General features: G+C 70.2%; 103 protein-coding genes and 1 pseudogene (2 of these 104 cut by a window edge). 66 read left to right on the top strand and 38 right to left on the bottom strand.

Annotated features, from left to right (window positions below; all coding sequences use genetic code 11):
• On the bottom strand, positions 1-355 hold the beginning of the coding sequence (locus SOM08_RS18410) for an AMP-dependent synthetase/ligase (protein ID WP_322469473.1). Its footprint begins 1,592 nt before the window's first position; the window shows 355 of its 1,947 coding nt (coding positions 1-355); its start codon is at positions 353-355; the stop codon falls past the left edge of the window.
• Positions 356-493: 138 nt separating this feature from the next.
• On the opposite strand from SOM08_RS18410, the gene SOM08_RS18405 reads away from it, so the two are divergent.
• The 6 genes and pseudogenes from SOM08_RS18405 to SOM08_RS18380 form a co-directional block, all read left to right on the top strand.
• Positions 494-1,213, top strand: coding sequence for a Crp/Fnr family transcriptional regulator (locus SOM08_RS18405; RefSeq protein ID WP_070397095.1), 720 nt, complete (start codon positions 494-496; stop codon positions 1,211-1,213).
• A gap of 140 nt (positions 1,214-1,353) precedes the next feature.
• Entirely contained in the window at positions 1,354-1,752 is a 399-nt protein-coding gene (locus SOM08_RS18400) for a hypothetical protein (protein ID WP_116960807.1), read from the top strand.
• Positions 1,753-1,828: 76 nt separating this feature from the next.
• Positions 1,829-2,857, top strand: a complete 1,029-nt coding sequence (locus SOM08_RS18395; protein WP_322469472.1) for a pseudouridine synthase — start codon at positions 1,829-1,831, stop codon at positions 2,855-2,857.
• A 53-nt stretch (positions 2,858-2,910) separates the two neighbouring features.
• Positions 2,911-4,155, top strand: a complete 1,245-nt coding sequence (locus SOM08_RS18390; RefSeq protein WP_322469471.1) for an alpha/beta fold hydrolase — start codon at positions 2,911-2,913, stop codon at positions 4,153-4,155.
• Positions 4,156-4,260: 105 nt separating this feature from the next.
• Positions 4,261-6,123 carry a molecular chaperone HtpG gene (gene htpG / locus SOM08_RS18385; protein ID WP_322469470.1) on the top strand — a complete coding sequence of 621 codons (1,863 nt, stop codon included), beginning with the start codon at positions 4,261-4,263 and terminating at the stop codon, positions 6,121-6,123.
• 52 nt (positions 6,124-6,175) lie between these two features.
• Positions 6,176-6,511 (top strand): annotated as a pseudogene (locus SOM08_RS18380) (hypothetical protein); the annotation flags it as partial.
• A gap of 73 nt (positions 6,512-6,584) precedes the next feature.
• Here the strand turns inward: SOM08_RS18380 and SOM08_RS18375 are convergent.
• The 3 genes from SOM08_RS18375 to SOM08_RS18365 all read right to left on the bottom strand — a co-directional run bounded on the left by SOM08_RS18375 (position 6,585) and on the right by SOM08_RS18365 (position 8,698).
• The gene (locus SOM08_RS18375; protein WP_116960803.1) at positions 6,585-7,013 is read right to left on the bottom strand and encodes an organic hydroperoxide resistance protein; all 429 of its coding nucleotides are present in this window, start codon (positions 7,011-7,013) and stop codon (positions 6,585-6,587) included.
• A 51-nt stretch (positions 7,014-7,064) separates the two neighbouring features.
• The gene (locus SOM08_RS18370) at positions 7,065-7,514 is read right to left on the bottom strand and encodes a MarR family transcriptional regulator (RefSeq protein WP_322469469.1); all 450 of its coding nucleotides are present in this window, start codon (positions 7,512-7,514) and stop codon (positions 7,065-7,067) included.
• Between the two features lie 149 nt (positions 7,515-7,663).
• A complete protein-coding gene (locus SOM08_RS18365; RefSeq protein ID WP_322469468.1) occupies positions 7,664-8,698 on the bottom strand; it encodes a serine/threonine protein kinase in 1,035 nt (344 codons plus the stop codon).
• Between the two features lie 47 nt (positions 8,699-8,745).
• On the opposite strand from SOM08_RS18365, the gene SOM08_RS18360 reads away from it, so the two are divergent.
• From SOM08_RS18360 to SOM08_RS18345, 4 genes are all read left to right on the top strand, one after another.
• Positions 8,746-9,630 (top strand): class I SAM-dependent methyltransferase, encoded by an 885-nt coding sequence (locus tag SOM08_RS18360; protein WP_116960800.1) that lies wholly within the window; start codon positions 8,746-8,748, stop codon positions 9,628-9,630.
• Between the two features lie 123 nt (positions 9,631-9,753).
• Positions 9,754-10,944, top strand: a complete 1,191-nt coding sequence (locus SOM08_RS18355; RefSeq protein WP_116960799.1) for a cation:proton antiporter — start codon at positions 9,754-9,756, stop codon at positions 10,942-10,944.
• 3 nt (positions 10,945-10,947) lie between these two features.
• On the top strand, positions 10,948-12,072 hold the full coding sequence (locus SOM08_RS18350; protein WP_116960798.1) for a YbdK family carboxylate-amine ligase: 1,125 nt from the start codon (positions 10,948-10,950) through the stop codon (positions 12,070-12,072).
• A gap of 267 nt (positions 12,073-12,339) precedes the next feature.
• Entirely contained in the window at positions 12,340-12,597 is a 258-nt protein-coding gene (locus tag SOM08_RS18345) for a hypothetical protein (RefSeq protein WP_116960797.1), read from the top strand.
• A gap of 27 nt (positions 12,598-12,624) precedes the next feature.
• On the opposite strand, the gene SOM08_RS18340 is transcribed toward SOM08_RS18345, so the two are convergent.
• Genes SOM08_RS18340 through SOM08_RS18330 form a run of 3 tightly spaced genes read right to left on the bottom strand, consistent with a single transcriptional unit; the run spans position 12,625 to position 14,642 of the window.
• Positions 12,625-12,831 carry a hypothetical protein gene (locus SOM08_RS18340; protein ID WP_322469467.1) on the bottom strand — a complete coding sequence of 69 codons (207 nt, stop codon included), beginning with the start codon at positions 12,829-12,831 and terminating at the stop codon, positions 12,625-12,627.
• A gap of 48 nt (positions 12,832-12,879) precedes the next feature.
• A complete protein-coding gene (locus SOM08_RS18335; RefSeq protein WP_322469466.1) occupies positions 12,880-13,707 on the bottom strand; it encodes an ABC transporter permease in 828 nt (275 codons plus the stop codon).
• Positions 13,707-14,642 carry an ATP-binding cassette domain-containing protein gene (locus tag SOM08_RS18330; protein ID WP_116960795.1) on the bottom strand — a complete coding sequence of 312 codons (936 nt, stop codon included), beginning with the start codon at positions 14,640-14,642 and terminating at the stop codon, positions 13,707-13,709. Before SOM08_RS18330 ends, SOM08_RS18335 begins: the two co-directional genes overlap by 1 nt.
• Before the next feature lie 61 nt (positions 14,643-14,703).
• Here SOM08_RS18330 and asd point away from each other — a divergent pair, with 61 nt between their 5' ends.
• Together asd and purT are read left to right on the top strand one after the other, a co-directional pair.
• Positions 14,704-15,555, top strand: a complete 852-nt coding sequence (gene asd / locus SOM08_RS18325; RefSeq protein ID WP_116960794.1) for an archaetidylserine decarboxylase — start codon at positions 14,704-14,706, stop codon at positions 15,553-15,555.
• 25 nt (positions 15,556-15,580) lie between these two features.
• Positions 15,581-16,786: a formate-dependent phosphoribosylglycinamide formyltransferase gene (purT, locus tag SOM08_RS18320; protein ID WP_116960793.1), complete on the top strand. Its 1,206-nt coding sequence runs from the start codon at positions 15,581-15,583 to the stop codon at positions 16,784-16,786.
• Between the two features lies 1 nt (position 16,787).
• Here the strand turns inward: purT and SOM08_RS18315 are convergent, their stop codons facing one another.
• From SOM08_RS18315 to SOM08_RS18305, 3 genes are read right to left on the bottom strand one after another with little or no spacing between them, the layout of a single operon-like run.
• Positions 16,788-17,249, bottom strand: a complete 462-nt coding sequence (locus tag SOM08_RS18315; protein ID WP_322469465.1) for a (2Fe-2S)-binding protein — start codon at positions 17,247-17,249, stop codon at positions 16,788-16,790.
• A 10-nt stretch (positions 17,250-17,259) separates the two neighbouring features.
• On the bottom strand, positions 17,260-19,533 hold the full coding sequence (locus SOM08_RS18310; protein WP_116960791.1) for a xanthine dehydrogenase family protein molybdopterin-binding subunit: 2,274 nt from the start codon (positions 19,531-19,533) through the stop codon (positions 17,260-17,262).
• 11 nt (positions 19,534-19,544) lie between these two features.
• Positions 19,545-21,053, bottom strand: a complete 1,509-nt coding sequence (locus SOM08_RS18305; RefSeq protein ID WP_116960790.1) for an AMP nucleosidase — start codon at positions 21,051-21,053, stop codon at positions 19,545-19,547.
• Positions 21,054-21,091: 38 nt separating this feature from the next.
• Between SOM08_RS18305 and SOM08_RS18300 the strand changes: the two genes are divergently transcribed.
• Positions 21,092-22,342: an MgtC/SapB family protein gene (locus tag SOM08_RS18300; RefSeq protein WP_322469464.1), complete on the top strand. Its 1,251-nt coding sequence runs from the start codon at positions 21,092-21,094 to the stop codon at positions 22,340-22,342.
• A gap of 24 nt (positions 22,343-22,366) precedes the next feature.
• Here SOM08_RS18300 and gorA read toward each other — a convergent pair whose 3' ends face one another.
• Positions 22,367-23,770, bottom strand: a complete 1,404-nt coding sequence (gene gorA / locus SOM08_RS18295) for a glutathione-disulfide reductase (protein WP_116960788.1) — start codon at positions 23,768-23,770, stop codon at positions 22,367-22,369.
• A 346-nt stretch (positions 23,771-24,116) separates the two neighbouring features.
• On the opposite strand from gorA, the gene SOM08_RS18290 reads away from it, so the two are divergent.
• Entirely contained in the window at positions 24,117-25,307 is a 1,191-nt protein-coding gene (locus tag SOM08_RS18290) for a hypothetical protein (protein WP_322469463.1), read from the top strand.
• Positions 25,308-25,363: 56 nt separating this feature from the next.
• Here the strand turns inward: SOM08_RS18290 and SOM08_RS18285 are convergent, their stop codons facing one another.
• Positions 25,364-26,221, bottom strand: coding sequence for a 3-hydroxybutyryl-CoA dehydrogenase (locus SOM08_RS18285; protein WP_322469462.1), 858 nt, complete (start codon positions 26,219-26,221; stop codon positions 25,364-25,366).
• A gap of 172 nt (positions 26,222-26,393) precedes the next feature.
• On the opposite strand from SOM08_RS18285, the gene SOM08_RS18280 reads away from it, so the two are divergent.
• Together SOM08_RS18280 and SOM08_RS18275 are read left to right on the top strand one after the other, a co-directional pair.
• A complete protein-coding gene (locus SOM08_RS18280) occupies positions 26,394-28,100 on the top strand; it encodes a GMC family oxidoreductase (protein WP_322469461.1) in 1,707 nt (568 codons plus the stop codon).
• On the top strand, positions 28,045-28,344 hold the full coding sequence (locus tag SOM08_RS18275) for an antibiotic biosynthesis monooxygenase family protein (protein ID WP_070397117.1): 300 nt from the start codon (positions 28,045-28,047) through the stop codon (positions 28,342-28,344). The genes SOM08_RS18280 and SOM08_RS18275 overlap by 56 nt, the downstream gene beginning before the upstream one ends.
• Positions 28,345-28,425: 81 nt before the next feature.
• Here the strand turns inward: SOM08_RS18275 and rocF are convergent, their stop codons facing one another.
• Complete coding sequence (rocF, locus tag SOM08_RS18270; protein WP_116960785.1) at positions 28,426-29,361, bottom strand: arginase; 936 nt, start codon at positions 29,359-29,361, stop codon at positions 28,426-28,428.
• Between the two features lie 126 nt (positions 29,362-29,487).
• On the opposite strand from rocF, the gene SOM08_RS18265 reads away from it, so the two are divergent.
• Complete coding sequence (locus tag SOM08_RS18265; protein ID WP_147326279.1) at positions 29,488-30,762, top strand: right-handed parallel beta-helix repeat-containing protein; 1,275 nt, start codon at positions 29,488-29,490, stop codon at positions 30,760-30,762.
• Here SOM08_RS18265 and SOM08_RS18260 read toward each other — a convergent pair whose 3' ends face one another.
• The 6 genes from SOM08_RS18260 to SOM08_RS18235 all read right to left on the bottom strand — a co-directional run bounded on the left by SOM08_RS18260 (position 30,763) and on the right by SOM08_RS18235 (position 39,807).
• Entirely contained in the window at positions 30,763-31,656 is an 894-nt protein-coding gene (locus tag SOM08_RS18260; protein ID WP_322469460.1) for a diacylglycerol/lipid kinase family protein, read from the bottom strand.
• Between the two features lie 13 nt (positions 31,657-31,669).
• Positions 31,670-34,963: a fused isobutyryl-CoA mutase/GTPase IcmF gene (icmF, locus tag SOM08_RS18255; RefSeq protein ID WP_116960782.1), complete on the bottom strand. Its 3,294-nt coding sequence runs from the start codon at positions 34,961-34,963 to the stop codon at positions 31,670-31,672.
• A gap of 22 nt (positions 34,964-34,985) precedes the next feature.
• Positions 34,986-35,867: a PPK2 family polyphosphate kinase gene (locus SOM08_RS18250; RefSeq protein ID WP_322469459.1), complete on the bottom strand. Its 882-nt coding sequence runs from the start codon at positions 35,865-35,867 to the stop codon at positions 34,986-34,988.
• Between the two features lie 133 nt (positions 35,868-36,000).
• Positions 36,001-38,004: a TRAP transporter large permease gene (locus SOM08_RS18245; RefSeq protein ID WP_322469458.1), complete on the bottom strand. Its 2,004-nt coding sequence runs from the start codon at positions 38,002-38,004 to the stop codon at positions 36,001-36,003.
• The gene (locus SOM08_RS18240) at positions 38,004-38,624 is read right to left on the bottom strand and encodes a TRAP transporter small permease subunit (protein WP_116960779.1); all 621 of its coding nucleotides are present in this window, start codon (positions 38,622-38,624) and stop codon (positions 38,004-38,006) included. Before SOM08_RS18240 ends, SOM08_RS18245 begins: the two co-directional genes overlap by 1 nt.
• Positions 38,625-38,688: 64 nt before the next feature.
• Positions 38,689-39,807, bottom strand: a complete 1,119-nt coding sequence (locus tag SOM08_RS18235) for a TRAP transporter substrate-binding protein (RefSeq protein ID WP_116960778.1) — start codon at positions 39,805-39,807, stop codon at positions 38,689-38,691.
• Between the two features lie 497 nt (positions 39,808-40,304).
• Between SOM08_RS18235 and cqsA the strand changes: the two genes are divergently transcribed.
• Complete coding sequence (gene cqsA / locus SOM08_RS18230; protein ID WP_116960777.1) at positions 40,305-41,546, top strand: alpha-hydroxyketone-type quorum-sensing autoinducer synthase; 1,242 nt, start codon at positions 40,305-40,307, stop codon at positions 41,544-41,546.
• Between the two features lie 32 nt (positions 41,547-41,578).
• Here the strand turns inward: cqsA and SOM08_RS18225 are convergent, their stop codons facing one another.
• Together SOM08_RS18225 and SOM08_RS18220 are read right to left on the bottom strand one after the other, a co-directional pair.
• Positions 41,579-42,565, bottom strand: coding sequence for a response regulator (locus tag SOM08_RS18225; protein ID WP_083292756.1), 987 nt, complete (start codon positions 42,563-42,565; stop codon positions 41,579-41,581).
• Positions 42,556-43,842: a sensor histidine kinase gene (locus SOM08_RS18220; RefSeq protein ID WP_245981114.1), complete on the bottom strand. Its 1,287-nt coding sequence runs from the start codon at positions 43,840-43,842 to the stop codon at positions 42,556-42,558. Before SOM08_RS18220 ends, SOM08_RS18225 begins: the two co-directional genes overlap by 10 nt.
• Before the next feature lie 144 nt (positions 43,843-43,986).
• Here SOM08_RS18220 and SOM08_RS18215 point away from each other — a divergent pair, with 144 nt between their 5' ends.
• On the top strand, positions 43,987-44,655 hold the full coding sequence (locus SOM08_RS18215; RefSeq protein WP_116960775.1) for a helix-turn-helix transcriptional regulator: 669 nt from the start codon (positions 43,987-43,989) through the stop codon (positions 44,653-44,655).
• A 98-nt stretch (positions 44,656-44,753) separates the two neighbouring features.
• Entirely contained in the window at positions 44,754-45,524 is a 771-nt protein-coding gene (locus SOM08_RS18210) for a type III pantothenate kinase (RefSeq protein ID WP_116960774.1), read from the top strand.
• 13 nt (positions 45,525-45,537) lie between these two features.
• Here the strand turns inward: SOM08_RS18210 and SOM08_RS18205 are convergent, their stop codons facing one another.
• Positions 45,538-47,025, bottom strand: coding sequence for a wax ester/triacylglycerol synthase family O-acyltransferase (locus SOM08_RS18205; RefSeq protein ID WP_116960773.1), 1,488 nt, complete (start codon positions 47,023-47,025; stop codon positions 45,538-45,540).
• A gap of 99 nt (positions 47,026-47,124) precedes the next feature.
• Here SOM08_RS18205 and SOM08_RS18200 point away from each other — a divergent pair, with 99 nt between their 5' ends.
• Positions 47,125-47,379: an acyl-CoA-binding protein gene (locus SOM08_RS18200; protein WP_116960772.1), complete on the top strand. Its 255-nt coding sequence runs from the start codon at positions 47,125-47,127 to the stop codon at positions 47,377-47,379.
• 31 nt (positions 47,380-47,410) lie between these two features.
• Here the strand turns inward: SOM08_RS18200 and SOM08_RS18195 are convergent, their stop codons facing one another.
• From SOM08_RS18195 to SOM08_RS18185, 3 genes are read right to left on the bottom strand one after another with little or no spacing between them, the layout of a single operon-like run.
• Complete coding sequence (locus tag SOM08_RS18195) at positions 47,411-47,746, bottom strand: polyhydroxyalkanoic acid system family protein (RefSeq protein ID WP_116960771.1); 336 nt, start codon at positions 47,744-47,746, stop codon at positions 47,411-47,413.
• 20 nt (positions 47,747-47,766) lie between these two features.
• Positions 47,767-48,831, bottom strand: coding sequence for an aminopeptidase (locus tag SOM08_RS18190; protein ID WP_322469457.1), 1,065 nt, complete (start codon positions 48,829-48,831; stop codon positions 47,767-47,769).
• Positions 48,831-50,882, bottom strand: a complete 2,052-nt coding sequence (locus SOM08_RS18185; RefSeq protein WP_322469456.1) for a molybdopterin oxidoreductase family protein — start codon at positions 50,880-50,882, stop codon at positions 48,831-48,833. Before SOM08_RS18185 ends, SOM08_RS18190 begins: the two co-directional genes overlap by 1 nt.
• 147 nt (positions 50,883-51,029) lie before the next feature.
• Between SOM08_RS18185 and SOM08_RS18180 the strand changes: the two genes are divergently transcribed.
• The 4 genes from SOM08_RS18180 to SOM08_RS18165 all read left to right on the top strand — a co-directional run bounded on the left by SOM08_RS18180 (position 51,030) and on the right by SOM08_RS18165 (position 55,090).
• Positions 51,030-52,187, top strand: coding sequence for an ABC transporter substrate-binding protein (locus SOM08_RS18180; protein WP_322469455.1), 1,158 nt, complete (start codon positions 51,030-51,032; stop codon positions 52,185-52,187).
• A gap of 106 nt (positions 52,188-52,293) precedes the next feature.
• On the top strand, positions 52,294-53,514 hold the full coding sequence (locus tag SOM08_RS18175) for a M20 aminoacylase family protein (protein ID WP_116960767.1): 1,221 nt from the start codon (positions 52,294-52,296) through the stop codon (positions 53,512-53,514).
• Positions 53,511-54,608 carry a M14 family metallopeptidase gene (locus SOM08_RS18170; RefSeq protein WP_322469454.1) on the top strand — a complete coding sequence of 366 codons (1,098 nt, stop codon included), beginning with the start codon at positions 53,511-53,513 and terminating at the stop codon, positions 54,606-54,608. The genes SOM08_RS18175 and SOM08_RS18170 overlap by 4 nt, the downstream gene beginning before the upstream one ends.
• 113 nt (positions 54,609-54,721) lie before the next feature.
• The gene (locus SOM08_RS18165; protein ID WP_322469453.1) at positions 54,722-55,090 is read left to right on the top strand and encodes a hypothetical protein; all 369 of its coding nucleotides are present in this window, start codon (positions 54,722-54,724) and stop codon (positions 55,088-55,090) included.
• On the opposite strand, the gene SOM08_RS18160 is transcribed toward SOM08_RS18165, so the two are convergent.
• The 3 genes from SOM08_RS18160 to SOM08_RS18150 all read right to left on the bottom strand — a co-directional run bounded on the left by SOM08_RS18160 (position 55,059) and on the right by SOM08_RS18150 (position 57,680).
• The gene (locus tag SOM08_RS18160; protein WP_116960765.1) at positions 55,059-55,712 is read right to left on the bottom strand and encodes a TetR/AcrR family transcriptional regulator; all 654 of its coding nucleotides are present in this window, start codon (positions 55,710-55,712) and stop codon (positions 55,059-55,061) included. The genes SOM08_RS18165 and SOM08_RS18160 overlap by 32 nt on opposite strands.
• 11 nt (positions 55,713-55,723) lie before the next feature.
• Complete coding sequence (locus SOM08_RS18155; RefSeq protein WP_245981111.1) at positions 55,724-57,004, bottom strand: patatin-like phospholipase family protein; 1,281 nt, start codon at positions 57,002-57,004, stop codon at positions 55,724-55,726.
• 118 nt (positions 57,005-57,122) lie between these two features.
• Positions 57,123-57,680, bottom strand: coding sequence for a phasin family protein (locus tag SOM08_RS18150; protein WP_116960764.1), 558 nt, complete (start codon positions 57,678-57,680; stop codon positions 57,123-57,125).
• A gap of 214 nt (positions 57,681-57,894) precedes the next feature.
• Between SOM08_RS18150 and SOM08_RS18145 the strand changes: the two genes are divergently transcribed.
• The 11 genes from SOM08_RS18145 (at position 57,895) to SOM08_RS18095 (ending at position 71,137) form a co-directional block, all read left to right on the top strand.
• Positions 57,895-59,880: an SDR family oxidoreductase gene (locus tag SOM08_RS18145; RefSeq protein ID WP_322469452.1), complete on the top strand. Its 1,986-nt coding sequence runs from the start codon at positions 57,895-57,897 to the stop codon at positions 59,878-59,880.
• Between the two features lie 151 nt (positions 59,881-60,031).
• Entirely contained in the window at positions 60,032-60,928 is an 897-nt protein-coding gene (gene argB / locus SOM08_RS18140) for an acetylglutamate kinase (RefSeq protein ID WP_322469451.1), read from the top strand.
• Positions 60,929-61,024: 96 nt separating this feature from the next.
• Positions 61,025-61,714 (top strand): response regulator transcription factor, encoded by a 690-nt coding sequence (locus tag SOM08_RS18135; RefSeq protein WP_116960761.1) that lies wholly within the window; start codon positions 61,025-61,027, stop codon positions 61,712-61,714.
• Positions 61,689-63,137, top strand: coding sequence for an ATP-binding protein (locus tag SOM08_RS18130; RefSeq protein ID WP_322469450.1), 1,449 nt, complete (start codon positions 61,689-61,691; stop codon positions 63,135-63,137). Before SOM08_RS18135 ends, SOM08_RS18130 begins: the two co-directional genes overlap by 26 nt.
• Positions 63,138-63,290: 153 nt before the next feature.
• Entirely contained in the window at positions 63,291-63,950 is a 660-nt protein-coding gene (gene slmA, locus SOM08_RS18125; protein WP_416187022.1) for a nucleoid occlusion factor SlmA, read from the top strand.
• Between the two features lie 242 nt (positions 63,951-64,192).
• The gene (locus SOM08_RS18120) at positions 64,193-64,870 is read left to right on the top strand and encodes a TetR/AcrR family transcriptional regulator (protein WP_116960759.1); all 678 of its coding nucleotides are present in this window, start codon (positions 64,193-64,195) and stop codon (positions 64,868-64,870) included.
• Positions 64,871-64,912: 42 nt separating this feature from the next.
• Positions 64,913-66,709, top strand: coding sequence for an acyl-CoA dehydrogenase C-terminal domain-containing protein (locus tag SOM08_RS18115; protein WP_116960758.1), 1,797 nt, complete (start codon positions 64,913-64,915; stop codon positions 66,707-66,709).
• Positions 66,710-66,821: 112 nt separating this feature from the next.
• Positions 66,822-67,259 carry a DUF2147 domain-containing protein gene (locus SOM08_RS18110; protein WP_322469448.1) on the top strand — a complete coding sequence of 146 codons (438 nt, stop codon included), beginning with the start codon at positions 66,822-66,824 and terminating at the stop codon, positions 67,257-67,259.
• 29 nt (positions 67,260-67,288) lie between these two features.
• Positions 67,289-69,688 carry a 3-hydroxyacyl-CoA dehydrogenase/enoyl-CoA hydratase family protein gene (locus SOM08_RS18105; protein WP_322469447.1) on the top strand — a complete coding sequence of 800 codons (2,400 nt, stop codon included), beginning with the start codon at positions 67,289-67,291 and terminating at the stop codon, positions 69,686-69,688.
• A gap of 10 nt (positions 69,689-69,698) precedes the next feature.
• Positions 69,699-70,907 (top strand): acetyl-CoA C-acyltransferase, encoded by a 1,209-nt coding sequence (locus tag SOM08_RS18100; RefSeq protein ID WP_116960756.1) that lies wholly within the window; start codon positions 69,699-69,701, stop codon positions 70,905-70,907.
• A gap of 14 nt (positions 70,908-70,921) precedes the next feature.
• The gene (locus tag SOM08_RS18095) at positions 70,922-71,137 is read left to right on the top strand and encodes a cation:dicarboxylate symporter family transporter (protein WP_322469446.1); all 216 of its coding nucleotides are present in this window, start codon (positions 70,922-70,924) and stop codon (positions 71,135-71,137) included.
• Between the two features lie 60 nt (positions 71,138-71,197).
• Here SOM08_RS18095 and SOM08_RS18090 read toward each other — a convergent pair whose 3' ends face one another.
• From SOM08_RS18090 to SOM08_RS18070, 5 genes are all read right to left on the bottom strand, one after another.
• A complete protein-coding gene (locus SOM08_RS18090; protein ID WP_116960817.1) occupies positions 71,198-72,178 on the bottom strand; it encodes a branched-chain amino acid ABC transporter permease in 981 nt (326 codons plus the stop codon).
• A gap of 8 nt (positions 72,179-72,186) precedes the next feature.
• On the bottom strand, positions 72,187-73,074 hold the full coding sequence (locus SOM08_RS18085) for a branched-chain amino acid ABC transporter permease (protein ID WP_322469445.1): 888 nt from the start codon (positions 73,072-73,074) through the stop codon (positions 72,187-72,189).
• Positions 73,075-73,093: 19 nt separating this feature from the next.
• Complete coding sequence (locus tag SOM08_RS18080; RefSeq protein WP_116960753.1) at positions 73,094-74,305, bottom strand: ABC transporter substrate-binding protein; 1,212 nt, start codon at positions 74,303-74,305, stop codon at positions 73,094-73,096.
• A 59-nt stretch (positions 74,306-74,364) separates the two neighbouring features.
• Positions 74,365-75,069, bottom strand: coding sequence for an ABC transporter ATP-binding protein (locus SOM08_RS18075; RefSeq protein WP_116960752.1), 705 nt, complete (start codon positions 75,067-75,069; stop codon positions 74,365-74,367).
• Positions 75,070-75,156: 87 nt separating this feature from the next.
• Positions 75,157-75,942 carry an ABC transporter ATP-binding protein gene (locus tag SOM08_RS18070; RefSeq protein WP_116960751.1) on the bottom strand — a complete coding sequence of 262 codons (786 nt, stop codon included), beginning with the start codon at positions 75,940-75,942 and terminating at the stop codon, positions 75,157-75,159.
• Between the two features lie 192 nt (positions 75,943-76,134).
• On the opposite strand from SOM08_RS18070, the gene SOM08_RS18065 reads away from it, so the two are divergent.
• On the top strand, positions 76,135-76,941 hold the full coding sequence (locus SOM08_RS18065) for a thioesterase family protein (protein ID WP_322469444.1): 807 nt from the start codon (positions 76,135-76,137) through the stop codon (positions 76,939-76,941).
• 33 nt (positions 76,942-76,974) lie between these two features.
• Here the strand turns inward: SOM08_RS18065 and SOM08_RS18060 are convergent, their stop codons facing one another.
• Positions 76,975-79,254: a patatin-like phospholipase family protein gene (locus SOM08_RS18060; protein WP_322469443.1), complete on the bottom strand. Its 2,280-nt coding sequence runs from the start codon at positions 79,252-79,254 to the stop codon at positions 76,975-76,977.
• 106 nt (positions 79,255-79,360) lie between these two features.
• On the opposite strand from SOM08_RS18060, the gene SOM08_RS18055 reads away from it, so the two are divergent.
• A complete protein-coding gene (locus tag SOM08_RS18055) occupies positions 79,361-80,125 on the top strand; it encodes an enoyl-CoA hydratase (protein WP_116960748.1) in 765 nt (254 codons plus the stop codon).
• A 7-nt stretch (positions 80,126-80,132) separates the two neighbouring features.
• Positions 80,133-81,335 carry a tetratricopeptide repeat protein gene (locus SOM08_RS18050; protein WP_322469442.1) on the top strand — a complete coding sequence of 401 codons (1,203 nt, stop codon included), beginning with the start codon at positions 80,133-80,135 and terminating at the stop codon, positions 81,333-81,335.
• Here SOM08_RS18050 and SOM08_RS18045 read toward each other — a convergent pair.
• Complete coding sequence (locus tag SOM08_RS18045) at positions 81,332-81,616, bottom strand: cupin domain-containing protein (RefSeq protein ID WP_116960746.1); 285 nt, start codon at positions 81,614-81,616, stop codon at positions 81,332-81,334. The two genes, SOM08_RS18050 and SOM08_RS18045, sit on opposite strands and share 4 nt — an antisense overlap.
• A 55-nt stretch (positions 81,617-81,671) precedes the next feature.
• On the opposite strand from SOM08_RS18045, the gene SOM08_RS18040 reads away from it, so the two are divergent.
• The 5 genes from SOM08_RS18040 to SOM08_RS18020 all read left to right on the top strand — a co-directional run bounded on the left by SOM08_RS18040 (position 81,672) and on the right by SOM08_RS18020 (position 84,929).
• Positions 81,672-82,037, top strand: coding sequence for a YciI family protein (locus SOM08_RS18040; RefSeq protein WP_070397168.1), 366 nt, complete (start codon positions 81,672-81,674; stop codon positions 82,035-82,037).
• Between the two features lie 98 nt (positions 82,038-82,135).
• Positions 82,136-82,552 carry a YciI family protein gene (locus SOM08_RS18035; RefSeq protein ID WP_116960744.1) on the top strand — a complete coding sequence of 139 codons (417 nt, stop codon included), beginning with the start codon at positions 82,136-82,138 and terminating at the stop codon, positions 82,550-82,552.
• 41 nt (positions 82,553-82,593) lie between these two features.
• Positions 82,594-83,022 (top strand): VOC family protein, encoded by a 429-nt coding sequence (locus tag SOM08_RS18030; RefSeq protein WP_116960743.1) that lies wholly within the window; start codon positions 82,594-82,596, stop codon positions 83,020-83,022.
• Between the two features lie 13 nt (positions 83,023-83,035).
• Positions 83,036-84,340: an RNA polymerase sigma factor gene (locus SOM08_RS18025; RefSeq protein ID WP_322469441.1), complete on the top strand. Its 1,305-nt coding sequence runs from the start codon at positions 83,036-83,038 to the stop codon at positions 84,338-84,340.
• Positions 84,341-84,383: 43 nt separating this feature from the next.
• Positions 84,384-84,929, top strand: a complete 546-nt coding sequence (locus SOM08_RS18020; protein ID WP_322469440.1) for a phosphatase PAP2 family protein — start codon at positions 84,384-84,386, stop codon at positions 84,927-84,929.
• 18 nt (positions 84,930-84,947) lie between these two features.
• Here SOM08_RS18020 and SOM08_RS18015 read toward each other — a convergent pair whose 3' ends face one another.
• Entirely contained in the window at positions 84,948-86,009 is a 1,062-nt protein-coding gene (locus SOM08_RS18015; RefSeq protein WP_322469439.1) for a hypothetical protein, read from the bottom strand.
• 203 nt (positions 86,010-86,212) lie between these two features.
• Here SOM08_RS18015 and SOM08_RS18010 point away from each other — a divergent pair, with 203 nt between their 5' ends.
• Positions 86,213-87,412, top strand: coding sequence for an NAD(P)/FAD-dependent oxidoreductase (locus tag SOM08_RS18010; protein ID WP_322469438.1), 1,200 nt, complete (start codon positions 86,213-86,215; stop codon positions 87,410-87,412).
• Here SOM08_RS18010 and SOM08_RS18005 read toward each other — a convergent pair.
• Complete coding sequence (locus tag SOM08_RS18005; protein ID WP_204743051.1) at positions 87,404-88,297, bottom strand: LysR family transcriptional regulator; 894 nt, start codon at positions 88,295-88,297, stop codon at positions 87,404-87,406. The genes SOM08_RS18010 and SOM08_RS18005 overlap by 9 nt on opposite strands.
• A 144-nt stretch (positions 88,298-88,441) precedes the next feature.
• Here SOM08_RS18005 and SOM08_RS18000 point away from each other — a divergent pair, with 144 nt between their 5' ends.
• The 21 genes from SOM08_RS18000 to SOM08_RS17900 all read left to right on the top strand — a co-directional run bounded on the left by SOM08_RS18000 (position 88,442) and on the right by SOM08_RS17900 (position 111,280).
• A complete protein-coding gene (locus tag SOM08_RS18000) occupies positions 88,442-89,410 on the top strand; it encodes a Bug family tripartite tricarboxylate transporter substrate binding protein (protein ID WP_083292773.1) in 969 nt (322 codons plus the stop codon).
• Positions 89,411-89,505: 95 nt separating this feature from the next.
• A complete protein-coding gene (locus tag SOM08_RS17995; protein WP_322469437.1) occupies positions 89,506-90,279 on the top strand; it encodes an SDR family oxidoreductase in 774 nt (257 codons plus the stop codon).
• Between the two features lie 48 nt (positions 90,280-90,327).
• Positions 90,328-91,992: a (2,3-dihydroxybenzoyl)adenylate synthase gene (locus SOM08_RS17990; protein ID WP_322469436.1), complete on the top strand. Its 1,665-nt coding sequence runs from the start codon at positions 90,328-90,330 to the stop codon at positions 91,990-91,992.
• Positions 91,993-92,012: 20 nt separating this feature from the next.
• Positions 92,013-92,855, top strand: coding sequence for an amidohydrolase family protein (locus SOM08_RS17985; protein ID WP_070397179.1), 843 nt, complete (start codon positions 92,013-92,015; stop codon positions 92,853-92,855).
• A 2-nt stretch (positions 92,856-92,857) separates the two neighbouring features.
• Positions 92,858-94,072, top strand: a complete 1,215-nt coding sequence (pcaF, locus tag SOM08_RS17980; protein WP_322469435.1) for a 3-oxoadipyl-CoA thiolase — start codon at positions 92,858-92,860, stop codon at positions 94,070-94,072.
• Entirely contained in the window at positions 94,069-94,875 is an 807-nt protein-coding gene (locus SOM08_RS17975; protein WP_322469434.1) for a crotonase/enoyl-CoA hydratase family protein, read from the top strand. The genes pcaF and SOM08_RS17975 overlap by 4 nt, the downstream gene beginning before the upstream one ends.
• A complete protein-coding gene (locus SOM08_RS17970) occupies positions 94,872-95,654 on the top strand; it encodes an enoyl-CoA hydratase-related protein (RefSeq protein ID WP_322469433.1) in 783 nt (260 codons plus the stop codon). The genes SOM08_RS17975 and SOM08_RS17970 overlap by 4 nt, the downstream gene beginning before the upstream one ends.
• A gap of 52 nt (positions 95,655-95,706) precedes the next feature.
• Positions 95,707-96,687 (top strand): Bug family tripartite tricarboxylate transporter substrate binding protein, encoded by a 981-nt coding sequence (locus SOM08_RS17965; RefSeq protein ID WP_322469432.1) that lies wholly within the window; start codon positions 95,707-95,709, stop codon positions 96,685-96,687.
• Positions 96,688-96,740: 53 nt separating this feature from the next.
• On the top strand, positions 96,741-98,054 hold the full coding sequence (locus SOM08_RS17960) for a sulfatase (RefSeq protein WP_322469431.1): 1,314 nt from the start codon (positions 96,741-96,743) through the stop codon (positions 98,052-98,054).
• Between the two features lie 159 nt (positions 98,055-98,213).
• A complete protein-coding gene (locus SOM08_RS17955) occupies positions 98,214-98,495 on the top strand; it encodes a DUF427 domain-containing protein (protein ID WP_116960738.1) in 282 nt (93 codons plus the stop codon).
• Positions 98,496-98,497: 2 nt separating this feature from the next.
• Positions 98,498-99,694, top strand: a complete 1,197-nt coding sequence (gene egtB / locus SOM08_RS17950; protein ID WP_322469430.1) for an ergothioneine biosynthesis protein EgtB — start codon at positions 98,498-98,500, stop codon at positions 99,692-99,694.
• Positions 99,695-99,725: 31 nt separating this feature from the next.
• A complete protein-coding gene (gene egtD / locus SOM08_RS17945; protein ID WP_322469429.1) occupies positions 99,726-100,745 on the top strand; it encodes an L-histidine N(alpha)-methyltransferase in 1,020 nt (339 codons plus the stop codon).
• A gap of 100 nt (positions 100,746-100,845) precedes the next feature.
• Positions 100,846-101,505, top strand: a complete 660-nt coding sequence (locus SOM08_RS17940) for a TetR/AcrR family transcriptional regulator (protein ID WP_322469428.1) — start codon at positions 100,846-100,848, stop codon at positions 101,503-101,505.
• Positions 101,502-102,470: an SDR family oxidoreductase gene (locus tag SOM08_RS17935; protein ID WP_322469427.1), complete on the top strand. Its 969-nt coding sequence runs from the start codon at positions 101,502-101,504 to the stop codon at positions 102,468-102,470. The genes SOM08_RS17940 and SOM08_RS17935 overlap by 4 nt, the downstream gene beginning before the upstream one ends.
• Positions 102,467-104,080, top strand: coding sequence for an acyl-CoA carboxylase subunit beta (locus tag SOM08_RS17930; RefSeq protein WP_322469426.1), 1,614 nt, complete (start codon positions 102,467-102,469; stop codon positions 104,078-104,080). The genes SOM08_RS17935 and SOM08_RS17930 overlap by 4 nt, the downstream gene beginning before the upstream one ends.
• A 32-nt stretch (positions 104,081-104,112) precedes the next feature.
• The gene (locus tag SOM08_RS17925) at positions 104,113-105,285 is read left to right on the top strand and encodes an acyl-CoA dehydrogenase family protein (RefSeq protein ID WP_322469425.1); all 1,173 of its coding nucleotides are present in this window, start codon (positions 104,113-104,115) and stop codon (positions 105,283-105,285) included.
• Positions 105,282-106,082 (top strand): enoyl-CoA hydratase/isomerase family protein, encoded by an 801-nt coding sequence (locus tag SOM08_RS17920; RefSeq protein WP_116960732.1) that lies wholly within the window; start codon positions 105,282-105,284, stop codon positions 106,080-106,082. Before SOM08_RS17925 ends, SOM08_RS17920 begins: the two co-directional genes overlap by 4 nt.
• Positions 106,079-108,007 carry a biotin carboxylase N-terminal domain-containing protein gene (locus SOM08_RS17915; RefSeq protein WP_322469424.1) on the top strand — a complete coding sequence of 643 codons (1,929 nt, stop codon included), beginning with the start codon at positions 106,079-106,081 and terminating at the stop codon, positions 108,005-108,007. Before SOM08_RS17920 ends, SOM08_RS17915 begins: the two co-directional genes overlap by 4 nt.
• Positions 108,004-109,152 (top strand): acyl-CoA dehydrogenase family protein, encoded by a 1,149-nt coding sequence (locus tag SOM08_RS17910; protein ID WP_116960730.1) that lies wholly within the window; start codon positions 108,004-108,006, stop codon positions 109,150-109,152. Before SOM08_RS17915 ends, SOM08_RS17910 begins: the two co-directional genes overlap by 4 nt.
• Before the next feature lie 26 nt (positions 109,153-109,178).
• Complete coding sequence (locus SOM08_RS17905; protein ID WP_116960729.1) at positions 109,179-109,667, top strand: thioesterase family protein; 489 nt, start codon at positions 109,179-109,181, stop codon at positions 109,665-109,667.
• Positions 109,668-109,711: 44 nt separating this feature from the next.
• Positions 109,712-111,280 carry an aldehyde dehydrogenase family protein gene (locus SOM08_RS17900; protein ID WP_322469423.1) on the top strand — a complete coding sequence of 523 codons (1,569 nt, stop codon included), beginning with the start codon at positions 109,712-109,714 and terminating at the stop codon, positions 111,278-111,280.
• Between the two features lie 20 nt (positions 111,281-111,300).
• Here SOM08_RS17900 and mgtA read toward each other — a convergent pair whose 3' ends face one another.
• Positions 111,301-112,236, bottom strand: partial view of a magnesium-translocating P-type ATPase gene (mgtA, locus tag SOM08_RS17895; RefSeq protein ID WP_322469422.1) — the final stretch only. The gene runs 1,623 nt beyond the window's last position; the window shows 936 of its 2,559 coding nt (coding positions 1,624-2,559); its start codon lies beyond the right edge, outside the window; its stop codon occupies positions 111,301-111,303.

Below are 112,236 nucleotides of genomic sequence, written 5' to 3'. Positions count from 1 at the left end.
TCTTGTCCACCTGCTCCTGGTCTTCCACCACGCACAGCCGAACCTCGGCGTTGTTGATCGGAAAGACACACTCGCCCGCCACCGCGTCCTGGTACAGCGGCACCGCGATCGCCCCCAGCGACTGCGCCGCCAGCATCGTCGCGTACAGCCTCGGGCGGTTCGCCCCTATCACCACCAGGTGCTCGCCACGGCGCAAACCCGCCTCGTGCAGTCCGCACGCCAGACCCCTCACCAGCCGCAGCATCTCGCCCCAGCTCGTCGTTTGCCAGATCCCGTACGCCTTCTCTCGCATCGCGGGCGCGTTGGGCCGCTGCTTCGCATGGTCCCGCAGCATCCGCGGAAAAGTGGTCTGCATGCCTCGTCTCCTGTGGTCCCGACGCGGGCGCTCGCTGGCGACACCGGGTTGGGGTATGGAGCGCATGGTAGGCCCGGGTTTGACGTTATGTTGTCTGTGTGACGACAATTGAGGGTCTACCCTGCTAGGACTTTCCCCATGTACCTTGCCGCCCGCCGCAGCGCCATCCGCGAGCGCGCACGCCGCCCCACCGAGGCCGAGCTCGCCGGCATTCCCTGGCTGCCGCCCTTGCAGGGCGAGGCGCGCGAGCGCGCGCTGGACGCGCTGCAGGTGGTGGAGGCCGAGGCCGGCGACTACGTCTGTCGCATCGGGCGGCCGGTGACCTACTGGTTCGGCCTCGTCGACGGCCTGCTCAAGATGACGAACGACGATTCCAGCGGTCCCGCCATCACTTTCACCGGGGTGGCGCCCGGTGGCTGGTTCGGCGAGGGCACGGTGCTCAAGCACGAGCAGTACCGCTACAACATCCAGGCCTTGCGCAAGAGCCTGATCGCGGGCCTGCCGGTGGAGACCTTCGACTGGCTGCTGGACCATTCCATTGGTTTCAACCGCTTCGTGATGCACCAGCTCAACGAACGCCTGGGCCAGTTCATCGCCGCGCGCGAGGTGGACCGCCTGGGCAGCCCCGACCTGCGCGTGGCGCGCAACCTGGCGGCCCTGTTCCACCCGCTGCTGTCGCCCAACGTGGGCGGCATCCTGCGCATCACGCAGCAGGAGCTGGCCTACCTGGTGGGCCTGTCGCGCCAGCGCGTGAACGAGGCCCTGGGTGCGCTGCAGGCGAAGGGGTGGATCCGCATCGAGTACGGGGGCCTGCGCGTGCTGGATCTGCAGGCATTGCGCTCGGGCGACCTGGGCTGAGGGCTTCGCGGCCGCGGGCCGGCATCGGCATCGGCGGGGCGGGGACCGCCTTTCTCCTACACGCCGCGGCGGGCCTTTCCTACGCCGCGCGCCCGCCCCCCGGCGGAACATGGGGCATCCCAACCCCAAGGAGGTCAAGCATGAACGTCAGAATCGCCACCGCCGTCGCCTTGTGCGCCGTTTCCGCCTTCGCCACCGCCCAGACCATGAGCAAGGCGGAGTACGACGCGGCCAAGGAGCGCATCGAGATGAACTACAAGACCGCGAAGAAGGCCTGCGATGCCATGAAGGACAACGCCAAGGACGTGTGCCAGGAAGAAGCCAAGGGCACGGAGCGTGTCGACAAGGCGGCCCTGGAGCAGCAATACAAGGCCTCGCCGGACAATGCCCGCAAGCTCGAGAAGGCGAAGGCCGACAGCGCCTACGACATCGCCAAGGAGAAGTGCGAAGACCAGACGGGCGACGCCCAGAAGGTGTGCAAGGCCGATGCGAAGGCCGAGCACGAACGGGCGCTGAAGGCCGCCAAGGGCAAGACCTGAGCGCGGCAAGAGCGGCGGAAATCGCCCTTCGGGGCGATTTCTTTTGCCGGTGGTGGGGTTGGCGACAATCGCTGCCATGGCATCCGATCCCCCCAACCGAACGCTCAAGCTCAAGCCCGCGGCCCCCAAGCCCCCGGCCGATCCGCGCGCGCCCCGCCGCCCCCCCGTGCGCCCCCCCGGCCCGGCGCGCGCCCGTCCCCTGAGCAGCGCGCAGCGGCCCGAACTGCCTGTGCAGCCCGCAGCCACCGCCACGGCCCCCCGGGCCGGTGACCCCGGCAGGGCGCCCCGCCGCGACCCCGCCCCCCCTCACACGCCCGCCGCGCCGCGCGACGGCACGCGCCTCAACAAGCGCCTGGCGGCGTTGGGCCTGTGCTCGCGCCGCGAGGCCGACGAGTGGATCGCCAATGGCTGGGTCAGCGTGGACGGCGCCGTGGCCACCATGGGACAGGCGGTGGGGCCCGGCGCCCGCATCGAGGTGCTGCCCGCCGCGCAAAGGGCCCAGGGCGAGCGCGTCACCATCCTGTTGCACAAGCCCGTGGGCTACGTGAGCGGCCAGCCCGAGGACGGCCACGAGGCCGCCGTCGTGCTGGTGAACGCCAGGACCCACTGGAAGGACGACCGCAGCCCGCGCCGCTTCTCGCCCGCGCAGCTCAAGGGCCTGGCGCCCGCGGGCCGGCTCGACATCGACTCCACCGGCCTGCTCGTGCTCACGCAGGACGGGCGGGTCGCTCGCGCCCTCATCGGCGAGGACAGCGAGGTGGAGAAGGAGTACCTGGTGCGCGTCGTGTGGGCGCCGCATGGGCCGAAAGGGCCGGGCGTGGTCGAGCAGGACGTGCAGGCCGTATTCCCCGCCGACCGGCTGGCGCGGCTGCGCCACGGCCTGTCGCTCGATGGCCAGCCGCTTCGGCCCGCGGGCGTGGACTGGCTCAACCCCGAGCAGCTGCGCTTCGTGCTCACCGAGGGCAAGAAGCGCCAGATCCGCCGCATGTGCGAGGCGGTGGGCCTGCACGTGGTGGGCCTCAAGCGCGTGCGCATCGGTCGCGTGGCCCTGGGCCAGCTGCCCCAGGGGCAGTGGCGCTACCTGCTTCCTGGCGAAGCGTTCTGACGCCGCCGGTCCCCCCGGCCGGTGCGGCCCCCGGGGCCTGTCCACAATCCGGCATGGCCGCCCCCGTTCCGCCGCCTCCTCCTCGCCGGCGGCACCTGCGCCCCAGCGATCTGAGGGCCGCCGCCCAACTGGCCACGCAGGCCACGCTCGGCGTGGTCGGCATTGCCGAGGGCGTGCACCAGGCCGTGCGCCAACGCATGGGCCTGCCGGCGGGTGAGGCGCCCGAGCGTGCCGGCGGCCTCACCGGGCGAATCTATGGGGCCATTCGCGGGGTCGCGCACGGCGTGGGCGCTGGCATCGACGGCGTGTTGCACAGCGTTCTCCCCTTGTTCGACGATCCCGCCCAGGCCGGGCAGGACTCGCCCGGGCGCGAGGCCGTGGTGGCGGCGATCAACGGGGTGCTCGGAGACCGCCTCGCGGCCATGGGCAATGCGCTCGCCCAGCCGATGGAGTGGCGCCAGGGCGAGCGGGTGTTGCCCACGCGGCAGGCCGAACGGTTCGATCGGGCGCTGCAGGGGGCCAGGCCCCACCTGCTGCTGATGGTGCATGGCCTGTGCATGAACGACACGCAATGGCGGCGCGGCGGACACGACCACACCGAGGTGCTGAGCGAGGCGCTGCGGGCCACCCCTTTGCGCCTGCGCTACAACAGCGGCCTGCGCATCGCGGCCAACGGCCGCGAACTGGCGCACCAGCTGGAACGCGTGCTGGCCCTGTGGCCGCTGCCCGTGCAGGGCATCACCATCGTGGGCCACAGCATGGGCGGACTGGTGGCGCGAAGCGCGGTGCACGAGGCACGCCGCGCGGGACTTCGGTGGCCCGACCTGCTGAAGCACCTGGTGTTCCTGGGGACGCCGCACCACGGTGCCCCTCTGGAGCGCGCGGGACACGGCGCGGATCTGCTGCTCGGCTCCTCGCCGTTTTCCGCCCCGCTGGCGCGGCTGGGTCGCCTGCGCAGCGCGGGCATCGTCGACCTGCGGTACGGCCACCTGCGGCACCCGGACGAGGGGCACATGGATGATCCGCTGCCTTTGCCCGACGGCGTGGCCTGCTTTGGCGTGGCGGCCTGCCTGGCGCCGCGCCGCGGCCTGTTGGCTGAGCGCCTGGTGGGCGACGGCCTGGTTCCCCTGCGCAGCGCCCTGGGTGAACACGACGAGCCCGCGCGCCGCCTGGCGTTCGCGCGCGGCAGCCTGCGCGTGGTGTACCGCACCGGGCACCTCGACCTGTTGTCCAGCCCGCTGGTGGCCGAGCAGCTGCGGCAGTGGCTGAGCGCCGCACCGGCGGTGTCGATCGCCTGAGAGCGGGGGCTTGAAAAGCCCCTGTGCCGCCCCCACTTGGGCCACGCTCGGTGCGCGCCGGTGCGCTGCCGGCGAGCGTTTTCCGTTTCCCTCATCATTCCCGCCATGAGCAAACAGACCCATTCCTTCCAGGCCGAGGTGGCCCAGCTGCTGCACCTCGTCACGCACTCGCTGTACTCCAACCCGGACATCTTTCTGCGCGAGCTGGTCTCCAACGCGTCCGATGCCTGCGACAAGCTGCGCTTCGAGGCGCTGAACAACAGCGCCCTGTACGAGGACGCGCCCGAACTGGACGTCCGCATCGCCTTCGACAAGGACGCGCGCACCCTCACCATCACCGACAACGGCATCGGCATGAGCGCGCAGGAGGCGATCGACCACCTGGGCACCATCGCCAAGAGCGGCACGCGCGACTTCATGAGCCGGCTCACAGGCGACCAGAAGTCCGACGCCCAGCTCATCGGCCAGTTCGGCGTGGGCTTCTATTCGGGCTTCATCGTGGCGGACAAGATCGTCGTGGAGAGCCGGCGCGCCGGCCTGCCGGCCAGCGAGGGCGTGCGCTGGACCAGTGGCGGCAGCGGCGACTTCGAGGTCGAGGCCATCGAGCGCGCCGCGCGCGGCACCAGCGTGATCCTGCACCTGCGGGAGGACAAGACGGAGTACCTCAACCACTGGAAGCTCAAGTCCATCGTTGGCAAGTACAGCGACCACATCAGCCTGCCCATCCGCATGCAGGAAGAGGAATGGGACGCCGAAAAAGGCGAGCACCGCCTCAAGGACGAATGGACCGCGGTGAACTCGGCCAACGCGCTGTGGGCGCGGCCGAAGAAGGACATCACCGACGAGCAGTACGTCGAGTTCTACAAAAACCTGAGCTACGACAGCGAGGCCCCGCTGAGCTGGAGCCACCACCGCGTGGAGGGCAGCACCGAGTACACGCAACTGCTCTACCTGCCGGCCAAGGCGCCGCAGGACCTGTGGAACCGCGACCGCAAGGCCGGCATCAAGCTGTACGTGCGGCGTGTCTTCATCATGGACGAGGCCGAGGCCCTGATGCCCGCCTACCTGCGCTGGGTCAAGGGCGTGGTCGATTCGAGCGACCTGCCGCTCAACGTGAGCCGCGAACTGCTGCAGGAAAGCCGCGACGTCAAAGCCATCCGCGAGGGCAATACCCGCCGCGTGCTGGGCATGCTCGACGAACTGAGCAAGGATGCGGAGAAGTACGCGGCGTTCTACGCCGAGTTCGGTGCCGTGCTCAAGGAGGGCCTGGGTGAGGACTTCACCAACCGCGACAAGCTGGCCAAGCTGCTGCGCTTCGCCAGCAGCACGCAGGCAGAGCCGGGCTCGCTGGCCGACTACAAGTCGCGCATGAAGGAAGGCCAGAAGGCCATCTACTACATCACCGCCGACTCCATCGCCGCCGCGCGCAACAGCCCGCAGCTCGAGGTGTTCCGCCAGAAGGGCATCGAGGTGCTGCTGATGGCCGACCGCGTGGACGAGTGGGCGCTGTCTTTCCTTCCCGAGTTCGATGGCACGCCGCTGCAGAGCGTGGCCAAGGGCGCGGTGGACCTGGGCGACCTGCAGGACGAGGCCGAGAAGCAGGCCGCCGAAGCCGCCGCCGAAGGTTTCAAACCCGTGCTGGAGAAGCTCAAGGAAGCGCTCAAGGACCGCGTGAAAGACGTGCGCGCGACCTCGCGCCTGGTGGATTCGCCGGCCTGCCTGGTGGTGGAGGACGGCGACTACTCCATGCAGCTGGCCCGCCTGCTCAAGCAGGCGGGCCAGAAGGCGCCCGAGGTCAAGCCCATCCTGGAGGTGAACGCGGGCCACCCGCTGGTGAAGAAGCTCGAGGGCAACGAGCGTTTCGACGACCTCGCGCACGTGCTGTTCGACCAGGCCCTGCTGGCCGAGGGCGGTCTGCCCGAAGACCCGGCGGCCTATGTGCGCCGCGTCAATGCCCTGCTGGTGTGACAGACGGGTGCCGGGGTGGGGCACTTTGCGCCGGCACCGGGTTCACAATCGCATGTCTCCTGACCGAAAGCCCACCGTGACCGTCCGCCTCCCCCGTACGCCTGCCGCCTTGTTCCTTGCCGCCCTGCTGGGGGGCTGCGCCAGTGTGGGCGTCGGTTTCGGCATCCCCGTGGGACCGGTGACCATTGGCGTGGGCGCGAGCAATGGCGGCGTGAGCCTGGGCGTGGGCGCCGGCGTGGGGCCGGTGGGCGTGGGTGTCGGGGTGGACCAGGGCGGCCGCGTGAACGCGGGCGTGGGCGTGGGCGCCAGCACCGAGATCGGCAACAGCGGCGTGCGCGCGGGCGTCGGTGTGGGCACGGGCACCACGATCTACGACCCGAACAAGCCCAACCGCTGAGGCAGGCGCTCCAACAAAAAACCCGCCGGAACCGGCGGGTTTTTTCATGGGCGCCGGGCCGGGCTCAAGCCACGGTCAGCGTGACCGGGATGTTGCCGCGCGTGGCGTTGGAGTAGGGGCAGACCTGGTGCGCCGTGTTCACCAGGTCCTCGGCCACGGCGCGGTCCATGCCGGGCAGGTGGATGGTCATGCGCACGGCGATGCCGAAGCCTTGCGGGATGGGGCCGATGTCGACCTCGGCGTCGATGGCGGCGTTGGCTGGCACGGCGATCTTCTTCATGCCCGCCACGTGCTTCATGGCGCCCATGAAGCAGGCCGAATAGCCCGCGGCGAACATCTGCTCGGGGTTGGTGCCGTTGCCGGCGCCGCCCATGGCCTTGGGCGGCGCGAGCTTGACCTCGAGCAGGCCATCGTCGGAGCGGGATGAGCCTTCGCGGCCACCGGTGGTGTGGGCGCGCGCGGTGTAGACGACTTTGTCGAGCGTGGTGGGCATGGTGGTTTCTCCAGGGTGGGTGCTGGTGACAGCGGGTGGAACGAATGGGGGTCAGGCGCTGAGCCGGTCGCGCAGTTGCCGCACGTCGCGGGTGAGGGCGATGGCCTCCTGCACGGTGCACTGCGCGGCCTGCAGCACGCACGAGGGGATGCGCGCGGCGCGGGCCTTGAGCCGGCGGCCGGCGGTTGTGAGGCGAACCAGCACGCGGCGTTCGTCCTGCGTGTCGCGCAGCCGCACGACCAGACCGATGGCCTCCAGGCGCTTGAGCAGCGGGGTGAGCGTGCCGGAATCGAGGGTGAGGCGTTCGCCCAGGGCGGAGACGCTCAGGCCGTCCTCTTCCCACAGCGCCAGCATGGCCAGGTACTGCGGGTAGGTCAGGCCCAGCTCGTCCAGCCAGGGCTTATACAGCTTGGTCATGGCCAGCGAAGCCGAGTACAGCGCGAAACACAGCTGGTGGTCGAGCTTGAGCAGGTCGCTGGTGTTGGGGGGCGTCGATGCCATGGCGGGAGTGTGGGTCGAAATTGAATTGTGTGCAATTGAATTGAGTAAAAGACAACTGCCGAAGCAGGGCCTTTCGCGCGCGGCGCGACCGAGCTTATGCGAGTGCTTTGGTGTTAACCCCTGAGGGTGTGCCCCGGCGGGGTCCGGGATCAGGCCTGAAGTGGCGCTTGCTGCATGGCCTCGATCTGTTCGCGCAGCAGGTCGACTTGGCCGCGCCAGTGGTCGCGACCGCCGAACCAGGGGAAGTTGATCGGGAAGGCCGGGTCGTCCCAGCGGCGCGCGATCCAGGCGTTGTAATGCACCAGCCGCAGGGTGCGCAGGGCCTCGATGAGCGCGAGCTCGCGCCGGTCGAAGGGGCGGAACTGCTCGTAGCCGTCGAGCAGGGCGGACAGCTGCAGGGTCTGCTGGCGCCGGTCGCCGGACAGCAGCATCCACAGGTCCTGTACGGCGGGGCCCATGCGGGCGTCGTCCAGGTCCACGAAGTGCGGGCCCGCGCCGGGCCGGCCTTCGGGTGTCCAGAGTACGTTGCCCGGGTGGCAGTCGCCGTGCAGGCGCAGGCGCGCGATGCCCTGCGGGTCGCTGTCGCCGCCGGCGCGCAGCACGGGATGGGCCTCGATGAGCGTGAGCGCTTCGTCGAGCGCGGCGCACCATTCGCGCCGCATCTCGGGGGCGATCATTTCGTGTTCCAGCAGCCAGTCGCGTGGCTCGCGCGCGAAGCTGGCGCTGTCGAGCGCGGGCCGGTGCGCGAAAGGGCGCGCGGCGCCCACGGTGTGCAGCCGCGCGAGGAAGCGGCCGATCCACTCCAGCACCTCGAGGTCGTCGAGCTCGGGCCGGCGCCCGCCGCGGCGCGGCCAGGCGCCCCAGGCGAAGCCCGCGTGGTGGTGCAGGGTGGCGCCGTCGACGGCCAGCGGCGCCACGGCCGGTACCTCGGCGGCGGCCAGCTCGGCAGCGAAGGCGTGCTCCTCGGCGATCTGCGCGTCGTTCCAGCGGCCGGGCCGGTAGAACTTGAGCACCACCACCTCGTGGCCGTCCACCGGCCGCTCCAGGTGCGCCTGGTAGACGCGGTTCTCGAAGCTGTTGAGCGTGGTCAGGCGGCCATCGCCGCGCAGGCCGATGGCGTCGAGGGCGTCGAGAACGGCGTCGGGGGTGAGTGTGTCGAAGGGGTGCGGGGTCGGCATGGTCATGCGCGATTGTCCAGGGTCGGTTCGCGGCGCTCACCTATCATCTCCGCATGCCTTCCGTTTCCCGTTCCGCCGCGCGGCCCAAGCCGGCGCAAGACCTTCACGCGCAGCTGCCCGAGCTGCGGCCGGAGCAGTCGATCGAGCTGCTCAAGGAGTTGCACATCCTCACGCGCGAGGGGCGGCTGAACCAGGACACGCGGCGCAAGCTCAAGCAGGTCTACCACCTGGTGCAGTTCATCGAGCCGCTGCTGGCGCAGGTCTTGGCCGAGCGCGGTGACGTGGCGCTGGCCGACCATGGCGCGGGCAAGTCTTACCTGGGCTTCATCCTGTACGACCTGGTGCTCAAGCCGCGCGGCCAGGGCAGCGTCATCGGTGTGGAGGCGCGCGCGGAGCTGGTGGAGCGCTCGCAGGCGCTGGCGCAGCGCCTGGGCTTCGAGCGCATGCGCTTCCTGGCCGCGACGGTGCAGCAGGCCATGCAGCACAGCGGGCTGCCGACGCGCGTGGACGTGGTGACCGCGCTGCACGCCTGCGACACGGCCACCGACGACGCGATCGATTTCGCTTTGGCGCGCCAAGCGCAGCACCTGGTGCTGGTGCCCTGTTGCCAGGCCGAGGTGGCGGGTGTGATGCGCCAGCACAAGGCCTTCGCGCTCAAACAGACGCCGCTGGCGGAGCTGTGGCGCCACCCGCTGCACACGCGCGAGTTCGGCAGCCAGATCACCAACGTGCTGCGCTGCCTGCGTCTGGAAGCGCATGGCTATGACGTGACCGTCACCGAGCTCGTCGGATGGGAGCATTCCATGAAAAACGAACTCATCCTGGCCCGTAGAATGGCCGACGATCGCCATGGCCGCCAGGAGCGCGCGCGCCAGCGATTGCTGCAGGTGCTTGATCAGTTCGGCCTGCAAGCCATGCAGACCCGATTCGCGGTCTGAGCCGCGGCGGCCCCACGGGCCGCCAGTCCATGAACCGATGGCCCCCACTCGGGGTCACGACGCCCGACGACGACCGGCCCGCGCCGGCGCCGGTCCGACGGCGTCACCGAGGAGAGCCTTTCCGTGATTCCTTCCGACATCGCCTTCCTGCTGCAGGCCATCGCCTGGCCCCTGGTGCTGCTGCTGGCCTGGTTCCTCGCCGAGTGGCTCAATGAGCGCTGGCAACTGCCGCGCGTGACCAGCTACGTGGCCGTGGGCCTGCTGGCCAGCCTGATCAACCTGCCCGGCCTCACGCCCGACATCGCGGGCCTGCCCTTCCTGGCCACGGTGGCGCTGTCGCTGGTGCTGTTCGAGCTCGGCTATCGCATCAACCTGCGCTGGTTCCGCCACAACTTCTGGGTGCTGCTGCTGGGGGTGGTCGAATCGCTGGCCACCTTCGGCGCGGTGTACTGGGCCACCAGCTGGTTCGCGCTGCCCACCGACCAGCGCCTCATCATCGCCGCGGTGTCGATGGCGGCGTCCCCCGCGGGCGTGCTGCGCGTGGCGCACGAGCTGCGCAGTTCCGGCCAGGCCACCGAGCGCGTGCTGCACCTGTGCGCCATCAACTGCCTGATGGCGGTGCTGGCGCTCAAGCTCGTGGTGGGTTACTGGACGCTGTCCACCTCGGGCGATTTCGCGCTCGCGGCCTTCGGCAGCATCCACGTGGTGGGCACGTCGATTGCCGTGGGCGCGGTGCTGGGCATGGCCATTCCCTGGCTGCTGCGGCTGCGCAATACGCACGGGCACGGCGTGACCGTGGTGTTCGCGCTGGCCGTGCTGCTGCTGACCACCGCGGCCTACGGGCTCAAGCTGTCGCCGCTGCTGGCGGCGTTGACCTTCGGCATCGTGGCGCGCGAGCGGCGCGTGCACCTCACCAGCGCGCAGCGCGACTTCGGCACCGCGGGCGACCTGCTCTCGGTGTTCCTGTTCGTGTACATCGCCTCGCTCTTGACCTGGACCGACGTGCCCACCACCTTGTTCATGGGCCTGGCCCTGATCCTGATCCGCACCGCCGTCAAGGTGTTCTGCAACGTGGCGGCGGCTCGGCTGTCGGGCATTTCCGAGCGCAAGGGCCTGCTCACGGGCCTGGCGCTCACGCCCATGTCGGCCTTCGCGATCCTGCTCATCGAGGAAACGCGGCTCTATGGCTTCGAGCCCGCGGTGCAGGTGCTGGCGGCCATGGCCGGCATGATGCTGCTGCAGGAATTGCTGGGCCCCATCGTCACGCAGCGCGCCCTGATGGCCGCGCGCGAGACCCACGTCACGAAGGAATAAGCCATGCCATTGGAAACCTTCAAGGCCTCCGACTCGCTGACCATGGGCGTGGAGCTGGAGCTGCAGCTCGTCAACAGCTACGACCACGACCTCTCCAGCAGCGCCAACGACCTGCTGGACCTGCTGGCGCGCAAGCCCTTTCCGGGCGTGGTCACGCCCGAGATGACGCAGAGCATGATCGAGATCGCCACCGGCATCCACACCCAGCACGGGCCCCTGCTGCAGCAGCTGCAGCAGATCCGCGACACCCTGGTGGCCGCCGGCGACCGGCTCAACATCGAACTGGCGGGCGGTGGCACGCACCCTTTCCAGCGCTGGTTCGAGCAGCGCATCTTCTCCAAGCCACGCTTCCACCAGCTCTCGGGCCTGTACGGCTACCTCGCCAAGCAATTCACCGTGTTCGGCCAGCACGTGCACATCGGCTGCGCCTCGCCCGACGAGGCGCTGTTCCTGCTGCATTCGCTCAACCGCTACGTGCCGCACTTCATCGCGCTGTCGGCGTCCTCGCCGTTCTCGCAGGGCGTGGACACGCTGTTCGATTCGGCGCGCCTGAACTCGGTGTTTGCCTTCCCCCTGAGCGGGCGGGCGCCCTTCGTGCTCAAGTGGGACGAATTCGCCAATGGCTACTTCACCAAGATGGAGAGCACGGGCGTGGTCAAGTCCATGAAGGACTTTTACTGGGACATCCGGCCCAAGCCCGAATACGGCACCATCGAACTGCGCGTGTGCGACACGCCCCTGACGGTGGAGCGCGCGGCCGCGCTGGCCTGCTACCTGCAGGCCCTGTGCCGCCACCTGCTGGAGCGCAGCGAGCCGCCGCCCGAGGAAGACGACTACCTCGTCTACACCTACAACCGTTTCCAGGCCTGCCGCTTCGGCCTCGACGGCATGATGGTCAACCCCAAGACGCGCGAGCAGATCAGCATCCGCGAGGACGTGCTGGCCACGCTGCGCGAGCTCACGCCGCACGCGCTGGCGCTCAATAGTCTCGCCGCGCTCGACGAAATCGAGCGCACGGCCGCCCATGCCGGCAACCACGCGAGCTTCCTGCGCAATCGCTACCGGGACAGCCGCAGCGTGGAGGCGGTGGTGCGCGCCAGCGTGGAGGCGCTGCGCCACGGGCCTTGAACGGCGCCCGGCCGACCGCGCCGGGAAACCGTGACGGGCCGCGCGGTGGGGCGCCGGGTCGAGTGCCGCTCAGGCGCGAAGGGCGACCGCTCATGGCTCGGTGCGTGATGTGCGTCACGAATCGCCTGCGGGGGGATTCCCGACAGCTGTCGGGGAACTTCCTACACGCGGGATGGTGAGGCGCCGACTTAACGCCCCCGGGGGCCATCGATACAGTTTGTTTCCAACGACGGACCCCCTGTCTCACCCGAATCCCGAAAGCCCGCCATGAACTCCTTCGCCAACCGCACCAACCCCTTCGTCCTGATGCTGGACCCGGAAGCCGTGATCAACGCCATGGAGAGCAGCCAACCGCTGCGCGGCCTGCGTGGGCGCGTCTGCCGCCCGCTGGACAAGCCGCTGATCCCCAAGCTGTTCGACACCACGATCCGCGAATTCGACGCCGCGATCGACCAGGAAGAGTTCATGGACAGCGGCTCCGAGGCCTACTTCGACGCCCAGCCGGGCCTGCACCAGGTCCATTGAACCCCAGGGCGCGGGGCGTGCCCGCGCTCAGGCCCTGATCCGGCTGGCGTAGAGCACCAGGGCCCCGTCGCCGCTGCCGCTCATGCCGACCCGGTCGATGCCGCCGCTGCCGTTCAGCGTCGCGACGCAGGTGATGGTGGGCCAACCATTGCCATAGAGGGTGACCTCATCGGTGCCCGCGAGCGCCGTCAGCTCGGCTCCGTGCGCGGCGCGCGCGTCGTATGCGGCGCTCACCACCGGCCCCCGCTGTTCGATGCCAGCGATGGGCCCCGGGCCCTGCCCTCAGCGCGCGAAACGCTTGCGCGTGAGGGCCAGCGCGAGCCAGAACGTTCCGATGGCGTAGACCACCAGGACGAGCAGGTGCAGCGCCGCGTCCGTGGGCCATTGGTCCAGGAACAGCGGGCGCACCAGCTGCACCGCGTGCGTCAGCGGCAGCAGGTCGGAGAACAGCAGCACCGGCCCGGGCAACTGCTCGCGCGGGAAGAACACGCCCGAGAGAAACATCATGGGCGTGATCACCAGCGTGAAGTAGTAGCTGAAGAAGTCGTAGCCCTTGGCCAGCGCGTTGAACACCAGCGCGATGCAGGAGAAGGTGATGCCCACGAGGCCCAGCACCGGCCAGGCCACCAGCAACTTGGGCGAGTGCGTGATGCCCAGGCCCAGCATGACCAGCAGGATCACCGTCACCGTGAACAGCGACTTGAAGCCGGCCCAGAGCATTTCGGCCAGCACCACGTCGTCCAGCCGCACGGGCGCGTTCATGATGCCGTCCCAGGTCTTTTGCACGTGCATGCGCGAGAAGGCCGAGTACAGCGCCTCGAAGGTGGCCGCGTTCATGGCGCTCATGCAGATGCTGCCGCTGGCGAGGAACAGGATGTAGGGCACCGCCACCGAGCCGCCGGGCGTGCCCATGTTCACCGTGCCCACCAGCGCGCCCAGTCCATAGCCGAAGGCCACCAGCCAGATCAGCGGTTCGGCGATGTTGGCCACCACGCTGGGCAGGGCCAGCTTGCGCCAGACCAGCAGGTTGCGCAGGAACACCGGCCACCAGCGCCAGGACAGGCGCGGCGGGGCCCAGGGATTCATGGGGGTGAGGGTGGTTGTGGTCATCAGCCGTCTTCCCTGATTTGTCGTCCGGTGAGCTTGAGGAACAGGTCCTCGAGATTGGCGGGCCGGTGCAGCGTGCGCAGCTGGTGGTGCTCGCCCAGGGCGGCCAGCAGCGGCTGCGCCTGCGCGGTGTAGAAGAACACGGTCTCGCCGCTCACCTCCACGCGCGCGGCCAGGGCGCGCAGCGGGGCGTGTTCCTCGCGCTGGGCGAGGTCCAGCGCGCCGGGGCCGTAGACCTCCACCACATCGGGCTCGAGGTGCTCGGCGATGAGCGCGCGCGGCCGGCCTTCGGCGATCTTGCGGCCGTGGTCCAGCACCAGCAGGCGCGAGCACAGGCGCTCGGCCTCGTCCATGAAGTGCGTGGTGAGCAGGATGCTCTTGCCTTGCTGCAGCAGTACCTGCAGGCGCTCCCACATCAGGTGGCGGGCCTGCGGGTCCAGGCCGGTGGTGGGCTCGTCGAGCATCAGCAGGCGCGGGTCGTTCACCAGCGCGCGCGCCAGGCTCAACCGGCGCTTCATGCCACCCGAGAGTTCGCCCGGGCGGGCCGTGGCCTTGTGCGTGAGCGCGGCGAACTCCAGCAGGCGCGGGATGCGCTCACGGATGAGCGCGTCCTTCAGGCCGAAGTAGCGGCCATAGACCAGCAGGTTCTCCGCGCAGTTGAAGTCCGGGTCCAGCGTGTCCATCTGGGCCACCACGCCGAGCTGCGCCTTGATGGCCATGGCGTCGCGCGGCATGTCCTTGCCAAAGGCGTGGATGCGCCCGCCATCGGGCGCGGTGAGGCCCAGACACATGCGGATGGTGGTGGTCTTGCCGGCGCCGTTGGGGCCGATCACGCCGAGGCATTCGCCAGGGTGGATGGCGAAGCTCACGCCGTTGACGACCGTGTTCTCGCCGTAGCGTTTGACCAGCTCGGTGGCTTCGAACAGGGGTGTGCTCATCCAAGGCATTGTGCCTGCCGCCTCAAACCCCCACGGGTTCCACTTTTACAATCCGCCACCCATGTCGCTGGCCGTCCAACTCCAATACCTTCTGCCCAAGGGGGCGCTTACCCGTCTGGCGGGCGCCTTCGCCGGCGCGCGCGCCGGCGCGCTCACCCAGTGGGCCATCCGCCGCTTCATCGCGCGCTACCAGGTGAACATGGCCGAGGCGGCGAACCCCGACCCCACCGCCTACGGCACCTTCAACGAGTTCTTCACGCGCGCCCTGAAACCCGGCGCGCGCCCGCTGGCCGACGCAGCCTTCGTCTGCCCGGTGGACGGGGCGATCAGCCAGTTGGGCCGCATCGAAGGCGACCGCATCTTCCAGGCCAAGGGCCACCACTACGACACGCGCACGCTGCTGGGCGGCGACGCGGCGCTGGCCCAGGCCTTCCAGGGCGGCAGCTTCGCCACCATCTACCTGAGCCCGCGCGACTACCACCGCATCCACATGCCGGCGGCGGCCACGCTGCGGCGCATGCTGCACGTGCCGGGCGAGCTGTTCTCGGTGAACCCGGCCACGGCCGCGGGCGTGCCGGGCCTGTTTGCGCGCAACGAGCGCGTGGTCTGCCTGTTCGACATGCCTGTGGGCGAGCGCACCGTGCCCTTCGCACTGGTGCTGGTGGGCGCCACCATCGTGGGCAGCATGGCCACCACCTGGCACGGCGTGGTCAACCCGCCGCGTCCGGGCACCGTGCGCGAATGGCGCTACGACGACGCGCCCCTCTCGTTCGACCAAGGCGCCGAGATGGGCCGCTTCCTGCTCGGCTCCACGGTGGTGCTGCTGTGGCCGCCGGACACCATCGCCCTGCGCCCCGACTGGACCGCCGCGCGCCCCGTGCGCCTGGGCGAGGCCATGGGCAGCGCGCTCTGAATCTTTCTTTCCTCGGGACATCACCATGACCACGCTCGGCACGCCGCTGTCGCCCTCGGCCACCAAAGTCATGCTGCTGGGCAGCGGCGAACTCGGCAAGGAGGTGCTGATCGCCCTGCAGCGCCTGGGCGTGGAGACCATCGCGGTCGACCGCTACGAGAACGCGCCCGGTCATCAGGTGGCGCACCGCGCGCACACCATCGCCATGAGCGACCCGGCCCAGCTCAAGGCGCTGATCGAGCGCGAGCGCCCGCACCTGGTGGTGCCCGAGATCGAGGCCATCGCCACGCCCATGCTGCAGGAACTCGAGGCCGCGGGCGTGGTGCGCGTGATCCCCACCGCGCGCGCCGCCCGGCTCACCATGGACCGCGAGGGCATCCGCCGCCTGGCGGCCGAGACGCTGCGCCTGCCGACCAGCCCCTACCAGTTCTGCGATTCCCTGCAGGAGCTGCAGGCGGCCATCGACAGCGGCATCGGCTACCCCTGCATCGTCAAGCCCGTGATGAGCAGCAGCGGCAAGGGACAGAGCAAGATCGACGGCCCCGCCGACGTGCAGAAGGCCTGGGACTTCGCCATGGCCGGCGGCCGGGTGAGTCACGGGCGGGTCATCGTCGAGGGGTTCATCCGCTTCGACTACGAGATCACCCTGCTCACGGTGCGCGCGCTGGGCGCCGGCGGCCAGGCCGAGACGCACTTCTGCGAACCCATCGGGCATGTGCAGGTGGGCGGCGACTACGTCGAGAGCTGGCAGCCGCACCCCATGAGCGCCGAGGCCCTGCGCAAGAGCCGCGAGATCGCCAAGGCCATCACCGACAACCTGGGTGGCCAGGGCCTGTTCGGCGTGGAGCTGTTCGTGGCCGGCGACCAGGTGTGGTTCAGCGAGGTCAGCCCGCGCCCGCACGACACCGGCATGGTGACCATGGTCACGCAGTGGCAGAACGAGTTCGAGCTGCACGCGCGCGCCATCCTGGGGTTGCCGGTGGACACCGCGCTCAAGAGCCCGGGCGCCAGCGCCGTGATCTATGGCGGCGTGGAGGCCCAGGGCATCGCCTTCGACGGCGTGGACGAGGCCCTGCGCGTGCCCGGCACCGAGCTGCGCCTGTTCGGCAAGCCCGAGAGCTTTCAGAAGCGGCGCATGGGCGTCGCGCTGGCGCGCGAGGCCGACGTGCAGCGCGCGCGCGAGAACGCCAAGCTCGCGGCCTCGAAGGTGAAGCCGCGCCGCGCCGCCTGACTCAGCCCCTGGCCTGTTGCGCCGCGAGCGCGACCGCTTCCCTGATGCGCTGGTAGGTGCCGCAGCGGCACAGATTGCCGCTCATGGCCGCGTCGATGGCCGCGTCGTCGGGCCGGGGATTGCTTTTGAGCAGCGCGCAGGCGCTCATGAGCTGGCCCCCCTGGCAGTAGCCGCACTGCACCACGTCCACGGCGGTCCAGGCCGCGCGCAGGGCGGCGATCTCGGGACCTTCGATGCCTTCGATGGTGGTGATGGCCTGCCCCGCGACCGCGGAGACCGGCGTGACGCAGGCGCGGATGGGCTGGCCGTTGGCGTGCACCGTGCAGGCGCCGCACAGGGCCACGCCGCAGCCGAACTTGGTGCCGGTGAGTTTCAGGTCGGCGCGCAGCACCCACAGCAGGGGCGTGTCGGGGTCGGCGTCGACGCTGAGGTCGCGGCCGTTCACATTGAGCGCGGTGGTCATGGGCGGCTCCTCAGGCGAGTTTCAGGGGCAGGCTGCGCAGGCGCTGCCCGGTGAGCGCAAACAGCGCGTTGGCCACGGCGGGCGCGATCGGCGGCACACCGGGCTCGCCCACACCCTCGGGGGAGCCGTCACCCGGCAGGATCAGGCAGTCCACGCGCGGCGCTTCGTTGAGCCGCAGGATGGGCTGGTCGTGAAAGTTGCTCTGCTGCACCTGGCCGTCGACGATCTCCACGCCGCCATGCAGCGCGGCCGACAGGCCGAACACCACGCCGCCCTCCAACTGCTGGCGGATACCCGCCGGGTTGACGGCAAAGCCGCAGTCGATGGCGCACCAGACGCGGTGCACGCGGATGGCCTTGTCGGGGCCGAGCGAGACCTCGGCCACCTGCGCGACCGTGGAGCCGAAGGAATCGTGCAGGGCGATGCCGCGCGCGGTCCGCGCGCCGTCGGGCGCGGGCGGCGAGGGGGTGCCCCAGCCCGCGGCCTGGGCGGCGGCCCGCAGCACGGCCAGCTGTTTCGGGTGCCGGCGCAGCAGCGATTCGCGAAAGGCCAGCGGGTCCTGGCCCGCCGCGTGCGCGCACTCGTCGACGAAGCCTTCCTTGAAGAAGGCCTGGTGCGAATGCCCCACGGAACGCCAGAAGCCCACCTGCAGCGGCGCGTCCACCTTGACGTGCGCGATGCGGGCGGCTGGCCACTCGTAGGCCTGGTCGAAAGCGCCCTCGCTGGTGGTCTTGTCGGGCCCGCCGCCGGGCAGGCCGAAGGCGCGCGTGAGCACCTGCGGCACGATGGCCTGGCCCGCGCTGGTGTTTTTCCAGGCGACGAGCCGCTTGTCGGCGTCGAAGCCAGCCTCGAAGCGCGCCGCGCAGGCCGGGCGGTACAGGTCGTGGCGGATGTCCTGCTCGCGGCTCCAGAGCGTCTGCACCGGATGTCCCGGCACCGCCTTGGCGATGGCGGCGGCCTGGGCGATGAAGTCCACCTCCAGCCGGCGGCCAAAGCCGCCGCCCAGCATGAGCACATGCACCGCCACGGCCTCGTCGGGCAGGCCCAGGGCCCCGGCCGCGGCCTTGCGCGCCAGCCCGGGCACCTGGGTCGACACCCACACCGTGGCCTTGTTGCCCTCGAACAGCACGGTGCAGTTGATGGGCTCCAGGGCCTCATGGGCCAGGTACGGTGCGCGGTACTCGGCCTCGATGCGCGCCGCGGCGCCTGCGAGCGCGGCGTCCACCTCGCCGGTCTCGTAGAAGGCAAAGCCCTTTTCGGTGCGCGCGGCGGCGGCGAAACCCTCGATGGCCTGCGCGCTGGAGAAGCTGGCGAGCGCGCCGTGGTCCCAGTTCACGTCCAGCTTGTCGGCCGCCTGGCGGGCGCGCCAGGGGTGGTCGGCGATCACCGCCACGCCGCCGGTGCCGCCGCGCAAGGGCTCCACGGCCAGCACGGCCTTGACGCCGCGCACCGCGCGCGCCGCGGCGTCGTCGTGGCTGTGCGCGCGGCCACCCAGGGTGGGGCACAGGCGCACGCTGGCGTACAGCAGGCCTTCGGGCAGGGCGTCGATGCCGAAGCGCGCGCTGCCATCGATCTTGCCGGGCGTGTCCAGGCGGCGCGTGGCTTGGCCGATGCGCTTGAAGCGCTCGGGCGCCTTGAGCGGCGGGTCGCGCGGCAGCGCTTGCTGCGCCGCCGCGGCGGCCAGGGCGCCGTAGCCCTGGCGGCGGCCGTCGGGCGCGATCACCTCGCCGTTCTCGGTGCCGCAGTCGGCCGCGGCGACGCCCCATTGCGCGGCGGCGGCGGCCACCAGCATCTGGCGCGCGGACGCGCCGGCCTGGCGCATGGGCAGCCACAGGTCTTTCACGCTGGACGAGCCGCCGGTCATCATCACGCCGATCTCGCGCATGGCCTTGGCGGTGAGCCAGCGCACGGCGTCGACGGCGAGGTTGTCGGTGTCGGGGTGCACCGGCAGGCCGTCGACCACGCTGGCGATGTTGTTGTAGATGGCGTCGATGGGCGACGGCTGCCAGCGCACGCGCGACCAGTCGGCGTCCAGCTCCTCGGCCAGCAGCATGCACAAGGAGGTGACCACGCCCTGGCCCATCTCGCTCTTGGCCAGCGTCACGGTGACCGTGCCGTCGCGCGCGATCCGGACCCAGCCGTTGAAGGCCACCTCGCCTTCGCCCGTGGGCAGCGGCTGCGCCGTGGTGAGGCGCTGGCGCGGTGGCATCAGGCCCCAGCCCACCACCAGGGCGCCGGCGATGCCCAGGGTGCCGAGGACGAACTTGCGTCGGGTGGTCGCCATGCGGCTTCTCCTTACTGGAAGGCCACCTCCGCGAAGCTCCTGAGCTTGCGGCTGTGCAGTTGGTCCACGCCGCCCGCGCGCAGCAGCTCCACCGCGCGGATGCCGATGCGCAGGTGCTGGTCCACGCGCTCGCGGTAGAAGTGATTGGCCATGCCGGGCAGCTTGATCTCGCCGTGCAGCGGCTTGTCGCTCACGCACAGCAGGGTGCCGTAGGGCACGCGGAAGCGGAAGCCGTTGGCCGCGATGGTGGCCGACTCCATGTCCAGCGCCACCGCGCGCGACTGCGAGAAACGCCGTTGAGGCGTGTTGTCGGGCAGCAGCTCCCAGTTGCGGTTGTCGGTGCTGGCCACGGTGCCGGTGCGCATGATGCGCTTGAGCTCGGCCGGCGGCACGCCGGTCACGTCGGCCACCGCGGCCTCCAGCGCGAGCTGGATCTCGGCGAGTGCGGGAATGGGCACCCACAGCGGCAACTCCTCGTCGAGCACGTGGTCTTCGCGCACGTAGGCGTGTGCCAGCACGTAGTCGCCCAGCTGCTGCGTGGTGCGCAGGCCGGCGCAGTGGCCCAGCATCAGCCAGGCGTGCGGGCGCAGCACGGCGATGTGGTCGGTGATGTTCTTGGCGTTGGCCGGGCCGACGCCGATGTTGACCATGGTGATGCCGCTGCGGTCCTCGCGCACCAGGTGGTAGCCGGGCATCTGCGGCAGGCGCGGCGGCGCGTGGCCCAGCTCGTCGCCGGGCCGGGCGTCCAGGCCCTTGCGCCGCGTGACCACGTTGCCCGGCTCGATGAAGGCGATGTAGGGGCTGTCGGGCTTGTCCATCTCGGCGTGGCCGAGCTTGATGAACTCGTCGATGTAGAACTGGTAGTTGGTGAACAGCACGAAGTTCTGGAACCAGTCGGGCGAGGTGCCGGTGTAGTGGCGCATGCGCTGCAGCGAGTAGTCCACGCGCGGGGCGGTGAACAGGGCCAGCGGGTGCGGATCGCCCGGGCCGGGCTCGTGGGTGCCGTTGGCGATGCCGTCGTCCATGGCCGTGAGATCGGGCAGGTCGAAGACGTCTCGCATGAAGGCGCGGCGCGTGGCGCCCATCTGGCCTTCCACGTGGTCGTGCTCGGCGAACGAGAAATGGATAGGGATGGGCTGGGTGCTGGTGCCGATCTCGATCTCGCCGCCGTGGTTGGCCAGCAGCAGGCGGAACTGCTCGCGGTAGTAGTCGCCGTACAGGTCGGGGCGGGTGAGGGTGGTTTCGTAGCGGCCCGGGCCGGCCACGAAGCCGTAGCTCAGGCGCTGGCGGCCGAGTTCGTCGGCCCCTTCGCCCAGGCGCAGGTTGCTGTGGCTCACCAGCCGCACGTAGGGGTAGCAGGCGCGCACGCGCACGTCGTGGAAATCGGCGCCACCGACGTAGTCGTGCAGGGCCTGGCGCAGGAACTCGACGCTGTGCTGGTAGATGCGGCGCACCTGATCCAGCGCGGCGTCCGGGTCGTCGAAGCGCTGGGGGGCGGTAAATTCGGGCGTTTTTTGCATGCGGCTATTGTGAAGTGAACGGCCTGAACTCCCCCGATTTGTCCCACGCGGCCGCCACCCTGGCCGTGGCGCTGGGCTGCGGCCTGCTGGTGGGCATCGAGCGCGAGCGGCGCAAGGGCGCGGGGCCGACGCGCGCCCTGGCCGGCCTGCGCAGTTTTGCGCTCACCTGCGTCACGGGCGCCGCGGCGGCGCTCACCGGGCTGAGCGGCATTGTGGTGGCGGGCGCGGCCTTCGTCGCGGGCCTGGGCCTGGTGGCCTACCTGAAGGACCGCTCCGAGGACCCTGGCGTGACGACCGAGGTGGCCTTGCTGCTGACCTACCTGGTCGGCGTGTTGAGCGCGCACAGCGCCGCGCTGGCGGCGGGCCTGGCCGTGGGCTTGACGGTGGTGCTGGCGGTGCGCGATCGGGCCCACCGCTTCGTCAATCACTGGCTGCGCGCCGCCGAGCTGCGCGACGGCCTGCTGCTGGTGGCGCTGGTGTTGCTGGGCCTGCCCCTGCTGCCCGATCGGCCGCTGTGGGGCGAGGCGCTCAATCCGCGCACCATCGGCACCTTGCTGGCCCTGCTGCTGACCCTGCAGTCGGCGGCCCACCTGGCGCGCCGGCTGCTGGCCACGCGGCACGCGGTGGCGCTGTCGGCGCTGGCCTCGGGCTTCGTGTCGAGCACCGCCACCATCGCCAGCATGGGCCTGGCGGCGCGCGAGGGCAGCGCCCCCGCGCGCGCCATGGCCGGCGGGGGCCTGCTGTCCTGCGTGTCGACGCAACTGCAGCTGCTGCTGGTGGCGGCCGCCGTGCGCCCGGCCTGGCTGCCGGTGCTGTGGCTGCCCGTGCTGGTGGCCGCCACGCTGGCGCTGGCCTGGGGTTGGTGGCTCGTGCGTGGCGAGGTCAAGGACGTGGTGGTGACGGGCGCCACCCCGCGCACCGAGGCCTTGCCGAGCGCGCGCGACGACCGCATGTTCAGTCTGGGCGGTGCGCTGGCCGTGGCGGCGCTGCTGGCGGCCGTGCAGGCCCTGGTGCACGGCCTGCAGGCCTGGCTGGGCCAGGCGGGCCTGATGGCCGGCGCCGTGGTGGGCGCCCTGGCCGATCTGCACGCCTCGGTGGCGGCGGTGTTCAGCGACGCGGCGCCCGCTGAAGGGTCTCGGCACGCGCTGATGCTGGTGCTGCTGGTGCACGCGGGCAGCAAGTCGGTCACCGCGTTCGCGTCGGGCGGCTGGGCCTACCTGCGCTGGTTGGCGCCGGGGCTGTGGCTGCACACGCTGCTGGGCGTGGCCCTGCTGGCCTGGTGGGGCTGAGGGGGCGAGCGGCCCGCCGTGCGCTCAGCGGCGCACCGGCTCGCGCATGGTGACGAACTCCTCGGCCGCCGTCGGGTGGATGCCGATGGTGCTGTCGAACACCGCCTTGGTGGCGCCGGCCTTGAGCGCGACGGCGAAGCCCTGCACGATCTCGCCGGCCTCGGCGCCCACCATGTGCAGGCCCACCACGCGGTCGCTCCGGGTGTCCACCACCAGCTTCATCAGCGTGCGCTCGGTGCGGCCCGACAGGGTGTGCTTCAAGGCCTTGAACTCGCTGCGAAAGACGGTGACCTCCCCGAAGCGCTCACGCGCCTGGGCTTCGGTGAGGCCCACGGTGCCGATGCTGGGGTGCGTGAAGACGGCGGTGGGCACGAAGTCGTAGCTCATCTCGCGCGCGGCCTTGCCGGGCGCGGGGCCGCAGAGATCGTCCACCACCACCATGGCCTCGCCCAAGGCCACCGGCGTGAGTTGCACGCGGTTGGTCACGTCGCCGACGGCGCGGATGTGCGGCACGTTGGTCTGGTAGCGCTCATTGACCAGCACCTCGCCCTGGGCCCCCTGGGCCACGCCCACGGTGTCCAGCCCGAGTCCCTGGGTATTGGGCACCCGGCCGGTGGCATAGAGCGCGGCGTCCACGGTGAGGGTATTGCCGTCCTCGCAGGTCACGACGAGGCCGTCGGCGGTCTTGCGGATGTCGACCACGCCGGCATTGAGGTGCAGGTCCACGCCGGCCTTGGCCATCTCGGCCGCCGCGAAGTGGCGGATCTCGTCGTCGAAGCCGCGCAGCACCTGCTCGCCGCGGTAGAGCTGCGTCACCCGCGCGCCCAGGCCGTTGAAGATGGAGGCGAACTCGCAGGCGATGTAGCCGCCGCCGACGATGAGCAGGCGCTTCGGGAAGGGCTCGAGGTCGAACACCTCGTTGCTGGTGATCACGTGCTCGCGCCCGCTGAAGTGCGGCACATGGGGCGTGCCGCCCGTGGCGATCAGGATGTGGGCGGCACTGAAGCGCTGGTGGCCCGGCGAGCCGTCGGCGTGCAGCGTGGCGAGTTCGATGTCGTGGTCGCCGACCAGGCGCGCGAAGCCGTCGAGCCGCGTGACGCCGGCGCCGCTGAGCAGGTTGGCGTAGACGCTGTTCAGGCGCGCGATCTCCTGGGCCCGGTTGGCCTTGAGCGTGGCCCAGTCGAGGTGTGTTTCCCCCACGTGCCAGCCATAGCCGGCCGCTTCGGCGAAGGCCTCGTGGTAGTGCGCCGCGTAGCTGTACAGCTTCTTGGGGATGCAGCCCACGTTGACGCAGGTGCCACCCAGGCCATCGGTGCCCAGCACCTCGGCCAGGGCCACGCGCTGGCCACGCTGCGCGGCCATGCGCGCGGCGCGCACGCCGCCGCTGCCACCGCCGATGACGAAGAGATCGAAGTCGTAAGCGCTCATGGGGGGGGATGGTAGGCGAGCGGCGCGGCGTGATGTCGGGTCTTGTCTCAGTTCCCCGGACGGTTGGGGGGCCTTGACTGTCCACCTTCGGCCCAACTCCTGAGGGTATGCATGGGCGGGGCTGCCTAAGCTGGTGCCGTGCCTTGGACATCCGGTGCCATGGCCACCTCAGGGGGAAAACCATGCGCATCCGATATCCGTGGGCGTCGATGCCCTTGCTGCTGTGCACCGCCACGCTGGCCGCGGGCCCCAAACCCTAGCAACTGTGCGGAGACGTCCGCTTGAAGCAGCAGGCCATCGAGACCAACGACCGCTATCCACCGCGACCCGAACAACGGACCCCGAGGTGAAAAAGGCCACCACGCCTTGGCCACCGGATCCCGCGGTGGACCTGATCCCTCGGTTTCCCTACTGGTCTCGCGGGGACCGGTACCGAACCTGGCCTTACGCCGACGACAAACCGTACGCCCAGTACCTGGACACCTTTGAAGGCGTCGGTTTCGGCGTCGACTTTCAGTACCCCTGCTACACCATGGCCGATCTGGTGGGGTTCTTCAATGGGGTGTGGAATACAAGAACTGAGGCGGAGCGTTCGCTGGAGGTGATGAAGAAGGACGAATTCCTGGGAACCAACTGGCGGGGTGCGCCGGTGCGCTACGAGCTCTTCTATAACCAGACATGCAAGCGCAGCGACGACGACGTATGTCTGCAGGACGTGGCCGAGATGTTCCGCCAGCGCAGCACGGAGTTGAATGGCCTGCTGCCCCGGCGCTGGGAGCACTTCTGGGAGCAAGTCAGCGGCCAGAACGATCAGCCGGGTTCCTTCACCCAGCGATTGGTGGCCCGCGTGGGACGCAGCGACAAGGCACTGGGCAATTGGTTCGATGCACTGGCCAATGCGACGCTGGCCAAGATCACGGCGTTGAGCACGGCCTTGGCTGCGGACCCGCCCACCGCACAGGACATGGCCGAACACACCGCGCAACTGATCCGGGCCGGCCAGCGGGCCGAACGCACCGTGCTCGTGGCCCATTCGCAGGGCAACCTGTTCGTCAATGCCGCTTACGACGCTTCTCTGGCCCATTCGCGCCAGGCTGGCGCGGCGGTGGGCGAGGACACCGGCTATGTCGCGGCCCAGGTGGTGCACATCGCGCCGGCCTCTCCCACCTTGCGCGGTCCGTATGTGCTGGCTGACAGCGACCTCGTCATCAATGGCCTGCGCCGGGTGGATGGCACCTACCTGCCGGTGTCCAACGTGAGCCTCCCAATGAACAGCCAGGACCGATCGGGCCACACGCTGTTGGCCCTGGCCGACGCCAGCATGGCCTCCACCGCGTGCATGTCCGAGACCTTTGAGGCTGACTTTCCTCCCGCACAAAAAAGCAAGGCGGGTAAGGATGGATATGCCATCACGCTCAAGATCGAAGCCATCACCGCCAACACCCCCGAGCGCGCCGAGCGTTACCTGGCCTACATGCGCGCCCTGAGCGGCACCACCACGACCTACCCCACCGGCAAGGTCTGCGAGGACGAGTGACCCAGGGTGTCGGGTGCATAAGCCCGTGCCTGGTGAAGCGCCCCGTGTGCGGCGCTTCAGTACGTGTAGACGCCGCGCCCCGTCTTGCGCCCCAGGTAGCCCGCGGCCACCATTTCCTTGAGCAGCGGGCAGGGGCGGTACTTGCTGTCGTTGTATTCCTCGACGTACACGTTCATGACGGCCAGGCACACGTCCAGGCCGATCATGTCGGCCAGCGCGAGCGGGCCGATGGGCTGGTTGGTGCCCAGCTTCATGCCGGCGTCGATGTCCTCGGCCGTGGCCAGGCCCTCGGCCAGCACGAAGAAGGCCTCGTTGATCATGGGCACCAGGATGCGGTTGACCACGAAGCCCGGCGCATTCTTCACCGTGATCGGCGTCTTGCCCAGGGCCTCGGCCAGGGCCTTCACCGTGGCGTGCGTGGCGTCGCTGGTCTGCAGGCCGCGGATGATTTCCACCAGCGCCATCATGGGCACGGGGTTGAAGAAGTGCATGCCGATGAAGCGGTCGGCGCGCTTCGTGGCGGCGGCCAGCTTGGTGATGCTGATCGAGCTGGTGTTGGTGGCGACGATCACCTCGGGCGCGAGCAGGGCGTCGAGCTGCTGCAGGATCTTGACCTTCAGCGGTTCGTTCTCGGTGGCGGCCTCGATCACCAGCTGCGCGCCCTTGAGGTCCTCGTAGTTCGTGCTGGTCTTGATCAGCGACAGCGCCTGGGCCTTGGCCTCGGCCGTCATCTTCTCTTTCTTGATCAACCGGTCCAGGCTGCCGGCGACGGTGGCCAGGCCCTTGTCCAGAGCGGCCTGCGCGATGTCGACCATGACCACGCGCAGGCCGTTGGTGGCGCAGGCCTGGGCGATGCCATTGCCCATGGTGCCCGAGCCGATGATGCCGACCGTCTGGATGCTGTTGCTGCTCATGCGAAGAACCTCGTCGAGAAAGGGAGTGGGATCAGGGGAAACCCGCGTGATGCGCGGGTGTCGGGGCGTCGCGGCTAGGCAGGTCTGCCTACACCGGCAAGGGGGCGCCTGCTACCTTGGCCGCCCATTGTCGCGTACCCATCCGGGTGCCGCCGGCAATGCAGGAGACAGCATGTACGACGTGATCATCGTGGGCGGCGGATCGGCCGGCTGCGTGCTGGCCGGCCGGCTCAGCGAGGACCCGGCCCTGCGCGTGGCCCTCATCGAGGCCGGGCCGCCCGACCGCAGCGTGCTCATCCACTGCCCCGCCGGGCTGGCGGTGCTGGCCAAGAACGGGCAGGCGAACTGGTGCTACGAGACCGTGCCCCAGCCCGGCCTGAACGGGCGGCGCGGCTACCAGCCGCGCGGCAAGGTGCTGGGCGGCTCCAGCTCGGTCAACGCCATGATCTATGCGCGTGGCCACCCCAGCGACTACGACGCCTGGGCCGCCGCGGGCAACCCGGGCTGGGCCTGGTCCGACGTGCTGCCGATCTTCAAGCGCGCCGAGCACAACGAGCGTGGCGCCGACGCCTTTCACGGCACTGGCGGGCCGCTGAACGTGCGCGACCTCACCAGCCCCAACCCCTTCGTGCCGCACTTCATCGAGGCGGGGCGCGAGGCGGGCTACCCGATCAATGCCGACTTCAACGGCGCCGATCAGGAGGGCATCGGCCACTACCAGGTCACGCACCAGCATGGCGAGCGCTTCAGCGCGGCCAAGGCCTACCTCACGCCGCACCTGGGCCGGCCCAATCTCACGGTCATCACCGATGCGCTGGTCTGCCGCGTGGTGCTGGACGAGGCGGCTGGCCAGGCACCGCGCGCCGTGGCCGTGGAGTACCGCGCCAAGGGCGGGCGCGGCCCCTTGCAGCTGGCGCGCTGCCGCGACGGTGGCGAGGTGGTGCTCAGCGCCGGTGCCTTTGGCTCGCCGCAACTGCTCATGCTCTCGGGCATCGGGCCGGGCGATCAGCTGCGCGAGCACGGCATCCGGGTGTTGCACCACCTGCCCGACGTGGGCGCCCACCTGCACGACCACGTGGACGTGGTGCAGGTGGTCAGCGCGCCGCGCGCGACCGAGCTGTTCGGCCTGTCCTTGCGGGGTGCGCTGGCGGCGCTGCGCGGCATCGGCGAGTGGCGGCGCGCGCGCACCGGCCTGCTCACCACCAACTTCGCCGAGGCGGGCGGCTTCATCCGCAGCTCGCCCGACGAGGCCATTCCCGACCTGCAGCTGCACTTCGTCATCGGCAAGCTGGTGGACCATGGGCGCAAGACGGTGTTCGGCCACGGCTACTCCTGCCATGTCTGTCTGTTGCGCCCCAAGAGCCGGGGCACGCTGCGACTGGCCAGCCGCGACCCGCAGGTGATGCCGCTGATCGACCCGGCCTTCCTGAGCGACCCGGACGACACCGCGCGCCTGGTGCTCGGCTTCCAGCGCATGCGGCAGCTGCTGAGCCAGCCCGCGCTGGCGCGCTTCGGCGGCGTGGAGTCGCGGGCCTCGGCCGACGCACAGAGCGCGGCGCAGATCGAACAGTTCGTGCGCGGCCACGCCGACACCATCTACCACCCGGTGGGCACCTGCCGCATGGGACCGGGCGAGGGCGCCGTGGTGGACCCTGAGCTGCGCGTGCACGGCGTGCGCGGCCTGCGCGTGGTCGATGCCTCGGTGATGCCGCGCATCGTGGGCGGCAACACCAATGCCCCCGTGATCATGATCGCCGAGAAGGCGGTGGATATGATCCGCGCCGCACGCCGCGCCGCGGCCGAAACCACAACGGAGACAGCACATGATCCTGGAACACGCGGACATCCGCATCGATCCCTCGAAGGCCTCGGCGTTTGAGGAAGCCATCCTGCGCGGCGCGAGCACCGTCATCTCGACAGCCAAGGGCTTCCAGGGCTTCAAGGTCAACCGCAGCATCGAGAGCCCGGGCCGCTACCTGTTGATGATCTACTGGGACACGCTGGAGGACCACACCGTGGGCTTCCGCGGCTCGCCGGCCTTCGCCGAGTGGCGCGCCATCGTGGGGCCGTTCTTCGCGCAGCCGCCGGTGGTGGAGCACCTGGAGCTGGTGGGCAAGAGTTGATCCCCTGCGCCGCGCTGCGCGCGTCAGCCCCCAGGGGGCGATGCCTGCGGCCCGGGGGAGCCGGTTCCGCGGCGTCCTCGATCAAGTCGCGCGCGTCGGTGCTTGCTTTCTCATGAGGGTCGACTTGCCGAACAGGCTCTCCACCAGGTCGACCGCCAGTTCGGCCGTGCGGTTGCGCACGTCCAGCGCCGGGTTCAGCTCCATCACGTCGAGCGAGGCCAGCCGGCCGGTGTCCGCGATCATTTCCATGCACAGCTGCGCCTCGCGGTAGGTGGGTCCGCCGCGCACCGTGGTGCCCACGCCGGGCGCGATCTCTGGGTCCAGGAAATCGACGTCGAAGCTCACGTGCAGGTGGGTGTCGCCGTCGACGCCCGCGAGTGCCAGCTCCATGGTGTGGCGCATGCCCATCTCGTCGATGGTGCGCATGTCGAACACCTCCAGCCCGTGCTCGTGCACCAGGCGCTTTTCGCCCGCGTCCACGCTGCGGATGCCGATCTGGCGGATGTCCTGCGGGCGGATCGCGGGCGTGTGGCCGCCGATGCCCGTGAGTTCGGGCGGGCCCAGGCCGCACAGCAGGGCCACCGGCATGCCGTGCAGATTGCCACTGGGCGTGAGGGCGGCGGTGTTGAAGTCGGCGTGCGCGTCCAGCCACAGCACACGCAACTTTTTGTGTCTTTCGCGGCAGTGCCGGGCCACCGCGCTGATGGAGCCCAGGCCCAGGCAGTGGTCGCCGCCCAGCACGATGGGCAGGTGGCCGGCGCGCAGCTCGTCCAGCACGGCGCCGTGCAGGCCGTGGTTCCAGGCCGCCACCTCCTCGATGTGCCGGTAGCCGCCTTGCGGCGGGCGCCAGGGGTTGGCCGGGCCGGTCAGGTTGCCGCGGTCGTGCACCGTGAGGCCTTGGGCCTGCAGCACGGCCGCGAGGCCGGCCACGCGCAGGGCCTCCGGGCCCATGGACGCGCCGCGCGCGCCGGCGCCGATATCGGTGGGCGCGCCGATGAGGGTGATGGGGGCTTGCATGGCTCGGCATTCTCCGCGCGACTGTTACGAATCGCTACCCTGGGCGGGGCGCGTGAGGCCAGCCGACACCGGATACTCCCCCGTTCTCCTGTTCTGCGCCGGGCCGCCGCCCGGCCCCGCGCCCGTATGCTGCTTCGTCTCTTGTGCATTCCCGCGCTGCTCGCCGGCCTGGCCGCCTGCGGCGGTGGCGGTGGCTCCGATGGCCCCGGCCAGTCCCCGTCCTCTCCCTTGCCGCCCTCCAGCGTGACGCCCTTGCCACCGGGCGCGGGCCCTGGCCTGGGCAATGCCTGCGCCAGCCCGGCCGGCCGCGTGCTCGAGGTGGGCCCCGGCAAAACCTATGCCTCGCCCGCCGCCGCCGCGGCCGCCGCCCAGTCGGGCGACACCATCCGCATCAGCGCGGGCGACTACCGGGGCTCGGCCGCCGTCGCGCAATGGACGGCCGGCAACCTGACCATCTGCGGCGCGGGCGGCCCCGCGCGCATGTACGCCGACGGCCAGAACGCGCGCGGCAAGGGCATCTGGGTCATCGGTGGCGCCAACGTCACGGTGGATGGCATTTCCTTCCACAACGCCACCGTGCCCGACCAGAACGGCGCCGGCATCCGTGCCGAGCACACCAGCGGGACCCTGCGCATCCTCAACAGCGGCTTCTACGACAACGAGAACGGCCTGCTGGCGAACCCGGGCAACGGCAGCATTGACATCAGCTACACCGAGTTCGCGGGCAACGGGCGCGGCGATGGCTATACGCACAACCTCTATGTCAACCAGATCGACCGCCTGGTGGTGCGCGCCAGCTTCTTCCGCCAGGCCCGCATCGGGCACAACCTGAAGAGCCGCGCGCGCGACAACCTGATCGAGAACAGCTACTTCATGGACGGCCCCAGCGGCACCGCCAGCTACCAGACCGACTTCCCGAACGGTGGTCAGGTCGTCCTGCGTGGCAACCTCATGCAGAAGGGCCCGAACGCCGACAACGCCTACCTCGTCGCCTATGGCTTCGAGGGCTACACCAATCCCTCGCGCTCGCTGCAGCTGGTGCACAACACCCTGGTGAGCACGCGATCGGGCGGCGGCTACCTGTACGTGGCCAGCGGCGCCAGCGCCGTGGGCCTCACCGCCAACCTGTTCGCGGGCACGGGCAGCCCCACGCTGATCGCCGGCGGCTTCTCCAGCGGCAGCGTGGGCCAGAGCCAGAACGTTTTCGACATGGCGGCCAACATCCCTGGCGCCAGCAACGTGGGCGCGCCGAACTTCTGGCCCAACGCCACGCTGCAGGCCCGCATCGGCCTGTCGGGCGTGCCGGACGCAGCCTATGTGAACGACACGCCCAGCCCCTTCGTGCTGCGCGCCATCGCCGGGGGAAGCCGGGTGGCCGGGGCCCTGCAGTCGGCGCCTTGATCAGCCCTTGCGCACCACACGCAGCGCCGAAGGCCGCACCACCACCTGAACGGAGCGGGCGAAGCCCAGCCATTCGCCGTCGGCGGCCAGCGGCAGGTCGCCCCGTGCCAGGATCAGCAGGGCCTCGAAGGCCTGGGTGTGGATGCGGGGGTGGCCCAGGTGGCGGCCGCGCAGCAGGCGCGGCAGCATGCGCAGCGCGCCGCCGCGCGTGAACGGCCCCGCCAGCAACAGGTTGAGCAGGCCGTCGTGCGTGCGCGCGCCCGGCGTGGCGGGCATGCCGCCACCAAAGCTGGGCGTATTCAGGCTGGCCGCGAACAGGGCGGGACCGCTGTGCAGGTGCTCGCCGTCCACGGTGATGTCCAGCGCCCAGGTGCGCAGGGCCGCGAGTTCGCGCAGCGTGGCCCAGAGGTAGCGCGGCAGGCCGCGCAGGCGGGGCGGGCCGTCGATGGCGCGGCGCGCCACGGCGGCGTCGAAGCCCGCGCTCAGGCTGGAGATGAAGGGCGTCTCGTGCGGGCGGCCCTGGCCGTCGTGCCAGAGGGCCAGGCCGAGGTCCATGAAGCTGGGCGGCGCGTTGAGCGCATGCGACAGCCAGGTCAGCGGCGCCTCCCCCCCCAGGCCGAGCGCGCGCGCCACGTCGTTGCCGCTGCCCAGGGGCACCAGGCCCAGCTCGTGGTCGCGCGCGATCAGCGCGGGCAGCCAGCGGTGCAAGGTGCCGTCGCCGCCCACGGCCACCACGCGGCTGCCAGGGGGCAGGGCGTGCAGCACGGCGAGCGCCGCGTCGGCGCTGTCGGGCACGTGCAGGGTCACGTCGGCGGGCAGGGCGCGGCGCAGCTCGGGTAGCAGGGCCGGGGCCCTGCCGGCGCGAGCGGCGGGATTGACGAGGACGGCACGCACGGAGGCGGCGCCGTCACATGTTGCGCCGGTACTGGCCGCCCACCTCGAACAGCGCGCTGGTGATCTGGCCCAGCGAACAGCAGCGCACCGCGTCCATCAGCACCTCGAACACGTTGCCGTTCTCGATCACGGCGCGCTTGAGGCGCGCCAGCATCGCGGGCGACTCGGCCGCGTGGCGGGCATGAAAGTCCTGCAGGCGCTTGAGCTGGCTTTGCTTTTCATCTTCGGTGGAGCGCGCCAGCTCCAGCGACTGCGGTATCGGGTCGCCGTGTGGGTTGCGGAAGGTGTTCACGCCGATGATGGGCAGCTCGCCGGTGTGCTTGAGCATCTCGTAGTGCATGGACTCATCCTGGATGCGGCCGCGCTGGTAGCCGGTCTCCATGGCGCCGAGCACGCCGCCGCGCTCGGCGATGCGCTCGAATTCGGCCAGCACCGCCTCCTCCACCAGCTCGGTCAGCTCCTCGATGATGAAGCTGCCCTGGCTGGGGTTCTCGTTCTTGGCCAGGCCCCACTCGCGGTTGATGATGAGCTGGATCGCCATGGCGCGGCGCACCGAGTCTTCGGTGGGCGTGGTGATGGCCTCGTCGAAAGCGTTGGTGTGCAGGCTGTTGCAGTTGTCGTAGATGGCGATCAGCGCCTGCAGGGTGGTGCGGATGTCGTTGAACTGGATTTCCTGCGCGTGCAGGCTGCGCCCACTGGTCTGGATGTGGTACTTGAGCTTCTGGCTGCGCTCGTTGGCACCGTACTTGTCGCGCATGGCCACGGCCCAGATGCGCCGTGCCACGCGGCCCATCACGGTGTACTCGGGGTCCATGCCGTTGCTGAAGAAGAAGCTCAGGTTGGGCGCGAAGTCGTCGATGTGCATGCCGCGTGCGAGGTAGGCCTCCACGAAGGTGAAGCCGTTCGACAGCGTGAAGGCGAGCTGGCTGATCGGGTTGGCCCCGGCCTCGGCGATGTGGTAGCCGCTGATGGACACCGAGTAGAAATTGCGCACGTCGTGGTGCACGAAGTAGCTGGCGATGTCGCCCATCACCTTGAGACTGAACTCGGTGCTGAAGATGCAGGTGTTCTGGCCCTGGTCTTCCTTCAGGATGTCGGCCTGCACCGTGCCGCGCACATTGGCCAGCACCCATTCGCGGATCTTGGCGGCCTCTGTGGCGGTGGGCTCGCGGCCGTTGTCGGCCTGAAATTTCTCCAGGTTCTGGTCGATCGCCGTGTTCATGAACATGGCCAGGATGCTGGGCGCCGGGCCGTTGATGGTCATGGACACGGAGGTGGCCGGGTGGCAGAGGTCGAAGCCGCCGTAGAGCACCTTCATGTCGTCCAGCGTGGCGATGCTCACGCCCGAGTTGCCGACCTTGCCGTAAATGTCCGGGCGCGGGTCGGGGTCGTTGCCGTACAGCGTGACCGAGTCGAAGGCGGTGGACAGGCGCTTGGCCGGCATGCCTTCGGACAGCAGCCGAAAGCGCCGGTTGGTGCGGAAGGGGTCGCCCTCGCCGGCGAACATGCGGGTGGGGTCCTCGCCTTCGCGCTTGAAGGCGAAAGTGCCGGCGGTGTAGGGGAAGCTACCGGGCACGTTCTCCAGCATCAGCCACTTGAGCAGTTCGCCGTGGTCTTCGTAGCCCGGCAGCGCCACCTTGCGGATCACCGTGCCCGACAGGCTTTTGGTGGTGAGCGCCGTGCGGATTTCCTTGTCGCGGATCTTCACCACGTACTCGTCGCCCGCGTAGGCCTTCTGCATGTCCGGCCACTGCGCCAGCAGCTTGCGCGCGCCCGGGTCCTGGTCGAGTTCGCGCACCTGGGCCAGGTCGATCACCGCTTCGGCGGCGCGGGCACGCTCGGGCTTGTCCTTGCGCAGCATGCCCGCCGTGGCCTGCAGCTGCTGGATCTCGCGTGCCAGGCGCGCCTGTTCGCGCACGGACTTCTTGTAGCCGCGCACGGTGTCGGCGATCTCGGCCAGGTAGCGCGTGCGCGCGGGCGGCACCACGGGGGTCTGGTTGGTGCTGTGGCGCACGTCCACCACGGGCAGGCTGCCTTCTTTCAGCGCCAGGCCGAGCCCGGCCAGGCGGGGCTTGAGCGCCTGGTAGAGCGCGGTCACGCCGTCGTCGTTGAAGCGCGCGGCCATGGTGCCGAAGACGGGCATCTCGTCCGCCCGCTTGCCCCAGGCCTCCTTGTTGCGCTGCACCTGCTTGGCGACGTCGCGCAAGGCATCGGCCGCACCCTTGCGGTCGAACTTGTTGATGGCCACGAACTCGGCGAAGTCCAGCATGTCGATCTTCTCGAGCTGGCTGGCGGCGCCGAACTCGGGCGTCATCACGTACAGCGGCACATCCACGTGCGGCACGATGGCCGCGTCGCCCTGGCCGATGCCCGAAGTCTCCACGATCACGAGGTCGAAGCCCGCGGCCTTGCAGGCGGCGATCACATCGGGCAGGGCGGCGCTGATCTCGCTGCCGAAGTCGCGCGTGGCCAGGGAGCGCATGAAGACGCGCGGACCGTTCTGCCACGGCGCGATGGCGTTCATGCGGATGCGGTCGCCCAGCAGGGCACCGCCACTTTTGCGCCGCGAGGGGTCGATGCTGATGACGGCCGCGCGCGCGGCGTCGCCCTGGTCCAGGCGCAGGCGGCGGATGAGCTCGTCGGTGAGCGAGGACTTGCCCGCGCCGCCGGTGCCCGTGATGCCGAGCACCGGCACCTTCACCTGCGCGGCGGCCTCGCGCACGGCCTGCACCAGCGCGGCGTCGGCCTGTCCGTTCTCGATCACGGTGATGAGCTGGGCCAGCGCGCGCCAGTGCATCTCGCCGTGGCCCTGGATGGCCTTCAAGGCCTTGGGTGCGTGCGATGAGAGGTCGTGGTCGCAGCGCATGACCATCTCGCCGATCATGCCCTGCAGGCCCATGCGCTGACCATCCTCGGGGCTGTAGATGCGCGCCACGCCGTAGGCCTGGAGCTCCTGGATTTCGCTCGGCACGATCACGCCGCCGCCACCGCCGAAGACCTGGATGTGCGCGCCGCCGCGCTGCTTGAGCAGGTCCACCATGTACTTGAAGTACTCGACGTGGCCGCCCTGGTAGCTGCTGATGGCGATGCCCTGCACGTCTTCCTGCAAGGCGGCGGTGACCACCTCGTCCACGCTGCGGTTGTGACCGAGGTGGATCACCTCGGCGCCCATGCCCTGCAGGATGCGCCGCATGATGTTGATGGCCGCGTCGTGCCCATCGAACAGGCTGGCTGCGGTGACGAAGCGCACCTTGTGCTTGGGGCGGTACTGGGTCAGGGCCTGGTAGTCGGCGCTCAGCTGGGTCATGGCTCGTCTCTCTGGGGTGGGTTCATTCGACGCGCAGGTTCTTCAGCGCGGGGTCGTCGGGCGGGAAGCGCAGCGCCAGCCGCTGCAGGGTATCGCGCACGATGGTGGCGACCATGAGGTTGCGGTGGGTCTTGCTGTTGGCGGGCACCACGGTCCAGGGTGCCCAGGGCGTGCTGGTGGTTTCCAGAAAGTCCTCGTAGGCCTTCTGGTACGCGCCCCATTGCTTGCGCACCTCGAGGTCGCCCAGGCTGAACTTCCAGTGCTTCTCGGGGTCGTCGATGCGGTCCTGCAGGCGCTGGCGCTGTTCGTCGAAGCCGATGTGCAGCATGAACTTCAGGACCACGGTGCCGGTCTCGGCCAGCAGGCGCTCGAAGTCGTTGATGTGCGCGTAGCGCTGCTGGGTCTGGGCCTTGTCGATCCAGCCGTTGACGACGGGCACCAGCACGTCCTCGTAGTGGCTGCGGTTGAAGACGACGATCTCGCCATTGCCGGGCATGGCCTGGTGGATGCGCCAGAGGTAGTCGTGCGCACGCTCGGCCTCGCTGGGCGCCTTCCAGCCCACGGTGCGCACGCCCAGCGGACTGGTGCGGCCGAACACGCCGCGCACGGTGCCGTCCTTGCCGGCGGTGTCGGTGCCCTGCAGCACCACCAGCAGCTTGTAGCGCGCATCGGGATGGAACACGTTCTGCAGCTGATCGATTTCATCGGCCAGCCGCTCCACCGCGGCCTTGTCGGCGGCCTTGTCACCGCCCGAAAAGGGCTTCTCGGCGGGATCGAGCGACTTGAGCGAGACCTGGGGCCGCGCGGCCTCGGGGTCGATCTGCCAGCGCTGCCAGGCCGAGCCCTTGGGCGCGCGCAGCACCGACGCAGGGAAGGGCAGGCGGATGTCGCTGGGGCTGGGCATGGCGGGTCTTGGCGGGGGCGCGACGGACACCCTAACCGGGCTTGGTCGAATTGACGTTAACGTAAACGTCAATGGTAGCGGCAAACCAGAAAAAAAGGGGCGCCGAAGCGCCCCTGTACAGGATGAGCGGTGGTCAGTTGTAGAGCACCGAGGGCAGCCACAGGCCGATCCCGGGGAACAGGTACAGCAGAACGATGGCGATGATCTGTATGCCCATGAAGGGAATCATGCCGGCGAAGATCTGGTTCAGCGTCACGTGCTTCGGTGCGACGCCCTTCAGATAAAACGCGCTCATGGCCACCGGTGGGCTCAAGAAGGCGGTCTGCAGGTTCAGCGCCACCAGCAGGCCGAAGAACAGCGGGTCGACGCCGAAGTTGTCCAGCAGCGGGATGAAGATGGGCATGAAGATCACGATGATCTCGGTCCATTCCAGCGGCCAGCCCAGGATGAAGATGATCACCTGCGACAGGATCAGGAACTCGGTTTTGGACAGGTTCATGCCCAGCACCCACTGCTCGACCAGCTCCTGTCCGCCCAGCAGTGCGAAGGCGGCCGAGAAGATGGCCGAGCCCACGAACAGCCAGCACACCATCGCACTCGTCTTGGCCGTGAGGAAGACGCTTTCTTTGACCACGCTGAACGTGAGCTGCCGGTAGGCGGCCGCCAGGAGAAGGCCGCCAAAGGCACCGACGGCGGCCGCTTCGGTGGGCGTCGCCAGGCCGAACACGATGGAGCCGAGAACGGCCAGGATGAGCACCATCAGCGGGAAGAAGCTGGCGAGCAGCATCTTGAAAATCTCGACCCTGGCGTAGCTGAACAGCGCATAGAACACCGCGAGCGCGAGGGCTCCCACGGCCACGCCGATCCAGTAGCCACTGCCCGCGCCGCCCTGCGCAGTGTCAGCGCCCGAGGCGCCGTCACCCGTGCCAGCCGGCGCCGCCGAAGGCTCGGCGAGGCCGCCGGTCGCGGGCTCGCCCAGCGCCTCGGGCTCGTCCGCGGAGGGTGGCTCGGCCAAGCCATCGCCGCCTTCGCTGCTGGGCGGCTCGCTCAGTCCGCCATCGGGCTCGGCCAGTCCCTGGTCGTCGGCGCCCGGTGGCTCGGCCAGGCCGCCGCCGCTGTCCTGTGCACCGCCGCCCAGACCCAGGGGCACCAGACCGGCCGGCACATCGGCCGCCACCGGCTTGGCGCTGGGGTAGCTGAGCACCGCCACGGCCACGAACAGGGCCGCCGGCAACAGCACCACGCCGAGCTGGCGCAGCAGGTAGCCGGTGGAGACGCCCTGGTTGTTGCGGCCCTTGAGCGCCGACAGCAGGCCGAGCAGGGCCGACTTGCCGGCGGTGGCGCCCAGCTTCAGCAGAGGCTCGGGCAGCGGCACGCGACGCTGCTCGGCGGTCAGAGGCGGTGCCCAGGTCGGCTTGAGCTTGGCCATGACGATCACGTACACGATGTACAGACCCGCCAGCATGAGCCCGGGGAAGAACGCCCCCGCGTACAGCTTGACCACCGACACGCCGGCCGTGGCCCCGTAGACGATGAGCAGCACCGACGGCGGGATCAGGATGCCCAGGCAGCCGCCTGCGGTGATGGCGCCCGCCGCCAATCGCGTGTCGTAGCCGCCCTTGAGCATCTGCGGCAGCGCCAGCAGGCCCATGAGCGTGACCACCGCCCCGACGATGCCGGTGGCCGTGGCGAACACCGCGCAGGTGACCAGCGTGGCCACGGCCAGCGAGCCCGGCACGCGCGCCAGCGACAGATGCAGGCTGCGAAAGAGCTTCTCGATCAGGTTCGCCCGCTCGACCAGGTAGCCCATGAACACGAACAGGGGGATGGCGATCAGCACGTCGCTGGCCATCACCGAGAAAGCGCGCTGCACCATCAGATCCAGTGTCTGCGTGATCGCGCCGGCCGCGGTCTGGTTGCCCGAGTGGTAGGCGAAGAAGGTGAAGATCATGCCCATGCCCATGAGCGTGAAGGCGGTGGGAAAGCCCAGCATGATGGCCACCACCACCAGCGAGAGCATGAGCAGGCCGTAGTGGCCGTTGGTCATGGTGTCGACACTGAACACCATGGCCAGCACGCCGGCCACGATGACGCCCATCAGCGTGAAGCCGAACCAGAGTTCCTTGCGGATCGCCATCACTGACCGCCTTTCTTGCTGACCAGCGTCTGGTCCAGGGCTTCGATGTCGGCGTCTTTCACGTGCACCATTTCCTTGAGCTTGTCGACGTCGACCTCTTCGACGTCCTCTTCCTTGCTGGGCCATGCGCCAGTGCGCAGGCAGATCACGCAGCGGATGATTTCGGCGATGCCCTGCAGCAAAAGGAAGGCGCCGGCGATCGGCACGAAGAATTTGAAGGGGTAGACCGGGAGCGGGTCGGCGTTGAAGGTCTGCTCGCGGATCGCGAGCGATTCGTTGGCGAAGGTCCAGCCCGCCCAGGTGAGCGCGATGACGCCCGGCAGAAAGAACAGGATGTACAGCGTGAGGTCGATCGAGGCCTGCGTGCGCGGGCGGAAGAAGCCGTAGAGCACGTCGCCGCGCACGTGACCGTTCTTGGCCAGGGTGTAGGCGCCGGCCGTCATGAAGAGCACGCCGTACAGCATGATCTGGGCGTCGAGCACCCAGGCGTGCGGGTGGTTGAGCACGTAGCGGGAGAACACCTCCCAGGTGATCAGCGCCGTCAGGAGCACCACCGTCCAGGCGCAGGCCTTGCCGAACCAGGTCGATATGGCGTCGACCGTGAGAAGTAGTTTTTGCATGGAGTTCCCCGGAAACAGAAAGGGCGCCCAAGGGGGCGCCCTTTCCTGGGCTGGCTGTTGGCGATCAGCTCTTCTTGGCGCCGCGGCCGAAGTAGTGGTTGTAGGCCATCTTGAAATCGACCGTGTAGTCGTTCTGCCACTGGCCCGCGCGGGCGGCGAAAGCCTTCTGCGAGTCGAGCACCTTCTTGAACAGCGGGTTCTCGCCGGACTTCTTGGCGATGGTCGCGTCCCAGGCGGCGAGCTGCGCGCGCAGCACCGGGTCGGGCGTCTTGAAAAACTTGACACCGGCCTTCTTGAGCTCGATGTAGTCCTCGCTGTTGCGGTGGATGGCCTTCCAGCTCATGTCGGCGCTGGCGGCCTGCACGGCGTAGTCGATGATGGCCTTGAGTTCGCCGTTGAGGGCCTTGTACTTGGCGCCGTTGAACAGGATCTCGAACTGCTCGCCGCTCTGGTGGAAGCTCTGCAGCATGCAGTTCTTGGCCACGTCGGCGAAACCCAGCACGCGGTCGGACGAGGCGTTGTTGAACTCGGCCGCGTCGATCAGGCCGCGGTCCAGCGCGGGGACGATCTCGCCGCCGGGCAGCGGGTTGACCGCGGTGCCCATGGCGGTGAACACGTCCACGGCCAGGCCCACGGTGCGGAACTTCAGGCCTTTCATGTCCTCGACCTTGGCCACCGGCTTCTTGAACCAGCCCAGGGGCTGGCAAGGCATGGGGCCGTAGAGGAAGGACGCGACGTCCATGTTCAGGGACTTGTAGATCTCGTCCACCAGGTCCTTGCCGCCGCCGTAGTAGTGCCAGGCCAGCACCATGTTCGGGTCCATGCCGAAGGCGGGGCCGGAGCCCCAGAGGGCCAGGGCCGAGTTCTTGCCGTAGTGGTAGGCGATCACGCCGTGGCCGCCGTCCAGCGTGCCCTTGGACACCGCTTCGAGCAGCTGGAAGGCCGGCACCACCGCACCGGCGGGCAGCACCTCGATCTTGAGGCGGTTGCCCGCCATGTCGTTGACTTTCTTGGCGAAGTCGTTGGCGTACTCGTGGAAGATGTCCTTGGCGGGCCAAGTGGACTGGAAGCGAAGCGTGGTGGTCTGTGCGGTGGCGACCATCGGCACGGCCATGGCACCGGTGGCGACGGCGGCACCCTTGAGCACGCCGCGACGGGACGGGACGGTTTTCTTCTCGGACATCGGTTTGTCTCCAGTGAGGGTCAGGTGGAGCGGGCATCATCCTTCCGGGTGCATGCTTACCAAGACAGGGTTTTCACGGAGCGTGGGGCGGGGTGTCAGCCTCTTGTCCGCCTTCTGTTCGCGAAGGGGACAGCGGTCAGCGAACCGCGTGAATTTTTTTGAAGCGGGCGATGAAATTCTTCAAAATTTCATAATGTGAATTATGGCGCCGCGTGTGTCTCAGGGCGGGTGTCGGCCCGCCGGCGCCACTGGCACCGATCTGGTGCCGCTGCTTTGCAGCAAAAAAAGGCGCGGATGCGATGGCTGGACACGTAACCAGATGCGAAAGCCAGCCACAACATGTTGCGAAAAAGAAGCGCCTGCCCGACCACTGGTCGGTTTTCCAAACTCAAAGTTGAGACGAAAGCGTCAAGCCCCCTGTCAATCCTGACAGGGTTTGTGCGATCCGTCACACATTTCTTTTTTCAATGGAGTCCTAGGTCTTTAAAGGGAACTCCATGACAACGTTGGGAACGCTCGAACTCGCGGCGCCGAAGGATCCGCCGCTCAACCCCGCTTTGCGCGCGCGCCTGGAGCGGGACTTCCTGCCCCGCTGGGAGGGGGACTGGGGGGGCAAATTCGTGCTGCACGGCAGCCAGCCCGGACCCAACGCGGTGCGCCTGGACGGCAACGACTACCTGAGCGTCACCGGACACCCGGACATCGTGTCGGCACAGGTCGCGGCCCTCACCCGCAACTCGGAATTCGTGGTGCAGTCGGGCGTGTTTCTGCTGGCCCAGCACCCCTCGCGGGCCCTGGAGCTGGAGATGGCGAACTGGGTGGGCAAGGAGGACGGCCTGATTTGCCAATCGGGCTACTCGGCCAACGTGGGCCTGCTGCAGGCCATCGCCAACGCCGACACGCCGGTCTACATCGACACCATGGCCCATACCTCGCTGTGGGAAGGCGCCCATGCGGCGCGGGCGCCCGCGTCCCCGTTTCGCCACAACGACCCGGACCACCTGGACCGGGTGTTGACCAAGAAGGGCCCGGGCGTGGTGGTGGTGGACTCGGTCTACAGCACGACCGGCGCCGTCTGCCCCCTGCGCGAGATGGTCGAGGTGGTGGAGAAGCACGGCGCCATGATCCTGGTCGACGAATCGCATTCGCTGGGCACCCATGGCCCGCGCGGCGCCGGCCTGTGCGCCGAGCTGGGCCTGACCGACCGGGTGCACTTCATCACCGCCAGCCTGGCCAAGGCCATGGCCGGGCGCGCCGGCTTCTTCACCATGCCGGCCAGCATGCGCTACTACGTGCTGAGCTCCAGTTTCCCGAACATCTTCAGCTCCTGCCTGCTGCCGCACGAGGTGGCCGGCCTGCGCGCCACCGTGGGTGTGCTGCAGCGCGCCGACGCGGCGCGCGAGCGGCTCATGGCCATCACGCGGCGCCTGCGCGCCAGCATCAGCGACATGGGCTACCCCATCCACCAGGGCAGTGAGCAGATCATCGCGCTGGAGGCCGGCACCGAGCCCGGGACCATGCGCCTGCGCGATGAACTGGAAGCCCGCGGCCTGTTCGGTGCCATCTTCTGTGCGCCCGCGACCAGCCGCAACCGCGCCATGGTGCGACTGACGCTGAACGCCGCGCTCACCGAGGCCGAGATCGAGCACATCGAGGCGGTGCTGCGCGAGGTGGCTCCCATCGTGCAGCCCTGGGAGTGGCCGATCGCCCGCCGCGCGCGGGCGGGCGCGGCCGACTGAGGGGCACGGGCGGACGCGTGCCGCCCGCCGCCTCAGTGGTCCTGCACCATGCGGTGGTTCTCGGACTGCAGGAAATTGCGGTACGGGTAGATGGGCTGGGGCAATTCGGTCCCTTCGAGCTGGAAGGGCGCGGCCATGAGCAGGCCGTCCTCGCCGATGGCGATGGCGGGCGCCGTGCGCACCCGACCGGGCAGGGCAAGTTGCTGGTGCAGTTCCACCGCGGCCAAGCGCTGGCCGGCGCGGATGGCCTGCACCACCTCCATGCCCAGCGCCGCCGAGGCGGCGAGATCGGCCAGGTCGGGCAGGCTGGAGGTGGGCTCAAGTTGCAGCCAGTGCACCTGGCCAGCCATGTCCAGGCCGATCAGGCCGAAGGGCTCGCCGATCACCACGTACTCCACCCAGTGGTGGTGGGTGTAGTCGCGCAGCCACTGCGCCACCGAAGGGATCTGCAGCAGCGACAGCTGATTGGGCCGCAGCACGCCGCGCCACAGGGTGTTCAGCCGCGGGTGGGGCGCCTGGGCCAGGCGGCGCAGCACGCCCAGCAGGTGGCGGGTGATGTCGGTGGCCTGTTTCGGCACGAACTGGTCGATCAGGCCGTTGTTGAAGGCCTGGATGGCGATCTGCTCGTCGGCCTGGCCGGTGAGCAGCACGCGCGCGCCCGGCCAGTCGAGCAGGGTGTTGAGCACCGTCAGGCCGTCGGTGCCGGGCATGGCGTAGTCGACCACGCAGACCTGGGCCAGGTGGTAGCGCTCGGGGCGACTGGCCCAGTAGCGCAGGACCTGGGGAATGAGGGGTTGCCCCTGGCGCCAGCGGTCGATCATCTGCAGCTGCAGGGCGGCGTCGGCCTCCCAGTGCGCGGGCTCGGCCTGCATACGGGCCAGGAAGCCGGACGGCCGGGAGTAGAGCTCCACCTGGGTCTGGGCGGGCACCACCATGCCGAGCATTTCGAGGTAGTCCGGGTCGTCGTCCAGAAAGAGGACGCCGCCTGGGCGCTGGAAGAGGGAGAGGGTCAGAGCCATTGGGATTGGGCGGTGGCGGCGGGCCGAACGGGCGCCGTCGCGGTCAGGGGCAGGTCGATCATGAAGACGGCGCCCAGTCCGGGTTCGGAGTGCACGCTCAGGCGGCCACGCGCGGCTTCGACCACGTTCTTGCAGAACGTGAGGCCCAGTCCGTTGCCTGCGCCGGCCTGCGAGGAATAAAAAGGTTCAAAGATGCGATTCTGCAACTCGTGCGAGATGCCGACGCCGTCGTCCGAGACGGCGATGCGGCCCTTGCCGTGATGGATGCCCACGTCGACCCGCAAATCGCCCGGTTGGGGCGCGTGGCTGGCGGCCGCCAAGGCGTGCAGGGCGTTCTTCAGCAGGTTGATCACCACCTGGGCGAACAGGGAGCGCGAACCGAGGAAGCAGAAGTCCTGCTGCACCTGCACACGCACGCAGTCGCGCTCGCGCGAGCTGCGGTAGGGGTAGTTGGCGACCACCTCCTGAACCAGTTCGGCCGCCCGGATGGTGCTTTGTTCGCGCGGCAGGCGCAGCAGCTGGGCGTTGGAGATCTGGGTGTCGATCTGGCGGTTCATGCTGCGCACCAGGTTTTGCAGCCGCGTGGCCAGTTCCTCGAACTTCTTGCGCTTGGCGTCGCTCACGTCGTGCTGCGAGAGGTTGCGCAGCACGTCACCCATCAGGTTCACGGTGGCCAGAGGGGTGCGCAACTCGTGCGCCATCACGCCCATGGTGGAGAGGGTGTTGAGCAACCGGGCGCGGCGCAGGTTGGCGCTGGAGATGCCCAGCATCAGGCCCATGGTCCAGGCGAAGGCGATCACGACCACGTTGGCCAGGGGCTGCTCCGGGCCCACGGGGCTGGCGCCCATGAGGTGCGCCGAGTACAGCCCCGCCGCACCGCCGGTGAACAGGCCCAGCGTGGCCAGGCGCCAGTCGGTGGCGTGGTAGTAGATGAGGACCATGGCCGCGACGCTGCCCAGCCAGGCGGGGTTGCCGCCGTTCATGGCGTACATCCAGGTGAAGAACCACGGCAGCTGGATCCAGGTGGCCAGGCTGAACAGACGCCCGCTGGCGGCCGAGGTCGGGTCGCGGCGCAGGCTGGGCATGAGGTAGATGAGCGCCGTGAACGCCATCAGGAGCCGGGCCAGTGGGTTCTCGTAGGGCTGGGGCACGGCGTGCGCCCAGATCCAGTAGATCAGCAGGTGCCCGCTGAACGTGAAGAAGCCGATCCACACCAGTCGGCGCGGCGATGGGTGCAAAATGGGCTCCAGCGGCGTGTGCACGACTTCGTCGAGCAACCACTGCCGCCACCTTGCCCACCCGCTTTTCCACTGCAACCGGTTCAGCCGCAATATGGTCTCCTGTCCTGACTGGCCTCTCGCGGGCGTCGACTCCGACGCCCGGGTTGCGCGCATTCTGCAACCTCGCGAGGCCCCGCGCCCATGACACTCCCTGTCAACTTTGACAGTGTCGGCGTCGACAGCATCCTGGCCGACTGGCTGATGGCGCTGCGCGAACAGGGGGTGGAAGTGGTGATGGTGCTGGGCCCGGACCCCCTGGGCCCGCGCGAGCGCCGCGAGCTGCTGGCCGTGCATCCCCCCCGCATGCTGGCACCCGCCGAGGCCTTGGCGGCCAGCGTGGATTTTGGCGCGAGCTGGCGTGAAAGCGACGCGCCCCTGGTGGCCTGGCAGGATATTTCCAAGTCGGCCGCCGAGCATTCCAGTCGCTGGCGTCGCCTGTTTCTGGCCCACGGGCAGCAGAGCCTGGTGCGGGTGGCCTTCCCCTTGCCGGCTGGCCGGGCCTTCGAATGTTTCATGTTCAGCCCGCGCGCCTACGACAGCCGCCTGGAAGCCGCCACGCTGGCCTGGTCGGTCTTCAATGTCTGGCCCATGCTCAAGCGCGCCCTGGCGGAGCAGCGCGTGAGCCTGAGCCCGCGCGAGCTGGAAAGCCTCAACCTGGCCTTCGAGGGCCTGACCGCGCGCGAAACCGCGCTGCGCATGGACTGCTCGGAGCGCACCGTGAACTACCATCTGGCCAACGCCATGGCCAAGCTGCAGACCGACAACAAGCTCGGCGCCGTGCAGCGGGCCTGCTGGCTTGGCCTGATTTGACGCCCGCCACCCTGTCCAAGGGGCGCCCGATCGAGCCGGTCCCCGGGCGCTTCGGGCCCATCCCCGCCGGGATCAGGCCCTTGTCATAATCGCGCCCCATGGCTTTTCTCGCCCTGGATGTCGGCAACACGCGCCTGAAGTGGGCGCTGTACGACGAGCCGCGCGTCGGTGCCCGGTTGATCACGCACGGCGCGCAATTCCTCGAGAACATCGAAACCCTCGAAGAGGGCGACTGGAGCCGCCTGCCCACGCCGCGCTGGGTGCTGGGCTGTGTCGTGGCGGGCGATGCGGTCAAGCGCCGCGTCGAGGAGCAGCTGGAGATGTGGGACGTGACCCCCCAGTGGGTGGTCTCGGGCAATGCCGAGGCCGGCGTGGTCAACGGCTACGACCACCCCGCGCGGCTGGGCTCCGACCGCTGGGTGGCCATGATCGGGGCGCGCCAGCGACTGCTCGCCCAGGGCCCCCAGCGGCCCTGCGTGGTGGTGATGGTGGGCACGGCGGTCACGGTCGAGGCCATCGACGCCGAGGGCAAGTTCCTGGGCGGCCTGATCCTGCCAGGGCACGGCATCATGCTGCGCGCGCTCGAATCGGGCACCGCCGGCCTGCACGTGCCCACGGGCGACGTGCGCGACTTTCCCACCAACACCAGCGACGCGCTCACCAGCGGCGGCACCTTTGCCATTGCCGGCGCGGTGCAGCGCATGGTGGAGAACCTGAGTCGGCACTGCGGCGAGGCGCCCGTGGTCTACATGACGGGCGGCGCGGGCTGGAAGATGGCGCCGTCCATGTCCACCGAGGTCGAGCTGGTGGAGAGCCTGATTTTCGACGGGCTGCTGCACATCGCCAGCCAGCGGCTGGCGGTGGCCTGAGCGGCCCCGGCGGTCATTCAGGGCCCCAGGGCAGCATCAGCGTCAGGGCCAGCAGCTGCTGGAAGGCCGGTTCGAAGCCGTCGATGATGGCTTGCGGGTCGGGGCAGAGCCCGGCGTCGGCGATCACGCCGAACTGCACCCCGCCGCCGTAGCTCAGCACCGACACGCCCAGGCCCACGGTGCCGGACTGCGGTACCCAGAACATGGTCTGCTCCAGGGTACTGCCGCAGAACAGCAGTTTTTTGCCCGGTCCGGGCACGTTGGTCATCACGGCGGTGGTCTTGCGCCCGAAGAGATTGAGCAGCGCGTCCTGCGCCGGTTTGATGAGCAGGCCCGCCACCGACAGCAGGGCAAAAGTGAGCAGTGGTTGCAGGCTTCCCTTGAGCTGGCGCATGCCTTCGCGCACGGCGTAGAGCCGCTCCACCGGGTTGGTCATGCCGATGGGCAGCAGCAGCGGCACGAGGCCGAAGCGGTTGCCCAGCTGCCACGCCTCTTCCAGCGGCCGCAGGTTGATCGGCACCATGGCGCGGATCTCCTGGCCCGCGGTGTCGTCGCCGTGGCCGCGCAGGTACTGGCCGATGGCACCGGCCACGCAGGACAGCAGCACATCGTTGACCGAGGCGTCGAAGGCGCGTCCGATGGCCTTGACCGCGTCCAGCGGGATCGGCTCGCACCAGGCCACGCGCTTGACGGCGCCGGGCGTGCCCTTGAGCCGGGTGGCCGAGTCGTCGGGCATGAGGGCGAGCGCGGCCACGTCGCTGGCGAGTTGGGCACCGATGTGCGCCGCGCCCACGGCCTGGTCCACGGCGCTGGCCAGGGTTTGCTGCGGCGCGGCCATGAGCGAGAGCGATTTCGCCGCGCCGCCACCCGCCACCTGCAGGGCGCGCGCGGTGAGGTCGCCCAGCGGGCGGATCAGGGCGTCGGCCAGCCAGTCCTCGGCGCCCTCGTTGGCGCGCCTGGTCCGCCGCGCGCGCGGCGCCGGGGCCTGGCCGCCGTCCACCAGGCTCATCATCACGCCGATGAGCGCGATGCCGTCGGCGATGCAGTGGTGGATGCGCGCGATCAGCGCCGAGCCGCCGGCGCAGTCCTCGATCAGTTCGAAGTGCCAGAGCGGGTGGTGGGGATCGAGCCGCTGCATGGCGAGCTGGCCCACCCGGTCCTGCAAGGCCTCCCGCTCGCCCTGGCCGCGTCGGCGGCGCAGGCGGTGCGTGGTGACGTGGCGGGCGAGATCGAAGTCGGGGTCGTCGATCCAGGCGGCGCCGGCCGCGTCCTCGCGGGCGATCTGCCGGAAACGCCGGTAGTGCAGCAGCCGCTCGCGCACCCGCTGCTCCAGCGCCGCGCGCGCCACGCCGGGCCGCAGCACCCACACGCCGACGATCATCATGAGGTTGGCCGGCGAGTCCATGCGCAGCCAGGCGGTGTCGACCTTGCTCATGCGCTCGCCTTCGAGCCCGAGCGTGCTGCTCAGCGCCTGCGTGAGGGCCGCGACGCGGTGGTCCATGGTGTCTCCTCGGGTGGGTTCTCTATTGTGGGCAGGCCGGGCTCCGTAAGATACCGGGACAAACCGCCATCCCCTTGGCGCCCCCCTTCAGGAGACCCCATGTCCGACCTCAAAGCCCGTTTCGAGAACGCCGTTGCCCATTCCAAGAAGCTTGCCGAGCGCCCCGACAACGCCACGCTGCTCAAGATCTATGGCCTCTACAAGCAGGCCACCGCGGGCGACAACACCGAAAAGAAGCCGGGTTTCAGCGACATGGTGGGCCGCGCCAAGTGGGACGCCTGGAACGGCTTCAAGGGCGCCTCGTCCGACGACGCGATGCAGCAGTACATCGACCTCATCGACAGCCTGAGCTGAAGCCGCAAGCCCCCGACAACCACCTGAGCGTTCAGGTGGTTTTCTTTTTGGCGGCCGCCTTCTTCGCGGCGGGCTTCTTCGCCGCCAGCAGGGTGTCCAGGTTCTTCACGATCTCGGCCTCGATGCGCTCCTTGAAGGCGCCGAGCAGGAAGCCGAGCTTGGCGTCGAGCACGAAGCGGTCGCCCTCGACCCGCAGGCAACCGCTGACGCCCGAGCGAGTGAACTGCACGGCGTCCTCGCGGGTGCCTTCTTCGTAGGTGCAGCTCATGTCGAACTCTTCTTCGGCCTGCTCGGCCCATTTCCAGGCCAGCTGGCGCGCGGCCGCCAGGCCCAGGGCGTGCTCGCGTTCGATGTGGATGTCGGCCATGGGGCGGGGTCTCCTGGTGTTCAGCGGGTGATCGCCAGCGCCTGCAGGCGCTGGTGGCGCTCGGCCTGGGGCAGGGCGGCGAGCGTGCGCACCGCATCATAGAAGCGCGCGAAGTCGCGGCCCTCGCGCGCGAACAGGGCTTCGAAGCCGGGCACCAGCTGGTCGTAGGCGCCTTGGGCGCCCAGCAGGGCATTGTTGGCGCGCGCCACCCAGGGGTCGTAGGCCGCGAAGCCGCCCCAGAAGGCCTTCAGCGCCTCGTATTCGCGGCGGAACTCGGCCATCACGCGCGCCTTGCGCTCGAGCTTGGCCGCGTCGTCGAGCGAGGCGTCGCCATACACCGCCAGCAGCCGCGCGCGCACCGAGGCGGTGAGGCCGCGGAAGGCGCGGCGGCGCTGGTCGAAGGCTTCGTACGCCACGCGCGCGCCGGGCGTGGACGCTTGCGCCAGCCAGCGCTGCACGCCCAGCCGCTCGACCGCCGTGGCGAAGGACTCGTTGAAGGTGGTGTCGTCCTTGGCATAGACCACCTGGTGGGCCAGTTCGTGGAACAGCAGGCGGGCGAGCTCGCCCTCGGGCTGGCGGATGAAGGTGTTGAGCAGCGGGTCGCCGCCGGCCCAGTTCATCCAGCCCAGGGTGGAGTAGGCGGGTACCGGGTACACGGCCACCTCCAGGCCCCGGTCCAGACCGGCGGCGAAGGCGCGCGCATCGGCCTCGCGGTAGTAGCCGCGGTAGCCCACGCAGCCGGCCACGGGGAAGCACCAGGTCTGCAGGCTGAGCGAGAGCGCCGGTGCGGCCACCACGTTGTAGACGGCGGCGTTGCGCCCCAGGTCGGCGTAGCGGTGGTAGCTGGCGTTGTCGGGCAGGTCCAGTTCGCTCACGGCGAAGGCGCGCAGGCGCCGGGCGAGCAGCAGGCGGTCTTTCAGCGCTCCGGGCGTGCCGGCGTCGGCCAGCCAGTCGTCGATGGGACGGGCGCGCCACATCAGGTCGACGTGGCCGCTGAGCGATTGCCAGTAGTAGCCCAAGCCCTGCGTGCGGGCGCAGCCCGAGACCAGCGCCGTCGCCGCCAGCAGCAGCGCGGCCGCGCGCATCAGGCCGAGGCCTCCAGTGGCGCCACCTGCACGTGGCAGTCGTAGAACGTGGGGCCGCGGCCCATGTCGGTGAGGCGCTGGCTGGTCACCTCATTGACGTTGGTGCCGAAGGGGCCGAGCTTGCGCCACCAGATGCCCAGTCCATTGACCACGCCGGGGCGCGCGCGCTCGGACACCTCGGCCACGCAGCGGTACTCCCCGCGCTGGTTGAACACGCGCACCATCTGGCCGCTGGCGATGCCGCGCGGCGCGGCGTCGTCGGCGTGGATTTCCAGCCGCGGCTGGCCCTCGATGCCGCGCAGGCTGGCGACGTTGACGAAGCTGCTGTTGAGGAAGTTGCGCGCGGGCGGCGAGATCATCGCCAGCGGGTAGTCGGGGTGCGTTCCGCCGGGCTCGGCATTGGGGATGTGGTCGGGCAGCGGGTCCAGGCCCTGGGCGGCCAGGCGTGCGCTGTGGAACTCGCAGCGGCCGGACGGCGTGGGGAAGCCGCCCTCGGCGTAGGGTGCCTCGGGCACCGGCAGCGTGGCCCAGCCGACGTCGAGCAGCCGCTGGAAATCGACCTGGTCGCCGAAGGCCGTGCGGCACAGCGTGAGGTCGTCGTCGGCGAAGCAGGGGTCGTCGAAGCCCAGGCGCGCGGCCAGGGCGCGGAAGACCTCGGTGTTCGGGCGCGCCTGGCCCTGCGGTGCGATAGCCGGGCGGTTGAGCAGCACGTCGGTGTGGCCGTAGCTGGTGTGGATGTCCCAGTGCTCGTGCTGCGTGGTGGCCGGCAGCACGTAGTCGGCGAAGTCGGCCGTGTCGGTCTGGAAGTGCTCCAGCACCACGGTGAACAGGTCGTCGCGCGCAAAACCCTTCACCACCTGAGCCGAGTCGGGCGCCACCGCCACCGGGTTGCTGTTGTAGACGATGAGCGCCTCGACCTTCGGACCGAAGGCGGGCGAGGACTCGCGCAGCAGGTCGTCGCCGATGGTGCTCATGTTGATGGTGCGTGGCGCGAGGCCGGCCAGCAGGTCGGGCCGCTGCAGCTCGGCGCGGCGCACCGGGAACAGGCCGGAGCTGGACAGCAGCAGCCCGCCCGCGCGGTGCCGCCAGGCGCCCACCAGCGCCGGCAGGCAGGCCACCGCCCGGGCGGCGTTGCCGCCGCCGCGCACGCGCTGCATGCCGTAGTTCAGGCGGATCGCGGCCGGCTTCGTGGTGCCGTAGGCGCGGGCCAGTTCGGCGATCTGCCGTTCGGGAATGCCGCAGACCTCGGCCGCGCGCGCGGGCGGCCACTGCAGGGCGCGCTCGCGCAGGCCTTCCCAGCCCAGGGTGTGGCGGGCGATGTAGTCGTGGTCCAGCCAGTCGTGGACGATCAGCTCGTGCATGAGGGCCAGCGCCAGGGCGGCATCGGTGCCGGGGCGGATGGCCAGGTGCTCGTGGCACTTTTCGGCGGTTTCGCTGCGCCGGGGGTCGATGCAGACCAGGCGCGCGCCGTCGCGCTTGGCCTGCTGGGCGAGCTTCCAGAAGTGCAGGTTGCTGGCGATGCTGTTGCTGCCCCAGATCAGGATCAGCCGGGCCTCGGCGAAGTGCTCCACCTTCATGCCGACCTTGCCGCCCAGGGTCTGGGTCAGGCCCTCGCTGCCGGCCGAGGCACAGATGGTGCGGTCCAGGAACGAGGCACCGAGGCGGTGGAAGAAGCGTGCGGCCATGCCCTCGCCCTGCACCAGGCCCATGGTGCCGGCGTAGCTGTAGGGCAGGATGGCCTGCGGGTCGCGCGCGGCGATGGCCTTCAGGCGGGCGGCGATGTCGTCCAGCGCCTCGTCCCAGCCGACCGGCTCGAAGCGCCCGCTGCCCTTGGGACCCGTGCGGCGCAGCGGCTGCAGCAGGCGATCGGGGTGGTGGGTGCGCTCGGCGTAGCGCGAGACCTTGGTGCAGAGCACGCCGTCGGTGTGGCGGTGCGCGGGGTTGCCCTGCACCCGCACGGCGCGGCCGTTCTCCACCGTGGTCAGCAGGGCGCAGGTGTCGGGGCAGTCGTGCGGACAGGCGCCGCGGACAACAAGTGATGCTTCTGTCATGGCGGAATGGGGGTGTGGCCAAGCGATCATAGGCCGCCGCGTCCGCCCGTTCCGGGGCGCCGCCTGGCGGATGCCCCTGCAGGCATATGAACGCTTGTTTATACCCTTGCGGCTGCCCGAGCCCGTTCCGTCCTTCAAGGAGCCGCCATGAGACGTCGTCGCCTGCTGACCGCCACCGGGTCCGCCGCCCTGCTGCCCGGCCTGGCCCTGCTGCCCGCCCGCGCGGGCGCCCAAGGGGCCCCCGCCGGCCTGAGCGACACCACCCTCGTGCTGGGCCAGTCGGCCCCGTTCAGCGGCGCGGCGGAGCAGCTGGGCCTGCAGTTCCACCTGGGCGCCCAGCTTTTCTTCGAGCAGCTCAATGCCAAGGGCGGCGTGCACGGCCGGCGCATCGAGCTCAAGCGCCTGGACGACGGCTACGAGCCCGACCGCTGCGTGGCCAACACCCGTCAGTTCATCGGCGAGGGCGTGTTCGCGCTGTTCGGCTACATCGGCACGCCCACCAGCGTGGTGGCGCTGCCACTGGCCACCGAGGCCAAGGTCCCGTTCTTCGCGCCCTTCTCGGGCGCCGAGGCCCTGCGCACGCCCTTCAACCGCTACGCCATCCACGTGCGGGCCTCGTACTTCGACGAGACGGCGGCCATCGTGCGCCAGCTCACGCAGGTGGGCATCAAGCGCATTTCGGTCTTCTACCAGAACGACGCCTACGGCAAGACCGGCCTGGAAGGGGTCATGCGCGCGCTCAAGGCCCTCAACATGGAACCCGCTTCCACCGGCACGGTGGAGCGCAACACCGTGGACGTGGCCGAGTCGCTCAAGTCCATCCTGGCCGGGCGGCCCGAGGCGATCGTGCAGATCAGCGCCTACAAGTCCTGCGCCGCCTTCATCCGCGCGGCGCGCAAGGCCGGTTTCGCCGGCAACCTGTACAACGTGTCCTTCGTGGGCACCCAGGCCCTGCTCGACGAGCTCGGCAAGGACGCGCGCGGCGTGGCGGTGAGCCAGGTCATGCCGTTTCCGTACAGCCCGGCCACATCCCTGTCGGGTGAGTACCTGGCCGCCGTGCGCGCCAAGCAGGGCCGCGCGCCCAATTACTCGGGCATCGAGGGCTACGTGGCCGCCAAGGTGTTCACCGAAGCGCTCAACCGCGCGGGCCGTGGCCTCAGCCGCGAGGGTTTCATCAACGCCATCGAAGGCATCCGGGGCCTGGACCTGGGCGGTTTCCCGGTGGACTTCGGGCCCAACAAGCACACCGGTTCCCGGTTCGTGGAACTCACCCTGCTGACCGAGGACGGGCGCGTGCGGCGCTGAAGCGCCAGCCCCCGGCGCCCTTGCCCGACGGGCGCGCGGGGCTGTCGCCGCGGGCACGCGCGGCGGCGCCTGCTACCGCTACCATGCCCGGTTTCGGAGACCGGACATGAAGCTCATCGATTCCATCGTCACCCAGGCCGCGGGCATCGCGGCCGTGCGGCGCGACATCCACGCGCACCCCGAACTCTGCTTCGAGGAGGTGCGCACCGCCGACCTCGTCGCCGCCAAGCTCACCGAGTGGGGCATTCCCATCCGCCGCGGCATGGGCACCACCGGCGTGGTGGGCATCGTGCACGGCCGCGACGGCGGCGCCAGTGGCCGGGCGATCGGCCTGCGCGCCGACATGGACGCCCTGCCCATGCAGGAGCACAACCGCTTCGCCCACGCCAGCCAGCACGCCGGCAAGATGCACGCCTGCGGCCACGACGGCCACACCGCCATGCTGCTGGCCGCGGCCCAGCACTTCGCCAAGCACCGCCACTTCGACGGCACGGTCTACCTGATCTTCCAGCCGGCCGAGGAGGGCGGCGGCGGCGCGCGCGAAATGATCAAGGACGGCCTGTTCAGCGAGTGTCCGATGGAAGCGGTGTTCGGCATGCACAACTGGCCCGGCCTGCCCACAGGCAGCTTCGCGGCCAGCGCCGGGCCGGTCATGGCCTCCACCAGCGAATTCAAGATCACCATCCGCGGCAAGGGCGGGCACGCCGCGCTGCCGCACACCGGCATCGACCCGGTGCCGGTGGCCTGCCAGATGGTCATGGGCTTCCAGACCATCATTACGCGCAACAAGAAGCCGGTGGACGCGGGCGTGATCTCGGTCACCATGGTCCACACCGGCGAGGCCACCAACGTCGTGCCCGACCACGCCGAGCTGCAAGGCACCGTGCGCACCTTCACCTACGAGGTGCTCGACCTGATCGAAAAGCGCATGCAGGCAATCGCCGAGCACACCTGCGCGGCCTATGGCACCACCTGCGAGTTCCAGTTCCACCGCAACTACCCGCCCACCGTGAATCACCCGGCGGAGACCGCCTTCGCGCGCGAGGTGCTGGCCGAGATCGTCGGTCCCGAGCGCGTGCTGGCGCAGGAGCCCACCATGGGCGCCGAGGACTTTGCCTACATGCTGCAGGCCAAGCCGGGCTGCTATGTGTTCATCGCCAACGGCGACGGCGCTCACCGCGAGGTCGGCCATGGCGAAGGGCCCTGCGTGCTGCACAACCCGAACTACGATTTCAACGACGACCTGATCCCCCTGGGCGCCACCTACTGGGTGCGCCTGGCCGAAAAATGGCTGGCCCAGCCGCGCGCGAACGGGGGTGCGGCGTGATCGAGATCCGCGACGCGTTCTCCCCAACCTACGCCAAGGCCCGGGTCAAGTTTCTCGAGGCCGCCGCCGCGGCGGGCCTGGCCATCCGCAGCCACGAGCACCCGCTCAAGGGCCGCGAGGGCGAAACCCTGGCCATGGACACCGCCCTCGATGGCTCGCCCGACGCCGAACAACTGCTCATCGTGAGCAGCGCCTGCCATGGCGCCGAGGGCTTCTGCGGCTCCGGCGTGCAGGTGCACGCCCTGCACGACGCCGAGTGGCGCGCCAAGGCGCGCGACAGCGGCGTGGCGGTGCTCTACATCCACGCGCTCAACCCGCACGGCTTCTCCTGGCTGCGCCGCGTGACGCACGAGAACGTGGACCTGAACCGCAACTTCCAGGACTTCTCCGGCCCCCTGCCGGTGAACGAGGACTACGCCGATCTGCACCACCTGCTGCTGCCGGACGAGTGGCCGCCCACGGCCGAGAACGAAGCGGCCGTGCGCAGCTGGATCGCCCGGCGCGGCATGACCGCTTTCCAGGCGGCCATCACCATGGGCCAGCACCGCTTCCCCGACGGCCTGTTCTTCGGCGGCACCGCGCCCACCTGGAACAACGACACGGTGCGCCGGGTGCTGCGCGAGCAGGCCGGGCGCGCGCGCCGCGTGGCCTGGATCGACCTGCACACCGGCCTGGGCCCCAGCGGCCTGGGCGAACGCATCTTCGCCTGCCGCGACGACGCGGCCGCCTTCGCGCGCGCCAAGGCCTGGTGGGGCGGCGACGGCGCCACGCCCATCACCTCCATCTACGACGGCTCGTCCACCTCGGCCCTGCTCACCGGCCTGATGTGGGTGTCCATCTACCAGGAATGCCCGCAGGCGGAGTACACCGGCATCGCACTGGAGTACGGCACGGTGCCGATTCCCGAGGTGATCGATGCGCTGCGCGGCGACCACTGGCTGCACCAGCACCCCGATGCGCCGGCCGAGCTGCAGGCGGCCATCAAGCAGCGCGTCAAGGACGCCTTCTACACCGACACCGACGTCTGGCGCGGCCAGATCGTGAGCCAGGCGCGCCAGGCCCTCTTCCAGGCGGTCGACGGCCTGAAGGGCTGAGGGCCCTGTGATCGAGGCGTGATTTCCACCGGGCTGCCGCGCCGCGGCCCGGTGCTCCCGACGTCAAATGCCGGCCCGCGCGCCACCGGGCGCCGCGCGTGCAAGGAGCACCGATGGACATCGAATGGGGTTCGCGCTACGAGTTGCCGCCGCCACGGCCCGAGCTGCCGGCCGCCTGGGCCCTGGAAGAGCTGGCCGATGAGCTGATGCGCCTGCGGGTGGGCGGCGTCAACCCCAGGCTGTTGGGCGTGCCCGACGCGTTCGGCGCGGGCGGCTGGTGCATTCACCCCGAGGGCCCGGTCTGGGTGGTCTACTACGCCGAAGGGGGGCGCCGCTGGCGCCCCTCGGTTTTCACCAGCCCCTTCGACGCCGCCAATTTCTACCTGTGGCTGCACCTGGCCGACATGGCGCCGGCGGCGCGCGGCGCGGCGCGCTTCCTGGGCTTTTCTCTCAGCGCTGGTACGCCGACGACAGCGCCATGAGGTGCTGGCGCTGCGCGGGCTCCAGGTAGGGGGCGAGCTGGTGCAGCACGTGCTGCGCGCCACGCAGCAGCGCCGCCTGCGCGTGGTCGGGCTCCAGGGCGTGGCGCGGGTCGCGCACGTACTCGAAGCTCAGCCAGAAGGTGAGCAAGGCCACCATGCCGTCGGCCGTGGGGTCGAGTTCGCGGCCGTCGATCTGGATCGCGCCCGAGCGGCCCAGGCCGCCCAGCAGCTGGCGGACGGCGCGCGTCTTGGCCCCCAGCAGGCCCTGGAAGCGCGTCTCCAGCAGGCGGTTCTTGGACAGCAGGTCGTTCAGGTCGCGATAAAGGAAGCGGTACTCCCAGATGCGCTCGAACAGCGAGTGCAGGAAGAACCAGGCGTCTTCCACGTGACGCACGCCCTCGGCCGCGCCCAGCAACTCGTTCAGGGAACGTTCATAGCGCTCGAACAGCGAGTTGATGAGTTCGTCCTTGGCCGGGTAGTGGTAGTACAGGTTGCCGGGGCTGATGCCCAGCTCGGCCGAGATCAGCGTGGTGGAGACGTTGGGCTCGCCGAATCGGTTGAACAGCGCCAGCGAGGTTTCCAGGATGCGTTCGGCCGTGCGGCGCGGGGCTTTCTTGGGCATGCGCGCGGGGTTCATTGGAATGCCCGCCGTGCGGCGCGCGGCGGGGCGGGGCGCCGTGGGAGCGGCCCGGTGGTGCTCTCTGCGGTGGTCGGCAGGCGGCGCTGCAGTTCGTCGAGCACGCGGTGCAGCCGCGTGGCCACGGCGCTGTCGGCGGGCCGGTAGCGCGTGTCGATCAGGCGGCGTTCGGGGTCGGCGAGCGCGGCGTGGTCGATGGTGATGCCGTGGCGCGCCAGTTGCGGCGCCAGGCGGCCCGCGCGCAGCCGCAGCAGCGCGCGCGTGCGCTGGAAGGCGTGTTCGGCCATCTCGCGGCGCTGGCGGTAGCTGAAGGTGTTGGCGAAGAACAGCTCGGCGTCGCGCTGGTCGGGCTCGATCAGCACGATGTCGGTGTGGGGGTAGATGCGCTCGTAGCGTTCGAAGGCCAGCACCAGGCGCGAATGGATCATGGAGCGGAAGGTCTGGCTCATCACCACCGGCAGCCCGCCTTCCACCAGCGCGGGGATGCGGCCGCCGTGCGTTGATTCCGGGGTGGCGTGGTAAGGCACCAGGGGATTGAGGCACAGGAGCAGGTCCACGCCATCGTCCAGGGCGACCGAGGCGTGCATGGTCTTCTTGAGCGCGCCATCCACGTAGTGCCGCCCGCCGATCTGCACCGGCGGGAACAGGCCGGGCAGGGCGGCGCTGGCCTGGATGGCGCGCGAGATCGGCACCTGGTCCCAACCCGGCTGGCCGAAGGGCGCCGCCTCGCCGGTGTCCAGGTCGGTGGCCACCAGGGTCAGCCGCGCGCGCAGGTCGGCAAAGCGGTTGCTGCGGCCGGGCCGGCTGAACAGCCGGGCGATCTCGCGGTGGATGGTGTCGTTGTCGAGCACGCCGGCGGGCAGCGCCGCTCCCAGGCGCTCCAGTGCCTGGCTCAAGGCCTTGCCCTGGACCAGCCAGGACCAGGCGGCCTCGCCCGCCAGGCGCGGCAGCGTGCGCAGGCGCTGGGCGAACTCGCCCCAGGCCGGCTGCATCAGCCAGGCCGGGTCGAAGCCGTCGAGCCGGGGCCGGTCCTCGATGAAGGTCTCGCACAGTTCGCGCGGGGCAATGCCATTGGCCAGCGCGGCGGCGATGAAGCCGCCCGCCGACACGCCCACGTAGTGAGCGCAGGCGTTGAGGTCCAGGCCGTCGAGCGAGTCGTCGAGCGCGCACAGGGCGCCGATCTCGTAGATGGCGCCCAGCGGACCGCCACCGGCCAGGGCCAGCCCGATGCGCGGCGGGCGCGCGCGGGCGGGGGGGCGCGGGCGGGTGCGGGTCATGGGGTCACCTCCGTGCAGCGCGCGGCGCTGCGAGCCCCTGCGGGCGGCCGTGCGGGTCTCATGCGGCCAAGTGTAGGGCGTGCCCCCGCTCAGGGCTGCTGCGGCGCAGCAGGGCGGATCACGCGGTGGCTTTCTTCGCCGGGGCTTTGCGGGCGGCGCTGCGCTTGGCGGGTGCCTTGCGGGGCGCGGCCTTGGCGCTGGCCGAGGCCTTGCGCGCGGGCTTGGTGGCCAGGCCCACGCCGCCGAGTTTGAGCACCTGCTGGTTGAGCGCCTCGATGCGCTCCATCAGCGCCTCGACGTCGCGCGCCGACGGCACGCCCAGCTTGCCCAGGGCCTTGGCCACGCGCTCCTCGAACAGGCTCTCCAGCTTGTCCCACTGGCCGGCGGCCTTGCTCTGGATGTCGTTGGCCATGCTGCTCACGCGGCTGGTGGCCTCGCTGATGCGCTCCTCGGCCGCGGTCTGGGTCTTGCGCTGGATGTTCATGCCTTCCTTGACCAGGGTCTCGAAGGCCTTGCCGCCTTCCGCCTGCGCCTTGGCGAAGGCGCCGAGGCCGGCCAGCCAGATCTGCTGGGCCGATTCCTTGATGGCGCCGGCCAGCGGCGAGGCGCCGTGGCCCTTCTCGTTGCCGCCGTCGGTGCGGGCGCTGCCGCCCTTCTTCTGGATCTTCTTGACCATGCTTCGGGCTCCTGTGGTGGTTGCTGCGAATGCGCTGGCGGCCTGAGGGGCGTCGCCATTGCCGCGCATGGTGGCGGCCCACGCCGGGCCTGTGTAGGGGCATGCGACTAAATCGGCCGCGGGTTTCTGCGGAATGGGCCGTCCGATCGCGTGCAACAGAATCGCGAGCGATGCCCCTTTGCGGCACCCCAGCAACAACACACAGGAGTCCCCCATGCAGTACTTCGTGACCGGAGCCACCGGCTTCATCGGCAAGCGCCTCGTTCGCCGGCTGCTGCAGCGAAAGGGGGCGGTGGTGCACTTCCTGATCCGGCGCGAAAGCGAAGGCAAGGTGGCGGCGCTGCGCGAGTACTGGGGCGTGGGGCCGGCGCGCGCGGTGCCGGTGTTCGGCGACCTCACCGAGAAGAAGCTCGGCGTCTCGGCCGACGACGTGAAGGCCCTCAAGGGGCAGATCGACCACTTCTTTCACCTGGCCGCGGTGTACGACCTGGGCGCCGACGAGGAGAGCCAGGTGGCCGTCAACATCGACGGCACGCGCCACACGCTGGAGCTGGCCAAGGCCATCGGTGCGGGCCACTTCCACCACGTCTCGTCCATCGCCGCGGCGGGGCTGTACGAGGGCGTGTTCCGCGAGGACATGTTCGAGGAGGCCGAGAACATCGATCACCCCTATTTCATGACCAAGCACGAGAGCGAGAAGCTGGTGCGCGCCGAGAACAAGCTGGCCTGGACCGTGTACCGCCCGGCCATGGTGGTGGGCGACAGCCAGACCGGCGAGATGGACAAGATCGACGGCCCCTATTACTTCTTCAAGCTGATCCAGCGCATGCGCCAGATCCTGCCGCCGTGGATGCCCAGCATCGGCCTGGAGGGCGGGCGCATCAACATCGTGCCGGTGGACTTCGTGGTCAACGCGCTCGACCACATCGCCCATGGCCCGCGGCAGGGCGGCGAGTGCTTCCACCTGGTGGACCCGGTGGGCTACCGCGTGGGCGATGTGCTCGACATCTTCAGCAAGGCCGCGCACGCGCCCAAGATGAACCTGTTCGTGAATGCCGCGCTGCTGGGCTTCATCCCCAAGAGCGTGAAGAAGGGACTGATGGCCCTGGCGCCGGTGCGCCGCGTGCGCGACGCGGTGATGAAGGACCTGGGCCTGCCCGAGGACATGCTCACCTTCGTCAACTACCCCACGCGCTTCGACTGCCGCGGCACGCTGGCCGCGCTCAAGGGCAGCGGCGTGGAATGCCCGAACCTGAAGGACTACGCCTGGCGCCTGTGGGACTACTGGGAGCGCCACCTCGATCCCGACCTGCACCGCGACCGCAGCCTGCGGGGGACCGTCGCGGGAAAGGTGGTCCTGGTCACGGGCGGTAGTTCCGGCATCGGCCTGGCGGCGGCGCACACCTTCGCCGAGGCCGGCGCCACCACCATCATTTGCGGCCGTGACCAGGACAAACTCGACGAGGCCTGCAAGGAGGCCAAGGCCAAGGGCTACCAGTTCATCGCCTACCCGGCCGACATCGCCGACATGGCCGATTGCGACCGCTTCGTGCAGCTGCTGGTGCAGCAGCACGGTGGCGTGGACTTCCTCATCAACAACGCCGGCCGTTCCATCCGCCGGGCCATCGAGGGCAGCTACGACCGCTTCCACGACTTCGAGCGCACCATGCAGCTCAACTACTTTGGCTGCCTGCGCGTGACCATGGGCCTGCTGCCGGGCATGGTGCAGCGGCGCCGGGGCCACGTGGTCAACATCAGCTCGATCGGCGTGCTCACCAACGCGCCGCGCTTCTCGGCCTACGTGGCCAGCAAGGCCGCGCTCGACGCCTGGACGCGCTGCGCCAGCAGCGAGTTCGCCGACCAGGGCATCACCTTCACCACGATCAATATGCCCCTGGTGCGCACCCCCATGATCGCGCCCACCAAGATCTACAACAACGTGCCCACGCTGAGCCCCGAGGAGGCCGCCGACATGATCGCCCAGGCCTGCATCGACAAGCCGGTGCGCATCGCCACCCGCCTGGGCGTGACCGGCCAGGTGATGCACGCGCTGGTGCCGCGCATCGCGCAGATCGTGATGAACACCAGCTTCCGCATGTTCCCGGACTCGGCGGCGGCCAAGGGCGAGAAGGGCGCGAAGGCGCAGTTGTCGCCCGAGGCGATCGCCATGCAGCAGATGATGCGGGGCATCCATTTCTGAAGCCCCCCGCGGCGCGTCGCGCCACCCGGCCCCCCGAGGGGCAACACCGGCGGCCCGGCGAAGCCGGTTCCGCGGTGTGCCTGGATCGAGACCCTGGCGTTGTGTGCCTCTCTAGAATCGCGGTTTTGTTCCTCTCGGAAGAACTTCGCGCATGTCCACCGCTCCCGACATCACCACCATCGCGCCGCGCGACCGCGCGGAAATCCTCGCCCAGGCGCTGCCCTACATCCGGCAGTTCCACGGCAAGACCATGGTCATCAAGTACGGCGGCAACGCCATGACCGACCCGGCCCTGCAGCAGGATTTCGCCGAGGACGTGGTGCTGCTCAAGCTGGTGGGCATCAACCCGGTGGTCGTGCACGGTGGCGGCCCGCAGATCGAGACCCTGCTCAAGCGCCTGGGCAAGAAGGGCGAGTTCATCCAGGGCATGCGCGTCACCGATGCCGAGACCATGGAAGTCGTGGAGTGGGTGCTGGCCGGCGAGGTGCAGCAGGACATCGTGGGCCTGATCAACCAGGCCGGCGGCAAGGCGGTGGGCCTGACCGGCCGCGACGGCGCCATGATCCGCGCGCGCAAGCTGCGCATGGCCGACCAGGCCGACCCCTCACGCGAGCACGACGTCGGCCAGGTCGGCGACATCGTGGGCGTCGACCCGGCGGTGGTGAAGGCCCTGCAGGACGACCAGTTCATCCCGGTCGTGAGCCCGATCGGCTTTGGCGAGCACAACGAGAGCTACAACATCAACGCCGACGTGGTGGCCGCCAAGCTGGCCACCGTGCTGCAGGCCGAGAAGCTGCTCATGCTCACCAACATCCGCGGCGTGCTCGACAAGGAAGGCCAACTGCTCACGGAACTCACGCCGCGCCGCATCGACGAGCTGGTGGCCGACGGCACCATCTCCGGCGGCATGATTCCCAAGATCGCCGGCGCGCTGGACGCCGCCAAGAGCGGCGTGAACGCGGTGCACATCATCGACGGCCGCGTGCCGCACGCGCTGTTGCTCGAGGTGCTGGGCAACGAGCCATTCGGCACCATGATCAAGGGATGACAGCCCCCACGCTCCACCGCTGCGCGGGCCGCTGCCCCCCGAGGGGTCGCGTTTCGCCTTGGGGCGGCCCGGCGGCGAAACCATCGCGGTGAGCTCATGCGTTTGCTCTTGGTCGAGGACGACGTCATGGTCGCCAGCGGCATCAAGCTGGGCCTGGCCGACGCGGGCTACACCGTCGACTGGGTGGGCAGCGCCGAGCGCGCCGAGCAGGTGCTGGCGCGCGAGGGCTTCGACGCCGCCATCTTCGACATCGGCCTGCCCGGTGGCGACGGCCTGGCGCTCACGCGCCTCATCCGCGCGCAGGGCCTGGCGCTGCCGGTGCTGATCCTCACCGCCCGCGACGCGCTGCACGACCGCGTGCAGGGCCTGGACCTCGGTGCGGACGACTACATGGTCAAGCCCTTCGAGCTGCCCGAGCTGCTGGCCCGCCTGCGCGCGCTGCTGCGACGCTCCCAGGCCGCCACCTCGGCCGTGCTGGGCTTCGGCGCGCTGGAGATGGACACCGCGCAGCGGCGCGTCACGCTCGCGGGCCAGCCGCTGGAGCTGGGCCCGCGCGAATGGACCGTGCTCGAGTACATGCTGATGCAGACCCCCAAGCCTGTGGCCAAAGACAAGCTGCTGGCCGCGCTCACCGGCTGGGACAAGGAAATCACGCCCAACGCGATCGAGGTCTACGTCTCGCGGCTGCGCGCCAAGCTGGAGCCGGCGGGCATCGCGGTGCGTGCCATCCGCGGTTTCGGCTACCGCCTGGAGTGCGCCGATGCCGCGGGTCGCGCCGACGCCTGAGCCCGGCGCCCCGCGCGACCTGATCGGCGGCCTGCGGCGCCGCCTCTTGGTCATGCTGCTGGCCACCATCGGGGCCATCGGCGCGGCCACGTTGGCCTTCCACTACCAGGGCGCGGGCACCGCCGCGCTGCAGCAGGACCAGCGCCTGCTGCGCCTGGTGCCCATGCTGGCCGACTCGGTGGTGCTGCCGCGCGGCGGCACCCCCACCGATGGCACCGACCTCACCCTGCTGATGGCGCCGCCGATCCAGGAGTTCCTGGCCGACCGCGACGGCCACACCGCCGTGGGCGTGTTCAGCCCGCGGGGCGAGCGCCTGTTCGGCGCCGACTGGCTGCCGGTGCTGCTGCCCACCACCGAGGCCCCCGAGTTCGTGAGTGTGGTCGATGCGGGCGTCACGCACCGCGTGGTCGCCCAGCGCGCGGTCACCGAAGCGGGCGAGCTCATCCTGGTGCTGGCCGACGGCAGCGACGCGCGCCAGCACTGGCTGCGCAACGTGCTGCTGCGCGTGCTCCTGCCCAACCTGGCGCTGTTCGCGGTGGCCGCGGGCATGCTGGGCTGGGGCGTCACTCGGGCGTTGCAGCCGCTCATGGACCTGCGGCAGGCGGTGGAGCGGCGCTCGCCGCGCGACCTGAGCCCGATCGACGAGCGCCACACGCCGGCCGAGGTGCGTCCGTTGGTCCAGGCCCTCAACCGCCTGTTCGCGCGCGTCAACGAGCAAAGCGACACCCAGCGGCGCTTCGTGGCCGACGCCGCGCACCAGCTGCGCACGCCGCTGGCCGGGCTGCAGGCCCAGGTGGAGGCCTGGGCCCAGGCGGCGCGCAGCATGGGCGCGGGCGACCTGCTGAGCCTGCGCGCCGAGCAGGTGCTGCGCCTGCGCGACGCCACGCGCAACACCACCCAGCTGGCCAACCAGTTGCTGGCCCTGTCGCGGGCCGACGCGCTGCGCGACGACGACGCGGCCCGCGAGACGGTGGACCTGGCCGAGCTCTGCGAAACCGTGCTCGCGCATTTCCTGGACGCCGCCGGCGCGCGCCGCATCGACCTGGGGCTGGAGGCGGCGCCCGCGCGCGTGCAAGGCCACGCCTGGCTGCTGCGCGAGCTGCTGATCAATCTGGTGGACAACGCCATCAAATACACCCCCGTGGGCGGTGCCGTCACCCTGCGCTGCGGTCAGGGCGATGGCGGGGCGGGCGCGGCCTGGATCGAGGTGGAAGACGACGGCCCCGGCATCGCGCCGGCCGAGCGCGCGCGCGTGCTGCAGCGCTTTTACCGGGTGCCCGGCACCGCTGGCAGCGGGCACGGGCTGGGCCTGGCGATCGCCGATGGCATCGCCCGCGTGCACCACACGCAGCTGCAGCTGGGCAGCGGCGCCGAGGGGCATGGCCTGTGCGTGCGCGTGGTCTTCGATGCGGTTGCCCACTAGCTGCGCAGACCGCGCCGATGCTGGGTAACCAGATGTAGCCGGCTGTGCGAGAATGCCGCGCGAATACCCCCGAGCCCCATCGGGGGACCGCGTCCACCGGACTGTCAGCCACCTCACGGACCACCGACCATGACCCCTGCTGCCGCGCCCGACATGCCCTCGCCCGACGACGACACGCTGGACGCCGCGTCCGCCACGGAAGCGGTCGAGGCCACCGGCCGCAAGCGGCCCAAGCCGGGCGAGCGCCGCGTGCAGATCCTGCAGGCCCTGGCCACCATGCTCGAGCAGCCCGGTGCCGAGCGCATCACCACCGCGGCCCTGGCGGCGCGGCTCGAGGTGAGCGAGGCGGCGCTGTACCGCCACTTCGCCAGCAAGGCCCAGATGTTCGAGGGCTTGATCGAGTTCATCGAACAAACCGTCTTCGGCCTCATCAACCAGCTCGACGAGCGCGAGCCCGATGCCCAGGCGCGCTGCCGCAAGCTCGTGGCCCTGTTGCTGCAGTTCGGCGAGAAGAACCCCGGCATGACGCGCGTGATGGTCGGTGACGCCCTGGTGTTCGAGAACGAGCGCCTGCAGCAGCGCATGAACCTCTTCTTCGACAAGATCGAGGCCACGCTGCGCCACAACCTGCGCGAGGCCGCCACGCTCGGCGGCGCCGCCACGCCCACGGTGGACGCGCAGGCCGACGCCTCGGTCATCACGGCCTTCTGCGTCGGGCGCCTGCAGCGCTTCGCGCGCAGCGGCTTCAAGCGCTCGCCCAACGAAAGCCTGGAGCACAGCCTGGCGCTGCTGCTGCCCGGCGGGCGGGGCTGAGCCGCCGCTTCGGGCGGCGAGCGTCTCGGGCGCCGGCACCGTGTCCCGGCCGGCCCGGGGCGAGGGGCCGCGCGGCCGGCCCTTCGGTCGCCGCAACCCTGCCGCCCTCTTAGGCAGCTGGCTCTAAATCAAACCCGCGCAAATGCCCTCGGGCTTGCCAGTCGCGCCGGAATCTGGGTAAAAATAGAACGACCGTTCGTTTCTTTCGGCCGACACCCCCGGCCGATCCACCCAGTCCCCGCATGAGCGACACCACCGCCAGCCGTCCCCGCCGCGCCGCGCCCGCCAATGGCCGCGCGGCCAAGCCCCAACCCAAGGGCCAGCAGACCAAGGCCGCCATCGTCGACGCCGCCTTGGGCCTGGCCACGCAGATCGGGCTCGAAGGCCTGTCCATCGGCGCGCTCGCCGAAGTCATGCAGATGAGCAAGTCCGGTGTCTTCGCGCACTTCGGTTCGCGCGAGGAGCTGCAGATTTCGGTGGTGCGCGAGTACCACACGCGCTTCGAGGACGAGGTCTTCTACCCCGCCATGAGTGCCCCGCGCGGCCTGCCGCGCCTGCGCGCGATGTTCGACAACTGGATGAAGCGCACCTCGGTCGAGATCGACTCGGGGTGCATCTATATCAGCGGCGCCGTCGAGTTCGACGACCGCCCCGGCCCCGTGCGTGACGCGCTCGCGAGCTCGGTCAGCACCTGGCAGGAGGCCCTGCGGCGCGCGATCGAGATCGCCGCGGAGGAGGGCCACCTGTCGGCCGACACCGACGCGTCACAGGTGGCCTTCGAAATCCACGGCCTGATCCTTGCCCTGCACTACGAGGCGCGCTTCCTGCGCAGCCCCGGCTGCCTCGACCGCGCCTGGCGCGGCTTCGGCGCCATCCTCGAGCGCAACGGCGCGCACCAGCCCGTCGGCCGCAAGGCCTGACCGCCCCTTTTCATTTCGACGAAACCACAGGAGAACACCCCCATGCCCGTCTACTCCCCCCCGCTGCGTGACATGCAGTTCGTGATGCACGAGGTCTTCAATGCCGTGGAGGAGCTCAAGGCCTGCCCGCCGCATGCCGACATCGACGCCGACACCATCAACGCGGTGCTGGAAGAGGGCGGCAAGTTCGCGGCCGAGGTGACCTTCCCGCTCAACATCGGCGGCGACGCGGAAGGTTGCGTGCTGGACAAGTCCACGCATGAGGTGAAGGCGCCCAAGGGCTTCAAGGAGGCCTACGCGCAGTACGTGGAAGGTGGCTGGCCCGCGCTCTCCTGCGACCCGGCGTTCGGCGGCCAGGGCCTGCCCCTGATCGTGAACCAGTGCTTCTACGAGATGCTCAACAGCGCCAACCAGGCCTGGACCATGTACCCCGGCCTGTCGCACGGCGCCTACGAATGCCTGCACGCCCACGGCTCGCCGGAGCAGAAAAAGCGCTACCTGCCCAAGCTCACCAGCGGCGAATGGACCGGCACCATGTGCCTGACCGAGCCGCACTGCGGCACCGACCTGGGCCTGCTGCGCACCAAGGCCGAGCCCCAGGCCGACGGCACCTACAAGCTCACGGGCCAGAAGATCTTCATCAGCGCCGGCGAACACGACCTGGCCGAGAACATCCTGCACCTGGTGCTCGCGCGCCTGCCGGACGCGCCCGTGGGCAGCAAGGGCATCAGCCTGTTCCTGGTGCCCAAGCACCTGGTGAAGGCCGACGGCACCCTCGGCGAGCGGAACGCCATCCACTGCGGCGGCCTGGAGCACAAGATGGGCATCCACGGCAACGCCACGGCCCAGATGGTGCTCGACGGCGCCGTGGGCACCCTGGTGGGTGAGCCCAACAAGGGCCTGCCCGCCATGTTCGTGATGATGAACGCCGCCCGCCTGGGCGTGGGCAACCAGAGCCTGGGCCTGACCGAAGTGGCCTACCAGAACGCGCTGGCCTACGCCAAGGACCGCATCCAGATGCGCAGCCTCTCGGGCGTGAAGGCCAAGGACAAGCCGGCCGACCCCATCATCGTGCACCCCGACGTGCGCAAGATGCTGCTCACGGCCAAGGCCTACGCCGAAGGCGGTCGCGCGCTGCTGATGTTCTGCACCCTGCTGCTCGACAAGGAGCTGCACCACCCCGACGAGAAGGTGCGCAAGGACAGCGCCGACCTCGCCGCGCTGCTCACGCCCATCGCCAAGGCCTTCCTCACCGACAACGGCTTCGAGGCCACCAACCACTGCATGCAGGTGTTCGGCGGGCACGGCTACATCAAGGAATGGGGCATGGAGCAGTTCGTGCGCGATGCCCGCATCAACATGATCTACGAGGGCACCAACACGGTCCAGAGCCTGGACCTGCTGGGCCGCAAGGTGCTGGGCAACAACGGGGCCACGCTCAAGAAATTCGGCAAGCTCGTGGCCGCGCTGGTGGAAGAGGAGGGCGTGAACGAGAAGATGGCCGAGTTCATCAACCCGCTGGCCTACCTGGGCGAGCAGATGACCAAGTTCACCACCGAGATCGGCTTCAAGGGCCTGCAGAACCCCGACGAGGTGGGCGCGGCCGCCGTGCCTTACCTGCGCGTGGCCGGCCACCTGGTGTTCGCCTACTTCTTCGCGCGCATGGCCCAGGCCGCGCAGCGCGCCATCGACGGCGGCAGCAGCGACCCGTTCTACGCCGCCAAGCTGCAGACCGCGCGCTTTTACTTCGCCAAGCTGTTCCCCGAGACGGCCACGCTGATGCGCCTGGCGCGATCGGGCAGCCAGGCGCTGATGGACACCGATCTGGCCTTGGCATGAGACACCCCCGCGCCGCTTCGCGTCGCCCCCTCAGGGGGGCAACGCCAGCGGCTGGGCACCGCCAGTTCCGCGGCATTTCTCGATCACTTCCCCTCGCTCCAAGGAGACTGCCATGAAGAGAACCTTGTTCGCTCTTGCCGGCCTTTTTCTGGCCGGCCTGGCCCACGCGCAGATGACGCCCGCGGGCCTGTGGAAGACCATCGACGACGACTCCAAGAAGGAGAAGTCGCTGGTTCGCATCACCGAGAACAACGGCGTCTTCAGCGGCCGCATCGAGAAGCTGCTCGACCCCGCCAGCGACCCCAAGGGCGTGTGCGACAAGTGCACCGACGACCGCAAGGACAAGCCCATCGTGGGCCTGGAGATCCTGCGCGGCATCAAGGCCGGCGAGAGCGACAAGACCGTGTTCGAGGGCGGCAGCATCGTCGACCCGAACAACGGCAAGAGCTACCGCGCGCGCCTCAAGCCCGTCAATGGCGGTGCGCAACTTGAGATGCGCGGCTACATCGGCCCCTTCTTCCGAACCCAGGTCTGGCAACGCGTGGAATGACCTTTCGCCAGCCTTTTTCCGAACACCCCATGAACCGATTCAACGTCAGAAAAGTCGCCGTGCTCGGCGCGGGCGTGATGGGCGCGCAGATCGCCGCCCATCTCGTCAACGTCAAGGTGCCGGTCGTGCTCTTCGACCTTCCGGCGAAGGAAGGCCCGAAGAACGGCACCGTCACCCGGGCGATCGAGAACCTGAAGAAACTCAAGCCCTCGCCCCTCGGCGTGGCCGCCGACGCCGACCTCATCGTCGCGGCCAACTACGAGGAGCACATGGCCCTGCTGGGCGAGTGCGACCTGGTCATCGAGGCCATCGCCGAGCGCATGGACTGGAAGCGCGACCTGTACCAGAAGATCGCGCCGCACGTGGTCCCGCACGCCATCGTGGCGTCCAACACCTCGGGCCTGTCGATCACGGCGCTGAGCGAGGCGCTGCCCGAGGCCATCAAGCCGCGCTTCTGCGGCATCCACTTCTTCAACCCGCCGCGCTACATGGTGCTGGTGGAGCTGATTGCGACGCCGGCGACGCAGCCGCTGATCCTGGACCAGCTCGAAACCTTCGTGACCAGCGGCCTGGGCAAGGGCGTGGTGCGCGCCAAGGACACGCCCAACTTCGTCGCCAACCGCATCGGCATCGCCGGCATGCTGGCCACGATGAAGGAGGTGGAGAACCACGGCCTGACGTTCGACGTCGTGGACGACCTCACCGGCAAGCGCCTGGGCCGCGCCAGCAGCGGCACCTTCCGCACCGCCGACGTGGTGGGCCTGGACACCATGGCCCACGTCATCAAGACCCTGCAGGACAACCTGAGCGCCGAGAGCGACCCGTTCTACGGCAGCTTCGGCACGCCGCCCGTGCTCAAGGCCCTGCTCGACAAGGGCCATCTGGGCCAGAAGACCAAGGCCGGCTTCTTCAGGAAGGTGGGCCGCGACATCCAACGCTTCGACCTGGCGAGCGGCGACTACGTGCCCTCGGGCGAGAAGGCCGACGAGGTCTATGGCCGCATGCTCAAGAAACCCGCCGCCGAGCGGCTGCGCCTGCTGAAGAACAGCACCGGTCCGCAGGGCCGGTTTCTCTGGGCCATCCTGCGCAACGGTTTCCACTATGCGGCCGTGCACCTGGCGAACATCGCCGACACCGCGCGCGACGTGGACCTGGCCATGCGCTGGGGCTTCGGCATGAAGCAGGGCCCTTTCGAGCTGTGGCAGGAGGCTGGCTGGCTGGAGGTGGCGAAGATGGTCCAGGAGGACATCGACGCCGGCAAGGCGCTGTCGACGGCGCCGCTGCCCGACTGGGTGTTCAAGGGCCCGGTGGCCGAGGCCGGCGGCGTGCACACCGCCCAGGGCTCGTGGAACCCCACCAAGGGTGTGTTCGAGGCACGCCGCGAGCTGCCGGTCTACCAGCGCCAGCCCTTCCCTGAACTGCTGCTCGGCGAGGCCGGCCCGCGTTTCGCCGATGCCGGCACCACCGTCGAGGAAACCGACGCGGTGCGGCTCTGGACGCTCGACAACGAGGTCCTGATCGCCAGCATCAAGACCAAGATGCATGCCATCAGCCCCGAGGTCTGCGAAGGCCTGATGCAGGCGGTGGAACTGGCCGAGGCGCAGTACCAGGGCCTGGTGGTCTGGTCGGGCGACGAACCCTTCAGCGTGGGCGCCGACCTGCAGGCCATGCTGCCGGCCTTCCTGGCCGTGGGCGTGGCCGCCATCGAGGACGCCGAGGGCTTCATGCAGCAGACCATGCTGCGCCTGCGCTACGCCAGCGTGCCCGTGGTCTCGGCCATCCGTGGCATGGCGCTGGGCGGCGGCTGCGAGCTGGCCGTCTACAGCGGCCGGCGCGTCGCGCACATGGAGAGCTACATCGGCCTGGTGGAGGTGGGCGTGGGCCTGATCCCGGGCGCGGGTGGCCTGACCTACGTCGCGCGCCGCGCGGCCGAGAACGCCGCCCGTTCCACCGGCAAGGATCTGCTGCCATTCCTCACCGAGGGCTTCACGGCGGCTGCCATGGCCAAGGTCGGCACCAGCGCGATCGAGTCGCGCGCCATCGGCTACCTGCTCGAGTCCGATCTGGTGGTGCCGCACAAGGACGAGCTGCTGTTCGTCGCGCTCAACGAAGCGAAGGCGATGTTCCGCGCCGGCTACCGCGCGCCGCACAAGCGCCTGTTCCCCGTGGCCGGGCGCGACGGCAAGGCCACCATCCTGGGCCAGCTCGTGAACATGCGCGACGGTGGCTTCATCAGCCAGCACGACTTCCACATCGCCAGCCTGATCGCCAACGTGGTCACCGGCGGCGACGTGGACCCCGGCACCCTGGTCAGCGAGGAGTACCTCATGACGCTGGAGCGCCAGGCCTTCTGCGCGCTCATCACGCACCCCAAGACGCAGGAACGCATCCTCGGGATGCTCAACACCGGCAAGCCGGTGAGGAACTGAGGAACCGACCATGAGCAAGCAAGTTCAAGACGCCTACATCGTCGCCGCCACGCGCACGCCCATCGGGCGGTCGCACAAGGGCGCGTTCAAGCACCTGCGACCCGACGACCTGCTGGCCCTGGCGCTGCGCTCGGCGCTCGCGCAGGCGCCAGGGCTGGATCCCAAGGCCATCGAAGACGTGATCTGTGGCTGCGCCATTCCCGAGGCGCAGCAGGGGCTGAACGTGGCGCGCATTGGCGCCATCCTCGCCGGCCTGCCCAACAGCGTGGGCGGCATCACGGTCAACCGCTTCTGCGCCTCGGGCCTGTCGGCCGTGGCCATGGCGGCCGACCGCATCCGCGTGGGCGAGGCCGACGTGATGATCGCCGCCGGCACCGAAAGCATGAGCATGGTGCCCATGATGGGCAATTCGCCCAGCCTGTCGCCCGCCATCTTCGCCAACACCCAGGACGTGGAGCAGTACGGCATTGCCTACGGCATGGGCCTCACGGCCGAGAAGGTCGCGCAGCAGTGGAAGGTGTCGCGCGAGGCGCAGGACGCGTTCGCGCTGCAGTCGCACCAGCGCGCGGTCATGGCCATGAAGAATGGCGAGTTCGCCAACGAGATCACGCCGGTGGACGTGACCGAGCGCGCGGTGAACCTGGACACCGCCGAGGTGAACAAACGCACGCGCACCGTGGACCTGGACGAAGGCGCGCGCCCCGACACCAGCCTGGAAGGCCTGGCCAAGCTGCGCACCGTGTTCGCGGCGCGCGGCTCGGTCACGGCGGGCAACAGCTCGCAGACCAGCGACGGCGCGGGCGCGCTGATCCTGGCCAGCGAGGCCGCGGTCAAGCGCTTCGGCCTCACGCCGCTGGCGCGCTTCGTGAGCTACGCCAGCCGCGGTGTGCCGCCGCACATCATGGGCATCGGCCCCGTGGAGGCGATTCCCGCCGCGCTGCGCTACGCCGGCCTGAAGCAGGACGACATGGACTGGATCGAGCTCAACGAGGCCTTCGCGGCCCAGTCGATCGCGGTCATCAACACCCTGGGCCTGGACCCGGCCAAGGTCAACCCCATGGGCGGGGCGATCGCCCTGGGGCACCCGCTGGGCGCCACCGGCGCCATCCGCTCGGCCACCGTGGTGCACGCGCTCAAGCGCCACCAGAAGCGGTACGGCATGGTCACCATGTGCGTGGGCATGGGGCAGGGTGCGGCGGGGATCTTCGAGCGGGTGTAAGGACCGCTTCCGCCATGACGAAGGCGTCCCTCGGGGCGCCTTTTCTCATGGGTGTGGACGTGCTGCTGGACATGGGCCGCACCGGCACCAACGTGATCGGCAACGGCATCGCGACGGCGGTGGTCGCCCAGTGGGCGGGCAAGCTCGACGGTCACCCTGCCCCTGGGCTCGACCCGCCGGTGGCCGAGCGGCCGGCGGTGGCGTCGGGCAAGGCGCCAGGCGTGGTCTGAGCCGTCGCACCCGCCTCGCCCAGAGGTCCAGCCGCGCGCCGCCCGCGGGCGGCGGCGGCGCTACAGCGGTCTTTTGATCAGGTTCGCGATCTCGCCCACCACGCCGCGGCGGAAGGCGAGCACGCAGATCACGAAGATCACGCCCTGCACCACCGTCACCCAGGCGCCGAGCTGGGCGAGGTAGTTTTGCATCGAGACGATGATGGCCGCGCCCACCACCGGGCCGAACAGCGTGCCCATGCCGCCGAGCAGCGTCATCAGCACCACCTCGCCGGACATGCTCCAGTGCACGTCGGTGAGCGAGGCGAGCTGGAACACGATGGCCTTGGTGGCGCCGGCCGCGCCGGCCAGGCCGGCCGACAGCACGAAGGCCAGGTGCTTGTAGCGGTCGGTGTCGTAGCCCAGCGAGGTGGCGCGCGCCTCGTTCTCGCGGATGGCCTGCAGCACCTGGCCGAAGGGCGAGTGCACCACGCGCCAGATCAGCAGGAACCCTGCGAAGAAGACCACGAACACCACGGCGTACATGGCCATGGGCTGGCTCAGGTCGATCAGGCCAAAGAGCTGGCCGCGTGGCACCGCCTGGATGCCGTCTTCGCCGCCGGTGAACCGGGCCTGCAGGCTGAAGAAGAACACCATCTGCGCCAGCGCGAGGGTGATCATGGCGAAATAGATGCCCTGGCGGCGGATGGCCAGCGCGCCCACCACCACGCCCAGCAGCACCGCGCAGCAGGTGCCGAAGAGGATGGCCAGCTCCGGCGTGAAGCCCCAGACCTTGGCGGCGTGCGCCGAGGCGTAGCCGGCACCGCCGAGGAACATGGCGTGGCCGAAGGACAGCAGGCCGCTGAAGCCGATGAGCAGGTTGAAGGCGCAGGCGAAGAGCGCGAAGCACATCACCTTCATCAGGAACACCGGGTACACGATCGCCGGCGCGATCAGGAAGAACGCGGCCATGATGGCGAAGGCGATGACCAGGGACGAGGTGCCGGCGGGGGCCTTGTGGGCGCTGCCCGCGTGGGCGATGGTGGTGGTCGAGGTGCTCATGGCGGCGCTCACTTCTGGGTTCCGAACAGCCCCGCGGGCCGGATCAGCAGCACGATGGCCATGATGACGAAGATCACCGTGCTGGAGGCCTCGGGGTAGAAGACCTTGGTGAGGCCTTCGATGATGCCCAGGCCGAAGCCCGTGAGGATGGCGCCCATGATGGAGCCCATGCCGCCGATCACCACCACCGCGAACACCACGATGATCAGGTCCGAGCCCATCTGCGGGCTCACCTGGTAGATGGGGGCGGCCATGACACCGGCCAAGGCGGCCAGGCCCACGCCGAAGCCATAGGTGAGCGTGATCATGCGCGGCACGTTCACGCCAAAGCCCTGTACCAGCGTGGGGTTCTCGGTGGCCGCGCGCAGGTAGGCGCCGAGCTTGGTGCGCTCGATGACGAACCAGGTGCTCAGGCAGACGATCAGCGAGGCGCCCACGACCCAGCCGCGGTAGTTGGGCAGGAACATGAAGCCCAGGTTTTGCGCGCCCATGAGCTGCGGCGGGATCGCATAGGGTTGCCCCGAGGAGCCGTACTCGTGGCGGAACAGGCCCTGAATGATGAGCGCGATGCCGAAGGTCAGCAGCAGACCGTAGAGGTGGTCGAGCTGGTAGAGCCGCTTGAGCATGAAGCGCTCGATCAGCACCCCGGTGGCCCCGACCACGACAGGCGCGATCAGCAGCGACCACCAGTAGCCGACGCCCAGCTTGTTGAGCAGCAGCCAGGCCACGAAGGCGCCCATCATGTACTGGGCGCCGTGCGTGAAGTTGATGATGTTGAGCAGACCGAAGATCACGGCCAGCCCCAGCGACAGCAGGGCATAGAACGAGCCGTTGATCAGCCCGATCAGCAATTGCCCGAACAGGGCCGCGGTGGGGACGCCGAAGATCTCGGTCATGCTCAGAACGCTCCGGTGCTTACTTCACGAGCGAGCACTCGCCGTCCTTGAGGGGACGGAAGGCCTGCTCGGCGGGGATGGTGGCGCGGACCTTGTAGTAGTCGTAGGGGCCTTTCGACTCCGAGGGTTTCTTGACCTCGAACAGGTAGGCCGGGTGGATCTTGCGGCCGTCGGCGCGGATCGTGCCCTTGCCGAACAGCGGATCGTCGGTCGGCATCTCCTTCATCTTGGCCACCACCTTGGTGCCGTCGTCGGTCTTGCCGGCCTCCACCGCCTTCAGGTAGTGCAGCACCGAGGCGTACACGCCCGCGTGGTCGGAGCTGGGGTACTTGCCGCCGTTGCGCTCGGCGAAGCGCTTGCTCCAGGCGCGGGTCTGGTCGTTCAGGTCCCAGTAGAAGGTCTCGGTGAAGATCAGGCCCTGCGCGGTGGCCAGGCCCAGGCCGTGCACGTCGGGCAGGAACACCAGCAGGCCGGCCAGGTTCTGGCCACCCTTGGTGATGCCGAATTCGGCCGCCTGCTTGATGCTGTTGATGGTGTCGCCGCCGGCGTTGGCCAGGCCGATGATCTTGGCCTTGGAGGCCTGGGCCTGCAGCAGGAAGGAGCTGAAGTCGCTGCCCGGGAAGGGCGTGCGCACCTTGCCCAGCACCTTGCCGCCGTTCTTGAGCACCACGGCCTCGGTGTCGCGCTCCAGCGCATGGCCGAAGGCGTAGTCGGCGGTCAGGAAGAACCAGGTGTCGCCGCCGGTTTTCACGATCGCCCCGCCGGTGCCGTTGGCCAGCATCCAGGTGTCGTACAGCCAGTGCACGGTGTTGGGGCTGCACTGCTTGCCGGTCAGGTCGGAGGTCGCCGCGCCGGTGTTGATGAAGGCCTTGCCCTTTTCCTTGGTGATCTGGTTGATGGCCAGCGCCACGGACGAGGTGGGCACATCGAAGATGGCGTCCACCTTGTCCACGTCGTACCAGGTGCGGGCCACGGTGGAGCCCACGTCGGGCTTGTTCTGGTGGTCGGCCGAGACGACCTCGACCTTCATGCCCTTCTTCTCGGGCGCGAAGTCCTCGACCGCCATGCGCGCGGCGAGCACCGAGCCGGGGCCGCCGATGTCGGCGTACAGGCCCGACATGTCGTTCATCACGCCGATCTTGATCACGCCATCGGAGATCTGCGCGTGCGCGGCCCCCGCCGCCAGCATGGCCGCCGCCGCGGTGGCCAGCAACTTCTTCGTCGTCTTCATGTCGTCGTCTCCTTCATCGGTGTGTGAACGTGGAAAGATCCAAACCCTGGCGATCGGTATCAGACGCCGAGGTACTCGTGCAACATGCCCATCTTCGCGTCGAGATCGGCGGCGCCGAAGCTCTCCACGATGCGGCCATGTTCCATGACGTAGAAGCGGTCGGCCAGCGGCGCCGCGAAACGGAAGTTCTGCTCGACCATCACGATGGTGAAGCCGCGCTCGCGCAGTGTGCGGATGGTGCGCGCCAGCGTCTGCACGATGACCGGCGCCAGGCCTTCGGAAATTTCGTCGAGCAGCAGCAGCTTGGCGCCGGTGCGCAGGATGCGCGCCACCGCGAGCATCTGCTGTTCGCCGCCCGACAGGCGCGTGCCCGGGCTGTGGCGGCGCTCCTTGAGGTTGGGGAACAGTTCGTAGAGTTCGTCGAGCGGCATGCCGCCATCGGCCACCACGGGCGGCAGCAGCAGGTTCTCCTCGCAGCTCAGGCTGGCGAAGATGCCGCGCTCCTCGGGGCAGTAGCCCAGGCCCAGGCGCGCCACCTGGTGCGTCGGCATGTTCACCGTCTCCTGCCCGAAGAGCCGAATGGAGCCGGTGCGCTTGCCCACCATGCCCATGATGGCCTTGAGCGTGGTGGTGCGGCCGGCGCCGTTGCGGCCCAGCAGGGTCACGACCTCGCCGCGGTTCACTTGCAGGTCGACGCCGTGCAGGATGTGCGACTCGCCATACCAGGCGTTCACGCCGCTGAGGCTGAGCAGTTCTTCGGACATCAGGCCTCCCGCCGGGCCGCCCCAAGGGAGGCCAGCGCCCCCTCGGGGGGCAGCGAATACACGAAGTGATGAGCGTGGGGGCCCATGTCAATGCGCCCCCTGCAGCTGCGCGTCGGCGCTGCCCATGTAGGCCTCCAGCACCTGCGGGTTGGCCGACACGGTGGCGTAGTCGCCCTCGGCGATCACCTGGCCGCGCTGCAGCACGCTGATGGTGTCGGCGATGCTCGACACCACGTTCATGTTGTGCTCCACCATCAGCACCGTGCGGTTGGCCGACACCTTCTTGATGAGTTGCGTCACTCGCTCCACGTCCTCGTGGCCCATGCCCTGCGTGGGCTCGTCGAGCAGCATCAGCTCGGGCTCGGTGGCCAGCGTGGTGGCGATCTCCAGCGCGCGCTTGCGTCCATAGGACAGCTCCACCGTGACCCAGTCGGCGAACTCGGACAGGCCCACGGTGTCGAGCAGGGCCATCGCGCGCTCGTCGAGCCGGTCGAGCACCTTCTTGCTCTTCCAGAAGTGGAAGGACTGGCCGGTGGCGCGCTGCAGGCCGATGCGCACGTTCTCGCGCACGCTCAGGTGCGGGAAGGTGGCCGAGATCTGGAACGAGCGCACCATGCCCCGGCGCGCCACCTGGGCGGGCTTTTGCGGTGTGATGTCCTCGCCGTTGTAGAGGATCTGCCCGCGCGTGGGGATGAGGAACTTGGTGAGCAGGTTGAAGACCGTGGTCTTGCCCGCGCCGTTGGGTCCGATGAGCGCGTGGATCTGGCCGCGCCGCACGCGCAGGTTCACGTCGTTCACGGCGACGAAGCCCTTGAACTCCTTCACCAGTCCGCGCGCTTCGAGAATGCAGTCGTTGGGGGTGTTCGGTGCCATGTAGGAGGGGCATTGTGAGCAAGCGACCCATATCAAGAATGAGGGGAAACCCCACGCGGCGCGGTGGCGCTGCTATGGATTTCGGCGGAACGCCCGCCGCCCGTCACGCGCTTGTCGCGCAGGCAACAGTCGGACTGTCGGTCGGCGGACAGTCGGGGGGCGGGTGCACGCCGCTGGTGCACACTGCCGCGGATGAATTCGCACCTTTTTGACCGGGCCATTGCCCTCGACACCAGGGCCGATGGCCGTTACAGCGGCCGCACCGATCCGGCCTGGGCCAACATGGTCGGCCCCTTCGGCGGCATCACGGCGGCCACCGCGCTCAACGCCCTTCTGCTGCACCCCGATCGCCTGGGCGAGCCGGTGGCGCTCACCGTCAACTTCTGCGCCGCGCTGAACGACGGCGCTTTCGAGGTGGAGGCGCAGACGGTGCGCACCAACCGCTCCACGCAGCACTGGGCGGTGAGCATCGAGCAGGGCGGCGAGACGGTGCTGAGCGCCACCGCGCTCACCGCGGTGCGGCGCGACACCTGGGGCGCGCAGGAAGAGCCCTTGCCGCCGGTGCTGTCGCCTGCGGCGCTGGGCAAGCCCTCGATGATGGCGCCGGTGGAATGGGTCAAGCGCTACGACCTGCGCTTTCCCGAAGGTGCGATGCCGCGCGTGTGGGACGGCACGGGCGAGTCCAGCCGCACCACGGTGTGGATGCGCGACGAGCCGCCGCGCCCGCTGGACTTCCCGGCCCTCGTGGCGCTGTGCGACGTCTTCTACCCGCGCGTGTGGCTGCGCCGCGCCACGCGCGTGCCGGCGGGCACGGTGTCGATGACGGTGTACTTCCACGCCGGGGCCACCGAGCTGGCGGCGGTGGGCGAGGGCTGGCTGCTGGGCCAGGCGCAGGCCAGCGCCTTTCGCAATGGCTACTTCGATCAGCGCGCGCAGGTGTGGAGCCAGGCGGGGGCGCTGCTGGCCACCACCCACCAGGTGGTGTACTTCAAGGAGTGAGGCGCTTCGCCGGCGGCCCGGGGCCGCGGGCGTTCAGGGCCGGCCGAGGAACAGGTACAGCCCCGTGAACCCCTTGGGCGCGCTCACCACGCTCAGGTAGAGGGGGCCGATCCCCGTGTCCGCCCCCACGAACAGGCTGCCGCCGGCGAGCAGGTGGCGAAAGGACACGTCGCGCCGGTCCAGCCAGGCGTTGCCCGCCTCGATGGAGCCGCCCGCGAACATCGCGCGCGCGATGCCGATGTTCCAGGGCAGGCGGCGGTAGTAGGTGAGGCGGCCGAAGGCCAGGTAGTTGCCGGCCACCTGTCCCGAGCGGAAGCCCGACAGGTTCTGGAACCCGCCCAGCGAGTACTCGTCGATCGCCCCGATGGGGATGTTGTTGGCGTGCGCGAAGCGCAGGCCCAGGTTGAAGGTGTGCTCGCCGACACTGCGCACGCCGGTGTACGAGCCCTCGAGCCGCGCGAAGCTGCTGCGCTCGCCGCCGCGCACATGGCGCTTGCCCACCACCACCTCGCCGAAGGCCCGGTAGCCGCGCGACGGGAAGTTCGCATAGTCGAGCTGGTCGGCCATCACTGCCGCGCGCAGGCCGGCTTCGCGCCAGTGCACGTCCAGCACGTCGGGCTGCAGGTTCAAGCCCGGCTGAACCAGCTCCAGCGACGAACGCCGCGAACTGGCCACCACGCCCAGTCGCATGTCGCCCACCGAACCCTGGCGCCCGATCGGCCAGCCGATGTCCGCGCCCACGCGCAGCGACTCGCGCTGGATGCGCGCCAGCGGGCGGTTTTGCTCGCCGTAGAGGTCGACCTTGCGCACGCTCAGGTCGCCATAGGCCGACACGAAGGTGTTGGCCAGCGGGTCCAGCGGCTGGTAGATCTCGGAGTACAGGCCCAGGGTCTCGCCCAGCTGCACGCGGTTGCGCCACTCGGTGCCGCTGGGCGTGAGCCAGTGGCGGTTGTGGCTGATGCGCAGGTTGAACGCGCCTTCGCCGCGGAAGTCGGTGCGCAGGTCCAGGCCCACGCGCAGGTAGTTCGGCCCCCAGCTGTTCTCGCGCAGTCCCACCACCAGGTCTTCGCCGCCGCTGTCGGGGTTGCGCACCAGGCGGTAGTCCACGCGCTCGTAGTCGCCGGTGGCGGCCAGGGCCTCCATGTCGTTCTCGATCAGCTGCACGTCGGCGCGCTGGCCCTTCAGGTGCTCCAGGCCCACGCCCAGGCGCTGCGCGCGCGTCTCGTCCACGCCCTCGAAGCGGATGCCCGCAATGGTGCCCACGCGCGTGGCATTGAGCTCGGCCTGTGTGCGCCGCGCCCCGGTCCAGGCGGCGTACTCGCGCTCGCCGACCGAGAAGCGCTCCAGCGCCGCGTTCACGGTGCGCCCGTACTCGTTGCCCAGGCGCACCAGTTCCTTGGCCTGGTCGAAGTCGGACGAGCTGAGCGTGCCCAGCGGCGGCGTGAGCAGCAGGTCGCGCGGCGTGAGCAGGGCGATGCTGGCCTTCACGTTCTGCTCGGTCAGGATGTTCACCATCTGCGTGGTGATGCCCACCAGCGAGCCCAGGGTCTCGCGCCCGGCCAGCGGCGTGCCGATGTTGACGGCGATGACCACCTCGGCGCCGAGCGCGCGCGCCACGTTCACCGGCAGGTTGTTCACCAGCCCGCCGTCGCCCAGGATGCGGCCGTCCATGCCGAGCGGGGAGAACACGCCCGGCACCGACATGCTGCCGCGCAGCGCGGCGGCCAGGTCGCCGCGGTCCATCACCACCTCCTGGCCGGTCTCCATGTCGGTGGCCACGGCGCGGAAACGCGTGGGCAGGGCGTCGAAGCTGCTCAGGTGGCGCGTGGGCAGGGTGTAGCGGCGCAGCAGCATTTCCAGCGAGCGTGAGGACACCGCGCCCGTGGGCAGGCGGAATTCGCCGTCGCGAAAGCCCACCAGCAACACGGGCGAGAGCTCGAAGTCCTCTTCCTTGCGGCGCTGCGAGAGCACCTGGCGCGGCTGGCGCGTATTGAAGAGGCCGCTCCATTCCACGGTCAGGATCTCGCGCTCGAGCTGTTCGCCGGTCATGCCGCTGGCGTACAGGCCGCCGATGATGGCGCCCATGGAGGTGCCGACGATCAGGTCCACCGGCACGCGCGCGGCCTCCAGCGCCTTGATCACGCCCACGTGCGCGAAGCCGCGCGCGCCGCCGCCCGAGAGCACCAGCGCCACGCGCGGCCGGGGCTGCGGGGGCAGGGGATCGGCCGCGGGCGCGGACGTGGGCGGGGTCTGCGCGGCCAAGGGCAGTGCAAGGCACGCGGCAAGGCAGATCAGCAGCAGGCGGGTCGACATGGCGGGGGGCACGGGCGGGGGAAACGCCGAAGTTTAGGTGGGCCACCCGGTGGCCTTCGTGTTAACTTGCCCGGCTGCTGTTTCCAACCCTTCCCCGCCAACGACCATGAGCGACATCCTCGTCCACACCGAAGCCGGCATCCGCACCATCACCTTCAACCGCGTCGACAAGAAGAACTCCTTCACTTCGGCCATGTACGGCGCCATGGCCGAGGCCCTGGCCTCGGCGGTGGACGACCCTGGCGTGCGCGTGGTGCTGCTGCAGGGTCACGAGACCGTGTTCTCCGCCGGCAACGACATCGGCGACTTCCTGAACAACCCGCCGGCCGGGCTGGACTCGCCGGTGTTCCGTTTCCTCCAGGGCATCGCCACCTTCCCCAAGCCGCTGTTGGCGGCGGTCTGCGGCCCGGCGGTGGGCGTGGGCACCACGCTGCTGTTCCATTGCGACCTGGTTTACGCGGGCGACAACGCCGCCTTCTCCATGCCCTTCGTCAACCTGGGCCTGTGCCCCGAGGCCGCCAGCAGCCTGCTGGTGCCGCAGATGCTGGGTTACCACCGCGCGGCCGAGGCCTTGCTGCTGGGCGAGCCCTTCATGGCCGAGGCCGCGCTGGAGGTGGGCCTGGTCAACCGCGTGCTGCCGCCCACCGAAGCGAACGGCTACGCGCAGTCGGTGGCGAAGAAGCTCGCGGCCAAGCCGCTGAGCTCGCTGATCGAGACCAAGCGGCTCATGAAGAAGGGCCAGGAAGAGCGCGTGCTGCGCACCATCGCCGAAGAGGGCGAGAGCTTCGGCCGCATGCTGCGCGAGCCGGCGGCGAAGGAGGCCTTCGGGGCGTTCATGGAGCGCCGCAAGCCGGACTTCTCCCAGCTCTGAGCGCCCCATGTCCGACGACACCACCGAGCGCGCGAAGGCGCATTTTTTTGCCGGCAACGCGCACTTCGAAGCCGGCCGCCTGGACGCCGCGCGCGCCGACTACGAGGCGGCGCAGGCGCTCGTGCCGGGCCGGCCTTCGGTGCTGGCCAACCTGGGCGTCACGCTGTGCCGGCTGGGCCAATGGGACGCCGCCATCGAGCGCCTGGACGCCGCGCTGCTCGCCGACCCGACGCACCGCGACGCCTGGGCGGCCCTGGGCCTCAGCCGCGAAGCGCTGAACCAGTGGGCTGGTGCGGCGCACGCGCTGCGCCAGGCCATCGGGCTTGGCGCCCTCCTGCCGAGCCTGTACCTCGCGCTGTCGCATTGCGAGCTGCGCCAGGAGCGCTGGCGCGAAGCCCTGCAGGCGCTCGACGACGCGCTGGAGATCGACCCGCGCGAGCCCGAGGTCTGGAGTCAGCGCGGCCACCTGCTGCGCGAGAGCGGTCAGCTCAAGGAGGCCGCGCGCTCCTACGAACAGGCCCTGCAGCACGGCGCCGAGCCCGCGCTGCACCGGCACTACCTCGCTTCGGTGCAGGACCTGCGCGATCCGCCGCCCCCGCCGCCGGTGTACGCGGGCGCGCTGTTCGACCAGTACGCGGACGACTTTCAGGACCACCTGCTCGCGCAGTTGCGGTACGCCGCGCCCGAGACCCTGCTCAAGCCGCTGCTGGCCGAGGGCCGGCGGATCGGCCTGGTGCTGGACCTGGGGTGCGGCACCGGCCTGTGCGGCCGCTTGATCGCACCGATCGCCGACGCCGTGGAGGGCGTGGACGCGTCGCACGCCATGGTGGAACGCGCCCGCGCCAGCGGCGCCTACCGCGGGGTGGTGCACGGCGACCTGCTCGGCTTCCTGCACGCCAGCCAGGTCCCGGCCGATCTCATCGTCGCCGCCGACGTGTTCATCTACGTGGGGCCGCTCGACGCGGTCTTCGCCGCCGCCGCCGCACGCCTGGCCAGTGGCGGCCGCTTCGCCTTCAGCGTCGAGCAGGCCGATCCCGGACGCGACCTGCAGCTGCGGCCCAGCCTGCGCTACGCGCATTCGCGCGAACGGATCGAGCGCCTGGCCGCCGCCCACGGTTTTGCGGTGCAGGCCATCGAGGCCGGGCCGATACGGCACGAGCAGGGCCGGCCCGTGATGGGCTGGTACGCCTGGCTGCGCCGCGCCGCCTAGCCTGCGCGGCGCCGCGCCACCCAGACCACCGCGCCGGCCTCGCCGTAGCGCTCGGCGTGCGGCACCTCGCGGTCCAGGGAGAAAGGCGCACCCGCCCGCAGGTGCTGCGTGTCTTCGCCGCAGGAGAGCCACATCTCGCCCTCGGCGACGACCGCTTTCACCGAGAACGGGTGGGTGTGGGTGTCGAGCACCGTGTTCGGCGCCCAGCGGCGCGCCAATACCTCATCGAAGCCCTCGGCCAGGGCCTGGTCACGGAACGCATCGAACGGCAGGGTGTTCATGGCGGCGCATTGTCCGTCTAGGATGCGCGCTTTGCCACTTGGGAGTGCCCGCGCCGTGTCCTACATGTTGTTGATCATCGAGCCCGCCGGCCAGCGCGCCGAGCGCACCGAGGCGCAGGGCCGCGAGGTTTATGCCCGTATGCAGGCCTTCGGCGACGCGTTGCGCGCGCAGGGCAAGCTCAGGGCGGTGGAGTCGCTCGCCGGCCTGGGCGACGCGGTGCGCGTGAGCCAGGCGCCCGGTGCGGCGCGCCGGCTCGACGGCCCCTTTGCCGAAGCCAAGGAAATGGTGGGCGGCTTCTTTCTGCTCGACGGCGTGACGCGCGAGGAGGCCATCGAACTGGCCCGCCAGTGCCCGGCGGCCGAGTGGGCCACGGTCGAGGTGCGCGGCCTGGCGCCCTGCTTCGATGAGAGTCGGGCCTAGGGTTTTTACCTAGATCGACCCCGTCGAAACCCGGGGCGACGAACCGTCGTGGGGATGAAGCGGGCGAAACGGTTGCCCGCGCCGTCCAGGAGAGTCCCATGCGATTCATGATCATCGTGCGCTCCATCCCCGAGTTCGAGGCCGAGACCACGCCCAGCCCCGACCCCGCCGTGTTCGACGCCATGCTGCGCTTCCACGAGGAGCTGGCCCGGGCCGGCGTGCTGCTCGACGCCTCGGGCCTGCACCCCAGCCGCAAGGGCTGGCGGGTACAGCACGGTTCCGGCGCGCCGCGCATCGTCGACGGCCCCTTCGCCGAAGCCAAGGAGCTCATCGCCGGCTACACCCTGATCCAGGTGCGCAGCCGCGACGAGGCCATCGAGTGGTCGCGCCGCTTTCCCAACCCGGTGGGCGAGGGCAAGCCCGCCGTGGTCGAGGTGCGCCAGCTCATCGAGCTCGACGAAATCCAGGCCGACGGTCCCAGCGTGGAGGCCTTCCGCCAGATGCTGCAAGCCTGATCCGACGTTTCCTGCCATCCACCCCGCCTCAGGAGTTCCCCATGTCCCGCCAGATCTTCGTCAACCTGCCCGTCGCCGACCTGCCGCGCGCCCGCGCCTTCTACACCGGCCTGGGCTTCACGCTCAATCCGCAGTTCAGCAACGACCAGGGCGCCTGCATCGTCATCAGCGAGCACGTCTACGTGATGCTGCTGGTGCGCCCCTACTTCCAGACCTTCACCCACCTGCCGGTGGCCGAACCGGCCAAGGCCACGGCCGTGCTCAACGCGCTGTCGTGCGAGAACCGCGCCGAGGTCGAATCCTTCGTCGCCAAGGCCCTGGCCGCCGGCGGCAGCACGCCCAACCCGGCCAAGGACCACGGCTTCATGTACCAGCACGGCTTCGCCGACCCGGACGGTCACCAGTGGGAGGTGTTCTACATGGACGAGGCGGCGTTCGCGCAACAGGCCCAGCAGCCGCAGCAGGCCTGAGGCGCGTCGACCGATGCACAGTGCCGTCCACCAGCGCATCGCCGCCACCTGGCGACTGGAGTCCGCCCAGGTGGTGGCCGCTGTCATGCGCCGCGTGCGCGACCTCGGCGTGGCCGAGGACATCGCGCAGGACGCGCTGGTGGCGGCCCTGGAGCATTGGCCGAAGGACGGCATCCCCGACAAGCCCGGGGCCTGGCTGATGCGCACCGCGCTCAACCGCGCGCTCGACCACCTGCGCCAGCGCGCCACGCGCGAGGGGCACGAGGCCGACATCGCCGCCGACCTGGTGGCCCTGCAGGCCGACCGCGCGCCCGACGTGGCCGAGCTGGTGGACGCCGCGCGCCGCGACCCGATCGGCGACGACCTGCTGCGCCTGGTCTTCACCGCCTGCCACCCCGTGCTCTCGGCCGATGCACGCGTGGCGCTCACGCTCAAGCTGCTGGGCGGCCTGAGCACACACGAGATCGCGCGCGCCGTGCTGCAGACCGAGTCCACCGTGGCGCAGCGCATCGTGCGCGCGCAGCGCACCCTGCGCGACGCGGGCGTGCCCTTCGAGCTGCCGCACGGCCCCGCGCTGGCCGAGCGCCTGGGCTCGGTGCTGGAGGTCATCTACCTCATCTTCAACGAGGGCTACACGGCCACGCGCGGCAGCGACTGGATGCGCCCCGCGCTGTGCGATGAGGCGCTGCGCCTGGCGCGCGTGCTGGCCGATCTGATGCCGCGCGAGCCCGAAGCGCTGGGCCTGCAGGCGCTGCTGGAGATCCAGGCCTCGCGCAGCGCCGCGCGCACCGATGCGCAGGGCCGCCCCGTGCTGCTGGAGCAGCAGGACCGCGCGCGCTGGGACCGCCTGCTCATCCGCCGCGGGCTGGACGCGCTGTCGCGCGCCGACCTCATCACCGAATCGCCCGGTCCCTACCAGTTGCAGGCGGCCATCGCCGCCTGCCATGCGAGCGCCGCCTCGGTGGAGTCCACCGACTGGGCGCGCATGGCCGCGCTGTACGCCGAGCTGGCGCGCCTGGCGCCCTCGCCCGTGGTGGAGCTCAACCGCGCGGTGGCGGTGTCGCGCCACGCCGGCCCGGCCGCTGGCCTGGCCGTGCTCGCACCGCTGCTGCAGGAGCCCGCGCTGGCGCGCTACCCCTGGCTCAGCGCCGTCTGCGGCGACCTGCTGCAACAGCTGGGTCGCCGGGCGGAAGCGCGCGAGGCCTTCGAGCGCGCCGCCAGCCTCACCCAGAACGAGGCCGACCAGGCCCTGATGCGCGAGCGCGCCGAAGCGCTGCGCGACACCCCGGCGCACCCGCCGCGCGCCGACCGCGCCTGAAGCGCTTCACGCGCCCGTCATCTGCGCGCCGCACAGTGCGCGGATGGCCGACCAGACGCTTCCCTTTGCGCCCGCCAGCCCCTGGCTGCGGGTCGACATCTGGCTGTTCCGCCGCCTCGGCGCGGGGCGCGGCCCGGCCGCCGCGCTGGCGCTGGCGCGATGGGTCGCTCGCTGGAGCTGGCTGCCCTTGCTGGCGCTCGTGGGGCTGGTGTCGCTGCGGCACCCGCTGGGGCCAGGGCTGGCCCTGCTGTGCCTGGCCTGGGCCGGCCTGGTGCAGCGGGCGGGCAAGCGCCTGGCGCGCCGCTGGCAGGCGCAGCGGCCCTTTGCCTTGGGCCTGTGCGCCAACCACCTGGGCCACGGCGGCCGCGCGGGCTTCCCGAGCAGCCATGCCCTGGTGATGGGCGCCGTGCTGGGCGTGCTGCTGCCGCACACCGGCAGCGGGGCGCTGATCGCCGCCATGGCGGCCGTGGCCCTGGGCACCGGCTGGGCGCGCGTGCACACCGGCGCCCACTTCCCGCTCGACGTGCTCGCGGGCCTGGTCCTGGGCCTGGCCAGTGGCCTGGCCTTCGGACTGGCGCTGCCGGCGTGATGGCCCGCACAGGCCCGCTCAGGCCGGCTCCCCGACCCCGACGCCGGGGCGGCGCTGGTGTGGGGTCCCGCCCGCTGGCCCTGGCGGCGCCTCGTCCGCCGGCCACGGTGACGGACGGGCGCCTCGGCCGGCAGGCGACCCATGCAGGATGGCCAGCAGCGCGATCAGCGCCTGGCGCCCGCCGGGCTGCGTGTCGAACGCGCCCAGCAGGGGCAGCTTCTCGACATCGTCGATGAAGCGCCGAAGGGCGCTGGGGGCGCCCGCGCCCTGGCGCAGCTGGTCCTCGATCAGGGGGCCGATCAGGTCGTGCGCCGGGTCGGGTGAACCGCCGCACAGCGCGGGCAGCAGTTCTGGCAGGCGTTGCATGAGGGCGGGCAGGCGCTCGTCCAGGAGCAGCGCCAGGTGCAGGTCCATGCGGTGCAGGGCGAGGGCCTGCCGCACCGGCGCCTGACCCGCCTCGATCACTCGGTCGCGCTGGGCGCTCACCGCAAAGGGCATGGCGCGGCGCGCGTAGCCCATGAGTTCGCCGTGCACCGACACATGGTTGAGGGTGTCGTGGTGGCCCAGGCCCTCGCCGACCACCGTGAAGGGAGCGGCGGCGAACAGCGTGGCGGGGCGCTCCAGCCAGACGGCCATGCTGGCGGCCAGGGCCGCGCCCATGCCGTGACCGGTGAAGACCAGGCGGCCCGGGTCCTGTCCCTGCCGCTGGGCCGACTCCACCACCGCGAGGCAGTGCGCCACGGCCTGGCGCCGCTGCTCGGCGCCGATCTCGACCCCCTGGGTGCCGAGCACCAGGCTCAGCGCCAGCAACAGCTCGGGCAGGTCCTGCCGAGCAGGGGCCGACAGCGCCGACAACAAGTCCCGGCCTCGGTAGGCCATCACCATGTCCCCCGTGGACGGGTTGAGGTACGCCCTGGCGCCGAAGCCGCCGCCGCGCAGGGCTTGCTCGGCCTGCGCCGCCAGGCGCGGCGCTTGCAAGGCCTTCCAGCCCGGCAGCAGGGCGGGGCGGTGGGCCCCCCCGGCCATGGGACCGATGCCGACGGCCCATGCGAGCTGGGCACATTCAAGAGGGGATGCCATGCGTTTCTCCATGTGGGTGGGCGAAGCGGGGCCGGCCAGCGCCGGGCTGCGCACGATAGGGTGTGCGCCGCGGCGGCGATACACGGGTGGGGTACAGACAGCTCCCCCAGGTGGTGGAGGGTCGTGCGCGATCCTTCGGGGTGGCCGCCACGGGCGAACACCGATGGCGCGCGACTCCGCGCGCCCTCACACTCGCGTTCACCATGACCGAGTCCGCCGCTCCCCGCGATCGCCACACCGTCCTCATCGTCGGCGCCGGGCCCGCGGGCCTGGCGGTGGCCGGCGGCCTGCGCCTGCTGGGGCGCGACGCCACGGTCATCGACGAGGCCGCGCAGCTGGGCTCGTCCTGGCGCGAGCACTACGAGCGGCTGCACCTGCACACGGTCAAGTCGCACTCGGCCTTGCCGGGCCTGCCGTTCCCCGACGGGGCGCCGCGCTACGTGCCGCGCCAGGGCGTGGTGGACTACCTGGAGGCCTACGCCCGCCACCACCGCATCGAACCCCTGGGCGGGCAGACGGTGGTGCGCATCACCGCCGGCGCCGACCCTGGCGCGCGCTGGCGCGTGCACACCGCTGGCGGCCGGGTCCTGGAGGCCGCGCAGCTGGTGCTGGCCACCGGCGCCAACCGCGAGCCGCGCATGCCGGTGCTGCCGGGGCAGGACGCCTTCACCGGCCGCGTGCTGCACAGCCACGATTACCGCAACGCCCAGCCGTTCAAGGACCAGTGTGTGCTGGTGGTGGGCATGGGCAACACGGGCGCGGAGATTGCGCTGGACCTGGCCGAGCAGGGCGTGGCGGTGGCGCTGTCGGTGCGCTCGCCGGTCAACATCGTCAAGCGCGACGTGCTGGGCCGGCCCACGCAGCTCTCCAGCATCGCGCTGGCCCGCCTGCCCGAGCCCATCGGCGACGCCTGCGCCACGCTGCTGCGCCGGCTCACCGTGGGCGACCTGTCGCGCTGGGGCCTGCGCACGCCGGCCGCCTCGCCGCTGCGCCAGTTGCGCCGCGAGGGCAAGACGCCGGTGATCGACGTCGGCACCCTCGCGCGCATCCGGCGCGGCGAGATCACCGTCTACCCCGGCATCGCCACGCTCATGCGCGGCGGCGTTCGCTTCACCGACGGACGGGGGCAGGGCTTCGACAGCATCGTGCTCGCCACCGGCTACCAGCCCCTGGTGCAGGGGCTGTTCCCGAACCACCCGCTGCCGCTGGACGAACGCGGCCTGCCCACGGTGCTGCACGGCGAAGGCGCATTGGCGGGGTTGCACTTCGTGGGCTACGACATCCGCCAGCCGGGCGGGTTGCTGCGCACGATCGCGATGCAGGCCGAGCGGGTGGCGGGGCGCATCGCGGCTTCGATGGCGCCGGCCTCAGGCACCGCCGGCCGGGTGACCCAGTCAGGCTGATGGAAGACGGCGCATCAGCACGTCGCACAAAAACTCCGCTGGCGGCGACAGCGGCAGGTCGGGTCGGCGCACCAGCACGATGGCGGGCGCTGGCAGGCGCTCGCGCACGGGGATGACGTCCAGCAGGTCACGCGTCATGGCGAAGTCCAACCACTGCCGAGGCAACATGGCCAGCAGGTCGGTTCGCACCAGGGCCACCTGCACCGACAGCGCGGAGTGCGCGCTCAGCATCACGCGCGGCGCGGCCCGACCGTGGGAGGCAAAAAGCCGCGCCAGGTCCTGCTCGGCGTTGTGGTCGATGGTGGTGCTGGCCCACTCGGCGCCGGCCAGGGCCTTGAGGCTGCGCACGCGCGCCAGTGGGTGGCCTTTGCGGCAAACCACCACGCGCGTGTTGTCGCACAGGTGCCGCATTGCCAGGCCCGGCGCCAGCTTCTGCGATGGCGCAGCGCCAAGGTAGAACTCCAGCCCGCCGTCGCGCAATGCACTTTCCACGCCGGGCATCAGGCTCTCGGTGATGTTGAGCCTGACCTTCGGATAGGCATGGCGGAACACCGGCAGCGCATCGGGCAGCATGCCCAGGTGGGGCATGATCGACAAGGCCACCGATACCGTTCCCTCGTAGGCCGGCCCCGGGTGCTGCACCTCTTCCCGCGCGCGCTGAGCCTCGCTGGTGATGACGCAGGCCCGGCGATGAAAGCGCACGCCTTCGGCGGTCAGGACCATGCCTGTGGTCTCCCGCGCAAACAAGCTCACACCCAGTTCCCGCTCTAGGGCCCGCACGCTGCGCGTCAGCGCGGGCTGGGGCATATCCAAGCGCCTGGCGGCCGCGCGCAGGCTGCCGTGTTCGACGATGGCCATCAGATGCTGCAGCTGATCGAGCTTCATGCCTTGACTCACCTGTTGTTCATTCTGGGGGATATCAGATTCGAATCACGTTTCGAATATTTCCATCTTATTTGAATCTTTAGGCCTGCCTACAGTCCGCCCCATCCCGTGCCGGGAACACAGACAACGCGACGGAGACACGCCATGAACCCCATTTCCAGAAGGCGCCTGCTGGCAGCGGCCTGTCTGCTGTCCACACTGGGCAGCGCCGCGGCACAGGACTGGCCCAGCCGTCCCGTGCGCATGATCGTTCCGGTGGGCGCGGGTTCTGCGCCAGACGTGATTGCGCGCATCGTTGGCGAGCGGCTTGCCAACGCCTGGGGCCAAGGCGTTGTGGTGGACAACCGCCCCGGTGCAGGCGGCATTCCGGGTATGTCGGCGCTGGTGCGCTCGGCGCCCGATGGCTACACCATTGGCTTCGTCCCGGCCGCCATGGGCACGATCACGCCGCTGGTGTTCAAGAACCCGCAGTTCAACCCGGACACCGACCTCGCCCCCGTGGCCACGGTGGGCATCAGTCCGCTGATGCTGGCGGTTCCGGCCAGCAGCGGCATCCGGTCCATGGCGGACCTGGCCCAGCACGCCAAGGCCCATCCGGGCAAGGTGAACTTCGCCGCGCCGCAACTCAACTCGCTGCCGCACCTGGCCGGCGAGATGGTCAGCAAGGCCGGGGGCATGGGCCTGTTCACCGTGCCCTACCGCACGCCGCCCGACGCGGTGGCGGCCGTGCTGGCGGGCGACGCCGTGCTCACGGTGGACGGTGTGCCGGGACTGCTGGAGCATGTGAAGTCGGGCCGCCTGCGCGCCGTGGGCGTCACCTCGGCGCAGCGCCTGCCCGGCATCGATGCGCCGCCGGTGGCGGACACCTACCCCGGTTACGAAGCCATCGGCTGGTTCCAGATCATCGCGCCGGCAGGCACACCGCCCGGCGTCATCGAACGCATCAACGCCGACGTCAACCGCATCACCGCCTCGTCCGAAGTCACCCGGCGGCTGGCCGACATGGGGGTGTACCCGCGACAGGACAGCGTGAGCGCCGCGCACGCGTTCTTCGTGCAGCAGCAAGGCGCAATGAGGCGCCTGGTGACCGCACTCGGCGTGCAGCCCCAGTAGCACTCGTCGCAGCGTTTTCCAGACCCGATGGCGCCGGCGCAGCTGGCGCCCTGGGCCGACTCAAACTTTCACAACCGAAACAGGAGCCTCCCACCATGACCCCCCGCAAGAAGGCCCTCGTCACCGGCGGTGGCACCGGCATCGGCCGCAGTGCCGTGCTGGCCCTGGCGAAAGCCGGCTACGACGTGGCCATCAACTACGCCTCGAGCGCCAAGGCCGCGCAAGCCGTGGCCGAAGAAGCTCAGACCCTGGGCGCTCAGACCCTGGTGCTGCCCTGCGACGTGAGCGACGACAGTGCCGTGCGCCAGATGCTGACGGAGGTGGGTAGCGCCTTCGGCCATCTGGACGCGCTGGTCAACAACGCCGGCACCACCGCCACCTGGAAGGTGAAAGACCTCGACAGCCTGGACATGGACGCCTGGGACCGCACCTTCGCGGTCAACGTGCGCGGCAACTTCCAGGTGAGCCGCGCCTCGGTGCCGCTGCTGCGCAAGAGCAGGGCAGGAGGAGGCGAGCCCAGCATCGTCAATACCGCGAGCATCGTGGGCCTGCGCCCCGGCCCGCAGCCGCCACCGTACGCGGCCAGCAAGGCCGCCGTGGTGAGTCTGACCAAGATGTTGGCCTGGAACCTGGGCCCGGACATCCGCGTGAACGCGGTGGCGCCGGGCTGGATGGAAGGCGACTGGATGCAGCGCATGTTGGGCGACAAGTACGAAACGCTCATGGGCGCGCGCGCCAAGGCCACGCCACTGAAGCGCTGCGTCACCGCCGACGACGTGGCCGAGGTGATGCTCAACCTGATCCAGAGCATGCGCTTCGTCACCGGCGAGGTGGTCGTCATCGACGGCGGCTTCACGAGTTCGACCTGAGGCCGCGCCCGCGTTGCCCCGTCCCACTTGATCCTCCGGAGACTTCCCATGCTTGAAGGATTCGTTCCCTTTCCGCCCGACTGCGCCGCGCGCTACCGCGCCAAGGGCTACTGGCGGGACCGCTCGCTGGCGCAGGAGTTCGACGCCGTGTTCAAGCGCTTCGCGGACCGCGTCGCGCTGATTGACGGCGATGTGTCATTCACCTACGCCGAACTCGACCGCGTCACCACCAACCTGGCGCTCAACCTGCTCGAACTCGGCCTGCGCCCGCTGGACCGCGTGGTGCCCACGCTGCCCAACGTGCACGAGTTCGTGCTGCTGTACTTCGCACTGCAGAAGATCGGCTGCATCCCGATCGCTGCGCTGGTCACGCACCGCTACGCCGAGATCAGTCAGTTCGTTCGGCTCTCGGGCGCGACCACCTGTGTCTACCCCGGCACCGCGGGTGACTTCACTTTCGCGCCGGTGATCGAACGCGTGCAGGCCGAGAACCCCTCGCTGGAATTTCGTCTGGTGCTGGGCGACGCGGGGCCGGGCGAGGTCTCGCTGCGCGCGCTGATCGACACGCCGGCCAAGCTGCCGGCCTCGCGCCTGGCCGAGATCCGCATCGACCCCGAAGACCCCTGCATCTTCCAGCTCTCGGGTGGCACCACCGGCATCCCCAAGCTGATCCCGCGAACCAACAACGACTACGCCTACAACTCGAAGGTGGCCGCCGAGGTGACCGAGATCGACGCTGAATCGGTGCTGCTGCTGGTGCTGCCGATCGCCCACAACCTGCCGCTGGCCTGCCCGGGCATCCAGGGCTTCCTGTTCAAGGGCGCCAAGGTGGTTCTGCACGCCAACACGCGCCCGACGGACATGTTCGCGCTGATCCAGAAGCACCGGGTCACGCACCTCAAGGTGGTGCCCGCGCTGCTGATCCGCCTGATCAACGACGAGGCCGCCAGCGCCTACGACCTGTCCAGCCTCAGGCTGATCCAGAGCGGCGGACAACGCATGCAGCCCGAAGTGCGCGCGAAGACACGCGCGCTGATACCCGGCGTGTTCGTGCAGGAGAACTTCGGCATGTCGGAAGGCACCTTGATGTTCGTGCGCGCCAGCGACCCGGAGGACGTCAAGCTCGAGACCTGCGGCCGACCCGTGTGCGAGGACGACGAGGTGCTTCTGCTCGACGACGAGGGCCGCGTGGTGCCAGACGGCGAGGTCGGCGAGTTCACCGTGCGCGGCCCCTACACCTTGCGTGGCTACTTCGGTGTGCCGGAGTGCAACGCGCGCCAGTTCACGCCCGACGGTTTCTACCGTTCCGGCGACCTGATGCGCAAGCACCCCAGCGGCAACTACATCGTCGAGGGCCGCAAGAAAGACCTGATCAACCGCGGCGGCGAAAAGATCAGCGCCGAGGAGGTGGAGAACCTGATCCTGATGCACCCCGCGGTGCAGAACGTGGCCTGCGTGCCCATGCCCGACGCCGACCTGGGCGAGCGCATGTGCGCCTTCGTGATCCTCAAGGCCGGACACGAGTTGCACCTGAAGGAGCTCGTGGGTTTCCTGCTGACCAAGGAAATCGCCAAGTTCAAGTTGCCCGAGCGGCTGGAGGTCTTGCCGGACTTTCCCGTCTCCACCTTTGGCAAGGTATCCAAGAAAGCGCTGGGCGAACTCATCGGCCGGCGGCTGGCAGAAGAAGAGGCCGCGCGCCGCGCCCCCCACTGAAAGAACCCCCGAGATACCCTATGCGCATCATCGACCTGCACTGCTACCCGGGTACGTCCACCTGGACCGATTCCCAGGGTCCCTATCCCGCCGAGCTCGCCCGTTACTGGAAGCGGGACTGGGTGGGCAAGAGCGAAGACGAGGTAATCGCCGAGTTCGCCGGCGCGGGTGTCGAGGCCTGCCTGGTGGCGCTGGACCTGGAGACCACCATTGCCGCGCCGCCCTGCACCAACGAGTACGTGCACGGCATGTGGAAGCGCCACCCGAAACGGATCATCCAGTGCTGGGGCGCGGTGGAACCGGCCAAAGGCGAGATCGCCATGATTCAGGCCCGCAAGGCCGTGCGCGAGCTGGGCTTCATCGGCTTTCACTTCCACCCCATCATGCAGCACTTCGGTGTCAGCGACCGGCGCTACTACCCGCTGTTCGAGGAGATCGACGCCATGGGCGCGGCGGTGATGATCGACGTCGGGACCACTGGCATGGGCGCGGGCATGCCGGGTGGACACGGTGCGGTGATCCGCCACGCCCACCCCCAACACATCGATCAGCTCGCGGCCGATTTCCCGACGCTGAAGATCATCATGGCCCACCCCGGCTGGCCCTGGGTGGACGAAACCACCGCCGTGGCTCTGCACAAGGGCAATGTGTTCTGGGAGATGTCGGGCTGGGCGCCCAAGCACTTTCCAGGCAACTTGAAGGTGGACATCCGCGGCCGCCTGCAGGACAAGATCATGTTCGGCAGCGACTACCCCAGCCTGCCCTATGAGCGCATCCTGCGGGAGTGGGACGGGCTCGGCTACACGCCGGAGATCATGGAAAAGATCATGCACGGCAACGCCGAGCGCGTGCTGGGGTTGTGAGCATGGATGCCTTCCTCTGCGACGGCGTGCGCACGCCGATCGGGCGCTACGGCGGCGCGCTCTCGGGCGTGCGCACCGACGACCTGGGCGCCATCCCGATCCGCGCGCTGATGGCGCGCCACCCTGGGCTCGAGCCGGCGCTGATCGACGAACTGGTCTTTGGCTGCGTGAACCAGGCCGGAGAGGACAACCGCAACGTGGCGCGCATGAGCGCGCTGCTGGCGGGGTTGCCGGTCGAGGTGCCGGCGCTCACCGTCAATCGGCTGTGCGGCTCGGGCCTTGAGGCCGTGGCCCAGGCGGCGCGCGCGCTGCACGCGGGCCAGGCGCAGATCGCCATCGCCGGGGGCGTGGAAAGCATGAGCCGCGCGCCGCTGGTGATGCCCAAGCCCACGGCGGCCTTCTCGCGCCACGCCGAGGTGCACGACAGCACCATCGGCTGGCGCTTCGTGAACCCGAGCATGGAAACGCTGCACGGTGTGGACAGCATGGGCGACACGGCGGAGAACGTGGCGCAGGAACACGGCATCTCGCGCGCCGACCAGGACGCCTTCGCCCTGCGTAGCCAGCAACGCGCGGCGGCCGCCGCGCGGGCTGGTGTGCTGGCGCAGGAGATCGTGCCCGTGGAGGTGCCGGGCCGCCAAGGCGCCGTCGCGCGGGTGAGCGAGGACGAGCACCCGCGCGCCGACGCCACGGCCCAGAGCCTGGCCGCGCTCAAACCGGCGTTTCGCCCGGGCGGCACGGTCACCGCCGGCAATTCATCGGGCGTGAACGATGGCGCCGCCGCGCTGTTGCTGGCCAGCGAAGCCGGGGTGCAGCGCCACGGCCTGCGGCCCCTGGTCCGTGTGCTCGGCTACGCGAGCGCGGGCATCGCCCCGCGCGTGATGGGCTTCGGCCCGGTGCCGGCGGTGCGGCGACTGCTGGCACACACCGGCCTGCGCATCGGCGACTTCGATGTCATCGAGCTTAACGAGGCCTTCGCGGCCCAGGGCCTGGCCGTGATGCGCGCGCTCGGTCTGAGTGACGACGCGCCGCAGGTGAACCCCCACGGCGGCGCCATCGCCTTCGGTCACCCGCTGGGCATGAGCGGCGCGCGCCTGGTGCTGGCTGCCGCGCGGCAGCTGCAACGCAGCGGCGGGCGCTACGGACTCGTGACGATGTGCGTGGGCGTGGGCCAGGGCGTGGCCATGGCCATCGAACGCGTGGGAGGCACCCAATGAGCGAACCCATCCTGATCGAGCGGCGCGGCCATGTGGCGCTGCTCACCCTCAACCGCCCCGACACCCGAAACGCCCTCAGCGGCGAGGCCATGTTCGCGGCCTTCGAGCAGACCTTCGCCACGCTCAACGCGGACCTCAACGTGCGCGTCGCCATCCTGACCGGCGCGGGAACGGCCTTTTGCTCCGGCGGCAACGTGGCCGAGATGCGCGAGCGCCGTGGCATGTTCGCTGGCACGCCCGAACAGATCGCGCAGGCCTACCGCGACGGCATCCAGCGCATTCCACGCGCCTTCGAGGCGCTGCAAGTGCCCATCATCGCCGCGGTCAACGGCCCGGCCATCGGCGCCGGCAACGACCTGGCTTGCATGTGCGACCTGCGCATCGCCTCCCGCGAGGCGCGCTTCGCCGAGAGCTTCGTCAAGGTCGGCATCGTGCCCGGCGACGGAGGCTGCTGGTTGCTGCCGCGTGTGGTGGGCTACGCGCGCGCGGCCGAGATGGCGCTCACCGGCGATGCAATCGATGCCGAGGAGGCCCTGCGCATCGGCCTGGTCTCGCGGGTGGTGGCGCCCGAGGCGCTGCTCGACGAGGCCTTGCAACTGGCCGCCCGCATCGCGGCCAACCCGCCCCAGGTGCTTCGATGGACGCGCCAGCTGCTGCAGCAGGCGCGCACCGCAACGCTGGACGAGGCTCTGGGCAGCGCGGGTCGCCTGCAGGGCCTGGCGCACCACACGGCCGACCACGCCGAAGCCGTTGCCGCCTTCTTCGAGAAACGCGCGCCGCGCTTTCAGGGGGCAGCCACATGAGCACCGCGAGCGACTGCCTGTTGCAGGAGAACCCCATGGATGGCGTGGCGCTGCTGCGCCTGAACCGCCCGGCCGTGCTCAATGCGCTCAACCTCGAGTTGCGCCATGCACTCGCCGAGGCTTTTCTGCGGCTCGACGCCGACGACCGGGTTCGCGCCATTGTGCTGGCGGGCGGTGAGCGCGCGTTCTGCGCCGGGGCCGATCTCAACGAGTACGTGGACGCCACGCCGGCGCAGATCATGGCGCGCCAGATGGACCGGCTGTGGGGCGCCATCGCCAACTGCCGCAAACCGGTGATCGCCGCCGTGCGGGGGCACGCGCTTGGCGGAGGCTGCGAACTCTCGATGCATGCCGACATCCTCATCGCCGGCCAGGGCGCGCGCTTCGGCCAACCGGAGGTGAAGCTCGGGATCATGCCCGGGGGTGGGGGCACGCAACGGCTCACCCAGGTGGTGGGCAAGTTCGCTGCCATGCACATCCTGCTGCGGGGCGAACCCTTCGGCGCCGACGCGGCCCTGGCCATGGGCTTGGCCAGCGAAGTGGTGAACGACGACGAAGTGGAAGCGCGCGCGCTGCAGATCGCCTGCGAGCTGGCCGCACTGCCCGTGCTGGCGCTGCGCCTGATCAAGGAAGCCGTGCTGGAAGGCATGAGCAGCGGGCTGGAGAGCGGGCTGCGGTTCGAGCGGCGCTCCTTTCAGACGCTTTTTTCCACGCGCGACCAGCACGAAGGCATGCGCGCTCGGCTGGACAAGCGCGCACCGCGCTTCTCCGGGGGCTGAGGCCCGCAGCGCACGGGCAAACCTTTCCTTCGACCTCTACCAGGAGACAGCCATGACCCCGCGACTTCTTCCCTCCCTGCTGGCCGGCCTTGCGCTGGCCGTGTTGAGCGCCGGCACCGTGCAGGCGCAGGCACCCGCTTATCCGAGCAAGACCATTCGCCTGCTCGTCGGATCGCCGCCGGGTGCGCCCTCCGACATCACGGCCCGTCTCTTCGCCGAACGGTTGTCGCAGCGCTTGGGCCAGAGCGTGGTGGTCGAGAACCGCCCGGGCGCCGGCACCAGCCTGGCCGCCGGTGTGGTGGCGGCTGCCGAGCCCGATGGCTACACCCTGGGGGTCAGCCCGGACACCGTGGTGACCGTGAACCCGCTCGTGTACCCCAAGCTCACGTTCGATGCGCGCAAGGACCTGATGAACCTCTCCGTGCTGGCGAACTTCACCCAGATGCTGGTGTGCCACCCAGGCACGGGCGTGAAGACCGCGGCCGAGTTGGTGGCCCGAGCGAATTCGAACCGAATGATCTACGCGTCGGGTGGCGCTGGCGTGCCGGGCCATCTGGCCGCTGAGATGTTCTTGCGCGAGGCCGGCGTCGGCATGGAGCACATCGCCTACCGCGGTCCCGCGCCGGCCACCACCGCCGTCCTGGCCGGCGAGGTGAACTGCGGCTTTCTGGCAACGCCCACGGTGCTTCCGCATGTGAAAACCGGCCGATTGGTGGCGCTGGCCGTCTCGTCTGCCGAGCCTTCCGCGCTGGCGCCGCAGGTGCCGACGCTGGCCGAGGCACTCCACAAGCCGACCCTGGACATCAGCTTCAAGCTGCTGCTGCAGGCGCCCAAAGGCCTGCCCGCAGCGATCGCCAGCGCACTGGAGCAGGCCGCCGGCGCCATCATGACGGCCCCCGATGTGCAAACCCGCCTGCACGCGCTGGATTTGCGTGGCGTGGGCAGCACGCGCCAGGTGGCCGAGGCGCAGGTGCAGGCCGATACGGCGCGATGGGCGCCAGTGGTGAAGCGGTTGAATCTGACGCTGGACTGACCGCGCGCGCCGTGGCGCCCAGCGCTCCCATGGATCCTGCAACACCCCTTGCCATGCAACCCAATGTGATCTTCATCGTTGCCGACGACCTTGGGTTCGCCGACCTGGGTTGCTACGGTGGGCGCGAGGCGGCCTTCGGCCGCGTTTCACCGGTCCTCGATGCGCTGGCCGAGAACGGCATCCGCTTCACCGATGGCTATGCGAACTCATCGCTCTGCTCGCCGACGCGCTTTGCACTGATCACGGGACGTTACCAGTACAGACTGCGAGGGGCGGCCGAGGAGCCGATTCACGCGGACAGCAAGGGCAGCACGACGCTCGGTATGCCCCCCGGACACCCCAGCATTCCCTCGCTGTTGAAGCGGGCGGGTTACCAGACCGCCTTGATCGGCAAATGGCATCTTGGGTACCCGCCGCATTTTGGTCCCCTCAAGTCGGGGTACGACGAATTCTTCGGCCCCCTGTCGGGTGGGGTGGACTACTTCTCTCACTGCAGCGGCAACGGCGACCACGACCTGTACCTCGGCGAGCAGGAGAAGCACGAAGAGGGCTACCTCACGGACCTTTTCTCGCACCGCGCCGTCGACTGCATCGATCGTATGGCTGGAAAGAAAGAACCGTTCTTTCTCAGCCTTCACTACACCGCCCCCCATTGGCCTTGGGAGACGCGGGATGACGAACACCTCGCACCAGACGTCAAGCAGAACCTCTTCCATCTGCATGGTGGCAGCGTCCACACCTATCAGCGGATGATCCACCACATGGACGAGGGCATCGGCTGGGTGATGGAGGCGCTGCGCCGGAACGCCATCGCCGACAACACACTGGTCGTCTTCACCAGCGACAACGGCGGCGAACGGTTCTCGGACAACTGGCCGCTCGTGGGCGGCAAGATGGACCTGACCGAAGGTGGCATCCGCGTGCCATGGATCGCGTACTGGCCGGCCGTGATTCCGCGCGGCGCCGTGACCACGCAACACTGCATGACCATGGACTGGTCCGCCACCGTTCTGGAGGCGGCGGGCGCGCGTCCGGATCCGGACTACCCGTTGGATGGGTTGTCGCTCCTGCCGGTTCTGCGCGCCCCCCAGGCCCGCTTCGATCGTCCGCTGTTCTGGCGGATGAAGCACCGAGAGCAGCGGGCGCACCGCAACGGTGACTGGAAGTACTTGCGGGTGGATGGAATCGACTACCTGTTCGATATCGCCTCGGATGCGCGCGAGCGCGCGAATTTGGCCGCGCGGGACCCGCAGCGGATGAGCGACATGCGGGAGGCATGGGAAGCGTGGAACCGCACCATGCCCCCCATCCCGGAGGACGCCTGCGTGAGGCAGGGTTACGGGGCCAGGAACATGCCTCAGCGCTAGGTCGAGGCCGCAATGGGCGCGCGCCGGACAGGGAGAAACGGCGCCGATGACAAGTCAATGACCCCATGCGGTCATTCCCGATCGCCACAGGCTTGCAATGAGCCGCGAATGCGCCCAGGATGCGACACATCCCCATCCCAACACACCCGAGGAGCGCCCATGAAGGCGATCTGGAACGGCACGGTGATTGCCGAAAGCGACGACATCGTGCTCGTCGAGGGCAATGCCTACTTCCCTGCGAGCGCGTTGCGCCGCGAGTACCTGCAGCACAGCAACCATCACACGTACTGCCCCTGGAAGGGCCAGGCCAGCTACCACAGCCTGCTCGTCGACGGCGAACTCAACCGCGACGCCGCCTGGTTCTACCCCGACCCCAAGCCCGAGGCCGACATGGTGCGCGACCGCGTGGCCTTCTGGCGCGGCGTGCAGGTGGTGGACTGAGCATGCGGCGCGACGCCACCGCCGACACCGCCGCGCGCTACGCTGAGGTGCGCGCCCGCAGCGAAGCGCTGTGCGCGCCGCTGGCCATCGAGGACCACGTCGTCCAGCCCGTGGTGGACGTGAGTCCGCCCAAGTGGCACCTGGCGCACACCACCTGGTTCTTCGAAGCCATGCTGCTCGCGCACGCCTCGCCGGGCTACGCGCCGTTCCATCCGGCCTACGGTTACCTCTTCAACAGCTACTACGAGGGCGAGGGCGAGCGCGTGCCGCGCGCGCAGCGCGGTCACCTGAGCCGGCCGACCGTGGCCGAGGTGCTGGCCTACCGCGCGCACGTGGACGCGGCCGTGCAAGCCTGGCTGGCCACGCAGCCACCGGCCCGGTGGCTGGACCGCCTGGCGCTGGGCCTGCAGCATGAGCAGCAGCACCAGGAACTGCTGCTCACCGACATCAAGGCCATCCTGGGTCACAACCCCCTGCGCCCCGCCTACGCCAGCGCCGACACCGCCGCGGTGGGCCTGGCCGGCGAACACGCACCGCAAGCCGCCGCGATGGGATGGATCGAGCAGCCCGGCGGCGTGGTCGCCATCGGGCACGCGGGCGACGGTTTCGCCTTCGACAACGAGGGCGGGCGCCACGAACGGCTGCTCACGCCCTTCGCGCTCGGCGACCGGCTGGTCAGCAACGCCGAATACACGGCCTTCATCGACGCCGGCGGCTACCAGGACCCGCGCCACTGGCACGCCGACGGCTGGGACTGGCTGCGCCAGAACGCCATCGCGGCGCCGATGTATTGGTTCCGCGGCGAGGGCGGCGCCTGGTGGCACCAGACCCTGGCCGGCCCCGTGCCGCTGCCACCGCACGCGCCGGTGACGCACGTGAGCTGGTACGAGGCCAGCGCCTACGCCGACTGGGCCGGCGCGCGCCTGCCCACCGAGTTCGAATGGGAGGCCGCCGCTGGCCGGGGCATGGCCTGGGGCGAGCGCTGGGAGTGGACCGCCAGCGCCTACGCGCCTTACCCGGGCTTTCGGCGCGCCGAAGGCTCGGTGGGCGAGTACAACGGCAAGTTCATGGTGAACCAACAGGTGCTGCGTGGCGCGTCGTTTGCCACGCCGCCCGGGCATCAACGCCTGACGTACCGCAACTTCTTTCAGCCGCCGCTGCGCTGGCAATACACCGGCATCCGCCTGGCCCGGCCATGAGCACCGGCGCGCACCGAGCAAGGTTTGCAGAATGACCCGAAGCCGCGACCCAGCATCCGCCCTCCCACCCGCGCGCGACACGGCGCCACCCGAAGCCGGTGCCGCCGCGCCGCGCGGCCTGGCCGCCGACGCGCTGGCTGGCCTGTCGGGCAGTCCCAAGCGGCTGTCGTCCAAGTACTTCTATGACGACCGCGGCTCGCGCCTGTTCGAACGCATCATGCGCCTGCCCAGCTACTACCCCACGCGGGTGGAGGCCGCCATGCTGCGCCGCCACGCCAGGGACCTGCTGGACGCGCTGGACACCGGCGGCTCGCCGATCGAAATGCTCGAGCTCGGCAGCGGCGACGGGCGCAAGACGCTGGCGCTGTGCCGTGCCTGGCTCAAGGCCGGCGCCGAACTGGTCTACCGCCCCATGGACATCTCCGCCCAGGCGCTGGACCAGCTGAGCGCGCGCATGGCGCGCCAGTTGCCCGCGCTGGCGGTGCACCCGCTGTGCGGCGACTACTTCCAGACCTGGCCCATTCCCAGCGCGCGGCGCCGCCAGGTGGCGCTGTTCCTGGGCAGCAACCTCGGCAACTTCACCGACGAGGAAGCCCGGCGCTTCCTGCGCCGCGTGCGCGCCCACCTGCGCCGGGGCGACAGCCTGCTGCTCGGCCTGGACCTGCGCAAGGACCCCCACACCGTGCTGGCCGCCTACGACGACCCCGAGGGCGTGACGGCCGCCTTCAACCTGAACCTGCTGCGCCGCCTCAACCGCGAGCTGGGCATGGACTTCGATCTCGACCGCTTCCGCCACTACGCGAGCTACTGCCCGCTGCAGGGGGTGGCGCGCAGCTTCCTGGTGAGCCAGGCGCACCAGACCGTGCGCAGCGCGCTGCTGCGGCGCGAGTTTCACTTCGGTGCCGGCGAGTTCATCTACACCGAGCAGTCGCAGAAGTACGAGCGCGCGGGCGTGGAGGCCATGGCCGCCGACACCGGCTTCGAGCTGCGGGCCTGGTTCGAGGACCCGGCCTTGCCCTACGCCCTCGTGGCCTGCCGCGCCACGGGCTGAGGCGCCGCGCCGCCGCTGTCGCCGGCTCGACAGCGGGCATTGGTATTTTCACCAAGCACCCGCTTGCTATAAATGAACGGCGCTGCTAACGTGGCGCGCCATGGATGCCCAGGCCACCCCCGCGCCCGAGCGCCGCAGCCGCGGACGCCCCCGCAAGACCGCCGATGAGCGCGACGACGGCAACCGCCGCCAGGCCCTGCTGCGCGCGGCCGCGCGCCTGTTCCGCCAGAAGGGCTTCGCGGCCACCAGCACGCGCGACATCGCCGCCGCCGTGGGCATGCGCTCGGGCTCGCCCTTCTACCATTTCGAGAACAAGGAAGCCCTGCTCGCCGCCGTGATGGAAGAGGGCATGCAGCGTGCCCTGCGGCACCAGCGCGAGCGCATGGACGCGGCCGTGGCCGCCGCGCCCGGGCCGCTGTCGGCCAGCGAGTGCCTGCGCGTGCTGGTGCGCGGCCACTTCGACAACCTGCTGGGCCCCGAGAGTGACCACATCCCCGTGATGCTGTACGAGTGGCGCTGGCTCGCGCCGCAGCCCAAGCGGGTGGTGAGCGAGCTGATGGCCGAGTACGAGGCCGTGTGGGTACCGGTGCTGCAGGCCCTGCGGCGCGAAGGCGCGCTGCGGGGCGACACCGCGCTGGCGCGGCTGCTGATCTTCGGCGCGCTCAACTGGACCGCGCAGTGGTACGACCCGGAGGGACCGACCACGCTGGATGGCCTCACCGAGGCCGCGCTGCAACTCTTCGTCAAGGACATGGAATGAACCCCGGCCCCCACGCGCCGCCGCTGCGCGGGTCGCTGTCCCCCGAGGCGGCCGAGCCGGCCGGAGGCGGCCCGGCGCCGGATCGCTACCGCTCCGTCTTCCGACCCGGCCTGTTCGCGGGCCAGGTCATCGTGGTCACGGGCGGTGGCTCGGGCATCGGCCGCTGCACCGCGCACGAACTGGCCGCGCTGGGCGCGCACGTGGCCCTGGTGGGCCGCAGACCCGAGAAGCTGCGGGCCGTGGCCGAGGAGATCGCGGCCGATGGCGGGCGCGCGAGCTGCCACGCTGGCGACATCCGCCAGGAAGACACGGTGCGCGCCCTGGTGGCGGACATCGTGGCCACGCAGGGCCGCCTGCACGGGCTGGTGAACAACGCGGGCGGCCAGTACATCAGCCCGTTGGAAAAGATCGGCGCCAAGGGCTGGCAGGCCGTGCTGGACACCAACCTCATGGGCGGCTTCCTGGTGGCGCGCGAGTGCTACCTGCAAAGCCTACAGGCGCATGGCGGCGCCATCGTCAACATCGTGGCCGACATGTGGGGCAGCATGCCCGGCATGGGCCACAGCGGCGCGGCGCGCGCCGGCATGGTGAGCTTCACCGAGACGGCCGCGCTGGAATGGGCCCGCAGCGGCGTGCGCGTGAACGCGGTGGCGCCGGGCTACATCGCCTCCAGCGGCATGGACCACTACCCGCCCGAGGCCGGCCCCATGCTGCGCGAGATGCGCGAAACGGTGCCCCTGGGCCGCTTCGGCAACGAGGCCGAAACCAGCGCGGCCATCGCCTTCCTGCTGTCGCCAGCCGCCAGCTTCATCAGCGGCAGCGTGCTGCGCGTGGACGGCGCGCGGCCCCAGGTGCGCCTGGGCTGGGGCCAGGTCGCGGCGCCGGCCGAGGCGCAGTCGCGCGACGCCGTGAAGCCCTTCGATGGCTTTCACCGCTACGCCGTGCCCCAGGTGTTCCAGCCATGAGCTTCGCGTCCCGCTTCAACCCCCACACCGAAGCCGCGCAAGTGCGCCGGGCGGCCATGCTCGAGCGCATTGCGCAGCTGCGCGCGCTCGAGCAGCGCGCCGCCAGCGCCTCGGCCCAGGCCAAGCCCGTGTTCGACAAGCGCGGCCAGCTGCTGCCGCGCGAGCGCATTGCGCTGCTGCTGGACCCGGGCGCGCCCTGGCTGCCGCTGTGCTCGCTCGCGGGCTTTCTGCAGGACACCAAGGACCCCGCGAAGTCGGTGGCCGGCGGCGGCGTGCTCGCGGGCATCGGCTTCGTCAGCGGCGTGCGCTGCATGGTGGTGGCCAGCGACTCGGGCATCGAGGCCGGCGCCATCCAGCCCCGCGGGCTGGAAAAGATCCTGCGGGTACAGGACATCGCGCTGGAGAACAAGCTGCCCTTCGTTCACCTGGTGGAGAGCGCGGGCGCCAACCTCACCAAATACAAGGTCGAGGGCTTCGTGCACGGCGGCTCGCTGTTCCGCAACCTGGCGCGGCACTCGGCCGCGGGGCTGCCGGTGATCACGGTGCAGCACGGCTCGGGCACGGCGGGCGGGGCCTACATGCCGGGGCTGTCGGACATCGTGGTGATGGTGCGCGGGCGTTCGCGCGCCTTCCTGGCGGGGCCGCCTCTGCTCATGGCCGCCACGGGCGAGGTGGCCACCGAGGAGGAACTGGGCGGCGCCGAGATGCACACCGGCGTGTCGGGCCTGGGCGAATACCTGGCGGAGGACGACCGCGAGGCGCTGGGGCTGGCCCGGCGCATCGTCGAGCAGTTGCGCGACAGCGTCGCGCGCCCGGCCGCGCCGGTGGTGGCCGAGCCGCTGCTGTCCAGCGACGACCTGCTCAGCCTCATGCCCACGCACCACCGTGAGCCCGTGGACATGCGCGAGGTGATGGCCCGCCTGGCCGATGGCTCCGACCTGCTGGAGTTCAAGCCGCTCTACGGCGCGGCCACGGTGTGCGCGCAGGCGCGCATCGGCGGCCACGCGGTGGGCCTCGTCAGCAACAACGGGCCCATCGATGTGGCCGGCGCCAACAAGGCCACGCACTTCATCCAGTGGATGTGCCAGCTGGGCCACCCCCTCATCTACCTGCAGAACACCACCGGCTACATGGTGGGCAAGGACAGCGAGCAGGGCGGCATGATCAAGCACGGCAGCAAGATGATCCAGGCGGTGACGGGCGCCACCGTGCCGCAGATCACCATCCAGTGCGGCGCCTCTTTCGGCGCCGGCAACTACGGCATGTGCGGGCGCGGCTTCGGGCCGCGTTTCCTGTTCAGCTGGCCCAATGCGCGCACGGCCGTGATGGGCGGTGAGCAGGCCGCGCGCACCATGCAGATCGTGGCCGAGGCCGGGCTGGCGCGCAAAGGCATCGCGCCCGACCCGGCGCAGATGCGGCAGCAGTTCGAGCAGATCGTGCAGGTCTTCGAGAGCCAGGCCGACGCCTTCCACACCAGCGGCCTGCTGCTGGACGACGGCGTGATCGACCCGCGCGACACGCGCGCCGTGCTGGTCTTCTGCCTGGACACCTGCGCCGAGGCCGGATTGCGCCACCCGCGCCCCTTGCCGTTCGGCGTGGCGCGCATGTAGACCCGCCACGCGCCCACCCAGAGGAGAACCCCATGCAGTTCACGCACGAGCACCGCGAAATACAGAAAACGCTCAAGCGTTTCATCGACGACCACATCAACCCCCACGTGGACGAGTGGGAAGCGGCCGAGATGTTTCCCGCGCACGAGGTCTTCAAGGGCCTGGGGCAGCTGGGCCTGCTGGGCCTGACCAAGCCCGAGGCGCATGGCGGCGCTGGCCTGGACTACAGCTACAGCGTGGCCATGGCCGAGACCCTGGGCCACATCCACTGCGGCGGCGTGCCCATGGCCATCGGTGTGCAAACCGACATGGCCACGCCCGCGCTGGCGCGCTTCGGCAGCGAGGAACTGAAGGCGCAGTTCCTGGCGCCCGCGATCCGCGGCGAGGCGGTGGGCGCCATCGGCGTGAGCGAGCCGGGCGCCGGCAGCGACGTGGCCGCCATCAAGACAACGGCCCGCAAGGACGGCGACGACTACGTCATCAGCGGCCAGAAGATGTGGATCACCAACAGCCTGCAGGCCGACTGGATCTGCCTGCTGGTCAACACCAGCGACGGCCCGGCGCACAAGAACAAGAGCCTGGTCATGGTGCCGCTGCGCGAGAACGGCAAGACCGTCAAAGGCTTCGAGGTCGGCAAGAAGATCCGCAAGATCGGCATGCACAGCAGCGACACCGGCCTGCTGTACTTCGACGAGGTGCGCGTGCCGCAGCGCTACCGCATCGGCCAGGAGGGCGCGGGCTTCGTCTACCAGATGCAGCAGTTCCAGGAAGAGCGCCTGTGGTGCGCGGCCAGCACCCTGCAGAGCCTGAACAACTGCATCGAATGGACCATCGAGTGGGCGCAGGAGCGCCAGCTCTTCGGTGCCCAGCTGGCCGACCAGCAGTGGGTGCAGTTCAAGCTGGCCGAGCTCAAGACCGAGGTGGAGGCCCTGCGCGCGCTCACCTACCTCTCGTGCGACCGCTACGTGGCCGGCGAGGACGTGACCGAGTGGGCCACCATGGCCAAGCTCAAGGCCGGCCGGCTCAACCGCCAGGTGCCCGACACCTGCCTGCAGTTCTGGGGCGGCATGGGCTTCACGCTGGAGAACAAGGTCTCGCGCATGTACCGCGACGGGCGCCTGGCCTCCATCGGTGGCGGGGCCGACGAGGTGATGCTGGGCATCCTGAGCAAGATCATGGGCATCGCCAAACGGCCGCAGCGATGAGCGCGCTGCTGATCCACCGCGACGGCGCCATCGAGCGCTGGACGCTGAACGAGCCCGCCACGCGCAACGCGCTGAGCGACGCGATGGTGCTGGCCCTGTTCGAGGCCTGCCTGCGCGCCAAGGCCGACGCTTCCTTGCGTGGCGTGGTGCTGGCGGGCGCGGACGGCGCCTTCTGCGCGGGCGGCAGCCTGGGCGGCTTTGCCAGCGCCATTGGCCAGGCCCTGCCTCCCGGCGAGGCCGATCCCCTGGTCGCCTTGAACCGCGGCTTCGGCGACCTGCTGCACGCGCTGATCGGCTTGCCGCAATGGCTGATGTGCGCCGTCGACGGCCCGGCCATGGGCGGTGGCTTCGGCCTGGTGTGCTGCGCCGACGTGGTGATCGCCACCGAGCGATCGGCCTTCGCCACGCCCGAGGTCACGCTGGGCCTGCCGCCGGCGCAGATCGCGCCCTTCGTGTGGCGGCGCCTGGGCGACGCCACCGCGCGCCAGTGCCTCCTGAGTGGCACGCGCTGGACCGCGCGCGAGGCGCAGGCCGTGGGCCTGGTGAATACCGTGGTGGCCGACGACGCGCTGGACGCCGCCGTGGCCTACGCCGCCAAGGCCCTGGGCCGCGCCGCGCCCGGCGCGCTGGCGGCCACCAAGCAGCTGCTGCACCGCCTGCACCAGCACCTGCCCGATCTGCGCGACGAGGCCGCCATCGCCTTCGCGAACGCGCTGCGCGGCCCCGAGGCCGCCGCCGGCCTGGCCGCGTTCGCCAGCAAGCAGCCCGCTCCCTGGGCGAAGGGCAGGGACACATGAAGCGCCTGCTCATCGCCAACCGCGGCGAGATCGCGCGCCGCGTGATCCGCACCGCGCACCGCATGGGCATCGCCACCGTGGCGGTGTTCAGCGACCCCGACGCGCGCGCGCCGCACGTGCGCGAGGCCGGCGCCGCCTTCGCGCTCGGCGGGGCTGGTTCGGCCGATTCCTACCTGCGCATCGATCGCCTCATCGCCGCCGCGCGCGCCACCGGCGCCGACGCGCTGCACCCCGGCTACGGCTTCCTCAGCGAGAACGCCGACTTCGCGCAGGCCGTGATCGACGCCGGACTCACTTGGGTGGGCCCGCCGCCCGGGGCCATCCGTGCGCTGGGCAGCAAGTCGGCCGCCAAGGCCCTGGCGCAAGCGCATGGCGTGCCGGTGCTGCCGGGCTACTTCGGCGCGGACCAGCGCGACGAGACCTTCGCCGCCGAGGCCGGGCGCATCGGCTACCCGGTGATGGTGAAGGCCGTGGCGGGCGGCGGCGGGCGCGGCATGCGCCTCGTCGCCGAGGCCGCGCAGCTGCCCGCCGCGCTGGCCAGCGCGCGCGCCGAGGCGCTGGCCGGTTTCGGCAGCGCGGACCTGCTGATCGAGTCGGCCGTGCGGCGCCCGCGCCACGTGGAGGTGCAGGTCTTCGCCGACGCGCAGGGGCGCTGCATCCACCTGGGCGAGCGCGACTGCTCGGTGCAGCGGCGCCACCAGAAGATCGTCGAGGAAGCGCCGAGCCCGGCGGTCACGCCGCCACTGCGCGAGCGCCTGGGCGAGGCCGCCGTGGCGCTGGCGCAGGCGGCGGGCTACGTGGGAGCGGGCACGGTGGAGTTCCTGCTGGACGGCGACCGGTTCTTCCTGATGGAGATGAACACCCGACTGCAGGTGGAGCACCCGGTGACGGAGATGCTCACCGGCCTGGACCTGGTGGAGTGGCAGATCCGCGTGGCGCGCGGCGAGCCGCTGCCGCTGGCTCAGGACCAGGTGCGCCTGCAAGGCCATGCCATCGAGGTGCGCCTGTGCGCCGAGGACGAGCGCTTCGCGCCCCACACCGGCACCGTGCGCGCCTTCGCCGAACCCCCGCCGGGCGAGGGCCATCGCTTCGACCACGCCATCGAAACCGGCATGGAAGTGACGCCGCACTACGACGCCCTGCTGGGCAAGCTCGTGGCCCACGCGCCCACGCGCGCGCAGGCCATCGAGCGCCTCGCGCACGCGCTGGACGCGACCGTGCTCCTGGGCCTGCCCACCAACCGCGCCTTCCTGGCGGCCTGCCTTCGCCACCCGGTGTTCGGCGCGGGCGAGGCGCTGATCCCCTTCCTGGCGGAGCAGGGCGAGGCCATCCGCGGCGCCTTGCTGCCGCCGGCCGAGGTGGTGCTCGCCGGGGTGCTGGGCGCGGCCTGCGCGGATCGGTCCGCGTCCGGCGCGCTGCCGTGCCCGTTCGCGCGCCCGCTGCGCTGGCGGCACGGCGACACGGTGCTGGACATCGCCGTGCTGGAACACGGCCATGGCCGCCTGAGCGTCTCGCTGGGTGATCGCACGCACGAGGCCCTTCTGCAGGCCCAGGGCGTCGCCATCGACGGCGTGCGCCACGCCACCACCGCCGTGGCGCTGGGCGACGGCCAGTGGCAGGTGCAGGTGGGTCCGCACACGCTGGCGCTCAGCGACCTGAGCCACCGCGCGCGGACCCGGGCCGGCGCCGCTGGCGCGGTGGGCGAGCTGCGCGCGCCTTTCAACGGCAAGCTCGTGGCCGTGCACGCCCGGCCCGGCGCGCGCGTGGCCAAGGGCGAGGCGCTGTTCGCCATCGAGAGCATGAAGATCGAGCACCTGATCGCCGCGCCGCGCGACGCCACGGTGCAGGCCGTGTCGGTGTCGGCGGGCCAGCAGGTGGCGCCGGGGCAACTGCTCGTGAGCTTTGCGGCAGAGGCAGCGGCATGAACTGGGACGCCGCCGACACCCAGGCCCTGCTCGACACGGTGGACCGCTTCGCGCGCGACGCGCTGGTGCCGCACGTGAACGACTGGGACGCCCAGGCCACGTTCCCGCGCGGGCTCTACCGCGAGGCCGCGCGTGTCGGCCTGCTGGGCCTGGGCTACCCCGAGGCGCTCGGCGGCACGCCCGCGCCCTGGCGCGCGCGCAACGCGGTGTCGCAGCTGCTGGCGCGGCGCACCGCCAGCGGCGGCCTGCTGGCCAGCCTGTTCAGCCACAACATCGGCCTGCCACCGGTGCTCAAGCATGGCGCGCCCGAGCTGCAGGCCGAGATCGTGCCGCCGGTCTTGCGTGGCGAGCGGATCGCCGCGCTGGGCATCACGGAGCCCGGCGCGGGCAGCGATGTGGCCAGCCTGCGCACCAGCGCGCGCCGCGAGGGCGGCGACTACGTCATCGATGGCGAGAAGGTCTTCATCACCTCCGGCGTGCGCTGCGACTGGATCACCCTGGCGGTTCGAACCGACCCGAACAACAAGGGCGCCGGCGGCATCAGCCTGATCGCCGTGCCCTGCGACGCCCAAGGCCTCGGCCGCACGCCGCTGCACAAGATGGGCTGGCACTGCAGCGACACCGGCCACCTGCGCTTCGACGGCGTGCGCGTGCCGGCGCGGTACCTGATCGGCGAGGAGCACAAGGGCTTTCGCTACATCATGGGCAACTTCAACGGCGAGCGCCTGGCCATGAGCGCGCTGGCCCTGGGTTTCGCCGAGGCCTGCCACGACGAGGCCCTGGCCTGGGCGCGCGAGCGAAAGACCTTCGGCGACGCGCTGATCGAGCGCCAGGCGATCCGCCACAAGCTCATGGACATGCGCATGCGAATCGCCTCCACCCAGGCCTGGCTGGACGCGCTGGGCGATCGCGTCGACGCGGGCGATGAGGGCCCCGACTGGGTGGGCCACGTCTGCCTGCTCAAGAACCACAGCACCCAGGCCATGCAGGCCAACGCCGACGCGGCCGTGCAGATACTGGGCGGCATGGGCTACATGCGCGGCACCGCCAGCGAGCGCCTCTACCGCGAAGTGAAGGTCATGATGATCGGCGGCGGCGCCGAGGAGATCATGAAAGACCTGGCGGCGCGGCAGTTCGGCGCCTGAGCCGGCAGGACGTTCAGGAAGACACCATGAGCACCGCCAACACCCCCTCCGCCGTGCCGTTCGAACCCGAGTTCGTGCAGGCCATCGTCGAGCTCTTCGAGCAGAAGATCGTCTTCAACCAGCACATTGGCCTCAAGATCGACGAGGTGCGTCCCGAGCGCGTGAGCGGCCACCTCGACCTGCGGCCCGAACTGATCGGCCACTACGCGCACCACCGCCTGCACGGCGGGGTCATCAGCGCCGCCATGGATTCCATGGGCGGCCTGGCCGTGCTGGCGGCCATGGCCGCGCGCCACATGGACGACAGCGTGGAGCAGCGCATGCACCGCTTCTCCAAGCTGGGCACCATCGACCTGCGCGTGGACTACCTGCGCCCGGCCGTGGGCAGCGCGCGCTTTGGCATCGGCGCCGAGACGCTGCGCCTGGGCTCGCGCGTGGCCAGCACGCGCATGGCGTTCCACGGCGCCGACGGCACGCTGCTGGCGGTGGGGTCGGCGGCGTACATCGTGTCCTGAGCCGCGCGCCCGCGGCGCGGACGCTTCGAGGAGGAGAGCCTGGAATGAGCGATTTTCAACTGACCTATTCCACGATGTTTGCGCCGCCACGCGCGCTGCACGAGCGTTTCGACGCCGCGCTGGCGCGCGTGCGCCAGCGGCTGGGCCAGGCGCACGGCCTGTTCATCGACGGCGCCTTCGTCGCGCGCGCGGCGGCGCTGGACAAGCACAACCCCGCGCGCCAGAGCGAACGGCTGGGCCGTTTCGCGCAGGCCTCGGTGGACGACGTGGAACTGGCCGTGGCCGCGGCGCGGCGCGCGCTGCCCGCCTGGCGCCGCACCCCCTGGCGCGAGCGCGTGGCCCTGCTGCGCCGCGCCGCGCGCCTGGTGGACGAACGCCTCTACGAGATGGCGGCCATCGTTTCGCTGGAGGTGGGCAAGACCCGCATGGAGGCCCTGGGCGAGGTGGCCGAGGTCAGCGCCTTCTTCGACATCTACGCGCGGCAGATGGAGGAAAACGACGGCTACGACCATGCCCTGCCCGACGACCCGCTGCCCCACATGAAGAGCCGCAACCGCAGCGTGATGAAGCCCTACGGCGTGTGGGCCGTGGTCGCGCCGTTCAACTTTCCCTTCGCGCTGGCGGGCGGGCCCACGGCGGCGGCGCTGGTCACGGGCAACACGGTGGTGCTCAAGGGATCGGTGGAAACGCCCTGGTCCGGCCTGCTGCTGGCGCAGTGCCTGAAAGACGCGGGCCTGCCCGACGGCGCCTTCAACTGCCTGGTGGGCGATGGCGCGACCGTGGGCGAGGCGCTCATCCAGCACGACGGCATCGGCGGCGTGACCTTCACCGGCTCCTACGAGGTGGGCATGCGCATCCTGCGCGCGCAGGTGAACCGGCGCTGGCCGCGTCCCTGCATCGCCGAGATGGGGGGCAAGAACGCGGCCATCGTCACCGCGCGCGCCAACCTGGACGCGGCGGCCCAGGGCATCGTGCGCTCGGCCTTCGGCATGTCGGGGCAGAAGTGCTCGGCGCTGTCGCGCGTGTACGTGGACCGCTCGGTGGCCGATGCGCTGATCGAGCGCCTGCGCGCGGCGGTGGGCGCGATCGCCGTGGGCGAGCCGCAGCTCGAGTCCAGTTGGACCGGTCCCGTGGCCACGCGCGCGGCCCAGCGGCGGCACGCCGACTGCCGGCGCCAGCTGGACGGTGGCGGCGCGCGCATCGTCGCGGCGGGCCCGCTGCCGGCCGATGCCGACGCGGGCTTCTACTGCGCGCCGCTGGTGGCCGAGGCGCCGCTGGACCACCCGTTGTGGCGAAAGGAAATGTTCGCGCCGCTGGTGATGCTGGGCCGCGTGGACGGCGCCGAGCAGGCCATGGCCGAGGCGAACGCCAGCGACTTCGGCCTCACGGCGGGCTTCTTCGGCGCGGAGGACGAGGTGGCCTGGTTCCTCGACCACATCGAGGCCGGCGTGACCTACGTCAACCGCCCGCTGGGCGCGACCACGGGCGCCTGGCCGGGCTACCAGCCGTTCGGGGGATGGAAGGGCTCGGGGAGCACGGGCAAGGCACTGGCGTCGTTCCATTACCTGCCACAGTACATGCGGGAGCAGTCGCAGACGCGCATCGAGCCCTGAGCGCCGCGGCACGCCGGGCCTCAGCGCGTCCAGCGCTTGGCCGCTTCGATGGCCGCCGCGTAGCCCAGCACCAGCGCCAGCACCACGGCGGTGGCCGCCCAGCCCAGTGGCACGAAGCCCAGCAGCGCGGCCGCAGGACCGCTGTAGGGCAGGGCCAGGGCCAGCGCGGCCATCGCGATCAGTGCGCCCGACAGCAGTTCGCCCGGGCGGCTGCGCCACACCGGGCCCTGCGTGCGCAGCACCAGCACCGCGGCGAGTTCGGTCAGCAGCGACACCTGGAACCAGGCCGTGCGGAACACCGCTTCGTCGGCGCGCAGCACCCACAGCAGCCAGGCGAAGCAGAGCAGGTCGAACAGCGAGCTGATCAGGCCAAAGCCCATCATGAAGCGCCGCAGGCCGCGCAGGTCCCAGCGCAGCGGTCGCCCCAGCACCCCGGCGTCCACGCGGTCCGTGGACAGGGCCATAGAGGGCAGGTCCGACAGGAAGTTGTTCAGCAGGATCTGGGTGGGCGTGAGCGGCAGGAAGGGCAGGAAGGGCGCCGCGATGGCCATGCTGACCATGTTGCCGAAGTTCGCGCTGATGCTCAGCGCGATGTACTTGAGCGTGTTGGCGAAGGTGCGCCGGCCTTCCTCCACGCCGCGGCACAGCACGTCGAGGTCGGGCTTGAGCAGCACCACGTCGGCGCTTTCGCGCGCCACGTCGACCGCCTGGTCCACCGACAGGCCGACGTCGGCCGCCAGCAGAGCGGGCGCGTCGTTGATGCCGTCGCCCAGGTAGCCGACGGCGTGCCGCGTGCGCTGCAGCGCGCGCACGATGCGCTCCTTCTGCGAGGGATCGACCTCGACGAACAGGTCGGTGCGCGGCGCGTGGTGCCACAGCGCTTCGTCGCGCATGGCGGCGATCTCCGCGCCGGTGAGCAAGGCCGAGGGGTCCAGGCCCACCTGCCGGGCCACATG

Origin of the sequence: Hydrogenophaga sp. SNF1, from assembly GCF_034421675.1 — a bacterium.
Classification (GTDB): Bacteria; Pseudomonadota; Gammaproteobacteria; order Burkholderiales; family Burkholderiaceae_C; genus Hydrogenophaga; species Hydrogenophaga borbori.
The sequence above is the reverse complement of the archived record's forward strand: the minus strand, read 5'-3'. Positions and strand labels throughout refer to the sequence as shown.

Bases quoted from the DNA above. Each gene is read 5' to 3' on its own strand.
- SOM08_RS18020 (WP_322469440.1), top strand. From the start codon at position 84,384: ATGGCCGACCAGACGCTTCCCTTTGCGCCCGCCAGCCCCTGGCTGCGG.
- SOM08_RS18095 (WP_322469446.1), top strand. From the start codon at position 70,922: ATGACGAAGGCGTCCCTCGGGGCGCCTTTTCTCATGGGTGTGGACGTG.
- SOM08_RS17960 (WP_322469431.1), top strand. From the start codon at position 96,741: ATGCAACCCAATGTGATCTTCATCGTTGCCGACGACCTTGGGTTCGCC.
- SOM08_RS18315 (WP_322469465.1), bottom strand. From the start codon at position 17,249: ATGACCACCGCGCTCAATGTGAACGGCCGCGACCTCAGCGTCGACGCC.
- SOM08_RS18070 (WP_116960751.1), bottom strand. From the start codon at position 75,942: ATGGCACCGAACACCCCCAACGACTGCATTCTCGAAGCGCGCGGACTG.
- SOM08_RS17935 (WP_322469427.1), top strand. From the start codon at position 101,502: ATGAACCCCGGCCCCCACGCGCCGCCGCTGCGCGGGTCGCTGTCCCCC.
- slmA (WP_416187022.1), top strand. From the start codon at position 63,291: ATGCCCTCGCCCGACGACGACACGCTGGACGCCGCGTCCGCCACGGAA.
- SOM08_RS18155 (WP_245981111.1), bottom strand. From the start codon at position 57,004: ATGACCCGCACCCGCCCGCGCCCCCCCGCCCGCGCGCGCCCGCCGCGC.
- SOM08_RS18035 (WP_116960744.1), top strand. From the start codon at position 82,136: ATGCGATTCATGATCATCGTGCGCTCCATCCCCGAGTTCGAGGCCGAG.
- SOM08_RS18175 (WP_116960767.1), top strand. From the start codon at position 52,294: ATGAAGCTCATCGATTCCATCGTCACCCAGGCCGCGGGCATCGCGGCC.
- SOM08_RS18225 (WP_083292756.1), bottom strand. From the start codon at position 42,565: ATGGCTCTGACCCTCTCCCTCTTCCAGCGCCCAGGCGGCGTCCTCTTT.
- SOM08_RS18400 (WP_116960807.1), top strand. From the start codon at position 1,354: ATGAACGTCAGAATCGCCACCGCCGTCGCCTTGTGCGCCGTTTCCGCC.
- SOM08_RS18330 (WP_116960795.1), bottom strand. From the start codon at position 14,642: ATGAGCACACCCCTGTTCGAAGCCACCGAGCTGGTCAAACGCTACGGC.
- SOM08_RS18090 (WP_116960817.1), bottom strand. From the start codon at position 72,178: ATGAGCACCTCGACCACCACCATCGCCCACGCGGGCAGCGCCCACAAG.
- SOM08_RS18365 (WP_322469468.1), bottom strand. From the start codon at position 8,698: ATGACCATGCCGACCCCGCACCCCTTCGACACACTCACCCCCGACGCC.
- SOM08_RS18240 (WP_116960779.1), bottom strand. From the start codon at position 38,624: ATGCAAAAACTACTTCTCACGGTCGACGCCATATCGACCTGGTTCGGC.
- SOM08_RS18360 (WP_116960800.1), top strand. From the start codon at position 8,746: ATGCCTTCCGTTTCCCGTTCCGCCGCGCGGCCCAAGCCGGCGCAAGAC.
- SOM08_RS18275 (WP_070397117.1), top strand. From the start codon at position 28,045: ATGATCCTGGAACACGCGGACATCCGCATCGATCCCTCGAAGGCCTCG.
- SOM08_RS17965 (WP_322469432.1), top strand. From the start codon at position 95,707: ATGACCCCGCGACTTCTTCCCTCCCTGCTGGCCGGCCTTGCGCTGGCC.
- SOM08_RS17995 (WP_322469437.1), top strand. From the start codon at position 89,506: ATGACCCCCCGCAAGAAGGCCCTCGTCACCGGCGGTGGCACCGGCATC.
- SOM08_RS18165 (WP_322469453.1), top strand. From the start codon at position 54,722: ATGGACATCGAATGGGGTTCGCGCTACGAGTTGCCGCCGCCACGGCCC.
- SOM08_RS17930 (WP_322469426.1), top strand. From the start codon at position 102,467: ATGAGCTTCGCGTCCCGCTTCAACCCCCACACCGAAGCCGCGCAAGTG.
- SOM08_RS18045 (WP_116960746.1), bottom strand. From the start codon at position 81,616: ATGAACACCCTGCCGTTCGATGCGTTCCGTGACCAGGCCCTGGCCGAG.
- SOM08_RS18195 (WP_116960771.1), bottom strand. From the start codon at position 47,746: ATGGCCGACATCCACATCGAACGCGAGCACGCCCTGGGCCTGGCGGCC.
- egtB (WP_322469430.1), top strand. From the start codon at position 98,498: ATGCGGCGCGACGCCACCGCCGACACCGCCGCGCGCTACGCTGAGGTG.
- asd (WP_116960794.1), top strand. From the start codon at position 14,704: ATGTCGCTGGCCGTCCAACTCCAATACCTTCTGCCCAAGGGGGCGCTT.
- SOM08_RS18065 (WP_322469444.1), top strand. From the start codon at position 76,135: ATGAATTCGCACCTTTTTGACCGGGCCATTGCCCTCGACACCAGGGCC.
- SOM08_RS18245 (WP_322469458.1), bottom strand. From the start codon at position 38,004: ATGGCGATCCGCAAGGAACTCTGGTTCGGCTTCACGCTGATGGGCGTC.
- SOM08_RS18210 (WP_116960774.1), top strand. From the start codon at position 44,754: ATGGCTTTTCTCGCCCTGGATGTCGGCAACACGCGCCTGAAGTGGGCG.
- SOM08_RS18055 (WP_116960748.1), top strand. From the start codon at position 79,361: ATGAGCGACATCCTCGTCCACACCGAAGCCGGCATCCGCACCATCACC.
- rocF (WP_116960785.1), bottom strand. From the start codon at position 29,361: ATGCAAGCCCCCATCACCCTCATCGGCGCGCCCACCGATATCGGCGCC.
- argB (WP_322469451.1), top strand. From the start codon at position 60,032: ATGTCCACCGCTCCCGACATCACCACCATCGCGCCGCGCGACCGCGCG.
- SOM08_RS18145 (WP_322469452.1), top strand. From the start codon at position 57,895: ATGCAGTACTTCGTGACCGGAGCCACCGGCTTCATCGGCAAGCGCCTC.
- SOM08_RS18395 (WP_322469472.1), top strand. From the start codon at position 1,829: ATGGCATCCGATCCCCCCAACCGAACGCTCAAGCTCAAGCCCGCGGCC.
- SOM08_RS18215 (WP_116960775.1), top strand. From the start codon at position 43,987: ATGACACTCCCTGTCAACTTTGACAGTGTCGGCGTCGACAGCATCCTG.
- SOM08_RS18265 (WP_147326279.1), top strand. From the start codon at position 29,488: ATGCTGCTTCGTCTCTTGTGCATTCCCGCGCTGCTCGCCGGCCTGGCC.
- SOM08_RS17990 (WP_322469436.1), top strand. From the start codon at position 90,328: ATGCTTGAAGGATTCGTTCCCTTTCCGCCCGACTGCGCCGCGCGCTAC.
- SOM08_RS18005 (WP_204743051.1), bottom strand. From the start codon at position 88,297: ATGAAGCTCGATCAGCTGCAGCATCTGATGGCCATCGTCGAACACGGC.
- SOM08_RS18235 (WP_116960778.1), bottom strand. From the start codon at position 39,807: ATGTCCGAGAAGAAAACCGTCCCGTCCCGTCGCGGCGTGCTCAAGGGT.
- SOM08_RS18075 (WP_116960752.1), bottom strand. From the start codon at position 75,069: ATGTCCGAAGAACTGCTCAGCCTCAGCGGCGTGAACGCCTGGTATGGC.
- SOM08_RS18030 (WP_116960743.1), top strand. From the start codon at position 82,594: ATGTCCCGCCAGATCTTCGTCAACCTGCCCGTCGCCGACCTGCCGCGC.
- SOM08_RS18015 (WP_322469439.1), bottom strand. From the start codon at position 86,009: ATGGCATCCCCTCTTGAATGTGCCCAGCTCGCATGGGCCGTCGGCATC.
- SOM08_RS18250 (WP_322469459.1), bottom strand. From the start codon at position 35,867: ATGCCCAGCCCCAGCGACATCCGCCTGCCCTTCCCTGCGTCGGTGCTG.
- SOM08_RS18000 (WP_083292773.1), top strand. From the start codon at position 88,442: ATGAACCCCATTTCCAGAAGGCGCCTGCTGGCAGCGGCCTGTCTGCTG.
- SOM08_RS18280 (WP_322469461.1), top strand. From the start codon at position 26,394: ATGTACGACGTGATCATCGTGGGCGGCGGATCGGCCGGCTGCGTGCTG.
- htpG (WP_322469470.1), top strand. From the start codon at position 4,261: ATGAGCAAACAGACCCATTCCTTCCAGGCCGAGGTGGCCCAGCTGCTG.
- pcaF (WP_322469435.1), top strand. From the start codon at position 92,858: ATGGATGCCTTCCTCTGCGACGGCGTGCGCACGCCGATCGGGCGCTAC.
- SOM08_RS17915 (WP_322469424.1), top strand. From the start codon at position 106,079: ATGAAGCGCCTGCTCATCGCCAACCGCGGCGAGATCGCGCGCCGCGTG.
- SOM08_RS18010 (WP_322469438.1), top strand. From the start codon at position 86,213: ATGACCGAGTCCGCCGCTCCCCGCGATCGCCACACCGTCCTCATCGTC.
- SOM08_RS18110 (WP_322469448.1), top strand. From the start codon at position 66,822: ATGAAGAGAACCTTGTTCGCTCTTGCCGGCCTTTTTCTGGCCGGCCTG.
- SOM08_RS18375 (WP_116960803.1), bottom strand. From the start codon at position 7,013: ATGCCCACCACGCTCGACAAAGTCGTCTACACCGCGCGCGCCCACACC.
- SOM08_RS17905 (WP_116960729.1), top strand. From the start codon at position 109,179: ATGAGCACCGCCAACACCCCCTCCGCCGTGCCGTTCGAACCCGAGTTC.
- SOM08_RS17900 (WP_322469423.1), top strand. From the start codon at position 109,712: ATGAGCGATTTTCAACTGACCTATTCCACGATGTTTGCGCCGCCACGC.
- SOM08_RS17985 (WP_070397179.1), top strand. From the start codon at position 92,013: ATGCGCATCATCGACCTGCACTGCTACCCGGGTACGTCCACCTGGACC.
- SOM08_RS18150 (WP_116960764.1), bottom strand. From the start codon at position 57,680: ATGGTCAAGAAGATCCAGAAGAAGGGCGGCAGCGCCCGCACCGACGGC.
- SOM08_RS18345 (WP_116960797.1), top strand. From the start codon at position 12,340: ATGAACTCCTTCGCCAACCGCACCAACCCCTTCGTCCTGATGCTGGAC.
- SOM08_RS17975 (WP_322469434.1), top strand. From the start codon at position 94,069: ATGAGCGAACCCATCCTGATCGAGCGGCGCGGCCATGTGGCGCTGCTC.
- gorA (WP_116960788.1), bottom strand. From the start codon at position 23,770: ATGAGCGCTTACGACTTCGATCTCTTCGTCATCGGCGGTGGCAGCGGC.
- SOM08_RS18105 (WP_322469447.1), top strand. From the start codon at position 67,289: ATGAACCGATTCAACGTCAGAAAAGTCGCCGTGCTCGGCGCGGGCGTG.
- SOM08_RS18190 (WP_322469457.1), bottom strand. From the start codon at position 48,831: ATGCGCGCGGCCGCGCTGCTGCTGGCGGCGACGGCGCTGGTCTCGGGC.
- SOM08_RS18370 (WP_322469469.1), bottom strand. From the start codon at position 7,514: ATGGCATCGACGCCCCCCAACACCAGCGACCTGCTCAAGCTCGACCAC.
- SOM08_RS18405 (WP_070397095.1), top strand. From the start codon at position 494: ATGTACCTTGCCGCCCGCCGCAGCGCCATCCGCGAGCGCGCACGCCGC.
- SOM08_RS18305 (WP_116960790.1), bottom strand. From the start codon at position 21,053: ATGCAAAAAACGCCCGAATTTACCGCCCCCCAGCGCTTCGACGACCCG.
- SOM08_RS17955 (WP_116960738.1), top strand. From the start codon at position 98,214: ATGAAGGCGATCTGGAACGGCACGGTGATTGCCGAAAGCGACGACATC.
- SOM08_RS18060 (WP_322469443.1), bottom strand. From the start codon at position 79,254: ATGTCGACCCGCCTGCTGCTGATCTGCCTTGCCGCGTGCCTTGCACTG.
- SOM08_RS18025 (WP_322469441.1), top strand. From the start codon at position 83,036: ATGCACAGTGCCGTCCACCAGCGCATCGCCGCCACCTGGCGACTGGAG.
- SOM08_RS18310 (WP_116960791.1), bottom strand. From the start codon at position 19,533: ATGGCGACCACCCGACGCAAGTTCGTCCTCGGCACCCTGGGCATCGCC.
- purT (WP_116960793.1), top strand. From the start codon at position 15,581: ATGACCACGCTCGGCACGCCGCTGTCGCCCTCGGCCACCAAAGTCATG.
- SOM08_RS18100 (WP_116960756.1), top strand. From the start codon at position 69,699: ATGAGCAAGCAAGTTCAAGACGCCTACATCGTCGCCGCCACGCGCACG.
- SOM08_RS18085 (WP_322469445.1), bottom strand. From the start codon at position 73,074: ATGACCGAGATCTTCGGCGTCCCCACCGCGGCCCTGTTCGGGCAATTG.
- SOM08_RS17910 (WP_116960730.1), top strand. From the start codon at position 108,004: ATGAACTGGGACGCCGCCGACACCCAGGCCCTGCTCGACACGGTGGAC.
- SOM08_RS18350 (WP_116960798.1), top strand. From the start codon at position 10,948: ATGCCATTGGAAACCTTCAAGGCCTCCGACTCGCTGACCATGGGCGTG.
- SOM08_RS18180 (WP_322469455.1), top strand. From the start codon at position 51,030: ATGAGACGTCGTCGCCTGCTGACCGCCACCGGGTCCGCCGCCCTGCTG.
- SOM08_RS17970 (WP_322469433.1), top strand. From the start codon at position 94,872: ATGAGCACCGCGAGCGACTGCCTGTTGCAGGAGAACCCCATGGATGGC.
- SOM08_RS18390 (WP_322469471.1), top strand. From the start codon at position 2,911: ATGGCCGCCCCCGTTCCGCCGCCTCCTCCTCGCCGGCGGCACCTGCGC.
- SOM08_RS18335 (WP_322469466.1), bottom strand. From the start codon at position 13,707: ATGACCACAACCACCCTCACCCCCATGAATCCCTGGGCCCCGCCGCGC.
- SOM08_RS18120 (WP_116960759.1), top strand. From the start codon at position 64,193: ATGAGCGACACCACCGCCAGCCGTCCCCGCCGCGCCGCGCCCGCCAAT.
- SOM08_RS18115 (WP_116960758.1), top strand. From the start codon at position 64,913: ATGCCCGTCTACTCCCCCCCGCTGCGTGACATGCAGTTCGTGATGCAC.
- icmF (WP_116960782.1), bottom strand. From the start codon at position 34,963: ATGACCCAGCTGAGCGCCGACTACCAGGCCCTGACCCAGTACCGCCCC.
- egtD (WP_322469429.1), top strand. From the start codon at position 99,726: ATGACCCGAAGCCGCGACCCAGCATCCGCCCTCCCACCCGCGCGCGAC.
- SOM08_RS17940 (WP_322469428.1), top strand. From the start codon at position 100,846: ATGGATGCCCAGGCCACCCCCGCGCCCGAGCGCCGCAGCCGCGGACGC.
- cqsA (WP_116960777.1), top strand. From the start codon at position 40,305: ATGACAACGTTGGGAACGCTCGAACTCGCGGCGCCGAAGGATCCGCCG.
- SOM08_RS18200 (WP_116960772.1), top strand. From the start codon at position 47,125: ATGTCCGACCTCAAAGCCCGTTTCGAGAACGCCGTTGCCCATTCCAAG.
- SOM08_RS18160 (WP_116960765.1), bottom strand. From the start codon at position 55,712: ATGCCCAAGAAAGCCCCGCGCCGCACGGCCGAACGCATCCTGGAAACC.
- SOM08_RS18135 (WP_116960761.1), top strand. From the start codon at position 61,025: ATGCGTTTGCTCTTGGTCGAGGACGACGTCATGGTCGCCAGCGGCATC.
- SOM08_RS18080 (WP_116960753.1), bottom strand. From the start codon at position 74,305: ATGAAGACGACGAAGAAGTTGCTGGCCACCGCGGCGGCGGCCATGCTG.
- SOM08_RS18050 (WP_322469442.1), top strand. From the start codon at position 80,133: ATGTCCGACGACACCACCGAGCGCGCGAAGGCGCATTTTTTTGCCGGC.
- SOM08_RS18185 (WP_322469456.1), bottom strand. From the start codon at position 50,882: ATGACAGAAGCATCACTTGTTGTCCGCGGCGCCTGTCCGCACGACTGC.
- SOM08_RS17925 (WP_322469425.1), top strand. From the start codon at position 104,113: ATGCAGTTCACGCACGAGCACCGCGAAATACAGAAAACGCTCAAGCGT.
- SOM08_RS18205 (WP_116960773.1), bottom strand. From the start codon at position 47,025: ATGGACCACCGCGTCGCGGCCCTCACGCAGGCGCTGAGCAGCACGCTC.
- SOM08_RS18130 (WP_322469450.1), top strand. From the start codon at position 61,689: ATGCCGCGGGTCGCGCCGACGCCTGAGCCCGGCGCCCCGCGCGACCTG.
- SOM08_RS17920 (WP_116960732.1), top strand. From the start codon at position 105,282: ATGAGCGCGCTGCTGATCCACCGCGACGGCGCCATCGAGCGCTGGACG.
- SOM08_RS18285 (WP_322469462.1), bottom strand. From the start codon at position 26,221: ATGAGCAGCAACAGCATCCAGACGGTCGGCATCATCGGCTCGGGCACC.